At 75.5% G+C, this 112164-nt stretch carries 106 protein-coding genes and 1 pseudogene (2 of these 107 running past the window's edge); 47 read left to right on the forward strand and 60 right to left on the reverse strand.

The window, feature by feature from the left end; translation table 11 throughout:
* From CP968_RS30260 to CP968_RS30290, 7 genes are all read right to left on the reverse strand, one after another.
* Positions 1 to 434, reverse strand: the 5' portion of a protein-coding gene (locus tag CP968_RS30260) for a condensation domain-containing protein (RefSeq protein WP_150521004.1). The gene continues 1045 nt to the left of window position 1, outside the view; only the first 434 of its 1479 coding nucleotides appear in the window; its start codon is at positions 432 to 434; its stop codon lies beyond the left edge, outside the window.
* Positions 435 to 531: 97 nt separating this feature from the next.
* Complete coding sequence (locus CP968_RS30265) at positions 532 to 1500, reverse strand: ABC transporter ATP-binding protein (protein ID WP_150521005.1); 969 nt, start codon at positions 1498 to 1500, stop codon at positions 532 to 534.
* Positions 1497 to 4244: a hypothetical protein gene (locus CP968_RS30270; RefSeq protein ID WP_150521006.1), complete on the reverse strand. Its 2748-nt coding sequence runs from the start codon at positions 4242 to 4244 to the stop codon at positions 1497 to 1499. Before CP968_RS30270 ends, CP968_RS30265 begins: the two co-directional genes overlap by 4 nt.
* Complete coding sequence (locus tag CP968_RS30275) at positions 4241 to 7561, reverse strand: FtsX-like permease family protein (protein ID WP_150521007.1); 3321 nt, start codon at positions 7559 to 7561, stop codon at positions 4241 to 4243. Before CP968_RS30275 ends, CP968_RS30270 begins: the two co-directional genes overlap by 4 nt.
* A 167-nt stretch (positions 7562 to 7728) precedes the next feature.
* Complete coding sequence (locus tag CP968_RS30280) at positions 7729 to 8157, reverse strand: STAS domain-containing protein (RefSeq protein WP_150521008.1); 429 nt, start codon at positions 8155 to 8157, stop codon at positions 7729 to 7731.
* Between the two features lie 81 nt (positions 8158 to 8238).
* Positions 8239 to 9816 carry a variant leucine-rich repeat-containing protein gene (locus CP968_RS30285; RefSeq protein WP_150521009.1) on the reverse strand — a complete coding sequence of 526 codons (1578 nt, stop codon included), beginning with the start codon at positions 9814 to 9816 and terminating at the stop codon, positions 8239 to 8241.
* Positions 9813 to 10778, reverse strand: a complete 966-nt coding sequence (locus CP968_RS30290) for a LysR family transcriptional regulator (protein WP_150521010.1) — start codon at positions 10776 to 10778, stop codon at positions 9813 to 9815. The genes CP968_RS30285 and CP968_RS30290 overlap by 4 nt, the downstream gene beginning before the upstream one ends.
* A 71-nt stretch (positions 10779 to 10849) precedes the next feature.
* Between CP968_RS30290 and CP968_RS30295 the strand changes: the two genes are divergently transcribed.
* Positions 10850 to 11794, forward strand: coding sequence for an NAD-dependent epimerase/dehydratase family protein (locus tag CP968_RS30295; RefSeq protein ID WP_150521011.1), 945 nt, complete (start codon positions 10850 to 10852; stop codon positions 11792 to 11794).
* 44 nt (positions 11795 to 11838) lie between these two features.
* Here the strand turns inward: CP968_RS30295 and CP968_RS30300 are convergent, their stop codons facing one another.
* Positions 11839 to 12585: a GntR family transcriptional regulator gene (locus CP968_RS30300; RefSeq protein WP_150521012.1), complete on the reverse strand. Its 747-nt coding sequence runs from the start codon at positions 12583 to 12585 to the stop codon at positions 11839 to 11841.
* A gap of 225 nt (positions 12586 to 12810) precedes the next feature.
* Here CP968_RS30300 and CP968_RS30305 point away from each other — a divergent pair, with 225 nt between their 5' ends.
* The 5 genes from CP968_RS30305 to CP968_RS30325 are packed head-to-tail and all read left to right on the forward strand — an operon-like array spanning position 12811 to position 17609.
* Positions 12811 to 13971 (forward strand): ABC transporter substrate-binding protein, encoded by a 1161-nt coding sequence (locus tag CP968_RS30305; RefSeq protein WP_229886497.1) that lies wholly within the window; start codon positions 12811 to 12813, stop codon positions 13969 to 13971.
* Complete coding sequence (locus tag CP968_RS30310) at positions 13971 to 14891, forward strand: ABC transporter permease (RefSeq protein WP_150521013.1); 921 nt, start codon at positions 13971 to 13973, stop codon at positions 14889 to 14891. Before CP968_RS30305 ends, CP968_RS30310 begins: the two co-directional genes overlap by 1 nt.
* Complete coding sequence (locus CP968_RS30315; protein ID WP_229886499.1) at positions 14879 to 15814, forward strand: ABC transporter permease; 936 nt, start codon at positions 14879 to 14881, stop codon at positions 15812 to 15814. The genes CP968_RS30310 and CP968_RS30315 overlap by 13 nt, the downstream gene beginning before the upstream one ends.
* A gap of 5 nt (positions 15815 to 15819) precedes the next feature.
* Positions 15820 to 16941 (forward strand): ABC transporter ATP-binding protein, encoded by a 1122-nt coding sequence (locus CP968_RS30320; RefSeq protein WP_150521014.1) that lies wholly within the window; start codon positions 15820 to 15822, stop codon positions 16939 to 16941.
* 26 nt (positions 16942 to 16967) lie between these two features.
* Entirely contained in the window at positions 16968 to 17609 is a 642-nt protein-coding gene (locus CP968_RS30325) for an HAD family hydrolase (RefSeq protein WP_150522223.1), read from the forward strand.
* Positions 17610 to 17737: 128 nt separating this feature from the next.
* On the opposite strand, the gene CP968_RS30330 is transcribed toward CP968_RS30325, so the two are convergent.
* Complete coding sequence (locus CP968_RS30330; protein ID WP_189828934.1) at positions 17738 to 19189, reverse strand: MFS transporter; 1452 nt, start codon at positions 19187 to 19189, stop codon at positions 17738 to 17740.
* Entirely contained in the window at positions 19186 to 19929 is a 744-nt protein-coding gene (locus tag CP968_RS30335) for an ArsR/SmtB family transcription factor (protein ID WP_150521015.1), read from the reverse strand. The genes CP968_RS30330 and CP968_RS30335 overlap by 4 nt, the downstream gene beginning before the upstream one ends.
* 260 nt (positions 19930 to 20189) lie before the next feature.
* Here CP968_RS30335 and CP968_RS30340 point away from each other — a divergent pair, with 260 nt between their 5' ends.
* From CP968_RS30340 to CP968_RS30355, 4 genes are all read left to right on the forward strand, one after another.
* Entirely contained in the window at positions 20190 to 21356 is a 1167-nt protein-coding gene (locus CP968_RS30340; protein ID WP_150521016.1) for a DUF418 domain-containing protein, read from the forward strand.
* Between the two features lie 130 nt (positions 21357 to 21486).
* Positions 21487 to 21939, forward strand: a complete 453-nt coding sequence (locus tag CP968_RS30345) for a DUF4180 domain-containing protein (RefSeq protein ID WP_150521017.1) — start codon at positions 21487 to 21489, stop codon at positions 21937 to 21939.
* Positions 21940 to 22114: 175 nt separating this feature from the next.
* Entirely contained in the window at positions 22115 to 22774 is a 660-nt protein-coding gene (locus CP968_RS30350) for a GOLPH3/VPS74 family protein (protein WP_150521018.1), read from the forward strand.
* 227 nt (positions 22775 to 23001) lie between these two features.
* Entirely contained in the window at positions 23002 to 23937 is a 936-nt protein-coding gene (locus tag CP968_RS30355; protein ID WP_373304077.1) for a SigB/SigF/SigG family RNA polymerase sigma factor, read from the forward strand.
* Between the two features lie 20 nt (positions 23938 to 23957).
* Here CP968_RS30355 and ppk2 read toward each other — a convergent pair whose 3' ends face one another.
* The 4 genes from ppk2 to CP968_RS30375 form a co-directional block, all read right to left on the reverse strand.
* Positions 23958 to 24917 carry a polyphosphate kinase 2 gene (gene ppk2, locus CP968_RS30360; RefSeq protein WP_150521020.1) on the reverse strand — a complete coding sequence of 320 codons (960 nt, stop codon included), beginning with the start codon at positions 24915 to 24917 and terminating at the stop codon, positions 23958 to 23960.
* Positions 24918 to 25033: 116 nt separating this feature from the next.
* Positions 25034 to 26341 carry an ion channel protein gene (locus CP968_RS30365; protein ID WP_150521021.1) on the reverse strand — a complete coding sequence of 436 codons (1308 nt, stop codon included), beginning with the start codon at positions 26339 to 26341 and terminating at the stop codon, positions 25034 to 25036.
* Between the two features lie 4 nt (positions 26342 to 26345).
* The gene (locus tag CP968_RS30370) at positions 26346 to 26498 is read right to left on the reverse strand and encodes a hypothetical protein (protein ID WP_150521022.1); all 153 of its coding nucleotides are present in this window, start codon (positions 26496 to 26498) and stop codon (positions 26346 to 26348) included.
* Positions 26477 to 26977 (reverse strand): chloride channel protein, encoded by a 501-nt coding sequence (locus CP968_RS30375; protein ID WP_150521023.1) that lies wholly within the window; start codon positions 26975 to 26977, stop codon positions 26477 to 26479. Before CP968_RS30375 ends, CP968_RS30370 begins: the two co-directional genes overlap by 22 nt.
* Before the next feature lie 834 nt (positions 26978 to 27811).
* Between CP968_RS30375 and CP968_RS30380 the strand changes: the two genes are divergently transcribed.
* Positions 27812 to 28249 carry a luciferase domain-containing protein gene (locus CP968_RS30380; RefSeq protein WP_229886501.1) on the forward strand — a complete coding sequence of 146 codons (438 nt, stop codon included), beginning with the start codon at positions 27812 to 27814 and terminating at the stop codon, positions 28247 to 28249.
* Between the two features lie 51 nt (positions 28250 to 28300).
* Here the strand turns inward: CP968_RS30380 and CP968_RS30385 are convergent, their stop codons facing one another.
* The 5 genes from CP968_RS30385 to CP968_RS30405 form a co-directional block, all read right to left on the reverse strand.
* Positions 28301 to 28861, reverse strand: a complete 561-nt coding sequence (locus CP968_RS30385) for a YceI family protein (protein ID WP_150521024.1) — start codon at positions 28859 to 28861, stop codon at positions 28301 to 28303.
* A 212-nt stretch (positions 28862 to 29073) separates the two neighbouring features.
* A complete protein-coding gene (locus CP968_RS30390; RefSeq protein WP_150521025.1) occupies positions 29074 to 29895 on the reverse strand; it encodes an alpha/beta fold hydrolase in 822 nt (273 codons plus the stop codon).
* A gap of 339 nt (positions 29896 to 30234) precedes the next feature.
* Positions 30235 to 30942 (reverse strand): sigma-70 family RNA polymerase sigma factor, encoded by a 708-nt coding sequence (locus CP968_RS30395; RefSeq protein ID WP_150521026.1) that lies wholly within the window; start codon positions 30940 to 30942, stop codon positions 30235 to 30237.
* A gap of 145 nt (positions 30943 to 31087) precedes the next feature.
* A complete protein-coding gene (locus CP968_RS30400) occupies positions 31088 to 31777 on the reverse strand; it encodes a hypothetical protein (RefSeq protein ID WP_150521027.1) in 690 nt (229 codons plus the stop codon).
* A gap of 228 nt (positions 31778 to 32005) precedes the next feature.
* Positions 32006 to 32620, reverse strand: a complete 615-nt coding sequence (locus CP968_RS30405) for a TetR/AcrR family transcriptional regulator (protein WP_150521028.1) — start codon at positions 32618 to 32620, stop codon at positions 32006 to 32008.
* Positions 32621 to 32783: 163 nt separating this feature from the next.
* Between CP968_RS30405 and CP968_RS30410 the strand changes: the two genes are divergently transcribed.
* Together CP968_RS30410 and CP968_RS30415 are read left to right on the forward strand one after the other, a co-directional pair.
* Complete coding sequence (locus CP968_RS30410; protein ID WP_150521029.1) at positions 32784 to 33989, forward strand: cytochrome P450; 1206 nt, start codon at positions 32784 to 32786, stop codon at positions 33987 to 33989.
* Entirely contained in the window at positions 33986 to 34216 is a 231-nt protein-coding gene (locus CP968_RS30415; protein ID WP_167536876.1) for a ferredoxin, read from the forward strand. The genes CP968_RS30410 and CP968_RS30415 overlap by 4 nt, the downstream gene beginning before the upstream one ends.
* 221 nt (positions 34217 to 34437) lie before the next feature.
* Here CP968_RS30415 and CP968_RS30420 read toward each other — a convergent pair whose 3' ends face one another.
* Both CP968_RS30420 and CP968_RS30425 read right to left on the reverse strand, forming a co-directional pair.
* Complete coding sequence (locus CP968_RS30420) at positions 34438 to 35226, reverse strand: restriction endonuclease (protein ID WP_150521030.1); 789 nt, start codon at positions 35224 to 35226, stop codon at positions 34438 to 34440.
* 114 nt (positions 35227 to 35340) lie between these two features.
* Positions 35341 to 35514 carry a CsbD family protein gene (locus tag CP968_RS30425; RefSeq protein WP_150521031.1) on the reverse strand — a complete coding sequence of 58 codons (174 nt, stop codon included), beginning with the start codon at positions 35512 to 35514 and terminating at the stop codon, positions 35341 to 35343.
* 170 nt (positions 35515 to 35684) lie between these two features.
* Between CP968_RS30425 and CP968_RS30430 the strand changes: the two genes are divergently transcribed.
* A complete protein-coding gene (locus CP968_RS30430; RefSeq protein ID WP_150521032.1) occupies positions 35685 to 35915 on the forward strand; it encodes a phosphopantetheine-binding protein in 231 nt (76 codons plus the stop codon).
* 52 nt (positions 35916 to 35967) lie between these two features.
* A complete protein-coding gene (locus CP968_RS30435; protein ID WP_150521033.1) occupies positions 35968 to 37335 on the forward strand; it encodes a mycothione reductase in 1368 nt (455 codons plus the stop codon).
* 28 nt (positions 37336 to 37363) lie between these two features.
* On the opposite strand, the gene CP968_RS30440 is transcribed toward CP968_RS30435, so the two are convergent.
* From CP968_RS30440 to CP968_RS30460, 5 genes are all read right to left on the reverse strand, one after another.
* Positions 37364 to 37546: a hypothetical protein gene (locus tag CP968_RS30440; RefSeq protein WP_150521034.1), complete on the reverse strand. Its 183-nt coding sequence runs from the start codon at positions 37544 to 37546 to the stop codon at positions 37364 to 37366.
* 78 nt (positions 37547 to 37624) lie between these two features.
* Positions 37625 to 38029 carry a VOC family protein gene (locus CP968_RS30445; protein ID WP_150521035.1) on the reverse strand — a complete coding sequence of 135 codons (405 nt, stop codon included), beginning with the start codon at positions 38027 to 38029 and terminating at the stop codon, positions 37625 to 37627.
* Between the two features lie 47 nt (positions 38030 to 38076).
* Positions 38077 to 38298, reverse strand: a complete 222-nt coding sequence (locus CP968_RS30450; RefSeq protein ID WP_150521036.1) for a hypothetical protein — start codon at positions 38296 to 38298, stop codon at positions 38077 to 38079.
* A 120-nt stretch (positions 38299 to 38418) separates the two neighbouring features.
* Positions 38419 to 39099 (reverse strand): HAD family hydrolase, encoded by a 681-nt coding sequence (locus tag CP968_RS30455; protein ID WP_150521037.1) that lies wholly within the window; start codon positions 39097 to 39099, stop codon positions 38419 to 38421.
* A gap of 11 nt (positions 39100 to 39110) precedes the next feature.
* Positions 39111 to 40076, reverse strand: coding sequence for an LLM class F420-dependent oxidoreductase (locus tag CP968_RS30460; protein WP_150521038.1), 966 nt, complete (start codon positions 40074 to 40076; stop codon positions 39111 to 39113).
* A 255-nt stretch (positions 40077 to 40331) separates the two neighbouring features.
* On the opposite strand from CP968_RS30460, the gene CP968_RS30465 reads away from it, so the two are divergent.
* From CP968_RS30465 to CP968_RS30480, 4 genes are all read left to right on the forward strand, one after another.
* Positions 40332 to 41018, forward strand: a complete 687-nt coding sequence (locus CP968_RS30465) for a HemK2/MTQ2 family protein methyltransferase (RefSeq protein WP_229886505.1) — start codon at positions 40332 to 40334, stop codon at positions 41016 to 41018.
* Positions 41002 to 41289: a CDGSH iron-sulfur domain-containing protein gene (locus CP968_RS30470; protein ID WP_150521040.1), complete on the forward strand. Its 288-nt coding sequence runs from the start codon at positions 41002 to 41004 to the stop codon at positions 41287 to 41289. The genes CP968_RS30465 and CP968_RS30470 overlap by 17 nt, the downstream gene beginning before the upstream one ends.
* Positions 41286 to 42320: an iron-containing redox enzyme family protein gene (locus tag CP968_RS30475; protein WP_150521041.1), complete on the forward strand. Its 1035-nt coding sequence runs from the start codon at positions 41286 to 41288 to the stop codon at positions 42318 to 42320. Before CP968_RS30470 ends, CP968_RS30475 begins: the two co-directional genes overlap by 4 nt.
* Before the next feature lie 70 nt (positions 42321 to 42390).
* Positions 42391 to 42780 (forward strand): VOC family protein, encoded by a 390-nt coding sequence (locus CP968_RS30480; RefSeq protein ID WP_150521042.1) that lies wholly within the window; start codon positions 42391 to 42393, stop codon positions 42778 to 42780.
* Positions 42781 to 42802: 22 nt separating this feature from the next.
* Here the strand turns inward: CP968_RS30480 and CP968_RS30485 are convergent, their stop codons facing one another.
* Positions 42803 to 43042, reverse strand: a complete 240-nt coding sequence (locus CP968_RS30485) for a DUF6213 family protein (RefSeq protein WP_150521043.1) — start codon at positions 43040 to 43042, stop codon at positions 42803 to 42805.
* Between the two features lie 263 nt (positions 43043 to 43305).
* Here CP968_RS30485 and CP968_RS30490 point away from each other — a divergent pair, with 263 nt between their 5' ends.
* Entirely contained in the window at positions 43306 to 43689 is a 384-nt protein-coding gene (locus tag CP968_RS30490; RefSeq protein WP_150521044.1) for a PRC-barrel domain-containing protein, read from the forward strand.
* Between the two features lie 10 nt (positions 43690 to 43699).
* Here CP968_RS30490 and CP968_RS30495 read toward each other — a convergent pair whose 3' ends face one another.
* The 12 genes from CP968_RS30495 to CP968_RS30545 all read right to left on the reverse strand — a co-directional run bounded on the left by CP968_RS30495 (position 43700) and on the right by CP968_RS30545 (position 57885).
* A complete protein-coding gene (locus CP968_RS30495; RefSeq protein WP_150522225.1) occupies positions 43700 to 44437 on the reverse strand; it encodes a VOC family protein in 738 nt (245 codons plus the stop codon).
* Positions 44438 to 44644: 207 nt separating this feature from the next.
* Positions 44645 to 45799, reverse strand: coding sequence for a discoidin domain-containing protein (locus CP968_RS30500; protein ID WP_150521045.1), 1155 nt, complete (start codon positions 45797 to 45799; stop codon positions 44645 to 44647).
* Between the two features lie 5 nt (positions 45800 to 45804).
* Complete coding sequence (locus CP968_RS30505; RefSeq protein ID WP_229886507.1) at positions 45805 to 46404, reverse strand: phage tail protein; 600 nt, start codon at positions 46402 to 46404, stop codon at positions 45805 to 45807.
* Positions 46401 to 48365, reverse strand: coding sequence for a putative baseplate assembly protein (locus tag CP968_RS30510; protein WP_150521046.1), 1965 nt, complete (start codon positions 48363 to 48365; stop codon positions 46401 to 46403). The genes CP968_RS30505 and CP968_RS30510 overlap by 4 nt, the downstream gene beginning before the upstream one ends.
* The gene (locus CP968_RS30515) at positions 48365 to 48820 is read right to left on the reverse strand and encodes a GPW/gp25 family protein (protein ID WP_150521047.1); all 456 of its coding nucleotides are present in this window, start codon (positions 48818 to 48820) and stop codon (positions 48365 to 48367) included. Before CP968_RS30515 ends, CP968_RS30510 begins: the two co-directional genes overlap by 1 nt.
* 112 nt (positions 48821 to 48932) lie before the next feature.
* Positions 48933 to 50792, reverse strand: coding sequence for a VgrG-related protein (locus CP968_RS30520; protein ID WP_150521048.1), 1860 nt, complete (start codon positions 50790 to 50792; stop codon positions 48933 to 48935).
* Positions 50789 to 51514, reverse strand: a complete 726-nt coding sequence (locus CP968_RS30525; RefSeq protein ID WP_150521049.1) for a CIS tube protein — start codon at positions 51512 to 51514, stop codon at positions 50789 to 50791. Before CP968_RS30525 ends, CP968_RS30520 begins: the two co-directional genes overlap by 4 nt.
* Before the next feature lies 1 nt (position 51515).
* On the reverse strand, positions 51516 to 51953 hold the full coding sequence (locus CP968_RS30530) for a phage tail protein (protein ID WP_150521050.1): 438 nt from the start codon (positions 51951 to 51953) through the stop codon (positions 51516 to 51518).
* Positions 51954 to 55032: 3079 nt separating this feature from the next.
* Positions 55033 to 55176 (reverse strand): hypothetical protein, encoded by a 144-nt coding sequence (locus tag CP968_RS34255; protein ID WP_194682802.1) that lies wholly within the window; start codon positions 55174 to 55176, stop codon positions 55033 to 55035.
* On the reverse strand, positions 55173 to 55667 hold the full coding sequence (locus CP968_RS30535; protein ID WP_229886509.1) for a hypothetical protein: 495 nt from the start codon (positions 55665 to 55667) through the stop codon (positions 55173 to 55175). The genes CP968_RS34255 and CP968_RS30535 overlap by 4 nt, the downstream gene beginning before the upstream one ends.
* Positions 55667 to 56110: a phage tail protein gene (locus CP968_RS30540; protein ID WP_150521051.1), complete on the reverse strand. Its 444-nt coding sequence runs from the start codon at positions 56108 to 56110 to the stop codon at positions 55667 to 55669. The genes CP968_RS30535 and CP968_RS30540 overlap by 1 nt, the downstream gene beginning before the upstream one ends.
* Positions 56111 to 56232: 122 nt before the next feature.
* The gene (locus CP968_RS30545; protein WP_150521052.1) at positions 56233 to 57885 is read right to left on the reverse strand and encodes a phage tail sheath subtilisin-like domain-containing protein; all 1653 of its coding nucleotides are present in this window, start codon (positions 57883 to 57885) and stop codon (positions 56233 to 56235) included.
* Between the two features lie 260 nt (positions 57886 to 58145).
* On the opposite strand from CP968_RS30545, the gene CP968_RS30550 reads away from it, so the two are divergent.
* Both CP968_RS30550 and CP968_RS35430 read left to right on the forward strand, forming a co-directional pair.
* The gene (locus CP968_RS30550; protein ID WP_150521053.1) at positions 58146 to 60050 is read left to right on the forward strand and encodes an AfsR/SARP family transcriptional regulator; all 1905 of its coding nucleotides are present in this window, start codon (positions 58146 to 58148) and stop codon (positions 60048 to 60050) included.
* Positions 60051 to 60199: 149 nt separating this feature from the next.
* Positions 60200 to 61807, forward strand: coding sequence for a peptidoglycan-binding domain-containing protein (locus tag CP968_RS35430; RefSeq protein ID WP_150521054.1), 1608 nt, complete (start codon positions 60200 to 60202; stop codon positions 61805 to 61807).
* A 458-nt stretch (positions 61808 to 62265) separates the two neighbouring features.
* Here the strand turns inward: CP968_RS35430 and CP968_RS30560 are convergent, their stop codons facing one another.
* From CP968_RS30560 to CP968_RS30580, 5 genes are all read right to left on the reverse strand, one after another.
* Positions 62266 to 64332 carry an ATP-binding protein gene (locus CP968_RS30560; RefSeq protein ID WP_229886513.1) on the reverse strand — a complete coding sequence of 689 codons (2067 nt, stop codon included), beginning with the start codon at positions 64330 to 64332 and terminating at the stop codon, positions 62266 to 62268.
* Positions 64325 to 64963 carry a Pvc16 family protein gene (locus tag CP968_RS30565; protein WP_150521056.1) on the reverse strand — a complete coding sequence of 213 codons (639 nt, stop codon included), beginning with the start codon at positions 64961 to 64963 and terminating at the stop codon, positions 64325 to 64327. The genes CP968_RS30560 and CP968_RS30565 overlap by 8 nt, the downstream gene beginning before the upstream one ends.
* A gap of 112 nt (positions 64964 to 65075) precedes the next feature.
* Positions 65076 to 65741: a helix-turn-helix transcriptional regulator gene (locus CP968_RS30570; protein ID WP_150521057.1), complete on the reverse strand. Its 666-nt coding sequence runs from the start codon at positions 65739 to 65741 to the stop codon at positions 65076 to 65078.
* A 127-nt stretch (positions 65742 to 65868) separates the two neighbouring features.
* Entirely contained in the window at positions 65869 to 66639 is a 771-nt protein-coding gene (locus CP968_RS30575; protein WP_150521058.1) for a helix-turn-helix domain-containing protein, read from the reverse strand.
* 12 nt (positions 66640 to 66651) lie between these two features.
* Positions 66652 to 66879: a hypothetical protein gene (locus CP968_RS30580; protein WP_150521059.1), complete on the reverse strand. Its 228-nt coding sequence runs from the start codon at positions 66877 to 66879 to the stop codon at positions 66652 to 66654.
* Between the two features lie 506 nt (positions 66880 to 67385).
* On the opposite strand from CP968_RS30580, the gene CP968_RS30590 reads away from it, so the two are divergent.
* The 3 genes from CP968_RS30590 (at position 67386) to CP968_RS30600 (ending at position 71208) form a co-directional block, all read left to right on the forward strand.
* On the forward strand, positions 67386 to 69161 hold the full coding sequence (locus CP968_RS30590) for a bifunctional phosphatase PAP2/diacylglycerol kinase family protein (RefSeq protein ID WP_229886515.1): 1776 nt from the start codon (positions 67386 to 67388) through the stop codon (positions 69159 to 69161).
* A gap of 57 nt (positions 69162 to 69218) precedes the next feature.
* Positions 69219 to 70172 (forward strand): YihY/virulence factor BrkB family protein, encoded by a 954-nt coding sequence (locus tag CP968_RS30595; RefSeq protein ID WP_150521061.1) that lies wholly within the window; start codon positions 69219 to 69221, stop codon positions 70170 to 70172.
* A 64-nt stretch (positions 70173 to 70236) separates the two neighbouring features.
* On the forward strand, positions 70237 to 71208 hold the full coding sequence (locus tag CP968_RS30600) for a phosphatase PAP2 family protein (protein ID WP_150521062.1): 972 nt from the start codon (positions 70237 to 70239) through the stop codon (positions 71206 to 71208).
* Here the strand turns inward: CP968_RS30600 and CP968_RS30605 are convergent.
* From CP968_RS30605 to CP968_RS30615, 3 genes are all read right to left on the reverse strand, one after another.
* Complete coding sequence (locus CP968_RS30605) at positions 71205 to 74204, reverse strand: AfsR/SARP family transcriptional regulator (protein ID WP_167536878.1); 3000 nt, start codon at positions 74202 to 74204, stop codon at positions 71205 to 71207. The genes CP968_RS30600 and CP968_RS30605 overlap by 4 nt on opposite strands.
* A 269-nt stretch (positions 74205 to 74473) precedes the next feature.
* Positions 74474 to 74776: a putative quinol monooxygenase gene (locus CP968_RS30610; RefSeq protein ID WP_150521064.1), complete on the reverse strand. Its 303-nt coding sequence runs from the start codon at positions 74774 to 74776 to the stop codon at positions 74474 to 74476.
* 169 nt (positions 74777 to 74945) lie between these two features.
* Positions 74946 to 76001 (reverse strand): zinc-dependent alcohol dehydrogenase family protein, encoded by a 1056-nt coding sequence (locus CP968_RS30615; protein ID WP_150521065.1) that lies wholly within the window; start codon positions 75999 to 76001, stop codon positions 74946 to 74948.
* 135 nt (positions 76002 to 76136) lie between these two features.
* Here CP968_RS30615 and CP968_RS35435 point away from each other — a divergent pair, with 135 nt between their 5' ends.
* Positions 76137 to 76262: a hypothetical protein gene (locus tag CP968_RS35435; RefSeq protein ID WP_268253282.1), complete on the forward strand. Its 126-nt coding sequence runs from the start codon at positions 76137 to 76139 to the stop codon at positions 76260 to 76262.
* A gap of 25 nt (positions 76263 to 76287) precedes the next feature.
* Here CP968_RS35435 and CP968_RS30625 read toward each other — a convergent pair whose 3' ends face one another.
* From CP968_RS30625 to CP968_RS30635, 3 genes are all read right to left on the reverse strand, one after another.
* Positions 76288 to 77142, reverse strand: a complete 855-nt coding sequence (locus tag CP968_RS30625) for a DMT family transporter (protein WP_150521066.1) — start codon at positions 77140 to 77142, stop codon at positions 76288 to 76290.
* Between the two features lie 176 nt (positions 77143 to 77318).
* Positions 77319 to 78191: an ATP-grasp domain-containing protein gene (locus CP968_RS30630; protein ID WP_150521067.1), complete on the reverse strand. Its 873-nt coding sequence runs from the start codon at positions 78189 to 78191 to the stop codon at positions 77319 to 77321.
* On the reverse strand, positions 78188 to 79129 hold the full coding sequence (locus tag CP968_RS30635) for an ATP-grasp domain-containing protein (protein ID WP_150521068.1): 942 nt from the start codon (positions 79127 to 79129) through the stop codon (positions 78188 to 78190). The genes CP968_RS30630 and CP968_RS30635 overlap by 4 nt, the downstream gene beginning before the upstream one ends.
* 349 nt (positions 79130 to 79478) lie before the next feature.
* Here CP968_RS30635 and CP968_RS30640 point away from each other — a divergent pair, with 349 nt between their 5' ends.
* The 10 genes from CP968_RS30640 to CP968_RS30685 all read left to right on the forward strand — a co-directional run bounded on the left by CP968_RS30640 (position 79479) and on the right by CP968_RS30685 (position 92252).
* Positions 79479 to 81110: a sensor histidine kinase gene (locus CP968_RS30640; RefSeq protein ID WP_229886517.1), complete on the forward strand. Its 1632-nt coding sequence runs from the start codon at positions 79479 to 79481 to the stop codon at positions 81108 to 81110.
* A complete protein-coding gene (locus tag CP968_RS30645) occupies positions 81107 to 81508 on the forward strand; it encodes a roadblock/LC7 domain-containing protein (RefSeq protein WP_150521069.1) in 402 nt (133 codons plus the stop codon). The genes CP968_RS30640 and CP968_RS30645 overlap by 4 nt, the downstream gene beginning before the upstream one ends.
* Positions 81505 to 81864 (forward strand): DUF742 domain-containing protein, encoded by a 360-nt coding sequence (locus tag CP968_RS30650; RefSeq protein WP_150521070.1) that lies wholly within the window; start codon positions 81505 to 81507, stop codon positions 81862 to 81864. Before CP968_RS30645 ends, CP968_RS30650 begins: the two co-directional genes overlap by 4 nt.
* Complete coding sequence (locus CP968_RS30655) at positions 81845 to 82471, forward strand: GTP-binding protein (protein ID WP_150521071.1); 627 nt, start codon at positions 81845 to 81847, stop codon at positions 82469 to 82471. Before CP968_RS30650 ends, CP968_RS30655 begins: the two co-directional genes overlap by 20 nt.
* A complete protein-coding gene (locus CP968_RS30660) occupies positions 82468 to 83706 on the forward strand; it encodes a cytochrome P450 (protein WP_150521072.1) in 1239 nt (412 codons plus the stop codon). Before CP968_RS30655 ends, CP968_RS30660 begins: the two co-directional genes overlap by 4 nt.
* The gene (locus tag CP968_RS30665) at positions 83703 to 84956 is read left to right on the forward strand and encodes a cytochrome P450 family protein (protein WP_150521073.1); all 1254 of its coding nucleotides are present in this window, start codon (positions 83703 to 83705) and stop codon (positions 84954 to 84956) included. The genes CP968_RS30660 and CP968_RS30665 overlap by 4 nt, the downstream gene beginning before the upstream one ends.
* An 89-nt stretch (positions 84957 to 85045) precedes the next feature.
* Positions 85046 to 85777, forward strand: a complete 732-nt coding sequence (locus tag CP968_RS30670) for a DUF7873 family protein (RefSeq protein ID WP_150521074.1) — start codon at positions 85046 to 85048, stop codon at positions 85775 to 85777.
* Between the two features lie 564 nt (positions 85778 to 86341).
* Positions 86342 to 87076: a DUF1838 family protein gene (locus CP968_RS30675; protein ID WP_150521075.1), complete on the forward strand. Its 735-nt coding sequence runs from the start codon at positions 86342 to 86344 to the stop codon at positions 87074 to 87076.
* Between the two features lie 341 nt (positions 87077 to 87417).
* On the forward strand, positions 87418 to 89217 hold the full coding sequence (locus CP968_RS30680) for a S8 family peptidase (RefSeq protein WP_150521076.1): 1800 nt from the start codon (positions 87418 to 87420) through the stop codon (positions 89215 to 89217).
* A gap of 236 nt (positions 89218 to 89453) precedes the next feature.
* Positions 89454 to 92252: a helix-turn-helix transcriptional regulator gene (locus tag CP968_RS30685; protein WP_189829009.1), complete on the forward strand. Its 2799-nt coding sequence runs from the start codon at positions 89454 to 89456 to the stop codon at positions 92250 to 92252.
* A 69-nt stretch (positions 92253 to 92321) separates the two neighbouring features.
* Here the strand turns inward: CP968_RS30685 and CP968_RS30690 are convergent, their stop codons facing one another.
* The 3 genes from CP968_RS30690 to CP968_RS30700 all read right to left on the reverse strand — a co-directional run bounded on the left by CP968_RS30690 (position 92322) and on the right by CP968_RS30700 (position 94176).
* Positions 92322 to 93233, reverse strand: a complete 912-nt coding sequence (locus CP968_RS30690) for a glycoside hydrolase family 19 protein (RefSeq protein WP_373304121.1) — start codon at positions 93231 to 93233, stop codon at positions 92322 to 92324.
* 167 nt (positions 93234 to 93400) lie between these two features.
* Positions 93401 to 93814, reverse strand: a complete 414-nt coding sequence (locus CP968_RS30695; protein ID WP_150521077.1) for a rodlin — start codon at positions 93812 to 93814, stop codon at positions 93401 to 93403.
* Between the two features lie 170 nt (positions 93815 to 93984).
* Positions 93985 to 94176 (reverse strand): DUF5302 domain-containing protein, encoded by a 192-nt coding sequence (locus tag CP968_RS30700; protein WP_150521078.1) that lies wholly within the window; start codon positions 94174 to 94176, stop codon positions 93985 to 93987.
* Between the two features lie 259 nt (positions 94177 to 94435).
* Here CP968_RS30700 and CP968_RS30705 point away from each other — a divergent pair, with 259 nt between their 5' ends.
* Both CP968_RS30705 and CP968_RS30710 read left to right on the forward strand, forming a co-directional pair.
* Positions 94436 to 95797, forward strand: a complete 1362-nt coding sequence (locus CP968_RS30705; RefSeq protein ID WP_150521079.1) for an FAD-dependent oxidoreductase — start codon at positions 94436 to 94438, stop codon at positions 95795 to 95797.
* Positions 95798 to 96079: 282 nt separating this feature from the next.
* Entirely contained in the window at positions 96080 to 96742 is a 663-nt protein-coding gene (locus CP968_RS30710; RefSeq protein WP_150521080.1) for an NADPH-dependent F420 reductase, read from the forward strand.
* Between the two features lie 69 nt (positions 96743 to 96811).
* Here CP968_RS30710 and CP968_RS30715 read toward each other — a convergent pair whose 3' ends face one another.
* On the reverse strand, positions 96812 to 97378 hold the full coding sequence (locus tag CP968_RS30715; RefSeq protein ID WP_150521081.1) for a DJ-1/PfpI family protein: 567 nt from the start codon (positions 97376 to 97378) through the stop codon (positions 96812 to 96814).
* A 96-nt stretch (positions 97379 to 97474) separates the two neighbouring features.
* Positions 97475 to 98533, reverse strand: a complete 1059-nt coding sequence (locus CP968_RS30720) for an amino acid ABC transporter permease (protein ID WP_150521082.1) — start codon at positions 98531 to 98533, stop codon at positions 97475 to 97477.
* A 719-nt stretch (positions 98534 to 99252) separates the two neighbouring features.
* On the opposite strand from CP968_RS30720, the gene CP968_RS30725 reads away from it, so the two are divergent.
* The 3 genes from CP968_RS30725 (at position 99253) to CP968_RS30735 (ending at position 102256) form a co-directional block, all read left to right on the forward strand.
* Positions 99253 to 100446 (forward strand): LLM class flavin-dependent oxidoreductase, encoded by a 1194-nt coding sequence (locus CP968_RS30725; RefSeq protein WP_150521083.1) that lies wholly within the window; start codon positions 99253 to 99255, stop codon positions 100444 to 100446.
* A 68-nt stretch (positions 100447 to 100514) separates the two neighbouring features.
* Positions 100515 to 101483, forward strand: coding sequence for an ABC transporter substrate-binding protein (locus tag CP968_RS30730; RefSeq protein ID WP_150521084.1), 969 nt, complete (start codon positions 100515 to 100517; stop codon positions 101481 to 101483).
* 20 nt (positions 101484 to 101503) lie between these two features.
* Entirely contained in the window at positions 101504 to 102256 is a 753-nt protein-coding gene (locus CP968_RS30735) for an amino acid ABC transporter ATP-binding protein (protein WP_150522231.1), read from the forward strand.
* A 36-nt stretch (positions 102257 to 102292) separates the two neighbouring features.
* On the opposite strand, the gene CP968_RS30740 is transcribed toward CP968_RS30735, so the two are convergent.
* From CP968_RS30740 to CP968_RS30750, 3 genes are all read right to left on the reverse strand, one after another.
* Entirely contained in the window at positions 102293 to 102499 is a 207-nt protein-coding gene (locus CP968_RS30740) for a cold-shock protein (protein WP_150521085.1), read from the reverse strand.
* 84 nt (positions 102500 to 102583) lie between these two features.
* Positions 102584 to 103093, reverse strand: a complete 510-nt coding sequence (locus CP968_RS30745; RefSeq protein ID WP_150521086.1) for a mycothiol transferase — start codon at positions 103091 to 103093, stop codon at positions 102584 to 102586.
* Between the two features lie 91 nt (positions 103094 to 103184).
* A complete protein-coding gene (locus CP968_RS30750; protein WP_229886824.1) occupies positions 103185 to 104723 on the reverse strand; it encodes an MFS transporter in 1539 nt (512 codons plus the stop codon).
* 137 nt (positions 104724 to 104860) lie between these two features.
* Between CP968_RS30750 and CP968_RS30755 the strand changes: the two genes are divergently transcribed.
* Together CP968_RS30755 and CP968_RS30760 are read left to right on the forward strand one after the other, a co-directional pair.
* Positions 104861 to 105310 (forward strand): MarR family winged helix-turn-helix transcriptional regulator, encoded by a 450-nt coding sequence (locus CP968_RS30755; RefSeq protein ID WP_150521087.1) that lies wholly within the window; start codon positions 104861 to 104863, stop codon positions 105308 to 105310.
* Positions 105307 to 105972, forward strand: coding sequence for a HutD/Ves family protein (locus CP968_RS30760; RefSeq protein ID WP_150521088.1), 666 nt, complete (start codon positions 105307 to 105309; stop codon positions 105970 to 105972). The genes CP968_RS30755 and CP968_RS30760 overlap by 4 nt, the downstream gene beginning before the upstream one ends.
* On the opposite strand, the pseudogene CP968_RS30765 reads toward CP968_RS30760, so the two are convergent.
* A pseudogene (locus CP968_RS30765) lies at positions 105920 to 106417 on the reverse strand (EamA family transporter); the annotation flags it as partial. The gene CP968_RS30760 and the pseudogene CP968_RS30765 overlap by 53 nt on opposite strands.
* Positions 106418 to 106695: 278 nt before the next feature.
* Entirely contained in the window at positions 106696 to 108552 is a 1857-nt protein-coding gene (locus CP968_RS30770; protein ID WP_150521089.1) for a galactose oxidase early set domain-containing protein, read from the reverse strand.
* A 283-nt stretch (positions 108553 to 108835) separates the two neighbouring features.
* On the opposite strand from CP968_RS30770, the gene CP968_RS30775 reads away from it, so the two are divergent.
* The 4 genes from CP968_RS30775 to CP968_RS30790 form a co-directional block, all read left to right on the forward strand.
* Positions 108836 to 109453, forward strand: coding sequence for a TOPRIM nucleotidyl transferase/hydrolase domain-containing protein (locus CP968_RS30775; protein ID WP_150521090.1), 618 nt, complete (start codon positions 108836 to 108838; stop codon positions 109451 to 109453).
* 179 nt (positions 109454 to 109632) lie between these two features.
* On the forward strand, positions 109633 to 110349 hold the full coding sequence (locus tag CP968_RS30780) for a GNAT family N-acetyltransferase (RefSeq protein WP_208835997.1): 717 nt from the start codon (positions 109633 to 109635) through the stop codon (positions 110347 to 110349).
* Positions 110350 to 110486: 137 nt separating this feature from the next.
* On the forward strand, positions 110487 to 111701 hold the full coding sequence (locus tag CP968_RS30785) for an NAD(P)/FAD-dependent oxidoreductase (protein ID WP_150521092.1): 1215 nt from the start codon (positions 110487 to 110489) through the stop codon (positions 111699 to 111701).
* 185 nt (positions 111702 to 111886) lie between these two features.
* Positions 111887 to 112164, forward strand: partial view of an RNA polymerase sigma-70 factor gene (locus tag CP968_RS30790; RefSeq protein ID WP_150521093.1) — the 5' end (the start) only. 619 nt of this gene lie beyond the right edge of the window; only the first 278 of its 897 coding nucleotides appear in the window; it begins with the start codon at positions 111887 to 111889; its stop codon lies off the right edge, out of view.

Here is a 112164-nt window from a genome sequence, read left to right on the forward strand (position 1 = left end):
AGGGTGTCGATGCTGCGGCGGAACCGCTCGACCAGGAAGCCGCCCATCCGCTCCGACGTGTCGAACGCGCCCACCTCCCGTGCTTCGAGGGCGAGTTCACCGGCGTCGAACGGCTCGCACGCCAGCTCGCCGGCCAGTCGCCGGAACGCGCAGCGCAGCACCTCGTGGCGCTGGACGAACGCCAGCAGGGCCCGGGCCAGCACCGGTTCGTCGAGCCGGCCGGAGACCTCGAAGGTGACCGCGACCCACGAGGCCACGGGGTCGTCGGCGGCCCGGCTCTCCTCGGCGACGGTGAAGTGCTTGTCCTGGTTGAAGGACGCCCTCCTGCCGGCTTCGTCGATCCGCTCGCCGGCCTCCGCCGCGGTGGACCGCAACTGCCACTCGACCACCCGTCCGGGTGCCACGTGGTGCATCTCCAGAGGAAACTGCCGCATTCCGTCATCCCTTCGCCCCCGAGCCAACCCCCAGGCCCTAACGACCTCCGGACCGGGGAAGTGACGGAATCACCCGCGGGGGAGCGTGCGGCGCAGGTCAGAGGTGCTCGGACGCGGCGTGCGTGTCGGGCCGCAGTTCGATGTGGTCGGGGGCGAGGTCGACGGCGACGCGGTGCTCCATGCCCAGCGCCTCCAGGAACTTCGGGGGCAGCTGGACGCGGCCGGTCCGGTCGAGCATCACGTACTCGCGTTCGCTCACCGACTCGGTGCCGTGCTCGTCGGTGACGACCCGGCGCAGCACCTCGGTGCTGGTGCGGCCGTCGCGCATGGCGACGGTACGGCGGACCTCCCCGGCGACCATGGGGTCGTGGGTGACGATGACGACGGTCGCCCCGAGTTCGCGGTTGACGGTGCGGAAGGCCTCGAAGACCGCGGACCCGGTCTCGGAGTCGAGTTCGCCGGTGGGCTCGTCGGCGAGCAGGACGGCCGGGTTGTTCGCCATGGCCACGGCGATCGCCACGCGCTGCTGCTGGCCGCCGGAGAGCGCCGCCGGCCTGCGGTCCGCCAGCTCGGCGATGCCGAGGGCCTCCAGCAGCTCGGCGGTGCGCACGGCGTGCCGCTTGGCGGCGCCGCGCCCGTTCCCCTTCAGCTGCATCGGCAGGGCGATGTTCTGCGCGGCGGTCAGGAACGGCAGGAGGTTGCGCGCCGTCTGCTGCCAGACGAAGCCGACCGCCTCGCGCCGGTAGCGCAGCCGGTCGCGCGCCGACATCTCCAGCAGGTCGTAGCCGCCGACCGAGGCCGTGCCGGCCGTGGGTACGTCCAGCCCGGCGAGGATGTTCAGCAGCGTCGACTTGCCGCTCCCGGACGCGCCGACCAGGCCGACCAGGTCGCCCTGGGCGACCGTCAGCTCCAGCCCCTGCAGGGCCTGGACCTCGACCCCGGCCGTGGTGAAGATCCGCACCAGCCGGTCGCAGACGATGGCCGTGCCGGCCGCCCGGCCCCGGGGCGCCGCGGCGGCCAGGGCCCGGCGCTGCAGCTCTTCGTACGTGGGCGCTTCGGCGCTCATCGGTTGTCTCCCGCTCTCAGCTCGGTGGTGATCTGGCGCCGCCCGGATATCGCGGCCTCGGCGAGGACGACCCCCGCCACCAGCGCGGCCAGCCCCAGGGCCTGGGACAGTACGGGCCACGGCGCGAGGCCCAGTCCGGTCGGTACGGCGGAGCCGACCATCGAGGACAGGTCGACGGCCGGACCCAGCAGGACGACGGCGGCCGCCGCGACCAGCGCCCCGCCGAACGCGGCGGCCAGCGCCTGCGGCAGGGCCTCGGCCAGGATCAGCGCCACGCCCTGCCGGGGCCGCAGCCCCATCGTGCGCAACCGGGCCAGCAGCGCCGCCCGTTCGGGCGCGGCCCGCACCAGCGTCAGCAGGACGGCCAGCAGGGCGAAGCCCGCCGCGGCCGCCAGCGAGGCCCAGAACAACTGCCCCGCCGAGCGCTGGAGCGGGTCGGAGCCGAGCTCGGCCACGACCTCCGCGCTCGTACGGACCAGGTAGTGCGGGGCCTGCGCCGCCGGTGCGCCGGTGCGCACCAGCTCCGCCAGCCGTGCCGGGTCCGTCGAGCCGGTGGCGAACCACCGGTTGGGCCGGGCGGACAGGGGGACCGCGGCGGTGGCCGTCGGACCGGCCGGAAGGACCACGACGCCGGACCCGTCGCCGGGCAGGACGGGTGTGCCGTCGACCACGGCCGCCGCCCTGATCGCCACGTCCCCGCCCGCGATCCGCAGGTGCAGGGGCGCGGAGCCGGAACCCGCCGCCGCACGGGCGAGGTCGCGGCTGACCAGTGCGGGCAGCGGGGCGCCCGGGGCGGCCGCCAGGACGGCCTGGTCGAACCGGCCCCGCCCGACGGTGCGGGCCAGCTCCGCGTACGCCGCCGGATCGGCGACGACCACGGTGACCTGGACGGAACCCGCCGGGCCGGCGCCGGTCACCGACCCGTCGCCACGGGTCCACACGGGTACGGACGTCCGCACCCCGGGCAGCGCGGCGGCGGCCCGGACCAGCTCCGGCGGCAGCGACTGCCCGTCCGGCGCCGAGATCTGGCCGTCCCCGCCGACGGCCTGGCGGGCCGCCTGGAGCCGGGCGCCCTCCACCGTGCCCAGCACGGTGGCCCCGAACCCGCCCGTGGTGACGGCGAGCAGCAGCGCGATCAGCGGCAGCACCGAGGGACGGGCGCGGTTCCCGGTGCCCCGAGCCGCCCGCGTCAGGCCGAGGAAGCCGACCACCCCGGACCCGCGGCCCGCGGCGCGCGCGACCAGGCCCACCACGGCGGGCTGGAGCCGGGACAGCAGCAGCGCTCCGGACAGGGCCAGCAGCAGCGGGGCGGCGACCAGCAGCGGGTCCAGCCCGGCGCCGGCCGGTGCCACCCCGCGCCGGCGCACCTCGAACACGGCCGCGGCGGTGGCCGCGAGGACGAGGAGCTCGGCGACGAGCCGGCGCCGGGGGCCGGGCCCGCGCGGCGGTGACAGCAGCACGAAGGCCCGGACCGGGAACGCCAGCAGGGAGAGGAGGGCGACGGCCGAGGCCGCCAGCAGGGAGGCCGCCATCCGCGGGCCGGGCACCAGCAGCAGCGCGAGCCAGCAGGCCAGCGCGGAGCCCGGCAGCACGGTCACGGCACCCTCCGCGAGCAGCCGCCGCACGATGGACGTGCGCGAGCCGCCGCGCGCCAGCAGCAGCCGCAGTTCCGCCTCGCGCCGGTCCCCGCCGAGCGCGGCGGCCAGGCACAGGACGACCGCCGCGACGCCCGCCACCCCGGCCGGACCGATCGCGGCGAGCGGGGCGGCGGCCCGCTCCCGGGCCCGGGCCTGCTCGAACAGGTCGGGCAGGCGGGAGGAGATGCGCAGGTCGGACCGGCCGACGGCGGAGGTCAGCCCGGACGCGGTCGGCCCCGCGACGAAGGCCGCGGTCTCCTTGGCCGCGGAGGGCAGCCGGTCTGCCCGCAGCGAACCGGTGTCGACCGGAAGCCGCCAGAAGTACTCGGCGGTCTCCCCCCAGGGCGCGAGCCGGTCGAGGGACTCCGCGGCGATCAGCGCGCCGGCCTGCCAGAACTGCTGCGGGGGCAGCGCGGGGGTGGCGGAGAGACAGGCCTTGGTCAGACAGGGCAGGTCGGTCCAGTACACGCCGTCGGTGTCGGTGGCGTCGTACAGGCCCACCACCACGGCGCGGGCCGTGCCGAAGATGTTCGGACGGGTGTCCAGCACGGTGCCGAGCGACACGTTGAGCGTCGCGGCCGTGCTCCGGGCCAGGGCCACCTCCACGGGCGCGTCGGGCGCGGTGGCGGCCGGCCGCCGACCGGCCACCATCGTGGTGTGCTCGGCCGCCTGCGGCAGGTGGACCAGGTTGAGCAGCGGGTCGACCGTCTCGGGCCGGGGCAGTTCCGGGTTGGCCAGCGCCCGGCCGCGCAGGGCGCGCGCCCCGTGCACCGGACCGCTCGGGTCCAGCCGCAGGGCGTCGCCGGTCCGCGAACGGAGCGTGCCCAGCACGGAGTCCAGCTCCGCCGGAGTCATCGTGCCGTGCCGCGAGGTCGCGGTCGCGGTCAGGCTCGTCTGGCTCGGCCCCCGGTCGTGCAGGAAGGACCGCAGGGCCTGGTCGGCGCCCCGGTCGACGGCCCGCGGCAGCGCGGCCGCCAGCAGGACGGCGACGAACGCCAGCGCGACACCCAGCAGCGCGGCCAACGGGGCCGCGCGCAACCGGGTGCGCACCCAGGGCGCGGGCCCCGGCGCGCGCCGTCCGCCGGGGGTGCGGGCCTGGCCGGTCACATGTCCTCCAGGTTCCGCAGCCGTACGGTGACGTCGCGGTCGTTGCGGGCGCCGCGCACGGCCGACCACAGGGGCACCGCCGCGATCGCGGCGGCCATCAACAGGATGGCGGGGGCCGGCAGGTCCACCAGGACCGGCGGCACGGGGGGCCGCGCGGCCGGGGTCAGCACCACCAGCGGTGCCATGAGGTGGACGATCGCGGCGCCGAGCCCGATTCCGACGGCGCTGGCCAGGCCGACCAGCAGGCCGCTCTCGGCCGCGGCCGTACGGGTCAGCTTGCCGCGCGGCGTGCCGAGGGCCAGCAGCACCGCGAACTCGCGCGACCGCTCCCGCCCGGCGGCCGCGGCGGCGGCCGCGCAGCCGATCGCGGCCAGGACCGCGCAGGCCAGGGCCAGCGCGGCGAGGGCGGACTGCGGGCCCGCGCTCAACGGGTCGTCCAGCAGGGCGGCGGCGGCCTCCTCGCGCAGCTCCACCTGCTGGGCTCCGGCGCCGGCGCGCAGCTCGGCGGCGGCCCGTGCGGGCAGCGGGTCGGAGGCGGAGCGGGCGGGCATCCACCACTCGGCGGCGGGCGGCAGCTCGCGCACCCCGTCGGCCGCCAGCAGCCGTCCGGCGGTGGCCAGGTCGACGGCGAGCGCGGTGTCGCCGGCCACCGGCAGCGAGCCCACGGCCGCCGTGATCCGCACCGGCACGGTGGAATCGCCCAGCGGGACGGGCACCACGTCGCCCACCGCCGCGCCGACCGCGGCGAGGTAGGCCCGGGTGGCGATCCCGGGCACCTCGGCGGCGGGCGGCCTGCCGGGGGTCAGGGCGATCCGGAAGCCGCTGCCCCCGTCGGGTCCGCCCTGGTAGCGCAGCCGCAGCAGCGCGCCCGCGCCCGGCCCGGAGGCCGGAACGGGCAGCACCTCGCCGGGTGGGCCGCCGCGGAGCGCGGGCGGGGCGTCGAGCGTCCAGGCGGGGGCCGGAGCGGGTACGGGCACGGTGACGCCGGGTCCGCCGGGCGCGTCGGCCACGGCGATCCGGCGGACGGTCAGCTCGGCGGGGTCCTGGGGCCCGTCGGCCGCGTCGGCGGACAGGCCGTCCGGCCCGCGGTAGGAGAGCACGGCCCCGGCCAGCGCCAGCGGCTGCGCGGCGGTCCCGAGCGGGGCCCCGGTCAGCGTGTCGAGGTCCACCGAGACGGTGCCGTCGCCGGAGGCGGGCAGGCGCAGCATCGGCGAGCGGTGGGTCAGCCCGAAGCGGTCCCGCAGCAGCAGCCCGAGACTGGGCGCCTCGGTGACGGCCGACGGGCGGACCGTCACGTCCAGGTCGATCCGGCGGGGCCGGCCGGGGAGTTCGATGACGTCGCCGGGGGCCGGGCGGGCCGCCGCGAGCGGTGCGAACAGCTCCCGCACCGGCCGCTCGTCGCGCAGGTCGGCGCGGAGCGGGATCCGCTCGCCCGCGGCCAGCGCGTCCAGGGCGAGCACCTGGGCGGGCTTCCCGCCGGGCAGCTCCTGCCGGGTGCGCACGACCGGGATCACGCCCTCGCCGCCGGGCAGCGCCGCGTACCGGCCGCCCCGGCCCATCGGGGGCAGGTCGCTGCCGGATATGCGCAGGCCGCCGGCGGTGGCGAAGTCGGCCTGGTCCCGCTGCGAGGCGGTCCAGGCACTGTGCTGCCCGAGGGCCAGCACCCCGCTGGACACGGCCAGGACGAGCAGCAGCACCGGCCCCGTGGCCCGCTTGGGGCGGCGGGCGAGCTGCCAGCCGACGAGCGCCGGGCCCAGCCCGCTGCCCCGTTCGGCGATCCGGCCGCCGAGCCGGGCGGCGAAGGGCAGCAGGCGCAGGGCGAGCAGGGTCCCGGCGCACAGGGCCAGCGTCGGGGCGGCGACCAGGACCGGGTCGATGCCGAGCCCGTCACCGGTCCCGGGCCGCGCCGCGGGCGTCCCCGAGCCGCTGTAGCGGTCGAGTTGGCGGTAGGCGATCACGGCCAGGGCCACCAGCGCCAGGTCGGCGCCGGAGCGGGCGGTGCCCGCGACGAGGGCCTGGCGCCGGCCGCTGCGGCGCAGGGCGGCGGCCCCGGCCCCGCGCAGCACGGGGGGCAGCGCGGTCAGCAGGACGCAGCCCGCGGCGCAGGCGGCGGCGACCGGCCACAGGAGGGGGCCGCCGGAGGTGTCCAGCGGAATCCGGGACAGCGGCCCGAAGGAGTGGAGCAGCTTCAGCAGGGGCGGCGTGAGCAGCGGGGCGAGCACCGCGGCGGGTAGGGCCAGCAGCAGCGATTCGACCGTGCCGAGCGTGCCGAGCCGCAGGCGCGAGGCGCCGCGGGCGGTCAGCAGCACCCGTTCCGACTCCTGCCGCTCCGTCAGCAGCCGTGAGACCAGCAGCAGTGCCGCCGCCGCCAGCACGGCGAGCTGGAGGGCGCCGACCATCAGCGTGGAGCGGGCGACGGTCTGCCCGGAGGCCAGTTCGTCCAGCAGCCGGGGCAGTTCGGTCTTCACCTGGAAGCCGGCGGGGGCCTTCAGCGCACCCGCCGCGGCTCCGGCGCCGCCCGGTCCGCCCGTCCCGGGCGCCAGGCCGGCGGCCCGGTCGCGGATCGCTTCCGCCTCGGCGGTGCGCACGGAGCGGAAGTCGGGGTCCAGCAGCGAACCGCGGCCGTTCTGCGGGACGGCGCCGGAGGTGAAGGCGGAGTCGTCGACGAGGAGCGGGCCGTAGGTGGTGAAGCTGCTGACCTGGAGCTCGCGCCCGCCCAGGGGGTCGAGCGTCCAGTACGGATCGGCGGGGTCGGCCGCCCGGTACACGCCGGTCACCAGCACGTCGAGCGGGGCGCCGCCGTACCGGTCGGCCAGCCGCACCTCGGCGGGCAGCGCCGCCTCGGCCAGCCCGAGCCGCGTCAGCGCCGCCCGGGGGACGGCCACGGCGACCCGGCCGGGGGCCGTCTGGGCCTGCGGCCACCGGCCGGCGAGGAGCCGTACGTGCGCGCGGTCGAAGGAGGCGAGCAGCGTCAGGTCGGCTTCCTTGCCGGAGGCCGCCGGACCGGGCAGCCCGTACGAGCGGCTGCGCGCCAGGCTGTCGACGGCGACCGGGACGGGCCCGAACAGCTTGGCCGCGAAAGCGCGCACCGCCTGTTCGTCCGCGCCGCGCGCGCCGGCCGGCCGGTCGGAGGTGACCACGACGGTGGACCGGTCGTGCTCCCGGCCCTGGAGGGCCTGGCGCAGGCCCGCCTCGCCGACGCCGCGGGTGAACGCGAGCAGCGCGGTGAGCACCGTCGTGGTGATCAGTACGGTGAACAGCACGGCGGCGGCGAGCGGCAATCGCCCGCGCAGCCGGCGCATGACGAAGCCGAGCATGTGCCTTGTTCCTCCCCCATCCGGACCCATGGCACCGGATAGCGGACGATGTTGTCAGATTCGAAAGCACAGGGGAAGACTTCTGGGGTGAAGTGCTCACAGAACGATCGCCCCGGCCCGGCCGGACCAGCCGGGCCGGGGCGCGGGGCCGGGTCGGCGGTGTGCTCCTAGGCCGGGTCGAACCAGCCTCCGGGGCACTGGGGGATGCGGGCCGCCAGGCCCAGCAGCAGGCGGACCGGGGCGGAGGCGGCGGACAGCTCCAGGCCGCGGCCGCCGCGCACCCACCGGTCCAGTACGTGCAGCAGCGACGAGTCGCAGAAGCCGACACGGGCCGCGTCGACGACGAGGTGGCGGGCGCCGCGCGCGGCGCCGTCCGCGAGGAGGTCCCGCAACGGGGCGCAGGTGTAGTGGTCGAACTCCCCGGCCAGGGTGACGGCGAGGACGCCGTCGGCCCCGAGCGTGGACCGCAGGCGGGGGAGCCGGTCCGAACGGGCCTCGGGCACGGGCTCGACGGGGGACTCGGACAGGGGCCCGGCGAGGGCGCGGGCGGCGGGCGGAACGGGAGCGTCTATCGGGGCGTCCAGCGGGGTGCGCATGCCCCTCCCAACGGACCGCACCCCAGGTGGGAAGCGGTGGGACGGGGACTTTCACCCACGTGGGCCGCGCCGCCGGGCCGCTCACCGGGTGCGGCGCCGCCACAGCCCGGCCATCAGGTCGGCCGGCAGCGAGGGGTTGGCGGCCGCGGCCTCCGCCAGGGCCGGGTCGCCGCCCAGCAGCAGGTCCGCGAGGACCGCGGCCGGGAGGGCGGGGTGGGCCGCGGCCGACGGCCCGGCCCGGCCGTCGGCCAGGCAGGGCAGCAGGGCCGCGGCCGTGGCGTTCGGATGCACCGCGACGGCCGACAGGGCCTTCCGTACGGGCGGCTCGTGCCCGGCCAGCACCTCCAGCAGGGCCCCGGAGGCGGCCGGGTTGGCGGCCACCGAGGCGTGGACCTGCGCGCCGTGCCGGGCGGCCATCGCGTGCAGCACCTCCTGCGACAGCCCCGGGTGCGGTGCGACGGCCCGGGCCACCGAGGCGTCCGGATCGGCGGCCAGCTCCTGCGCCAGCTCCCTCGGCAGCGTGGGGACCCGGGCCACCCATCGGCGTACGGGGGCCTGCGGCGCGGCGGCCAGCCGTGCGAGCTCCGCCTCCGTGGCCGCGGCCAGCCGGGGCACCGGCTCGGGCGCGGCGCGGGTGGTGGCGGCCAGCGCCGGCAGGAGGTCGAGCGGGAGCCGCGGGTGCCGGGCGGCGGCGCGCCGGACCTCGGTGTGCGCGTCGGCGGCGAGGGCGCGCACCAGGGGTTCGCCGGTGGCGGGGTTCGCGGCGACGGCCGCGCGGACGGCCGGGTCCGGGTCCGCGGCGAACCGGGCGCAGGCGGCGGCCGGCAGGTCGGTGCGCCCGGCGAGCGCCCGCCGCAGCGCTGTCGCGGGGCCGCCGGCGTGGGCGAGGGCCAGCTCCGCGGGGGTCGAGGGGTTGAGCAGGGCCCGCTGCCGGGTCTCGTGGACGGTGGAGGCGTGCGCGCCGCCGCAGGAGGCGTCCGGCCGCAGCTCGCGCTCGTCGGGCGCGGCGTACGGATGGGGGGTGAACGGGACGGCGGGCCCGTCGCAGACCCGGCAGGACGCGGCCGGCGGCAGTGCGTCGCCGGTGATCAGTGCCGCGAGCGCGGCCGGCCCCACCGCCTCGTTGCCGGCGGCCGCGTAACGGACCTCGGCGTGCGGATGCCGGGCGAGTCGGGCGGCGGCGCGGGGGCCCGCCCACAGCGCGAACTCCGCCGTGACCCCCGCGTCCGGGTCGGCGGCGAGGGCGTCCTCGACGTCGGCCGGAAGGCCGGGGCACGAGGCGAGCTTCCACCGGACGGCGGGCTCCGGGTGGGCGGCGAGGAGCCGGGCCGTCGAGGGCTCGCCGAAACCGGCGTCGAGGAGGGCCACGGCCGCGTACGGCTGCCGGACCGGGTCGACGTCGGCGGGCGCCAGCCGGCCGCGGTAGGCCAGCAGGACGGCGAGGGGTTCGCCGAGCGCGGCGAGGGCGCGGGCCCGGCCCGGGTCCAGGTCCGGGCGGTAGGCCAGCTCGGTGGCCAGCCAGCCGGAGGAGGGCTCGTCGCCGGGGCCCGGGCGGGTGGAGCGCTCCACCACCAGGGCGACCAGCCGGTCGAGGAGGGCGGCGGGGAGCGCCGGGTTGGCGGCGAGCCCGTGCAGCAGGTGGTCGGCGGGAGGGTTCACGGGCGGGCTCCGTTCGGCGGGGCGGCGCCGGGCGCGGGGTCCGGCCCGCCGGTCCGGCCGCCGTCCGGGTCGGCGGCGGCCTCGGCCAGGGCTTCGGCCAGGGCCCGTGCGTACGGCTGGGCGGGGTGCGGGCGGGGCAGGACGACGCCGATGTGCCGGGCGGGCCGCGGCGGTTCGACGCGGACCGCGGTCAGGCCGGGAGCCGGGGCCAGCGAGACGTGCGGGACCAGGGAGACCCCGACCCCCGAGGCGACCAGGGTCTGCGCGAAGAAGTAGTCGGTGGTGGAAGCCGCGACGCGGAGGTCGAAGCCGGCGAGCCCCGCGTAGCGGCGCAGGAAGGCCTCCGTCTTCAGGCAGCCCAACACCCAACGGTCGGAGGCCAGTTCGGCGGGCGCGAGCGAGGGCCGGTGGGCCAGGCGGTGCCCCGGGGGCAGGACGAGCCACAGCGGATCCTCCATCAGCGGGACCCAGTCCAGCCCCGGGCGCCGGTCGCGCCGCACCGGCGGCGGCCCGTCGAAGTGGTAGGCCAGGGCGAGGTCGGCGGCGCCGGAGCGGACCATCGGCACGGCCGCCTCCGGCTCGGTCTCCAGCACCGTCAGCTCCACCTCCGGGTGCACGGCCACGAACCGGGCCAGGGCCCCCGGCAGCAGGTGCCGCCCGCCGCTGGTGAAGGTCGCCACCGTCAGCCGCGGCCGCGGGGCCGCGAGCCGGTCGATGGCGCGGCGGACCCGGTCCAGCTCGTCGGCCACCGTCTGCGCCGCCTCCACCAGCAGTCGGCCGGACTCGGTCAGGGTCACCCCGCGGGTACTGCGCACCGCGACCGGATGCCCGAGGGTCCGCTCCAGGGAGGCCACGTGCTGGGAGACGGCCGACGGGGTCAGCATCAGCGCGGCGGCCGCCCGGTTGAAGCTGCCGTGCTCGGCCACGGCGCGCAGGACGCGCAACCGCTGCACGTCGATCATCAGTTGTCCTTACGACGTGTTCAGCCGTTCATCCGTTCCGTCGGGGACGATACAGCGGCACTGTCGTGGGCATGCGAAACATTCTCGTGATCGGCGGAAGCCGGTACTTCGGAAAGACCCTGGTCGCGCGGTTGCGTGACGCGGGGGACCGCGTCACGGTGCTCAACCGCGGCTCCGCGGCCCCGCCCCCCGGCGTCGGACACCTCCGCGCCGACCGCGACGACGAACCCGCCCTGCTCGCGGCGCTCAGCGCGCGGACCTTCGACGCCGTCGTGGACCAGGTCTGCTACACGCCGCTCCAGGCCGCCGTCGCCCGCCGGGTGTTCGCGGGCCGCACCGGGCGCTACGTGATGACCTCGACGATCGAGGTGTACAACCCGGCCACCCTGCCCGGCCCGGCGCGCCCGCCGCGGCCCGTCCCGGTGGCCGAGGAACACCTCGACCCCACGGTCCTGCCGGCCGTGGCCGCCCTCCCGTGGCACGACACGGGCGAGGTCGAGCGGGTGCTCGGCCCCGCGCGCACGTACTCCGAGGGGAAGCGGCAGGCCGAGGCCGTCTTCCTGCGCGAACCGGTCTTCCCGTACGCCTCGGTGCGCGTCGCGCACGTGCTGGGCGGCGGCCCGGCGGACTTCACCGGGCGGCTGGCGCACTACGTCGAGCGGATCGGCTCCGGAACCCCGGTCGACGTCCACGAAGCCCCGTACGCCTCCTCGTTCGTCCACCACCTGGAGATCGCGGAGCTGCTGCACTGGGCGGCGGACGGGGAGTTCACCGGGCCCGTCAACGCCGCCTCCCACGGGACCCTCGACGTACGGGCCCTGTGCGAGCAGGCCGGCCGGGTGCTCGGCCGCCGGCCGCGCTACCGGGTCGTGGCGGCGGGCGCCGAGGCCTCGCCGTACTCCTTCGACCGGCCCTACGCCATGGACAACGGGCGGGCCGCGGCCCTCGGCTTCGGTTTCGGGCGCACCGCCGACTGGCTGCCGGACGCGGTCGCGGAGGCGGCGCGCACGGCCTGACGCCCCGCGCGGGCCCGGCGGGACCGGCCCCCGCGCCCGCGTGCTCACCGGTCACCGGTGCGCCGCTCCAACGGGGTTGCTACCGCCGAGTTGCTCACACTGAACGTGACGCTGCCCGCCCGGTACCGGTCGTCCGACCACTCGATCGGGCGGCCGGCCGCGGTCGCCGAGACATGCCGTTGGCGCAAAAGCGGGCTGCCCCGCCGCACCCGGAGGAGCCGGGCGTCCTCGCTGCCCGCGGCGAGCGCGTCCAGGAGGTGCTCCCCGTGGTGCGCCACCGTGCCGGAGCCCTCGGCCAGGCTGTCCATGACGGACCGGCAGTCCACCGGCATCGCCTCGACCTCGGCCGCGACCCAGTCGGCGTACGCGGTGCGCTCCACCATGACCGGTTCCCCGTCGAGCAGCCGCAGCCGCAGCACGGCCAGCACGGCGCTGCCCGGCGCGAGCGCGAGCCTGGCCGCCTCCTCGGCGGTGGCCGGGCGCCGGGTGCGGGACAGGAAGCGGCTGCCGGCCTCGTGCCCGAGCCCTTCGGCCCACTGGGCGAAACTGTTCAGCTCGGCGAAGCTGTGCCGCCGCTCGTGGCGCAGGACGACCCGGCGCGCGCCCTGCCGGGAGCCGATCAGGCCCTCGGCGGCGAGGGTGGCCACCGCCTGGCGGACCGTGCCGCGCGAGGCGGACCAGCGGGCGGCCAGATCGCTCTCCGACGGCAGCCGGCCGCCGACCGGGAGCGCGCCGGAGAGGATCGCCTCGCGCAGCGCCGCGGCGATCTCCAGATACCGGACCGTGCCCATGCCGTTCGCCCCCTGATCGCGGTGTGCCGGAAGCGTCCGCCCCGGGCACCCATGATCGTCCCAACAGCTGCCGGCACGGCTGCTTTCGGTCATTCTCCGCTCTTCGTCGAGTCGTGCTCCGGGGGACAGGCGCCGTTCACCGGGCGTACAGCGGACCCGGGCGAACTGGAGCCAACTTGTTCAGACAAGTGATTCCCTCGCTTGTCTCCGTCTCCGGGAGAGACCGTGCTCAGTTCCTCCGCCCGTCGCGGTGCGGCCGTCCTGCTCGGCGCCGCCGTCCTCACCACCCTCAGTGCGTGCGGCGCCGCCCCCGACCAGCCCGCCGGCGCCGACGGCGCGCAGACCGGGAAGAAGCCGGGCGCCGCCGTCTCGGCGGCCGACTTCGGCTCGCTGGAGGCCCTCACCGCCGCCGCGCAGAAGGAGGGCCAGCTCAACGTGATCGCGCTGCCCCCGGACTGGGCGAACTACGGCGAGATCATCAAGGCCTTCGAGGCCAAGTACAAGATCAAGGTGAACAGCGAGAACCCGGACGCCTCCAGCGCCGACGAGATCGCCGCCGTCAAGTCCCGCAAGGGCCAGACGCGCGCCCCGGACGTACTGGACCTCGGCATCGCCTTCGCCCGCAGCGGCGCCTCCGAGAACCTCTTCGCCCCGTACAGGGTCACCGCCTGGGACAAGATCCCCGACACCCAGAAGGACCCCGAGGGCCGCTGGTACAACGACTACGGCGGCTACGTCTCCATCGGCTGCGACGCCGCCCGCATCCCCACCTGCCCGCAGACCTTCGCCGACCTCCTGAAGCCCGAGTACAAGGGCAAGGTCGCCCTCAACGGCAACCCCACCAAGTCCGGTTCGGCCTTCGGCGGCGTCTACGCGGCCGCGCTCGCCAACCAGGGCTCCTTCGCCGACATCCAGCCCGGCATCGACTTCTTCGGCCGGCTGAAGAAGAGCGGGAACTTCATCCCGGTCGAGTCGACCCCGGCCACCGTCGAGAAGGGCGAGACGCCCATCTCCATCGACTGGGACTACCTGAACGCCGGCTACGCCGAGCAGTTCAAGGGCAAGGGCGTCGACTGGAAGGTCGCCGTCCCCACCGACGGCGTCTTCGCCCAGTTCTACTCGCAGGCCATCAACAAGGAGGCCCCCAACCCGGCGGCCGCCCGCCTCTGGATGGAGTTCCTCTACAGCGCCGAGGGCCAGAACCTGTGGCTCAAGGGGCACGCCCGCCCGGTCCTGCTGCCCGCCATGACCCAGGACGGCACCGCCGACAAGGACGCCGTCACCCAGCTGCCCCAGGTCCAGGGCACCCCGGCCTTCCCCGCCTCCGCGGAGCTCGACCAGGCCAAGGCCGCCCTCGCCGAGAAGTGGGACAAGGCCCTCTCCTGATGTCCCCCTCCACCACCCCCCGCACGCCGACGGCCCCGCCCGTCGACCGCACCGCCGGCGGCGCCGCCCGCCGCCGGCGGCGCGGCCCGCGCACCTGGCTCGCGGTCCTCCCGCTCCTCGCCTTCACCGGCTTGTGCTTCGGACTGCCGCTCGGCGCCATCGCCTTCGGCGCCGTCACCCGCAGCGACCCGGCGAGCGGCGCCACCGCACTGACCGGCGAACACCTCGCCCGCTCGCTCCAGGGCCCCTACCTGGACTCGCTCATCGGCAGCGTCCAGCTCTCCGCGCTCACCGCGCTCATCGGCGGCGTCCTCGGCGTGGTGATCGCGCAGGCCGTGGTCACCTCCGGCTCGGCGGGCCTGCGCGGCGCCACCCTCACCGCCTCCGGCGTGCTCGCCAACTTCGGCGGCGTCCCCCTCGCCTTCGCGTTCATCGCCACCGCGGGGATCTCCGGAGTCGTCACCCGGCTCGCCGACCTCGGCGGCCTCGGCTGGAACCTGTACTCCTTCACCGGGCTCACCGTGGTCTACCTGTACTTCCTGACCCCGCTGATGGTGCTGGTGATCGCCCCCGCGCTGGACGGGCTGCGCCCGCAATGGCGCGAAGCCGCCCAGAACAGCGGCGCCACCGCGGGCCAGTTCTGGCGCCACGTCGGCCTGCCGGTCCTCGCACCCTCCCTGCTCGGCGGATTCGTCCTGCTCTTCGGCACCGCCTTCGCCGCACACGCCACCGCCGCCGCCCTCGTCGGCGGCTCCGTCCCCCTGGTCACCCTCAAGATCGCGGACGCGCTCTCCGGGAACGTCCTCACCGGCCAGGAGAACGTGGCGCTCGCCCTCGGCCTCGACATGATCCTGATCGCCGGCCTGGTCATGGCCGTCTACCTGCCCCTCCAGCGACGGAGCGCCCGATGGCTGCGATGACCCCGACCGCACCCCACGCACCGGCCGGGGTGCCGGGCGCCGACACCGCGCGCCCGGCACCCCGGCCCGAGCCCCGCCGGGCCGGCCCGCCCCGGCCGCGGATCTGGCGCGGCGCCGTCCTCGCCCTGGCCGGCGCGTACTTCCTCGTCCCGCTCGTCGCCTCGTTCGTCTTCACCGTGCACGTGCCCGGCCGGGGCATCTCCTTCGAGGCGTACACCGGCCTGCTCGCCGCGGACGGCTTCACCCGCAGCCTGCTGCTCTCCCTGGGCCTCGCCGCCGCGACCATCGCCCTGTCCCTGCTGCTCGCGGTGCCCGCGCTGATCGCCGTACGCATCGGCTCCCCGCGCCTGCGCCCCGTGGTGGAGGTGGTGTGCATGCTGCCGCTGGTGGTGCCGCCCATCGCCCTGGTCACCGGGATCACCACCGTGTTGCGCTGGGGCCCCGACCACCTGTCGCGGACCCCGCTCTACCAGACCTTCCTCGCCGTCCAGGACGAGCGGTTCCCGGTCGTCCTGGTCCTCGCCTACACGGTGCTGGCGCTCCCCTTCGTCCACCGCTCGCTCGACGCGGGACTCCGCGCGGTCGACGTGCCGACCCTCGTCGAGGCCGCCCGCAGCTGCGGCGCGGGCTGGCCCCACGTCGTGCTGCGCGTCCTGCTGCCGAACCTGCGGGCCTCCCTCGCCGGAGCCGCCTTCCTCACCCTGGCCCTGGTCCTGGGCGAGTTCACCATCGCCTCCCTCCTCGGCTTCCGGCCGTTCGCCGTGTGGATCGTCTCGATCTCGGGAGCCCAGGCCCGGATGTCGGTCGCCGTCTCCATCCTCAGCCTCCTGATCACCTGGCTGCTGCTGCTCGCCCTCTCCCGGGCCGGCGCCGCCCCCGCCTCCACCGCGACCGCAGCCACCACCTCCCGCAAGGAGTCCTGACCCCCATGTCCACCACCCACCCCGCGGCCGGGAAGCCCGGCTCCGCCGAGCCCGGCGGCGCCCGTGTCGAGTTCCGCGGCCTGCGCCGCGCGTTCGGATCCACGGTCGCGCTCGACGGGCTCGACCTGACCGTCGAGCCCGGTGAACTCCTCGCCCTGCTCGGCCCGTCCGGCTGCGGGAAGACCACCGCGCTGCGCGTCGTGGCCGGTTTCGAACAGCCCGACTCCGGCGAGGTCCTGCTCGACGGGCAGGACATCACCCGGGTCCCGGCCAACCGCCGCGACGCCGGGATGGTCTTCCAGTCGTACAGCCTCTTCCCCAACCTCAGCGCCCGCGACAACGTCGCCTTCGGCCTGCGCGTGCGCAAGGTGCCCGCCGGCCACCGCCACGAACGCGCCGCCGAACTGCTCGACCTGGTCGGCCTCCCGGACCACGGGGACCGCTACCCGCACCAGATGTCCGGCGGCCAGCAGCAGCGCGTCGCGCTCGCCCGCGCCCTGGCCCTGAGGCCGCGCGTCCTGCTCCTCGACGAACCGCTGTCCGCCCTGGACGCCAAGGTCCGGGCCACCCTGCGCGAGGAGATCCGCCGCCTCCAGCTGTCGCTGGGCATCACCACCGTCTTCGTCACCCACGACCAGGAGGAGGCCCTCTCGATGGCCGACCGGGTCGCGGTCCTGAACGCCGGCAGGCTGGAGCAGTGCGCCGCCCCCGCCGAGCTGTACGAGCGCCCCGCCACACCCTTCGTCGCCGAGTTCGTCGGCACCATGAACCGGCTGCCCGGACGGCTCACCGGCACCGGTGCGGGCTCCGGTTCCGGCGCGCCCGAGGTCGAGGTACCGGCCGCGGGCGTACGGCTGCCCGTGGACGGCCCGGTGCCGGCCGCCTCCGACGTGGAGGTGCTGGTACGCCCCGAGAACGTGACGGCGGCCCCCGACCCCGAGGGCGGCGCCGTCGTGGTCTCCGCCTCCTTCTTCGGCTCCGTCACCCGGCTCCACCTCGAACTCCCCGGCGGCCTGCGGGTCAAGGCCGACCTGCCCTCGCGCGACGCCGGTGCCCTGGCGCCCGGTGCCCGCGCCGCCCTGGGCCTGGCCGAACGGCCCGTGCTCGTCGTGGCGAGGACCCCGTGAACGGCCTCGGGGCGGTCCTGTTCGACATGGACGGCACGCTCGTCGACACCGAGGTCCTGTGGTGGCGGACCACCGAGGAGATCGCCGCGGGCCTCGGCCACACCCTCACCGGGGCGGACGCCCCGGAGGTGGTCGGCCGCGCGGTGGAGGACACCGCGGCCCACCTCGTACGGACCGCGGGCGCGGGGGACCCCGCCGAGGTCGCGGCCGCGCTCACCGGCGGCTTCTTCGACCGGGTGGAGGACGGGGCCCCGATGCGGCCCGGCGCCCAGCGGCTGCTGACCGCGCTGGAGGCCGAGGGGGTGCCCTTCGCGCTGGTCAGCGCCTCACCGCGGGTGGTCGTGGACTCGGTGGTCGGCGGTTCGCTGGCCCATGTCCCCTTCGCGTTCACCCTGTCCGCGGACGACACCGCCCGCACCAAGCCGCACCCGGACCCCTACCGGACCGCCGCGGCCCGCCTCCACCTCGCACCGGAGCGGTGCGTGGCCGTGGAGGACTCACCGGACGGAGCGGCCTCGGCCGAGGCCGCCGGGTGCGCCGTCCTGGTCGTGCCGTCCCTGCTGGCCGTCCCGCCCTCGGGGCCGCGGACCTTCGCGGACTCCCTGGAGGCGGTCACCCCCGACGTACTGCGCCGCTGCCTGGCCGCCGCCGCGGCCGCCCGGACCTGAGCCGGGCCGGGCGGCCGGCGGCCGGCCGGGTCCCGACCGCTCCGGAGCAGCGGTTCCCGGACCCTCGTGCATCGACGGCGGCCACGGGCTGCGCGCCGCCCCCGCGGACACCCGTACCGCAGCGCGGTCTACCGCGACGAACCGCGCACGGCCCGGGGCGGGGTCCCGCTCCGGCTCCCGGCGGTCGGGTCCTTCGCGGCGCCCTCGGCCGTCGCCTTCGCCGTCGCCGTACGGGCGGGGAGCCGGCCGGTCCCGGTCCGCCGGAGCCAGACGAGCGCGCCCGCCACCAGCGCCGCACCGCCCGGCAGCCAGCGCGCCGGCCCCTCCGGCAGGACACCGATCACCAGGCCGGTGAGGGCGCCGGTCAGTTGCAGGGCCAGCGACTGCACGGAGAGCGCCGTGGCGCGTCCGGCGCGGGCGACGCGCCGGTGCAGCAGCTCGTTCTGGTTCGGCCCCGCGGCACCGAGCCCGAAGTACACGAGACCGTAGCCACCCGCCGCGAGGGCCATCGCGAGCGGGCCCGCCGACGCCGACGCAGACAGCGACGTCGCGCCGAGCAGCAGCACGCCGAACGCGCCCGCTCCGAGCCCCAGCCGCACCGCGCGCTCGCCGCCGCCCGCGAGCCGGGCCGTGAGCGGCGCCAGGTGGCTGCCGGCCGCCGAGCAGACGAAGCCGGTGCAGGCGAGCACGGAGAACAGCAGCGCGCCCGACTCCGGGGTCCCGGTGAACGCCGCGGCCCGTCCCGGCGTCAGGAGTTCGACGGTGGCCAGGGCGCTGCCGGCGGCCGCCGCGCCGAGGAGCACCCGGCGGACCAGTGCGTCGCGTCCGCCCAGCCGCAGCCCCTCCGAGACGGCCGCCGGAATGCCGCGGAACACCTCGCGCGGGGTGCTCCGGGGGCGGGGAGGCTCGCGGAGCGCGCCGAGGGCGTACAGCGCGAACCCGGCCTCGATCAGGGCCGCCAGCAGCGCCGGGACCGAGAGCGGCAGCACCGCCCCGGACGTGGCCGTGCCCAGCCGCGCGCCGGTGCCCGACGCGCGGGAGAGCAGCCACGGGAGGGCCCCGCCGAGCAGGGTGCCCGCCGCGAGGGCCGCCGACGTCGCGGTACTGCCGCGCGCGAGGCCGGTGCGCAGCCCGGAGCGCGGGTCGCTGCCGGTGCCGGTGTGCGGGCCGGTGTCGCCGCCGGGGCCGGAGTGCGCCTGGACGGTGTCGACGTACCAGGCCTCCGCCGGACCGCTGGACAGGGCCCGCCCGGCGCCCATCAGGGCCATGCCGAGCGTCAGTTGCCAGGGCGCGGTGCCCAGGCCCAGCAGGGTGAAGGCGGCGGCGTTGAGCACGCCGGCCGCGACCAGGACGGGCCGCCGTCCCAGGACGTCGGAGAGCCCGCCGGTGGGCAGTTCGAGCGCGGCCGCGGTGAGGGAGTGCGCGACGAAGAAACCGGCGATGGACCCGAGGGGCATGCCGCGCTCGGTGAAGAGGAGGACCAGCGGGGTGACCGCCAGGCCCATGGGGAGCCAGAAGAGGACGCAGAGCGTCACGTAACGGCGGCGCGCGCTGCGCGGGTCCAGGGCGTACGCGCTCATGCGGCCGGGCCCGTGTTTGTGCCGGGGGCGGTGTCGGCGGCCGGCCCCGTCCGGGGGGCCGGGCCGCGGTCGGAGCCGGGCTCCGCCCCCGCCTCGCCGCCCGCTTCCGGGCCGGACGCCGCGCGGCCCGCGCCCCCGTCCCGGTCCGGCCGGTGGCCGCGCGGCGCGAGGGGCAGGCCCGCGGTCACCAGGACGACGTGGGCGGCCCGCGGATCGTCCGCGTCGCGCGCGGTCAGCTCCGTCAGCTTGCGGCCGAAGGCCTCCCACAGTTCGGTGAGCGACTCGGGCGACAGACGGGGCACCAGGTCGCTGATCCCGGAGGGCTCCAGCCACTCCTGCCCCAGCCGGCCCGCGGCCAGGTCCGCCTCGTGCTGGGCGAGGGCCTCGGCCAGGTGCTCCAGTTGGGCCGTGCGGGCCGCGCCGAGGAAGGCCCGGCTGGCCGGTGAGGCCTCCATCGCCGCGTTGTTCCAGGACGTCACGGAGTGCACCGCCCGCCAGCGCCGCTCGCGCCCGTCGCGGTGGTCCGCCTCGGCCACGAACGCGTACTTGGCCAGGACCCGCAGGTGATAGCTGGTGGAGGCGGAGGACTCGCCGGTCCGGACGGCGAGTTCGCTCGCGGTTGCGGGCCCGTCCAGCCGCAGCAGGCCGAGCATCCGGATGCGCAGGGGGTGCGTGAGGGCCTTGAGAGCCGCCGCGTCCTGCTCGGGGTCGAGGACGCGCCTGCGTTCGTCACCGGTCATTCCGGGAGCGTAAGGGGCCCGAGCCCTTCTCCCAAAGGGTTTTTGCAAAAATTCTTTGGGAGTGGTGCGGCGGCCCGGAGCACGCGCTGCGGGCGGGAGGCCCGCCGCCGGACGCCCGCCCGGCGCGAGGCCGACTAGGCTGGGCGCCACCGCACGGCCGTCGGAGTCCGCGGTCACGGGCAGCACGCCCCGTACGTCCACGACCACTTGGGGGAGCCGTGACCGCAGTGGTCGCGCACACGCGACCGGTCCGGTCGCGCATGGCGGAGATAGACGCGCTGCGGGGCTTCGCCCTCCTCGGCATCCTGCTGGTCAACGCGGCCATGATGGCCGGCCCGTACGGCCTCGGCAGCGTCCACGACCCGGGCGCCTCCGCCCTCGACCGGACCGTCGAGGGCGTCCTGCAGACCTTCGTGGTCGGCAAGTTCTACCTGATGTTCTCGTTCCTCTTCGGCTACAGCTTCACCCTCCAGCTCGCGGCCGCCGACCGCGCCGCAGCCCGCCCCGTGCCCCGGCTGCTGCGCCGTTCGCTCGGACTGCTCGCCCTCGGCGTCCTGCACGCCGTCCTCCTGTACGTCGGCGACATCCTGATCACCTACGCCGTCCTCGGCCTGGTCCTCGTCGCCGCCCGGGGCTGCTCACCGCGGGCCGCGCGCCGCGCCGCCGGACTCCTCTACGGCTGCACGAGCGCGCTGATGCTGCTCGTCGGCTCGGTCTCCCTCTTCCTGTCCGACGCCGAGTCCGCCGACCTGGACGCCGAACTCGCCGCGGACTTCCCCGGCCTGACAGCCGGCTACCGCGGCGACGCCGCGGCCGTCCTGCGGACCAACCTCGACCAGCTGCCCGACGCGCTCCTCGCCTCCCTCCTGATGAGCGGCTTCGTCCTGGCCGCCTTCCTCGTCGGCCTGTACTGCGGCAAGCTGCGCCTCCTCGCCGACGCGGCCGTCGACCGCACCCGCCTGCGTCGCGTCTGCCTGCTCGGCGCGGCCGCCGGGCTGCCCGGCGGCCTGTTCATGGCGCTGACCGCCAGCGGGCCGCTCGGGGCCCGGTGGACGGCGCTCGGCCAGGTCGTCGGCATGGTCACGGCCCCGGCCCTGACCGCCGCGTACGTCTGCGGAACGCTCCTGCTGCTGCGGGGTCCGCGCGGGGCGCGCCTCACGGCCCTCCTCGCGCCCGCGGGGCGGATGGCCCTGACGAACTACCTGAGCCAGTCCCTGGTCATGGCCCTCGTCTTCACCGGCTACGGACTCGCGCTGTACGACCGCCTCCCGCCCGCCGTCGTCACGGCCGGGGCGTGCGCGCTCTACGGCGTCCAACTCGCCCTGAGCACACGGCTGATGACCCGGTTCCGGTACGGGCCCGTGGAATGGCTGCTGCGGGCGGTGACCGTCGGCCACGCCCCCGGCCGGGAGCGCGGCGGGCCGTAGCCGGCGGGGCGGCCCACCGCGGGCCGGCCGGCGCCGCGCCCGGGCAAACCCGTGGGCCCGGGACCGGGAATCACGGAGACTGGAGCCACCGCGTGGCCGGACGCCACCCCGAACGAGAGGCACCCCCAGCATGGACGAAGCCGTTCTCACGCCGGACCCCGCAGCCGAGGCCGCCGCGCTTGCGCCGGGGGAGGAGCCGACGGAGGAGGCCGCGCCGGTCAACACGGTGCGGACCGTCCACGGTGTGACCGTCCTGATCTGCCCCGCCGAGGGCGAGGCCATCAAGGGGGAGCGCGAGGTGCTGGACTTCTGCATCGGCGACGCCTTCCACCACGAGGCCCGATGGGTCGTCGTGCCCGTGGAGCGGCTCGACGGGGCGTTCTTCCGGCTCGACACCCGTGTCGCGGGCGAGATCATCCAGAAGTTCGTCACCTACCGGGTGGGGGTCGTGGTCCTCGGGGACGTCTCGCACCACATCGAGGGCAGCAACGCGTTCCGCGACTTCGTCCGCGAGTGCAACCGGGGCGGCCAGACGTGGTTCCTGGCCGACCTCGCCGAGCTCCACGAGAAGCTCGCGGGCTAGGCCGTCTCCTTCGGATCGTGTCGGTCGAGCCCGGGGCGCCCGGTGCGGTGCCTCGCAAGGCAGGGCCTGGACGCGGTCCGGACTCGGGGCCGGTTCCCGCGCGGGAACCGACCCGCGGGGGACGGCGTTTCATCCGGTGAAGGTGAACAGCGCGTGACACGGGGGGATGCGGAAGATGACGATCACGCTGGCCGAGGAGATCATGCTGCTGTCCCTGGACGACGCGTCCGGGGCCACGCGGCAGCGGCAGGCCGTGGGCTGGGCGGTGGCGGGCGGCATCCTGCTCGAACTGGTCCTGGCCGGGCGGGTGTCGGTCACGGGGAAGTACCTCGAAGTGGTCGATCCCACGCCGACCGGGATGCGGCTGCCCGACAGCCGCATCCCGATGATGGAGGCCTGGATGCGCGGCCGGAGCAAGCGCCGGGTGACGGACTGGCTGGCCAGGGACCACGGCAAGGGCGTGGCCGCCGCGGTGGAGAGCCTGCACGAGCGGGGCGCGGTCGCCGAGGCGGAGCACAGGGTGCTCGGCCTCTTCCCCGTCCGCCGCTTCCCCGAGGCCGACGCCTCGGTGGAGCGGGCGCTGCGCGACCGGCTCGCCGCCGTCGTCCTGGGCGGGGCGGAGCCGGACGGTCGGACGGCCGGCCTCGTCGCGCTGATCCACTCGGCGAAGCTGCACGGCCTCGCGTTCCCGGACCGGCCCCGGGCCGAGGTAGAGGCCCGCACGGCGGAGATAGCGGACGGCCAGTGGGCGGCCGAGAGCGTCCGCACGGCCATCCGCGACACGCAGGCGGCGATGGCCGCGGTCACGGTCGTCACGTTCATCGCGGCCGGCTGACGGCGCCCGGCCCGGCTCGGCCCGCCGCTCGGCCGAGCCCACCGGTCCGTCCGTAGGCCCTCGCGTCCGTAGGCCCTCGCGCCCGCCGCGCCCCGGTGGGGCGCAAGGGACGTACGGCCCCGGTCCGTGGACCGGAGGTCCCGACGGATGGGGTCGGACGCTCTGGCATGCGTTCGTCCCGGCGGGAAGGCTCAGGGTCCCGCCCGAAGACGAAGGAAGGAGCGGTCGTGCCCGGTTCCAGCGCAGCGGCCGAAGCCCGTACCGCACGTCCCGCCGGTAAGGCGCGGCCCGAGGCCGGAGTCCCGCACGCGCCCGGCCCCGCATCCGGTTCCGACGCCGGTCTGCCGGTCGTCGCCGACCCGCAGCGGGTCTCGCCCCTGGACGCGAAGCAGCTCTCCAAGGTGTTCTTCACCCGCCTGAGGACCCTGGAGGAAGGCACCCCGCAGCACCAGTACGTCCGCAACACCCTCATCGAAATGAACATGTCACTCGTCCACTTCGCCACCCGCGGCTTCCGCAGCAGGACCGGCAGCGGCGCCGGCGCGGAGATGGAGGACGTGGTGCAGGCCGGAACCATCGGCCTCATCAAGGCGATCGACCGGTTCGAACCGGACCGCGGCGTCGAGTTCTCCTCCCTCGCCCTCCCCTTCATCACCGGCGAGGTCAAACGGCACTTCCGGGACACCACCTGGGCCGTACGGGTCCCGCGGCGGCTCCAGGAACTGCGCCTCGACCTCGCGAAGGCGCGCGACGCCCTCGCCGCGACCTCCGGCCGCGCCCCGACCGTCCGGGAACTGGCCGGACACATGGGCCTGGCGGAGGAGGCGGTGATCGAAGGGCTCGTGGCGGCCAACGGCTACGCGTCCGAAAGCCTGGACGCGCCGCTCCCCGCGGAGGAGCGGGGCGGACGCGCGCAGTCCCCGTACCGCCAGCCGGTCGCCGAGGAGACCGCCCGGGCGATCGAGCTCTTCGAGGACCTCCACACCCTCGGCCCGCTCCTGGAGCGCCTCTCCGACCGGGACCGCGAGATCCTCCACCTGCGCTTCGAGCGCGAGCTCACCCAGGCCGAGATCGGCGCCGAACTGGGCATCAGCCAGATGCAGGTCTCCCGCATCCTGGCCCGCGTCCTGGCGCGCCTGCGGACGGCCCTGCTCGCCCCGTAGCCCCCGCCGGCTCCGCCGTCCTACGGATGCGCCCCCGGGCCCGCCATCCGCCGGGCGAGCGGGGTCGGGGAGAGGGCCGTCGTCTCCTCGCCGGGCTCCAGCAGCGTGTCAGCGGCGCCCACGATCAGCGGGTCGGGTCGGCCGACCGCGGCGTGGTCCTTGTTGTCGTAGTCCACCTGCCACAGCAGGTGGCGCATGGCCTGGAGCCTGGCCCGGCGCTTGTCGTTGCTCTTGACCACGGTCCACGGCGCGTGGTCGGTGTCCGTCGCCCGGAACATGGCTACCTTCGCCGCCGTGTAGTCGTCCCACAGGTCGAGGGAGGCCAGGTCCGTCGGCGACAGCTTCCACTGGCGCACCGGATCGATGTGCCGGATCGCGAACCGGGTCCGCTGCTCCGCACGGGAGACCGAGAACCAGAACTTGACCAGGTGGATGCCGTCCTCGACGAGCATCGCCTCGAAGGACGGGCACTGGTGCAGGAACAGCCGGTACTCGGCGTCCGTGCAGAAGCCCATGACCTTCTCGACCCCGGCCCGGTTGTACCAGGACCGGTCGAAGAAGACGATCTCGCCGGCGGCCGGCAGGTGCGAGACGTAGCGCTGGAAGTACCACTGGCCCGCCTCGCGCTCCGTCGGCTTGTCCAGGGCGACCACCCGGGCGCCGCGGGGGTTGAGCCGCTCGGTGAACCGCTGGATGGTGCCCCCCTTGCCCGCGGCGTCCCGTCCCTCGCACACCACCACCAGGCGGGCGCCGGTGGCCCGCGCCCACTTCTGCAGTTTGAGCATCTCTATCTGCAGGATCCGCTTCTCGCGGTCGTACGCGGCGCGCCGGACCCGGTGGTCGTAGGGGTGGTTCTCGCGCCAGGTCCTGACCGGCAGGCCCCTGCCGTCGAGCAGCACGGGCTGTTCGGGGCGGGAGGAGTCCACCCGCAGCCCGTCCAGGAGCTGCTCCCGGGATTCGGCCTCGGGCTGTTCGGGCATCCCGCGCACCTTTCTGCAGAGAACGTCCGGCCGGGTCCGATTCGCCCGCCGGGCCGTCGAGCGCCTACCCGCTCCCCGCCCCGCCAATCCGCCCGGTTCGCCGGCCGCGGGGCCGCTCAGCGCAGCGGCGCCCCGGTACCGTCCAGCTGCATCTGCGGCCGTCCGCTGACCAGCAGCCACGCGGGGAGCAGCGCCACGCACAGCAGGGGCAGCAGTCCCGGGTCGGGGGCGAGGATCGCCGCGGTGAACAGGCTGACCCAGCCCTGCCGGGTGACGGCCAGCAGCACCCCGAGCACCCCGCAGGTCACGGCCACCGCCGGGTGCACCGAAGGCACCAGGGCGGTCGCGGTGAAACCCAGGGCCACACCGGCGAAGACGGACGGGAAGATCCGGCCGCCGCGGAAGCCCGAACCGCAGGCCACCAGGACGGCGGCGAGCTTCACCACGCACATCAGGGCGAGCGAGCCCGCCGAGTAGGCGGCCACGTCGGAGGCCAGTTCGCCGATCTCCTCCAGCCCCTTGAACAGGGTGAGCCGGCCGCCGAGCGCGCCGAGCAGGCCCAGCACCACACCGCCCAGCGAAAGCGCCAGCACCGGGTGCGGCAGCAGGTGGAAGAACCGGTGGACGTACGGGAACGCGTAGACGGCGACCAGGGCCACCGCCGCCCCGGCCGTCGCGATCACCAGCGCGGCGACCAGGTCGGGCCAGCGCGGGTGGGAGAACGGCGGCAACGGCAGCCCGAAGGCGGGAGCGGCCAGCAGCGAGCTCGTCAGACCGCCCGCGCCCGCGGCGATCAGCGGGGCGAAGAGCTGGTCCCACAGGGTCGGGGCCCGCCCGCCGGGCACCGCGGGCACGGGCCGCGGCGCGGACACCATGGACTCCGTGAGGATCAGCACGGCCGCGATCGGCGTCCCGAACAGCGCCCCCACCGTGCCCGCCGCGCCGAGCGCCACCCACACCGTTGCCGGGCTGCCGGGAGACAGCCGCCGCCCCAGCCAGTAGGCCAGGGCGATGTTCGCGGCCGTGATCGGGTTCTCCGGGCCCAGACTGACGCCGCCCGCCAAGGCCAGCGCGGTCGCCAGCAGCAGCCCCGGCACCACGCCGGGCGGCAGGGGGGCGTCGACCAGACCCGTGGTGGCGGGGTCGGGGCCGGCGTGCCCGTACACCTTCCACACCACGAGTCCGACGGCGACGCCGGTGGCCGTCAGGACCGCCAGCATCCACGCGACGGACCACCGACCGACCCCGATCGCGTCGGGCAGGGTCTGCCACAGCACGTTCTTGAGCAGGTCGGCAGCCTCGCTCACACCGATCAGCAGCAGGCTCGACCCCACCCCGATCACCAGGGCCGGCAGGACGAAGGGGAGCAGCGCCCGGGCCGGGGAGGCGGGCGGTGGTGTCACGGACGGTGCTGGTGCGGTCACCGGATCAACGTAGCGGTGGATCGGTCCCGCGCAGGCGCAGGCCGTCGTGGATCGGCGCGCTGCCCATCCACTCGGCGGTCAGCACCGCCGCGAAGCAGGCCGTGAGCAGCGGCACGAGCAGCGTGGTGGCCCCGGTCATCTCCACGACGAGCGCCATGCCCGTGAGCGGGGCCCGGACAGCTCGTCCCCGCCCCCGGCCAGCGGCGGATCGATGCCGAGCAGCAGGCCCACGACGGCGCCGATGACGGCCGCCCGGGCGACCGGACCGACCCGGGTGATGCGGTCGCAGCAGGCCGGCGCCCCCGTGACCAGGCTGTTGTCCGCCGCCCCCAGCACCCCCGATGCCGCCCCGAACAGCAGGAACACGGGCAGCAGCGCGAGCGCCGGCGCGTCCGGGAGGGGGATCTCGAACACGGGCCGGCCGCCCACCAGCAGCCGGGAGCAGGCCACCGCCGTGGCCGTACCGATGAGGGTGGCGCGGACCAGCCGCGTCCGGATCGTCCGTGCCCGCCGGGCGCCGGGTCCGCGCGCACCGCCCGGCCGGGGTGCCGGGCCGTCCGGCAGGGGCCCCGGTGGCGGGGGGTGCCGCAGCTCACACCGGGCGGCCGGAACACCGGTGATTCGTTTACCGTTCATCTATATGTGGCTGCGGAGGGGACAGTGTCCCCGGGCCTCACCCCTGCCCGTGGGGAAGATCGTTCGGCTGAAGCCCCACGGAGCCCTTCGCCGAGAGGCGACCGCCCTCCGCAGCCCCACCCAGCGGCCCCGGTCGGTCACCCCCCAGACCGGCCGGGGCTCTCCCGTACGCCGCCCCGCGGCCCGGCCCCGTATCGCGGGCCGGTCAGGCCCGGTGGCGGGCGCGGTGGCCGCCCCGACGGGTGGCGAGCAGCAGCAGGGCGAGCAGCATCGGCGCGATCAGCAGGACCATCGTGGCCATGGTGCGTCCTCTCTTCACGTCCTCGCGACGCCTTCGCGACGTCCTCGTGTGGCACGGATCATCCACCACCCTTCCGCGTCTGACCCCCCGGCCGCAGCCGAAACCCCCCTGTCCTCCGAACGGGTGGCGCTGCGTCGAGGCGCGGCGGGTCGGCGGACGGGCGCGTCGACGGACGGTGCGTCAACCCGCCGCGACGGGGCAGACGCGTCGTCGAGCGCCGCGAACGGGCGGCGGACCGGGAAGCGGAAGGTGACCGCGATGAACTGGACGACTGCGGCCGGCGAAGGCATGCTGGCGGGACCCGTGTGGATCCATCTCGCCGTGATGACGCTGGCACTCGCGGTACTGGTCTACAACCTGGCCGGAGAGCGCCGCTGACCGACGTCCCCGGCCCACCGCGACTCCCGGGCCGAGCCGCCCGGTGGGGCATTCGGTCCGATTTCCGGAGCCGACCTGCCGGAACGCGCGGTACGGGCGACGGGTTTGGGTCAGGGGCCTTGTGGTGCGGGTCTCCGCCCGGGCAGGCTCGGGCCATGAACACAGCCAGGCATGCCAGTGAACGGCTGATGAGCTGGCCTGCGCTCACCGAAGGGCCGGCCCTGTGCGGCAACGGACCCGGGCTGAACGCCGGTTCGCTGGAGATCGTCCACTTCCACGGCGATCACGAGGCCGACGTCCACCTCACCCGCGCGATGATCACCAAACTCCGGCCGGCCCTCGCCGGCTCCAGCGCCGTGCACCTGAGGACGGGCTCGGAATGGGTGACGGTGCGCCTCGACATCGACTCCGACATCGACCTGCTGGCGACCCTCGTCAGCGCCGCGCTGCAGGCCGCCACCCGGGCCGAGGCGGAACCGGGCCCGCGCCCCGGCGGCCCGGCGCCCTGCACGCGCCAAGGCCATCCGACGGCCGTCGTGATCCCCCGTACGGACCGGTGGGCCGAGGGGCCCAGGACGGGAGCGGCGCACTGAACCGGGGACGCGGCCGGCCCGTGCCGGTCGCGGCCGGGCGGCCCGCAGCGGTCAGGGCTGACGGATCGCCGACACCTCGAACTCCAGCACCACCTTGTCGCCGACCAGGACGCCGCCGCCCTCCAGCGCGGCGTTCCAGGTGATCCCGTACTCCTTGCGGCTGATCGGCACCGAACCCTCGAAGCCGACGCGCTGGTTGCCGAACGGGTCCGTCGCGCTGCCCTGGTACTCGAAGTCGATGCCCAGGGACTTGGTGACGTCCTTGATGGTGAGGTCGCCGGTCAGCCGGAAGTGCGTGTCGTCGAGCTGCTCGACGCCGGTGGAGGTGAAGGTGATCTCCGGGTAGGCGGGCGCGTCGAGGAAGTCGTTGGTGCGCAGGTGGCCGTCGCGCTGCTCGTTGCGGGTGTCGATGCTCGCCGTCTTGATGGTGACGGACACGGTGGACCTGGCCGGGTCCGCACCGTCGAAGTGGCCGGTGCCCTCGAACTCGTTGAACGCGCCGCGGACCTTGGTGACCATGGCGTGCCGCGCCACGAAGCCGATCTGGGAGTGCGCCGGGTCGATCGTGTAGGTGCCGGTCAGCGAGGTGAGGGGGGTGCTCGTACTGGTCATGGCCTGCTCCGCGGGGCTCGGGGACGTGGACGGGGACGACCCCTTCACGCTAGCCAGGGCCGACCGCACAGGCGCTCGACCGCGCCCGTACGTCACCCGATCGGCCAGCCGCGGGGGCCGGGTGCGCGGGTCTCCGGATGCCCGGGCTCCCGGCGCCCCGCGGCCCGGACCGCGCGGGGCGGGCCCGGCCGCGGCGCCTTCGGACCGCCGGGTCAGGAACGGACGAAGTCGAGCAGGTCGGCGTTGAACGCCTCCTCGTAGGAGCCGGTCAGGCCGTGCGGGGCACCCGGGTACACCTTGAGGACCGCGTCCTTGACGAGCAGCGCGGACTTCTTCGCGGCGGCGCCGATGGGCACGATCTGGTCGTCGTCGCCGTGGGCGATCAGCGTGGGGACGTCGATGCGGCGCAGGTCCTCGGTGAAGTCGGTCGCGGAGAACTGTGCGACGCAGTCGTAGGCCGCCTTCAGACCGGCCTGCATGCCCATCAGCCAGAAGGCGTCACGGGCGCCCTGCGTGACCGTGGAACCGGGGCGGTTCGCGCCGTAGAAGGACTCGCCGAGCGTCCGGTAGAACTCCGAGCGGTCCTTGCGCACGCCCTCGCGGATGCCGTCGAAGACCTCGACCGGGAGCCCGTCCGGGTTCTCCTCGGTCTTCAGCATCAGCGGCGGGACCGCCCCGAGCAGGACGGCCTTCGCGACGCGGGAGGTGCCGTGCCGGCCGATGTAGCGGGCGACCTCGCCGCCGCCGGTCGAATGGCCGACGAGGACCGCGTCGCGCACGTCGAGGTGGTCGAGCAGCTCGGCCAGGTCGTCGGCGTAGGTGTCCATGTCGTTGCCCTGCCAGGGCTGGGCGGAGCGGCCGTGGCCGCGGCGGTCGTGGGCGATGCCGCGGAAGCCGTTCTCGGCGACGAGCCGCAGCTGGCCGTCCCAGGCGTCGGCGTTGAGCGGCCAGCCGTGGCTGAAGACCACGGGCCGGCCCTGCCCCCAGTCCTTGTAGAAGAGCTCGGTGCCGTCGCTGGTGGTGAAGGTGGTCATCGGGAGTTCCTCCGGTGGGTTCGGTGGGGCGGAGCGCCGGCCGGGCGCGGGGGCGCGGTCGGCCGGCGGACCTCGGTCCAAGGATTGGGGGTCCCGGCGGCGGCCCGGGACAGCGGCGCGCCGGGAGCGGGCACGGCGCGCGCACGTCCCGTGCCCGGCTCCGGCCGCGCCGTCCGCGGGTCCGCCGCGGGCCCGTCACGCACCGACGCTAGGGGCGGCGGCCGGGCCCGCTTGCCCGGCAGCGCACCGGCCGTGTGCCCGCAGCGCACCACGGAAGCACGCGTCGGCCGTGGGACGGGAGGGGCGCGACGCCTCCCGTCCCGCGGTCGCCGCCCGTCCTCAGGCGGGCGAGGCGACGAGCACCGCTCCCGGTATCGCACCGCCCTCTCCGGCCGGCCGCGGTGCGGCGGGGGGCGGGGCGTCCGTCAGCAGCGCGACCAGACAGGTACGGGCGCGGGCCACGCGGGAGCGGACCGTGCCGATCGGACAGCCGATGGCCGTGGCGGCCTCGGCGTACGGCAGGCCGAGGAGCTGGGTGAGGACGAAGGCCTCGCGGCGCTCGGCCGGGATCGCGGCCAGGAGCTCGGCGAGGGCGATGCCGTCCTCGAAGCCCGGGATGCCGTGCGGCTGGGCCTGTTCGGCGGCGGCCTGCCAGTCGCACCGGTCGGAGAGTCTGGGCCGGGCGGCGGCGTGGCGCAGGCTGTCCACGACGGTGCGCCGGGCGATGGACAGCAGCCAGGTGCGTGCGGACGAGCGGCCCTCGAAGCGGTGGAGTCCGGCGAGCGCGCGCAGGAACACGTCCTGGGCGAGGTCGTCGGCCGCCTGGGGGTCGGCGCTGAGGTAGGCCACGTAGCGCCAGACGTCCCGGTGCAGGGCGCGGACGAAACGGTCCGTCTTCACCGGGTCGCCGTCGCGGGCGGCGAGGGCCAGCAGGGTCACCTCCGCGTCGGAGCCCGGTGTGCGCCGGGACGTCCGTCCACCGGGGGGAGGGGAGGCGGGGGAGGGGCGCGCGGGTGCGGCGGGCGGCGCGGGCAGGGCAGGGGTCATCGCCACAGGGTCCTTACGGGCAAGGGGTGTCCGGCGCCGGAAGGGCGGCCGGTGAGGTGGGCGGCCGGGCCCGGGGGCGCGGCCGGTGCCCGAGGCGCGGTCCGGCCGCGGTGGCGGTGGCGTCGCGCGCTCGGGGAACCAGCTGTCAGCGGACAGCGGTTCCCGCGGGCGGACCCCGTGAGGTGATCGCGTGGACGAGGAAGAGCCGCCGGAGCGGGCGGCGACGGCGCGGGCGCCGGGCCCGTAGCCGCGGCGGGAGCGGGGTCGCGGGCCGGTGCGGGTCCACGAGCAGGCGCAGTGGCGACCACAGCCGGGTGGCGACCGCGCGCAGGACGCGGAAGGAGGCCCGCTCGCCGTGGGCGAGCCACAGGCCGCACAGCACGGCGGCCAGGAGGTGCGCGGCCAGCATCCCGGTGGACGACGCGGCGGCGGAGCCGTGGGCGACGGCCGTCTCCGCCGCGCCCGCGGACGCGGCGGCCATCTCGTGCATCCCGTGCGCCGCGTGGTGCGCGTGGGCGGCGGACTCGGGCAGGACCCCGGCGCCCTGCGCGCCGGCGGTGGCCGGTAAGGAGCGGTCGGGCGGGGCCTGGACCAGGGAGAACGCCGCGTGCAGCGCGCACTGGACGGCGACGGCCGCGAGCGTGACGCCGAGCAGCCCGCGCTCCCGGTCCGCCAGCGCCCAGGCGGCGGCGGCCGTCGCGGCGAACGCGGCCCCCAGGGCCCACCAGGGCACCGCCGCACCCGACATGAGGACGTGGCCGGTGGCCGCGAGCAGCACGCAGAGGGCTGCGAACATCGCAGCCCGGACCGCTCGCGGAAAGGGACCCGGCGTCATGGCGGGCTCATCCTCGCACCAGCCTCCCGAGCCGCGCAGCGGCTGCGCACTTCCGGACAGGTTCCCGTGCGGGCCCCGGGCCCGGCGCGACGATCCTCGAACTCTGGGTTCCGGCCGAGGAGCTCGACCTGTTCAACGCCCACCTCGTCGGCGAGATCCAGGTGGCCCACACGTTCCGGTGAGGCGGTGAGACGGTGAGGCGGTGAGGCGGCGGGACCGCGGGACGGGCTACGGTCCGCCGGCCGCGCCCCCCGGCCCCTCCGCCGGCGCCGCCCACAGGTGGGCCAGGGTCGCGAGGACGAGGCGGCATACCTCGTCCGGGTCGGCTCCCGCCAGCGGTTCGCGGGCCACGACCGTGCGCATCAGGCCGATGCCCAGCAGCCAGGCCATCGACAGGTCCGCACGCAGGGGCCCGTCCGGCGCGTCCGAGAGCGAGGCCAGCGCACGCTGGTACTCCTCGCCGAGTTCGCGCAGGGTCCCGGCCGCGTCCTCGCCGCGCCCCACGGAGCGCAGGTACACCTCCAGGGAGCGGTCGGCCGTGCCGGCGGAGCTGTTCGTGAGCATCGAACGCAGCGCCGTCTCGAACAGCTCCTCCGGCGGGGTGGCCCGCACCTGCTCCAGTCCGCCGCGGGCGAGCACCTCCGTGAGCAGCCCCTGCTTCGACCCGAAGTAGCGGAAGAGCAGCGCCTGGTTGGACCCGGCCCGCTCGGCGATGTCCCGTACGGTGGCCCGCTCGTAGCCCCGCTCCGCGAACAGGTCGCGCGCCGCGTGGAGTATCCGCAGGCGGGTGGCCGCGGCGTCGCGTCGGCGGTCGGCCGTCCGCGGGCCCGTGGCTTCGTCCATCGTCGAGGTACCTCGTTCGCCGTGCCGGTCGTTGCCGTCCGCCGTCCGTCCGCACCTGCGGTCCGGACGCGGCCCGTCAGGATAGCCACGCCGAGGCGCCGTTGACCGGCCGGGTCCGCGGTCCTACGTTTGTAAGCAGTCGCTTACATACAGGAGGCCCGCCGTGACCGCACCGGACACCGACACCGACTCCGCCACACCCCTCGCGTACCCCTTCAACTCCGCCGAGGGACTCCAGCTCGCCGAGGCGTACGAACAGGTCCGCGACCGGCCCGGCCTGTTACGCGTCCAGCTGCCCTACGGCGAGCCGGCCTGGCTGGTGACCCGCTACGCCGACGCCCGACTGGTCCTCGGGGACCGGCGCTTCAGCCGCGCCGAGGGCGTGCGCCACGACGAGCCCCGCCAGTCCGAGGGACGCTCCGACAGCGGCATCCTCGCCATGGACCCGCCCGACCACACCCGGCTGCGCTCGCTGGTGGCACGCGCCTTCACCGTCCACCAGGTGGAGAAGCTCCGGCCCCGGGTCCGCGAGCTGACCGCGGGCCTGCTCGACGGCCTGGAGGCCGCCGGACCCCCCGCCGACCTGGTCGACGGCTTCGCGCTGCCGCTGCCCGTCGCGGTGATCTGCCGGATGCTCGGCGTTCCCGAGGAGGACCGCCCCCGCTTCCGGGTCTGGAGCGACGCCGCGCTCTCGACCAGCTCCCTCAGCGCTGCCGAGTTCGCGGCCAACCGCGAGGAACTGCGCGACTACATGCGCACCCTGATCCAGAGCCACCGCGCCGAGCCCCGGGACGACCTGATGACCGGGCTCATCGAGGCCCGCGACGGCGCCGACCGGCTCTCCGAGCTCGAACTCGTCGACCTGTGCGTGGGCATCCTGGTGGCCGGCCACGAGACCACCGCCTCGCAGATCCCGAACTTCGTCCTGACCCTGCTCGACCACCCCGAGCAGCTCGCCCTGCTGCGCTCCCGCCCCGACCTGGTCCCCAACGCGGTCGAGGAGCTGCTGCGCTTCGTCCCGCTGGGCAGCGGCGCCGGCCAGCCGCGCTACGCCACCGAGGACGTCGAAGTCGGCGGGACCCTGGTCCGCGCGGGCACCCCGGTCCTCGTGGCGACCGGCGCCGCCAACCGCGACGCGCTGCGCTTCGGCGCCCCCGGAGTCCTGGACATCACCCGCGAGGGCGTCCAGCACCTCGGCTTCGGCCACGGGGTCCACCACTGCCTGGGCGCCCCGCTGGCCCGCCTCGAACTCCAGGAGGCCGTGGGCGCGCTCATCACCCGCTTCCCGGGCCTGCACCTCGTGGGCGACGTGACCTGGAAGTCGCAGATGCTGGTACGGGGCCCCCGCGTCATGCCGATCGGCTGGTGAGCGCCGTGCCCGGGAAGTGGACCGTACGGGTGGACCGGGGGCTGTGCCTCGGCTCCGGCATGTGCGCGGCCGTCGCCCCCGAGGTGTTCGCCCTGGAGGACGAACACGCCTCGGTGCGGCAGCCGGAGACCGGCGAGGACCCCCGCCTGCTGGACGCGGCGGACATCTGCCCCGCCCAGGCGATCACCGTGCACGAGGACGGCACCCTGATCGCGCCCCGCCGCTAGGCCGTCCCCTCCGGACCGTGCCGGGCGCCGGAGCCGACGTCCGCCACCCCGCGCCCGGCGAACGGGCTCGGGCCGGTCCCGGTTCCGGGTCGCGTGGACCTCCCCGTGGCCGGCCCGGCCGGGGAGTCTTCTCCTCAGGGCGAGGCCGCGGCCCGGTCCGCGGTACGGACCGGGCCGCGGCAGGGCGGGCAGGAGTCGGGCAGGGCGGGGCGTGGCCCCGGTCAGGCCGACGGCACGCCGGCCGCCCGCTCCCGGTCACCGGGCTCCCAGGGCGGGGGCGCGGCCGACTCGGTCCAGGTCGCCAGGTCCGTGCCGTCGAGGCAGACGATCCCGCAGGAGGCGGCGTAGTCGAGGGCCGGGGCGGTGAAGGAGCTGGTGGTCACGACCACCGCCACGTCCGCCTCGTGGACGGCGAAGCAGGTGCCGCCGAAGCGCTGGAGGTCCTGCGAGCCGACGCGGTTGTCCTCGGCGTAGTGCTTGCACTGGATGACGACGCGCAGCCCGTCGGGGGTCGTGGCGATCACGTCGGCGCCCAGGTCGCCCGCACCGCCCACCACCTCCACCGGCGTGCAGCCGTCCCGGGCGCACAGCGCGGCGACGGTGTGCTCGAACCCGTCGGCGTCCACCGCCCCGTGGTCCAGCGCCCGCGTTCCGACGTCCGGCACCTCGGGTTCGGCCGGGGCCGGCGGCAGGGTCGGCACGCTCAGCGCGTCGGCCACCGCCGGTACGTCCGGAGCGGGCGCCGGGGCCAGGACCGTACGGGCGAGGGAACGGCGCCGAACGGGTGAGATGCTCCACCGGGCCAGCGCCAGCCCCGCCAGCAGGACCAGGACGATGGCCACGGGCACCACCGGTATCCCCGGCGCCGCCGCCCCGGCCGTCTTGAGGAACACGGCCACGCCGCCCACGCATATCCCCGCGAGCCCCACGGCCAGCACCACGTCGCGCCCGATCGGCCCGGAAACCCGCCCGACCGCCGCCGCCCTGCTCTCTTCCCCCGATGACGTCATGCGGGAGCCCTCCCTCGATTCGTACGGACGCGTCGTGCACGGCGCCGTTCCCACGCGCCGCGGTCCCGAACCCGCGACGGGTTCGGGACCGCGGCGGACGCAGGTCGGTGCGGGTCAGCGCTTGAAGATGTCCTTCATCTTCTCCTTGGCCTGCCGGGCGTCGCCCTTGGCCTGCTCGGCGCGGCCCTCGGCCGTCAGCCGCTCGTTGCCCACCGCGCGTCCGGCCGTCTCCTTGAGCTTGCCCTTGGCCTGCTCGACCTTGGCCCGGCTCTTCTCGTTGTCCGACACAGCTGATCACTCCCTGGGGGACGGGAACAACGTACGTCCCCCGTCTGACCGCGATCGGCGCCCCCAAACGGAAGATCCGGATATCCCTTTCCGCGGAGATCCGCCCGGTTGCGGGGGCACACTTCGGGGGTAGGGGCGGGTGACGACGACAACCGGCTTGAGGAGGCACCGTGGAGCGGGACAGCGTGGTGGGACAGATCGTGGCCAGACGCAGTGGGCGCACCGTCGAGGAACTGGAGCCCGGGACGGACCTGGCGGAGGACCTGGGCCTCGACGACGTCGCGGTGATCGGGATGCTGGCCGATCTGAAGGCCGCCGGCTACCACGTCCAGGACGGGGTGGACCTGGGCAGCCTCACCACCGTGCAGGCCGTCCTCGACGCCGTCAGCCTGGCGCCGTGACCGGCCGGTGCGGCGGCGCGGGCGCGCCGGACCGGCCTCGTAGGGTGGACCGATGCGCCATCACGATCTGATCGTCATCGGAGCGGGTTCCGGCAACGCCGTCGTCGACGGGTCGTTCGCCGGACTCGACGTGGCCGTCGTCGAGGAGAAGTGGTTCGGAGGGACCTGCCTCAACGCCGGCTGCATCCCCAGCAAGATGCTCGCCTTCGCCGCCCACGTCGCCTCCACCGTCCGCGAGGCCGGTACGTACGACGTGGACGCGGAGCTGCGCGCGGTGCGCTGGCGGGAGCTGCGCGACCGGGTGTTCGGGCGGCTCGACGCCGCGCGGGAGGAGGGCCGCCGAGGACGCGAGGCGGACGACGGGATCACCGTCTACGGCGGCCGGGCCCGCTTCACCGGGCCCCGCCGCCTGGTCGTCGAGCTGCCGGACGGGCCCGTGGAGGTGGCCGCCGACCAGATCGTCATCGCGGCGGGCGGCCGCCCGCTGGTCCCCCCGCCCGTGGCCGACTCGGGCCTGCCGTACGAGACGTCCGACACCGTCATGCGCGTCGACGCCCCGCCCCGGCACCTGGCGGTGCTCGGCGGCGGCTACATCGCCGCCGAGCTCGCCGAGGTGTTCTCAGAGGCGGGCAGCGCCGTCACCATCGTCGAGAAGGAGGAGCGGCTGCTCGGCCCGCAGGACGAGACTGTCGCCGAGCTGTTCACCGACCTGGCCCGCGACCGCTACGACCTCAGGCTCGGCCGGGAGGTCACCGGGGTCGGCGGCCGGCCGGGTGCTCTGCGGCTCACCCTGGACGACGGCTCGACGGTCGAGGCGGACATGCTGCTGGTCGCCGCCGGGCGCGTGCCCAACAGCGACCGGCTGGACCTCGACGCGGCCGGCGTGAAGACCAGGGACGACGGTCGGATCGTGGTCGACGCCTACCAACGGACCACGGCCGAGGGGGTCTTCGCGCTCGGCGACATCTGCACCCCGGTCCCGCTCAAGCACGTGGCGAACCGCGAGGCCAAGGTGGTCGCCCACAACCTCCTGCACCCGGACGACCTGGTGTCGGCCGATCACGACGGGGTGCCGGCGGCCGTGTTCACCCGCCCCCAGATCGCCTCCGTCGGCGCCACCGAACAGGACTGCCGCGACCGGGGGCTGGAGTACCTCGTGGGCACGGCGCAGTACGCCGACGTCGCCTACGGGTGGGCGATGGAGGACACCACCGGCTTCTGCAAGGTGCTCGCCGAACCCGGCACCGGCCGACTGCTCGGAGCACACCTGATGGGCCCGCAGGCCCCCACCCTCATCCAGCCCCTGGTGCTGGCGACGACCCTGGGCATCGACGCGGCCACCCTCGCCGACACCCCGTACTGGATCCACCCGGCGCTGACCGAGGTCGTGGAGAACGCGCTCCTCGACCTCGGTCTGTGAGCGCCGGCGGGACCGGACCCGCGCCCGGTCAGCGGCGGCGGGACCGCCCGCGGGCCGCCCATCCGCTGGCGACGCCGCCGACGTGCAGCGCCAGGACGGCGAGGCCGATCAGCATGAAGTTGGTGGAACTGAAGACGTGGTTGGTCGAGATCTCTGCCGCGTTGATCAGGAACGCGATGAAGAACAGGACTGCGGCGGCTATGCCCAGCATGGTCGGCCCTCTCTCTAGGTGAGGGCCGTGTGCCCCGCCCGGGCGGGTCCATGAGCCGTCGGGCGGCCGGATCGCGTTCTACGGAGCGGGAGTTCGGACGTGGGCGGTGTCGATGACGCAGAACGGGTTGCCCTCGGGGTCGGCGAGGACCACGAAGTCGGGGTCCTCGGGATAGGAGTCCCAGTCGACCCGGCGCGCGCCGAGCGCCACCAGGCGGTCGATCTCGGCCCGCTGTTCGGCCGCGTCGGCCGCGTACAGGTCGAGGTGGACGCGCGGGTGCCGCGGTACGGGGGACGTGCTCAGGCCCAGGGCCAGGCCGGGCCCCGGTCCGTGCGCGGGAACGAGGAGGGTCCAGTCGCGGGGCCCGTTCGCGGGGCCCCCGCCCTCGGGGTCGCGGGGGACGTAGTCGAGCGCCGCGCCCCAGAAATCCGCCGCCCGTCGTACGTCCGCGGCGCCCATGACGATCGTTCCGATGCTCAGCATGGGCCGATTCTGGCAAACGCCGTCCGGTGGGCGGGTGTCGGCGGCCCTCAGGCGGCGTGGCGGGCGCGGCGGCCGTGGCGCGCCCGGGTCTCCGGGCCCTCCCGGCCGGCGGGGCCCTGCCGGTCCGGGGCGTCGGGCACCGCCGTCAAGTGCCTTCCGCGCTGCGCGGGTCGCTCCTCGTGCGGGGCGAGCATGTGCTCCTCGTAGCGGCCGAGGGCCAGCACGGCGCACAGCAGGAGCGGGGGGACGAGGAGCACGGTGAAGATCACGCGAGGGCCCTCCGGCAGGAAGTCGGTCCTCCGCGCGCCTGCCCCGGCCGGCGGACCGGAACCGCCGTCGGGGCCGGATGGCGGAAAACGGACCCTGCCGGGGACCCCGTGCCGTGCGGGCTACGCGGGCTGCCCGGGCCCCGGCGTCGCGAGCGGACTGCGGTCGAGCCGGGCCAGCAGGTCCGCGGGGTCGTCGTACACGGCGGCCGCCCCGGCCCCCTCCAGGTCGGCGCGCGGGATGCCGCCGCACAGCAGCCCCACGCAGGTCACGCCGGCCCGGACGGCGGCCTCCATGTCCCACACGGTGTCCCCGACGAACACCGCCCGTCCGGCCGGCACCCCGGCGAGGTCCAGCGCGTGCCGGACGGGCTCGGGGGCCGGTTTGCCCTCCGCCACGTCGTCCGAGGTGGAGGTGGCGGTGAGGGCGTCGTCCGCGTCGACGGCGGCGCGCAGCGCGCTCAGCTCCCGGTCCTTGGCCGAGGTGACGAGCAGGACCTTCCAGCCGGCCCGCGACAGCGTCCGCAGGAGCTCCGCGGCCGAGTCGAAGGCGGCGAGGCGGTCGAAGTACGTGGCGTAGAGGGTGTCGTGGGCGGCGCTGATCCGTGCGTCGGCCGACCGGTCGCGGTCCTCGCCCAGGAGGTGGCCGAGGAGGTCCTCGCCGGGCAGGCCGATCGCACGGTGGACGGCGTGCATGGGCACGTGGTGGCCCGCCTGGCGCAGGGCCTCCCACCAGGCCGTCACATGGAGGTGGTTGGTGTCGGCGAGGGTGCCGTCGACGTCGAAGAGCGCGGCGCGGTCCACGGGGCCCGTCCTCACAGGTCCCGCAGGGCGGGCAGCAGCTTCGACCCGGCCCACTCCAGGAAGGGCTCCTGCCGGTCGCCGCCGATCTGGACCAGCGCGACCTCGGTGAATCCGGCCTCCGCGTAGGGGCGTACCGCCTCGACGAACGCCTCCACGTCGTCGCCGCACGGGATCGCCCCGGCGACGTCCTCGGGCCGGGTGTGCTCCGTCGCCTGGGCGAAGCTCGCCGGTCCGGGGAGCTCGGCGTTGACCTTCCAGCCTCCCAGCGACCAGCGGAACTGGTCGTGGGCGCGCGCCACCGCCGCGCCGCGGTCGGTGTCGTAGCAGACGGGGAGCTGCCCGACGCGCGGTTTGCCCGCGCCGCCGTACGCGTCGAAGGCCGTCAGCAGCTCCGGTTTCGGCTCCGTGGCGATCACGAGGTCGGCGTGCCGGCCCGCGAGCTCGCAGGAGCGGTCGCCCGAGACGGCGATCCCGATCGGGGGCTGCTCGTCGGGCAGGTCCCACAGCTTCGCGTTCTCGACGTCGAAATGGGTGCCGTGGTGGCTGACGTACCCGCCGGCGAAGAGCGAGCGGATGATGCCGACCGCCTCCTCCAGCATCTCCAGGCGGACGTGCGCGGCGGGCCAGCCGGCTCCGACGACGTGCTCGTTCAGGTTCTCGCCCGAGCCGAGGCCGAGGCGGAAGCGGCCCTCCGAGAGCAGCTGCACGGTGGCCGCCTTCTGCGCGATCACCGCGGGGTGGTAGCGGAAGGTCGGGCAGGTCACGTACGTCATCAGCGGGATGCGCGCCGTGGCCTGCGCGGCCGCCCCCAGGACGCTCCACGCGTACGGCGCGTGCCCCTGGGATGCCAGCCACGGGAAGGAGTGGTCGGAGATGACGGAGAAGTCGAAGCCCGCCCGCTCCGCGCCCACCACGTGGGAGACCAGCTCGCGCGGTCCGGCCTGCTCGGTCATCATTGTGTATCCGATTTGCACCATGTGGAGCGCATTGCCGCGAATGCAACGATCCAAACCCCGCGACCGGCCCCGGACGGCCGCGACCCGGTGGCCGGGAGGGCGCTCACCCCGCGTCCGTGCGGAGTCACGGCAGGTGAAGCACGGTGCCGTGCTTTCCTCCGAAGATCGACGTGAACGCGGATGGAGCGCCCGTATCGGGGCAGCGGCCCCGTGTCGTCATCAGCGTCCGCGTGTCCGCCGCCCGCGGATCGCCCGCGACCCCACCGGAGGCAACCCGTGTCCAGTACGGCTCTCACCGCCAGCGCGTTGCCCGAAGGCCTGCTGGCCCTGCCCGGCGTCTACCAGCCCCAGGCCGACACCCGGCTCCTCGCCGGGGCGCTCGCGCACGAACACCTCGGAGCGCACACGCACGCCCTGGAGATCGGTACCGGTACCGGCGCACTGGCCCTCCACACGGCGCGCCGGGGCGCCCGCGTCACCGCGGTCGACGTGTCCTGGCGCGCCGTGCTCACGGCGCGCCTCAACGCCCTGCGGCGCGGACTGCCGCTCGAAGTGCTGCACGGCGACTTCGCCGCCCGCACCCGGGGCCGCCGCTTCGACCTGATCCTCACCAACCCGCCGTACGTCCCCGCCCCGGCCGCCGCCCCGCCGGCCCGGGGGCCGGAGCGGGCCTGGGACGCGGGCGTCGACGGACGCGCGGTCATCGACCGGATCTGCGCGGACGCCCCCCGGCTGCTGCGGCCGGGCGGCGTGCTGCTGATGGTGCACTCGGCCATGTGCGGGGCCGACGAGACGGCGGACCGGCTGGCCCGCCAGGGACTCTCCGCCCGAGTCACCACCACCGCCTCGGTGCCGTGGGGCCCGGTCCTGCGCTCGCGCCGGGCCTGGCTGGAGCGCCGCGGCCTGGCGGCCGGCGGGGAGCAGTGGGAAGAGCTGGTGGTCATCCGTGCCCGGTACCTCTGACGACGGGGCGCGCCCGGCGGAGACGCCGGACGCGGACCCGCCCGCACCCCCGACGGCCCCCGCACGCCGGGTGAGCGTCGATCCGCAGGGCCCCGTCCTGATCGAGGGCCCGGTCGAGATCGTGCTGGACGACGGCACGGTCGCCCGCTCGGACCGCTTCACGGTCGCGATATGCACCTGCCGCCGCAGCCGCACCTACCCCTGGTGCGACACCAGCCACCGCCCGCGCGAGCGCAGCGCCGCGCCCCCCGAGGACAGGAAGCCGTCATGACACCGCCCAGCCCCGCCCCGAGCACGAGCCCGACGTCCACCGTCGGCGGCGCCCTCCTCGTCGACGGCCGCGGCGAACTCTCGCACGCCGTCGTCGAGGCCCTGCGCTCGGGCCGTGCCCCCCAGTACGCCCCGGGCGCCGTACTGAAGGCCGACCCGTGGGGCGAGGACCTCCAGCTCGCGCTGCACCTGCTCTACGAACTCCACTACCGCGGGGTCGACGGCGTCGACGACGCGCGGGAATGGGACCCGGACCTGCTGTGGCTGCGCCGCGACCTGGAGACCCTGTTCCTGCACGCCCTTCGCACCGACCTCGCCGACGCGCCCCGCACCGCCGAGGAGGCCTTCGCCCCGCTGCTCGTCGAGCCGGTCGACCTCTCCGGCAGCCTCAGCCAGTACCTCGCCACCGAGGGCGAACTGTGGCAGCTGCGCGAGTACGCCGCGCTGCGCTCCCTCTACCACCTCAAGGAGGCCGACCCGCACGCCTGGGTCATCCCCCGCCTCACCGGCCGCGCCAAGGCCGCCATGGTGGCCATCGAGTACGACGAATTCGGCGCGGGCCGCGCCGACCGGGTCCACGCCCGGCTCTTCGCCGACCTCATGGTGGACCTCGGCCTGGACCCCGCGTACGGCCGCTACCTCGACCAGGCCCCCGCGCCCCTGCTCGCCACGGTGAACCTGATGTCCCTCTTCGGCCTGCACCGCGCCCAGCGCGGCGCCCTCGTCGGCCACTTCGCCTGCGTCGAGGTCACCTCCTCCCCGGGCTCCCGGCGGCTGGCCAGGGCCATGCGGCGCTGCGGGGCGGGACCGGCCGCCGAGCACTTCTACGCGGAGCACGTCGAGGCCGACGCCGTCCACGAGCAGATCGTGCGCCACGAGGTCGTCGGCGGCCTCCTCGCCGACGAACCCGGCCTGGAGGCCGACATCGCCTTCGGGTGCGCGGCCACCGTCCTGCTGGAGGACCGCCTCGCCCGGCACCTCGCCACCGCCTGGAACCAGGGCCGCAGCGCCCTGCGCACGCCCCTCCCGTAGCAGCGGACATCCGGGGCCCGGTGCCCGTGCCGCCCCGCATGCGGCCGGGCACACCGGGTAAGCGCGGGCCATGACCGTGAAGAAGACGAGCGTCCTGGTACTGGACTGCGCCGATGCCGAGTCCCTGGCCCTGTTCTACGCCGACCTGCTCGGGGCGGAGGTGAGACCGGGCCCGGGGGCCGACTTCGTCGAGGTGGTCGGCGGCGCCGGCGTCCACCTCGCGATACGCCGCGACACCGGCTACGCCCCGCCGAGCTGGCCGCGCCCGGAGGACTCCCAGCAGGCCCACCTGCGGATCGTGGTCGCCCCGGGCGACCTCGACGAGGCGGAGCGCGAGGCCGTCTCGCTGGGCGCCCGCCCCCTGGAAGCCGACGCCGAGGACGGCCCGCACGACGCCCGCCTGCTCAGCGACCCCGCCGGGCACTCCTTCACCCTGGCCACCAGCGGACCGGCCCGGTGACCCGGCGTCCGGGCGGGGCGCCTCAGTGCGCCTCGCCGGACGCCGTGGTGCAGGCGATGCACTCCGCGTCGATCTGATCGGCGAGCCGGTTCAGCACCCCGGTCATGGCCAGCACGGTCGGCGCATCGGCGTCCGTCTCGTCGGCGTCCGTCGCCTCCTGCCAGTCCTCCGCGACCCGGCGCAGCAGCGCCGTGACCTGCTCGGCCGGGATGAGGAGCCCGCCTTCTTCCGTGGGGATCAGAGGGATGGGGATCTGGATCATGCGGCGAGCCGCCTCTCGCAGAGGTGTCGGGTACGCACCGTTCGGACGCCCCTTTCCCACAACGGCTACCCGGGCAGGCCGCCGCCAACCGGGCGGGCGCCCCGGGAGTCCCGCGGCGCGACCCCGCCGGCGCCGGCCGCGGCGGCCCGCACCGGTCCGGCCGTGTGAGCCGGCGGTCCCGGGGCAGGCGCCCCCCGAGCGGACCCGAACGATCCGTCCGGACGCGCACCGCGGCCGGAGAACCGAGAAGGAGTTGTTTTCGCGTGACGGAGAACGTGTGGACCTACCCCTCGACCTCGGGCCACCTGGCGGGCACCGACCTGACCGGGTACAAGGTCGAGGCGACGGACGGCGGCATCGGCAAGGTCGACAAGCACTCGGAGGAGGTCGACGACGCCTACCTGGTCGTCGACACCGGAGTGTGGATCTTCGGCAAGGAGGTCCTCCTCCCCGCCGGCACGGTGACCCGCATCGACCCGGCGGAGAAGACCATCCACGTCAACCGGACCAAGGAGCAGATCAAGGACGCCCCGGAGTTCCACCGGGACAAGCACCTCGGCGACACCCAGTACCGCGAGGAGATCGCCGTGCACTACAGCACCGGCGGGCCCTTCGGCGGTCCCCACGGCGGCGGTCACCGGGCCTGACGCGCGGCCCTCACCCCGCGGAGCCCCGCGGGGCGACCACGGTGAACAGCGCTCCGTCGGAGTCGGCGAGCGCGACCGAGCGGCCGGCACTGGACGTCGACACCGGGGAGGCGGCCCGCCCGCCCAGGCGGGCGGCCGCCTCCATGGCTTCCTCCAGGTCCGGAACCCGGAAGTGGACGTGCCAGCGCGGGCGGACCAGCGGGTCGGGATCCTCCTCCAGCGCGCCGCCGCTGATGCGGGCCACCGTGTCGTGCCCGTGGCGCAGGACGACGTGGTCCTGCTCGTACGAGACGGTGCAGCAGCCGGGCCGGTCACCGGCCCAGTCGAGCACCTCCCCGTAGAAGATCGCGGCGGCGAAGGCGTCGCGCGTCCGCAGCTCCAGCCACGCGGGAGCGGTGCCGCGCCCGACCGACCAGTCCGGGATCACCTCGCCCTGCCAGAAGCCGAACACGGCGCCGGCCGGGTCGGCGGCCAGGGCCGCCCGGCCCGTACCGAAGGCCAGCGGGCCCACGGCCATGGTGGCGCCGCGCTCCCGGATGCGGGCGGCGGTGACGTCCGCGTCGTCGACCGCGAAGTACGGCGTCCACGCCGAGGGCATGCCCAGCCGCCCTGACAGGGCACTGAGGCCGGCGACCGGCGTCCCGTGGTGGAAGGCGACCGCCGAGCCGTCGCCGACGCGGTCGGGCCGGAACTCCCAGCCCAGCACGGCGCTGTAGAACCGCTGAGCGGCATCGAGGTCCCCCGTCAGCAGGCTGACCCAGCACGGGGCACCGAAGACCTCATCACTCGACGTCGACACAGCTGTCAGCCTCATCTGCCGTTCGCGGGGGGACACGGGACCCTGCCACGTTAGCCCCGCCGCGGGTGCGCGCCCGTGAGGCACGGCGCGGGTCCGGCCAACCGGGCCGCCGCCCGGCGTGCCGTGCACCGGCCCGCACCCGAACGCGACCGGCCGTCAGTTGCGGGAGCGGCCGAAGAACTCCGTCTCCGCCACCGCGACCTGCCGGTCCGTCCCGGTGCCGTACGCCGAGCGCAGCACGATCCGTACCGACACGGTGTTGCGGCCGCGTACGTCGAGCCGCTGGACGCCTCCGTCGTTGAGGGTCTTGTACACGGTCCGCGACCGGCCCGCCGAGTCCGTCACGATCAGCTCCAGCTCCTGCGGACGCGCCTGGTCGGCGGCCTGGCCCGGGCGCTTGGAGGTGCCCGGGGTGATGAGCAGCGCCAGCAGGTCCACGGGCTGGGCGAAGTCCGCCTGGAGGTGCTGGCCGTTGGAGTCGCCCGCGTAGCCGGTGCCCCACCAGGTGTTGGAGTAGTTGTCGAAGGCCGCCTCCGGCCCGTGGCCCTCGGCCGAGTGCGAGGCGCTCCAGGAGGTGGGGCGGATGGCGACGCGCTTGGCGAAGTGGTCCTGGACCGCGCGGGCCGCCGGCGGCCCGCCGATCAGGCCGCCCACCGCCGCGAGCACGACCGCCGACACCACCACGGCCCGCACGATCCACCGCCGCCGCTCCCTGCGCAGGGGAGGCCGCTGCCCCGCGAACGGGCCCTGCCCCGGCTCCTCGCGGCGGGTGTCCAGCGGCGCGGCGCACGAGCGGCAGAACACCCGGTGCGGTGCGTTGGCCGTGCCGCACGCCGGGCAGGGAGGGCCCTGCTGCACGGCGGCCGACGGCTGCGGGGTCCGCACGCGCGGCCGGGCCGCCTCGGGCCGTCCGGGCAGGACCGTCCCGGGCCGCTCGCCCGGCTCGGGCGCCTCGGCTGCGGCCGGCACCGGGACCAGCAGCGCGCGGGCCGCCTCGGACGGGGGCGCGGCCCCGGCAGCGGTGTCCCCACCGGACGCTGCGTCACCGTCGGCCCGCCCGGACTCCGGTGGCACCACGGGCAGCGGCGCGGTGGCCGCCTCCGCGGACTCCGCGGCGTCCGATGCCCGCGAGTCCTCCGCGGACGCGCCCCGCCCCGCCCCGGCCGGCGAGGGGGAAGGGGAGGCGGGTGCGGACGTGGTCCCCGTGTCCCAGCGCAGGAAGGCCCCGCACGAGTCGCAGAAGGACTGCCCCGTCGTACGCGACGGCGCGGCGCACTCGGGGCAGGGGGCGGTGGTCCCGGATTCGGGCATGGTGGTCAGTTCCCTTCCGGAACAGAGGAGTGGAGCGGGGCGCCGGTCAGCACTTCCGCCGTGAACGGCAGGTGCGCGGGCCGCGCCGCCGCGACGACCGCGTGCAGCCGGTGCGCGTCGGCGGGCTCCGGCGCGCGCAGCCGTACGCTGACGTGCAGAGCGGCCCGCGGCGTGCCGGGGAACGGCCCGAGCGGCTTCGCCGACCAGGCGGCGCCCCCGCTCTCGGTGATCTCGGGCAGGACCCCGAAGCACAGGCGCACCGCTTCGGCCAGGCCGTGGCGGGTGCCGCGCCGCCGGTGCAGGGAGGCCGCGGTGGCCACGGCACGGCGGCGGACCTCCAGCGGCTCGCGGCCGTCGAGCTCGGCGCCGACCCAGTCGGCGAGCCAGTCGACGAAGTCGGCCGGGGCGAGCGCCGGGTCGAAGTACGCCTCCAGGCAGTCGAGGACGTTGAACACGGGCGCCAGCATCGCGTCCAGGCCCGTCACGAACCGCTGGGTCAGATCGTCGTCCGCGTACACGGCCGGCAGCGCGAGCCCGAGCGGGTGCGGCGACGCCAGCCCGGCCACGGCCCCGCGCGCGCCCGGCCCGTCGGCCCCGGCGCTCACAGCGCCTCGATCACGCGGACGCGGTGGTCGAAGGGGAACAGCAGCGCCGACGCCCCCAGGTCGACCCGGTCGGTGGCGTCGCCCCGGCGGCCGGTCAGCGGGTCGGCCGGGTGCAGCAGCACCTCGTCGACCAGCTCCACCCCCGGCACCCGCTGGAGGGCCGCGAAGACCTCGCCCGACCGCAGCGACCGGCCGAACGGCCAGCCCCGGCCGTCCGCCCCGCCCGCCAGCGGATCGAGGTACCGGTACAGGGCGTCGAGGGCCTCCTCCCGCACCAGGTCGGTGTCGGCCGCCCGGTAGGCGTGGACCGTGGCCACCACCGTCACCCCCTGGTAGAACGGCGGTCCGACCGCGAGCCGGGTGCCCAGCGGCCGACGCTCGTCGAGGAACCCCGTGATCCGGGACAGCAGTTCGTCCCCCGGCACCAACTGCTCGAAGCGCAGCCGCCCGCCGCGGTCCGTCACCGCCTGCGGGACCACCAGCACGCGCACCGCGTTCTCGCCGGCCTTCACCGGGTCCGCCGCCTCCTCCGCGCCCGCCGCCAGGCACTGGATGCGGGCCGCCTCGGGCGCCGCCCGCCGGGTCAGCTCCTCGTAGTCCCGCGCCGTCACCGCCCGCTCCTGCGCCCGCAGCGCGATGGGCGCCCGCCGCCGCGCCTCCTCGACCGTCTCGCCGTCGACACCGCCGCGGGCCGCCTCCCGGTTCTCCACCCGCGCGATGTACGGGATGGAGCTGCGCAGCACCTGGATGGAGCCCCGCGCCACGTTCCCGCCGCGACCGCCGCCCACCCCGTACCGGGTCGCCCGCACGGCCGCGCCCTTGGCCGGGACCGCGCCGAACTGGCTCAGCGTGCCGTCCGGTTCCCGTACCGCCGGCCCGAAGGCGAGCTCCCCGGTCGTCGCGTCCAGCGTGAAGTGCCGGTCCTGCGGGCCGGAGGCCGCGAAGTCCGCGACCCCCTGCCACCGCTGCCAGCCCTCCCCGTCCGACACGTCGAGCAGCACCTCGCCCACCACCGGCACGTGCGCGAGCCGCACCCGGTGGCCGGGCACGCCCTCCGCCTCCCCGAGCGGCTCCTCCCGTACGGACTCGGCGTGCGAGGCGGTGACCGTACCGCCGATGGTGAAGGCCTCCGCGTCCCGCACGGTCGGCGAGGAGGTGTAGAACGGCTGCCCGGGCCGCGGGGCCGTCACCCGGCAGCGCACCCAGCCGGCCTCCAGCCCGCCCAGCCGGGACACGGTGTGCCCGGCCGGCAGGTGCAGCACCACCTCGCCCGGCCGGTTGAGACCGCCGGTGGAGTCGGAGGAGACCTCGCACCGCGTCCACCCGTCGGGCGTCCACGCCTCCCAGACCAGCGGCGGCTGGCGCGGATCCACGCCCACGCCGTCCACCCGGCTGTCCACCCGCAGGACCGCCGCGCAGCCCGGCACCGCGGCCGACAGCCCGAACAGCAACAGGTCGCCCGGCTGCGGCAGTCCGGTGAACACGGGCACGTCGACCCCCGCCCGCACCTCCTGCGACCGGTCGACGGGCGAGGCTCCCGCACCCTGGCACAGCAGGTGCGCCAGCGTGCACGGCACCAGGGCCAGGTCCCGCTCGGTGGCGAAGACCACCGCCTCGTCGGTCTCCGTACGGCCGGTGGCCACCTCCGTCCCGGCGGGCAGGACCACGGCCTCCGGCTGCGGCGCGGCGAGCCAGAACGTCACCGGGGCCCGGGCCGCCGAGGGCGGGAAGAGGGTGATGCCCAGCAGGTCCAGGAAGGCCAGGTGGTTCTTCTCCGGGACCCGGTTGAGCCGGTAGACCAGCTGGTCGGCCATGTGGGCCACGGCCTCGATCAGGGTGACGCCGGGATCGGAGACGTTGTGGTCGCTCCACTCCGGGCAGCGCTGCTGGATGTAGCGCTTGGCGTCGTCCACGAACTGCTGGAAGTGCCGGTCGTCGAGCCGGGGTGCGGGCAGGGCCATCAGTGTCGTCCGTTTTCGCCGGGAGCCGGGTGGTTGTCTGCGGTGTCGGCCGCCTCCCCGCCCTCGGCGGGGATCACGTAGAAGGGGAAGACGAGGCTGCGCGGGTTGTTGGTGCCGCGCACCGCGTACCGCACGTCGATGTGCAGCACCGCGGGGTCGTCGGGCGCCGGGGTCACCGTCACCTCCCGCACCTCGATGCGCGGTTCCCACCGGTCCAGGGCGGTGCGCACCTCGTACCGGATGCGGCCGGCCGTCGCGTCGTTGGCCGGCGCGAACACCAGGTCGTGCACCGCGCAGCCGAACTCGGGCCGCATCGGCCGCTCCCCGGGCGCCGTCGCCAGGACCAGGCGCATCGCCTCCTCCACCTCGCGGTCCCGCCGGGCCAGCGCCACCGCGCCGCCCGGGTCGATCCGCATCGGGAAGGCCCAGCCGGCGCCGACGAAGTGCTCGCTCATCCGTTCGTTTCCCCCACGTTCCGCCCGTCCCGCCCGTTCCGCACGCTGTCCGATCCCCTCGCATCGCCCGTGCCCGTCACGCCGCCACACCCCTTCCCGGCCGGGTCCCGGCCTAGAACGGCAGGCCGTTGCGCGTGGTGACGCCCATCAGCGAGACCGTCGCCGCCGTGATGCCCACGTTGCCGACCGCCGTGACGGCCACCCGCCCGGGCGTCTGCACGTCCACTCCGAGCCGGGTCTTGACGTCCATGCCCAGGCCCGCCTTCAGGTGCAGGCCGCGGCCCGCGTTCAGGTTCAGCGCGCCCGTCGCCGACAGCGTCAGGTCGCCGCCCGAGTCCACCTCCACCCCGCGGGCTCCGTGAATGGTCACGGTCCCGTCGCTGCTGATGGTGAGCGTGGTGCGGGCCTCGTTCAGCTGCACCGTGAGACCGCCGCCGCCCGTCTGCAACCGGATCCCGCTCGACGCGCGGGCCGCGCCCCCGGCCTCCAGCAGTTCCACCGTGTGCCCGCTGCGCGCCGTCAGGGAACGCCAGTTGACGCGCCCGGCCGTCGGATCGACCGCCGGGATCCCGTCCGGCTCGCGCGTCGCCCGGTCCACCCCGTTGTAGAGCCCGGCCAGGACGTACGGATGCTCCAGCGAACCCCGGTCGAAGGCGCACAGCACCTCGTCGTTGACGTCCGGCAGCAGCAGCCCGCCGCCCCCGGTACCGCCGAACTGGGCCACCCGGCACCAGCCGCTCTCGTACGTGTCCGACAGCCAGGGGAAGCGCAGCCGCACCCGGCCCAGCCCCATCGGGTCCTTCACGTTCGTGACCAGCGCCACCGCCACCCCCGGCAGCGGCGCCGCCGGCTCGCCGCCGCCGGCGCCGCCCGAGGCCAGCCCGTACAGGGAACGGAACTGCCGCCCCGACACGGTCAGCCAGGTCACGTACGGCTGCCCGGAGGCGAAGACGTGCCGCACGCCCGTCGCCGTGTACTTGCCCTCGAACGGGAATCCGGCCCCCTTCACCGCGACCGGCCGGCCCGGCATCAGCCCCGGATTGCCGGTCACCGCCACCTCCAGCTCCGCGAACGAGCCCGCCACGTCGTCCGCGAGCGCCCGCGCCGCGTGCGTGACCTCGGGCGGGGTGGTGTACGGGGTCCGCGTCGCGTCCAGTTCGGCCTTCCCGAAGGCCGCCGTCAGCTGCGCCGCGGTGAGGTCCGCCACGATGTCCGGACTGGTGTCGGCCGGCGCCGGGGCGGCCAGCGGCCGCTTCGTCAGCATGTCCCAGCCGCGCACCGTCACCCGGCCGGCCTGGCCGGCGGAGGTCAGCGCCACCCGGCTCTGCAGGGTGTTGTGCCCGAACTCCAGCACGTACGGGCTCTGCCGCGCGGGCGTGCTGTCCGCGGGCGCGCCCGCCGCGGGCGCCAGCGGGGCGAAGTCGAGCTTTCCGTCCGGGTCGAACGAGAGCCGGACGTCGTTCTCGGCCGCCAGGCGGTTCAGGTAGTCCCAGTCGGTGATGCCGGGCTGCGTGGCCAGCTCGTAGACGGTGGGCGTGGCCGCCACCCGGCCCAGGACGAGCCCGCACTGGGCGGCGATGCGGCGCACGATGTCGGAGGCGGTCATCTGCGGATAGCCCACGACCCGCCGGTTGCGCAGCAGCCGGTGGCCGGGGTCGTAGCCGCGCAGCACCAGCCGGCGGCCCGCACCGGGCTCGGTGTCCACCTCCATCGCGGTGACCTCCCCGGTGAGCAGCGGGGTGCCGCGCACCCCGTCCGTGAACGGGCTGATCACGGCCTTGGAACCGACGGTGAGCTGCGGGTACAGCCGGGTCAGCGTGCCGTCGCCGTCGATGAAGGTCAGCTGGAAGGCGGACGGCACGTTCACGCTCGCGTCCACCCAGCCCTCGGTGAGCAGCGAGGCGAGCGGGTCCGGCAGGATCGATCCGCCCAACTGCACGTGGAGGAGGGTGGTGAAGGTGTTCTCGCTCATGCGGGACGCTCCGAGCCTGCGGGGAGAAGGAGTTCGGTTCCGGGACGCAGCCGCATCGGGTCGTCGATGCCGTTCGCCTCGGCGATGACCCGCCACCGGGTCGGATCGCCGTACTCGCGCCAGGACAGCGAGGCGAGCGTGTCACCGGCCACGGTGCGGTGCACGCGGCGGGCCGACAGGGCGCCCGAGGTGGGGTTCTGGCCCAGCACGGACGCCGGGATCTCGGTGAGGGCCAGGGCGCAGGTGGCGCGCAGCGGAGTCCCGTTGGGGCTGAACAGGGTGTAGGTGGCGCTCGCGCTGGTCACGTACGCGGTGAACTGGACCGTGCTGAACGACCCCCACGAGAACTTCACCCAGGGCGGCGACGGCGCCTCGGAGGCGATGCTCTGCTCGGTCACCTCGCAACAGGACAGCAGCAGTTCCACCTGGCGCTGGACCGTGCCGGAGCCGGGCGTGCCGGAGGCGTCGAGGAACACGTCCACGCCCATCCGGGCCGCGTCGACGCCGGTGAACTTGGGCGGCGCGCCCCGGGTGTAGGCCACCGCCGGTTCGGTGCGCCAGTGCGCGGACCGGGACAGCTGCAGCTGGCGCGGGTTGAACTGGAAGCGGACCTCGCCGATCAGGCCGCCGACGGCGCCGCCGAGCCGGGCGGGCGGCTGGTGGACGGCGAGGGAGGCGCGCGAGAGTCCGGCTGCGGCCCGCCCGCCCGTGGGGGCCGCCACCTCAGACCCCTCCGGCGTCGGTGAAGCCGTGGTGGGCGATCTCCAGGGTCTCGGTGGCCACGGAGGGGCTCGACGGGTTCAGCGTCGGCCCCGTCCAGCGCACCGGGAGCACCTCGACCAGGCCCCACTGGGCGACGACGGAGCCGTCGGCGCGCAGGGCGGCGATCTGCGCGGTGGGGCGGGTGATGCCGGTGGCCAGGGAGGAGATCCATGCGGCGACGCGCGCGGTGTCGGCGGTCAGGGGACGGGTGAGACGGATGGTGGAGAAGGTGACACGGGTCGGGAGTTGCCACACGAAGCCGTTGTTCCCGCCCTCGTGGTGCTGCTCGATCTCGACCTGGGAGGCGAGCCCGTCGCAGCCGTTGAACAGCCCGAGGTTCTGGCCGTCGATGCTCAGCTTGAAGAAGACGGTGGAGCCGGGGTCGGGGAGCGTGGGCATGCGGGACTCTCTGTTCGGGTGCGGGACGTCGGTCAGCGGTCGCGGAGGCGGCCGATGCGTTCGCGGTCGCCGCGGAGCTCGGCGCGCAGGAGGCGCGAGAGCGGGGCCAGCAGGCGGCGGGCGAGGGCGTCGAGATCGGCCTGGGTGGGTTGAGCGGGTTCGGGGGGACCGATCGGGGTGGAGGGGGTGGTGCGGCGGAGGGTGCGGAGGGGACGGGGGCGGGGGGTGCGGTTGGTGCGGGTGCGGGTGCGGGTGCGGTTGGTGAGGGTGTGGGCGGTGCGGGTGCGGGGGTGCTGACGGGTGGGGTGCCCGTGGGGGCGAGGCGTTGCAGAGGGACGGCCCGGGGCGGGGCCGCGGGTGCGGGTGACGGGTGCGGGTGCGCGGGGGCGGACGGGGTGCGCGGGTCGAGGGCGGCGAGCGGCAGGGGTGCGGTCCCGGCGGGTACGGCCGTGGCCCTGCGCAGCACGACGGCGCCCACCGGCCCGGCTCCCGGGGCCGGCTCCCGGGCGGGCCCCACCGGGGCGATGGGCCGGCCGGAGGCCAGCGGAGCCGCCACCGAGGGCGCCCGCTGCACCGGGGCCGCGGGGATCCGCACGGTGGGGAGGGGCGTGGGTGCGGGTGCGGGTGTGGGTGCCGGGACCGGTACGGGTGCGGGTACGGGTACGGACCGGGGCTCCGGTGCGGGGGCGTCCGGGGGTGCCGGTGCGGCCGGGGCCGGCTTGATCGGGGCGCCGATCAGCGGCCGGCGGGCCCGGGTGGACGGCTCCTCGGACACCGCGCGCTGGACCCGTCGTACGAGGGGCTTGCGTGTCCCCGTGCCCGGCGCCGGGGGAGGTGCGGGCACGGAGACGTCCGTACTCGTACCCGGGGGAGGAGCGAGTACGGAGTTCACGGGGGCGCCGACGGCCCGTACCGTCCGCGACGGCACCACGGGCCGGGGCGCGGAGGTCAGCGGCGACCGGGCGGCCGTCACGGCACGCCGAACGGCCGGGGCCGGCGCGGCGGGGGCCTCCGTACGGACCGGTGCGCCGGGCCCGTTGGTCCCGGTCGGAGCACCGGAGCCGGGGACGGCGTCCGGCCGCGCCGGGGTGGCGGGTGCACCGGCCCGCTGGACCGGGGTGGTCGGGGCCGGGAGAGCCCTGGGCGAGGCGGGGTTCGGGGGTGCGTCCGGCGCCACCGCGAACGGGGCCTCCGCCACGGTGGACCCGGCCGCCGTGGGCAGGCGCCGGACGACGGGAAGCTCCGCCTGCACCGGCGGCGCGGGGGCCTGCGCTGGCGCCGGGCCGAACCGTCCCGGCTGGGCCGCTTCCGGCGGGCCGGGCGCGGCGGCGGGCACCGCCGGAGGGCGAACGGGGCCCTGCCCGGGCCCCGTTGCCACCGGCGTGGCCGAAGCGCTGCCCGGTGTCCGGCCGGGGGGCAGGCGTTGCACGGCCGGAGCCTCCGGTGCGGGGGACGCCACGGGCCGGGATACGGGGACGACCGGGGCCGTCTCGGCGGGGGCAGGGGCGACGGGCGCCGCTGCCGGCAGGGGCGCGCGCTGCACGGCCGGGGTGGCCGGGGTGTTCGTGCGGGGAGTGTGCCGGCCGGGTTCGGGTACGGCGGTGGGCAGTGCCGCAGTGGTCCGTGGCGGGGGGGAGGGGGCGGCCTCGTCCGTGGCCCCGGGCACCGCGAGGCGCTGCACGGCCGGGGTGTTCGTGCGGGGAGTGTGCCGGCCGGGTTCGGGTACGGCGAGGCGCTGCACGGCCGGGGTGGCCGGGGTGGTGTGGTCGCCGGGTGGCTCGATGGAGGTCGGGGAGGGGGTCGGACTGGCCGACCGGGGGAGGGGGCGGGGTGTGCCGGGCAGGCCGGGCTCGGCCGAGCGCTGCACGGCGGGGGCGACCGCGTCGACCGGGGCGTCGTGCCGGTCCGACTTGCCGGGGCCCGCAGTCGGTCGGCCAGGACCCGGAGCCGGAGCGGCGGCTACGGGGGTCGCCGGGGCCGGTGCAGGCTCGGCCGGTGCGTCGGGCACGGCGACGCGCCGCACGGCCGGGGCCGTCCTGGCTTCTCGGGCGGCCGGGGCGGTGGCCGTGCGGGGGGTGCCCGGGAGGGGAGGCGCTTGCTCCGGGGCGGGACCCGGGAGGGCGGGTGATGGCGGCGACGGGGGCTGCGGCAGGGCGGCCGTTGACGACGGGGCGGTGCCCTCGGGCCGGGGGCGACGCTGCACGGTCGACGGGGCCGAGGGGGCCGCGACATCCCGGACGGGCGGGGATGCCGGGGCTCCGGAAGCGGCGGGGGCCTCCGGGCTCGTGGTCGGCGGCGGCGTTTCGGCCCGGATCGGTGGCGGGGTTGTCGGGCCCGGAGAGGGCGCCTCGGGTACCCCGGGCCGGGGCTGCCGCCGCACCGTCGCCGGGGCAGGAGCGGTCCCGGTGCCCGGGGTCGCTACGGTCGGCGCCGGTTCGCCCGTTCCCCCGACCACGGGCCGACGTTGCACTGCGGGTGCTGCGGGTGCTGCGGGTGCTGCGGGTGCTGCGGGTGCTGCGGGTGCTGCGGGTGCTGCGGGTGCTGCGGGTGCTGCGGGTGCTGCGGGTGCTGCGGGTGCTGCGGGTGCTGCGGGTGCTGCGGGTGCTGCGGGTGCTGCGGGTGCGCTCGTGGGCAGGGGCAGGGTGTCGGACGCGGTGGGTGAGGTGGAGGGCGGTGGGGCGAGCGGTGCCGGGGTGGCCAGGGGGAGGCGTTGCAGGGCGGGGGAGGGCGGCAGGGAGGTCGGGACCGGGGTGAGGGCGTCCAGGAGGAGGCCGGAGGGGGCCGACGCGGCCACGGTGTGGCCGATCCCGCCGCTGAAGGCCGGGTTCTGCCGCGTCGCCAGCGAGGCCGGGAAGTTCCGGTCGGCCGTCAGCCGGGGCACCCCCAGCACGCGCCGGAGCGGAACCGTCGCCGCCCATCCGCCGTCCGCCGGCGCGGACACCGCCCCGGCCGACTCCGCAGCCGCAGCCGCCACCGGCACCGCCACCGGCTGCGCCGCCGCACCGTCCCGGCGGCGCCGTCCGAACAGCCCCATCCCTCTCCCCGCTTCCCGTCGTGTCCCGTGTTCCCGGTGGCCCCGCTACGCCTCCTCCAGCCGCGCCACCCGCCGTACGTACGCCTGCCGGTCCGCGTGTTCCAGGTCGAGGATCGAGTCCAGGTCCCAGTGGAGGTGGTAGGCCAGGTACGCGGTCTCCTCCTCGACGAGGTCGGCCGCGTACGTCACGATTCCCCCAGGCGGCTCCCGGCCAGCTCGACCTCGAACGCCCCCTCGCAGTGCGGGCACGACACCGCCGCGCGGGTGTGGCCCTCCGCGTTGATCCGCCGGTAGAAGTCCTGGAGGAAGGCGAGGTCGGAGGCGAACATGTTCTCCACCGTCCCGTCGTGCACCGTCATCAGCGTGCCGAGCCGGGTGATCACCCGGCCCAGCAGCACCACCGACAGGTACGCCGGGTTCTCCCGTACGCGGACGTCCCGCAGCGGAACCAGCTCGTCCCGGGCCGTCGCCAGCCGCATCGTGCCGTTGCGGTGCACCGTCCCGGATTCGTCCACGAAGCCGCGCGGCAGTTCGAACCCGAACTCCGTGCGCAGCGGCTCCCGTACGGCGCCGCCGACCGCCGGTGCCGTCGGCTGGGCCTGCGGCTGCGCGGCAACCGCAGGGCCGGGGCCCGGGCCGGTGCCCGAACCCGTCACCGTTCCTGGTCCGTTGCGTCGCATTACTCGATGACCAACTCTTCGAAGGTGATGGTGACCTGCTCCGTGAGCGCCGAGGCGGCGCCCGCCTTCACCGAGCTGACCTCGACCTTCGAGCACCAGGCGTTGCGCAGGTTGTATCGGCGCACCGGGTTGTCCTGGTAGTCCATCATCATGATCGTGGCGTTCTTGCGGGCCGAGCCCATGTCGCCGTTGATCGAGGCGGAGATCCACTGGGTGAAGGCGCTCGACTGGGTCGCCCCGCGCGTCACCGAGCACTGGCCGGCCTTCTTCACGCCGGGCAGCTTCTTGATGACCGGCCGGCCGTCCGCCGAGACCTGCTGGTACTCGATGACGTCCTGCTCCATGGACAGGCTGCTGACCTCCTGGAGGAACTCGACCATCACGCCGTCGATCTGGAGGCCGAAATTGTGTGAGGTGAGGGCGTCACCGGGCTGAAGGGACATGCGGGACTTCTCCTTGTCGCGTGGCGGCTACTGCGGCTACTGCGGGAACGCGGGGTGCGGGGGTGCGGGGCGCCGGGTGCGGTGCGGCCCGGGGTGCGCGGTGCGCGGCGTACGACGGGCTGTTACTCCTCCAGCTCCCCGCCGCCGCCCGAGAACTGGGCCAGCCGGAAGACCACGAACTCGGCCGGCTTGACCGGGGCGATGCCGATCTCGCACACCACGCGGCCCAGGTCCACGGACTCGACGGGGTTGGTCTCCGCGTCGCACTTCACGTAGAACGCGTCCTCGGGCCGCTGCCCGAAGAGCGCGCCCGAGCGCCACTCGTTGACGAGGAAGGCCGAGATGTTGCGGCGGATGCGTGCCCACAGCGCCTGGTCGTTCGGCTCGAACACCACCCACTGGGTGCCGATCAGGATCGACTCCTCCAGGTAGTTGAAGTAACGGCGCACGTTCAGGTAGCGCCACGCCGGGTCCGAGGCCAGCGTGCGCGCACCCCAGACGCGGATGCCGCGGCCGGGGAACGCGCGGATGCAGTTCACGCCGACGGGGTTGAGCAGGTCCTGCTCGCCGCGGGTGATCTGGAGCTCCAGGTCGACGGCGCCGCGCACGATCTCGTTGGCCGGGGCCTTGTGCACGCCGCGCTCGGCGTCGTTGCGCGCCCAGACGCCGGCCATGTGGCCGGACGGGGGCACCACCCGGGTCTGGCCGCTCGACGGGTCGAAGACCTTGATCCAGGGGTAGTACAGGGCGGCGTACCGGGAGTCGTAACCGGCGACCTCCATCCGCCACTTGCGGACGTCGCGGGCGTTCAGGCCGGGCGGCGGGTCGAGGACGGCCATGCGGTCGCCCATCAGCTCGCAGTGCGCGACCATGCCCAGCTGGATGGCCTTGACCTGCTCCAGGTCGATCAGACCGCGCTGGTAGGCGGCCATCAGGTCGGGCGCGGCCACCATGTTGATCTCGTCCAGGGCCTCCAGGCCGCCGAAGCCGGTGCGGTCGGCCGAGTCGCCGATGAACTGCCCGGGCTCCAGCCGGCCGTCCGCGCCGGCCGGTGACACCGGCTCCGTCCCCGCCGCCGTGCGGCTCGCGGGTACGGCGGCCGGGGCGGCGGCGGGCACGGGCAGGGTCAGGGTCTGCGCCTCGGGCCTGGACTGGGCCGCGCCGGGGGCCGCCTCTTCCACCACGATGGTCTTGGACCGCTGGCGCACCTGGGTGACGACGTAGTTGCGCGCCGACTTCTTGGCGCTCACGTCGAAGTCCTCGACGACCGCGTCGCCGTCCTTGACGACCAGTTTGAAGCGGTCGGCGGCGCCCTCGCCCTCGACGTCCTGCACCTCCACGGTGAGGGACCCGCCCGCCGTCAGCCCACCGGTCAGGGCGGCCACCCGGAACGCGCCGAGCGCGACGGCCTCGCCGGCGGTGACCGCCTGCGGACCGGCCTGGGCGGCGACGGCGGGCGCCTGCCCCGCGGCGGACCCGGAGCCCGCCGCCCGCGCGCCCGCGGCGTCCGGGGCGCCGCCGACCCGTACGACGTAGGCCGCGGTGCCGCCGTTGTTGAAGAACCCGTACACGGAGTGGGCCAGGTAGCAGCCGTCCGTGAAGTCACCGAACTCGGCAACGTACTGGGACCAGTTGGTCACCAGGGTCGGATCGTTCAGCGGCCCGAAGGGAGCCAGTCCCACGAACGCGGCGACCGAGGTCCCCACGCCCTCGATGGGCCGGGAGCCGCCGGCGACCTCTTCCACGTAGACGCCGGGGGACAGGTAGTTGGGCACGCGGGGTTCTCCTTGCGGTGGTGTGACGGCCGGGTTCGGGGCCGGGCCCGGGTGCGGAGCCGGGGACCGGCGCCGGGGCGGCCGCCCTCCCGGTGGGCGCGGTCGGTTCCGCAGGCCACTGAGACCATCGCCCATCGCCCTGCCCCGCGGCAGGTCCGGGCGGGCGGTGTCGGGGGCAGCCCGCCCTGCCCACCCGTACACGCGGCGGGCGTCCGAAGTAACGTTCCCCACCGGGGGTCGTCCGCGGCATCGGAGAGCACATGCGGCAGGAACCGGACACGTCGGGCGCGTCGGGGCTGCGGTTCCGCATGCTCGGACCGATGACCGCCCGCGACCACGGCGGGACGCCGCTCGCGCTCGGGCCCAACCAGCAGCGCGCCCTGCTCGCCGTGCTGCTGCTGCGGCGCGGGCGCACCGCGCCCATGGCCGACCTGTGCGAAGCGCTCTGGGGAGAGCGGGTGCCGCCGCGCGCCGTGGGCACCCTGCGGACGTACGTGTCCCGGCTGCGCTCCCTCTTCGAACCCGACCGGCCCGCCCGCGCCCCCGCCCGGCTGCTGCTGTCCGCCCCCGACGGGTACGCGCTGCGGCTGCGCGATCCGGTGCTGGACATCGACGAGTTCGAGCGCGGCCTCGCCGAGGCCGCCCGGCTGCGGACCGCCGGCGCCACCGGCGAGGCGTACCGCACCCTCGGCGGGGCCCTCGGGCTGTGGTCCGGCACCCCCCTGTCCGGGCTGCCCGGGCCGTACGCCGAGGCGCAGCGCGACCGGCTCACGGAACTGTGGCTGAACGCCCGCGAGGACCACTTCCACAGCGCCCTGGAACTCGGCCTGGACCGGGACATCGCGGCCGTCGCCGCGCTGCGCGCGTTCGCGGCCGAACACCCCCTGCGCGAGCGCACCCAGGCCCTCCTCATGCTCGCCCTGCACCGCGCGGGCCGACCCGGGGAGGCCCTCGCGGTGTACGAGGCCACCCGGCGGACCCTCGACCTGGAACTCGGCGTCCCGCCCGGCCCCGAGCTGGCCGCCCTGCACCGCCGGCTGCGCTCCCGGGAACCCGGATCCGGCCCGGGCCCCGGCCCCGCGGCCGCCGGCCCGGGTCCTGCCCGGACCCCGGCCCCCGTCGGGTCGGCGTCCCCCGCCCGCCCGTCCCCTCCCGCGGCCCCTTCGGCCCCCGTCGACCCGTCGCGGGCCGGGACGCGGGCCGAGACGCCGGACGGTGCTGCGGACCGTGTGGTGGACGGGGCCGGGTTCGTAGGGAGGGCGGTGGAGCGGGCGCTGCTCGTGCGGATGCTGGGCGACACCAACGGCGCGGTACCGGTCGCGGTGGTCACCGGCATGCCGGGCATCGGCAAGACGGCCCTCGCCGAGCACGTCGCCGAGCGGCTGCGCGGCGCCTTCCCCGACGGGGTCCTTCGGGCCTCCGTGCGCGACGGCGGCGCCGAGGCCCTGACCGGCCTGGTACGGGCCCTCGGCGTCCCCGGCCCGGCGGTGCCCGACGGGCTCGACGCGCGGGCCGCGCTCTACCGCTCGCTGCTCGCCGGGCGGCGGGTCCTCGCCGTCCTGGACGACGCGCACGACACCGCCGGACTGCTGCCCCTGCTGCCCGCCACTCCGGGGTGTGCCGCGCTCGTCACCAGCACCGGGCGCGGGCTCCTCGTCCCGGGAGCCCGGCTGGTCGACGTACCGGAACTCGACGACGCGGCCGCCCTGGACCTGCTCGCCGCGACCGCGGGACCCGAACGCCGCAGCGCGGAACCCGAAGAGCTGCGCCGGCTCGCGCGGCGGTGCGCGGGGCTGCCGCTCGCGCTGAGCCTGGCCGGCCGGCGGCTGCGGCGGGAGCCCGGCCTGGCGGTGGCCGCCCTCGCGGCCGCGGACGGCCCGGAACTGCTGGCCGCGCTCTGTGCGGACGGCGCCTCCGTCGGGGAGCGCTTCGACCGCTCCCTGGCCCTCCTGACGCCCGCCGCCGCCCGCGCGCTGCGCTGCACGGCCGGCGCCCCCGACGGCTTCGGCCACACCCGGGCCGCGGAGCTCATCGGCGCCTGCGAGGCGGAGGCGGCCGACGCGATCGACGAGCTCGTCGACTCGGGCCTGCTGCGCCCCGGCGCCTCGGGCAGCTACCGCTACCATCCGCTCGTCCGCGCGTTCGCCCGCTCCCCGCACGGGTAGGGGACCGGGGGCGGGGGTACGGGACGCACCGCGGGCCACCGGCCCCCGCGAACGCCGTCGCGGCCGTGTCCGGACGGGCAGTCAGGAGTGCCCCGGAGGCGGCACTTTCGGGCAGCGGCGCCGTCGCCCGTGCGCCCTAGCCTTCCCGCATGACGATGTGGACCACTCTCGATCCGGCCGCCGTGGCCGTCGACCCCGGCGGCCGGGCCACGGCCCGCCTGCGCGTGCGCAACACCGGGGACACGGTGGAGGAGTACCGGCTGTCGATCGTGGGAGCGCCCGCCGGATGGGCCCGGATCGAACCGGACACGCTGCGGCTCTACCCGGGCAGCGAGGGCGCGGCCGAGATCGCCTTCGAGCCGCCCCGCTCGCCCGACGCGCCGGCCGGACCCGCCCCGTACGGGGTGCTGGTCGAGCCCCGCGAGCACCCGCAGTCCCGCGACGTCCTCGAAGGCCGGGTCACCGTCGCCCCCTTCGTCGAGCTGCACGCCGAACTGGTGCCGCCCAGCCTCGTCGCCCGCTTCCGCGGCCGCGCGGCCGTCGCCGTCGACAACCTGGGCAACACCCCGCTCACCGCCTCGCTCACCGCCCGGGACGAGTCGGGCCGGCTCGCCTTCGACATCCGGCCCCGGTCGATCCAGGTCGCGCCGGGCCGGGCGGTCTTCGCGGACCTGGAGATCCGGCCGCAGCAGATCAGCTGGACGGGCCGCACCGAGACGCACCGGACGACCGTGATCGTCCGCCGTTCCGGCGACGCCGGGAACCTGGAGCTGACCGGGGACTTCGAGCAGCGCCCCGTACTGCCCGGCTGGCTGCTCGTCGCGGGCGGGCTGCTGCTCACCGGGGCGGTCGCCTTCGCGGTGTTCTGGTTCGGTTTCTCACCGAAGGTCAACTCGGCCGCGGGCGAGATGAAGACGGAGGCGGGGGCCCCGCTGCCCGCCCCGCTCGGCAGCCAGACCCCGCTGCCCGCCGCCCCCGCCCCGCCCCCGGACCCGGCGACCGCCCCCGGCGGCGCACCCCTGGGCGGGGACCCGGGCGCGGGGATGCCCGGCGGCGCGTCCGGGTCCGGCTCCGGCGGGAGCGGCGGCGGGGGCGGCGGAGGCGGGGGCGGCGGAGCGCAGCCGGGGGGCGGCGGGGCGGCTCCGCCGCCCGCGGGCAACCCGCAGGCCGCGAAGCAGGGGCCGCCGTGGCTGGCCGGCTACCAGGCCGACGTCGTGGTCCACTTCGCCCAGCGCCGGATGGCCGCCCTCGGCGGCGGCAACTCCTGCACGCTGAACGGGGCGTGGAAGGAGGGGGTGATCGACGCGCAGACGGAGCGCTCGCTCAACTGCTACCAGAAGAAGGTGATGGCGGACGAGAAGACCACCCGCGCCCTGACGGCCACCGACCCGCTGAACACCCTGGGACGGGCCACCCTGACCTCCCTGTGGATGCAGGGGGTCAACGCCGACCAGCTGAAGTACGGGGCGAAGAACTTCGACGTCACCCGGCTCGACGCCGCGCTGCGCTGGGCGACCCAGGCCAGCATCTCCGACGCCGACCTCCAGGCGGACCGGGCCTTCGCCCAGCTCGGCGTCGACTACTTCACGTCGGGCGGGAAGAAAGCGGCCCCGACCACCTACGACGACAAGGTCCGCAACCGGGTGCGCGAGTACCAGCAGGCCGTGCGCCTCCCGGTGACCGGAGTCGCCGACGCGCGCACCGTCAACGCCCTGCTCGGCGGCTCCGTGAACGGCACCGGACGCCCGGGCCGCTGATCCCGCCGCTCCCGCCCGCCCCGCGGGCCCCCGAACGGAGGCCGTCCCGGGCCTCCGCACCGGCCGTCCCGCGCCGCCGTCCGGGCACCCCGTGCCCCGATGCGGCCCGGGACGGCCCGGTCGCACAGCGTGCACACGTCCAAGCCCCCGACCTCCAGTGTCGTCGCGTGCGGCGGGTCCGAGGCCCGGTACACGGTGGCCGAGGTGAACCCCGACCCCCTGGACGGCGTCCAGTGCCGGGGGAAGTCCGACATCGACCACCAGGAGCAGACCGCGAAGGCGGCGCGCGGCGCAACTCGGGCAAGGAGCTCGTGCTCGCATCGACGAGCTCCGGAAGCAGGCGCCCGGGCACGGCCGTCCGCGCCGCGTCCGGCACGGCACGGGCCCCGCACACCGTCACGGTGTACGGGGCCCCGCGCACGTCCGGACCGGTCCGTACGGCGCGCGCCACCGCGGTCCTACGGTGCCCAGGCCGCCGCCGTGCCCGGCACCAGGCGGCCCGCCTTGACGTACTCCCGGCGCGCCCCGTCCCGTACGTCCGCGGCGGTCACCGGGCCCTCGCCGCGCACCCGCGCCGCATAGCACGCGGTCAGGGCGGCCGACCGGATCGCGCCGCCCGCCAGCTCGAACTCCGCCGCGCACCGCACGACTTCGTCCTCGACGCCGGGCTCGGTCGGAGCGCCGGCCAGCGCACCGCGCCACAGCGTCGCGCGCAGGGCCGCGTCGGGGAACGGGAAGTCCACCACCAGGTCGAGGCGCCGGGTGAAGGCCTCGTCCACGTTGGCCCGCAGGTTGGTGGTCAGGACGGCGATGCCGTCGAAGGACTCCAGCCGCTGCAGCAGGTAGGCGCTCTCCAGGTTCGCGTACCGGTCGTTCGACCCGCGCACCTGGGACCGCTTGCCGAACACGGCGTCCGCCTCGTCGAAGAGCAGGACCGCGTCGGTGCGGTCCGCCTCCGCGAAGATGCGTTCGAGGTTCTTCTCGGTCTCCCCGACGTACTTGTCGACCACCGAGGACAGGTCCACCACGTAGAGGTCGAGCCCCAGTTCGCCCGCCACCACCTCCGCCGCCAGCGTCTTGCCCGTACCGGACGGCCCGGCGAACAGGGCCACCACCCCCCGCCCCCGGCCGCCGCCCGTCCGCAGCCGCCAGTCCCCGAGGACCACGTCCCGGTACCGGGCCCGGCCGACGAGTTCCACCAGCTGCGAGCGGGGCGACTCGGGCAGCACCAGGTCGCCGAAGCCGACGGCCGGCCGCACCTGCCGGGCGTGCCGCCCGAGCAGCGGGGCCGACAGCCGGCGGGCGGTGAGGCGGACGTGCCGGGCGTCGAGGGCGACGCCCTCGAAGTCGGCCAGTTCCCGGGCGCCCCGCGCCACGGCCCGGATGCCGTCCTCGCCCAGCCGGTACGAGGCGACGGCCTCGGCCACGTCCCCGTCGAAGCCCGGCAGTTCCGCCCGCCAGCGCTCGGCCGTCACACCGGCGGCGGCGCCGACCGGGGGAGCGTCCAGCGCGAGCAGGGACACCCCCGGCGCACCGGCGGCCCAGTCCGGATCGCAGGACTCGGGCCCCGCGAACACCGAGGTGACCCCCGGGGCGGCGATCGAGGAGATCAACGGGCCCGGATCCGGCGGCAGCGGCGTCACCACCACCGCCGTCCCCGCACCCCGCAGCCGCGCCTCGCGCCGCAGCAGGGGACCGACGACGCCCGGGTCCCGCCCCTGCGGCCGGTACAGCAGCACGGCCCGGCCCGCCGCCCGCAGCGCGGTGACCACCGACGCCGCCGAGGCCTCCCCGCGCCGCTCGCGCAGGTGCACCGTCACCGGGCGCCGCGACCGGGCCACCAGGGCCGCCGGACCGTCCGCACCCGCACCCGCCACCGGGTCCGGGGCGGCCGGCAGCAGCGCCACCCCCGCCCGGCACAGCTCCTCGTCGAGGCGGTCGTCCCCGAGCAGGTGGGCCACGATCCGTTCCGGCACGCGCAGGGCCCGGCCCGGCAGCGGCCGGTCCTCGTCCTCCAGCGCGAGCAGCCCGCCCGCGATCAGCGGTGCCGTCGCGTGGAACCTGCCGCGGGCCCGCGGCAGGTGCGGGCCGCTGCCGGCCAGTTCCAGCGCGAGCGCCACCGAGGCCCGGCGCCGCCCGACGTCGTCGTTCAGGTAGCCGTACAGCGGCTCGAAACCGCGGTCCACGTCCGGTGCCACCGCCGCCAGCAGGATCCGCAGGTCCAGCGCGGACAGCCCGAACTCCCGCACCAGCCCGCCCAACCGGTCGGCGCCCCCGTCGGCCGCGTCGTCGGCATCGGCCGCGGCATCGGCCCCTGCCCCCGGCTCCGCCGCGGCCGCCGACCGCGCGTCCGGGTCGGGGCCCGCGGCCGATGCCGCGCGCCGTGCCGCCTCCGGGGCCACGTACAGACCGCGCAGCGGATCGTCCGCCGTCGGATCGTCCGCCGAACGCCGGGCGACGAGCCCCGCCGCCTCGGCGCGCAGCTCCCGCAACCGCCCCAGCAGGAGGCGGGCCTCCTCACCCACCGGTCCTCCCGCGCGCCGTCGTACGGAGCATGCGCGGCCGGGAATCGTCCGGAACGCCCGCGGCCCCGCGCACGGTGACCACCGCGCCCTCGGTGACCGGCGGCCCCACCGGGTACACGGGCGTCACCGGGAACGGCACCGTGATCACCACGTCGAGGGAGGGCTTGAGCTCGCCGCCGAGCGCGGACCAGACGTCGGCCAGCGAACGGGACTCGGCGGGCGGCACGCCCACCGTCAGGGCGATGGCCGCCCGGTGCGCCCGCAGCGACTCCGGGACGTCCTCGCCCGGCAGCGCCTCGTACGGCAGCAGCGCCGCGAGCGCCCCGGACAGCATCCGGTGCTCGTCCTCGGGCCGCGCGGTCCACGCGGTGAGCAGGTAGGACAGCCGGAACCAGCGGGGCGGCTGCCGCCGGTGCAGGACGACGCCGTTCTCGTCCCGCTCCGCGTAGGCGCCCCGCTCCCGGCGGGCGACGTCCTCGCGGATGTCGTACAGGTACGCGTCGAGGGTCGGGGTGGTGCGCCGCGCCGCCCAGTCCCGGGTGGGGGCTTCGAGGCTGATGTCGCCCGAGCCCTCCGGCAGGGCGCCGCGGCGCAGGAGGCGCCGCAGCGCCTCGTCGATCTCGTGGATCATGTGGTGTGGTGTCCTCGGTACGGCCGGAGCCCGTGGCGGGCAGGTGGCTGGCCGGCGGGCGGCCGTCGGACGCGGCCCCGGCGCCGGCGGGTCGGGCGGGGTGCCGGCCCGGTCAGATGTAGCCCTCGCGCAGCGCGTACGCCACGGCGTGCGCCCGGTTGGTGAGCTGGAGCCGGGTCATCAGGGCGTGCAGGATGTTCTTGACGGTCCGCTCGGAGTAGGCCAGCTTCTCGGAGATCTGGCGGGTGTCCAGCCCCTCCGCGATGAGCCGCAGCACGTCCGTCTCGCGCGGCGCCATGCCGAACAGCGGGCTGCCGCCCGCCCCCGAACAGGCCGCCGCGGTCTCCGACCGGCGCAGCCGGCCGACCTGGCCCAGCACCCGGCTGATCAGGTCCGGCGGCAGCACCCCCTCCCCGTCCGCGGCCTGCAACACGGCCCTCACCAGGCTCTCCCCGGTCGCCTGGTGCCGCCAGACGATGGCCCGGACCCCGTACTCCACCACCGTGAGGAGATCCGGCTCGCGCAGCTCGCGGGCGACGAGCACCACCCGCTGCTCCCCGCCGCGCAGGACGCGGCGCAGGTCGGCGGCGGACTCCTCGTCGATCCGGTCGACCAGCACCACGGCCACCGTCGCGGCCGGTGCGAGCCCGTCGCGCTCCCGGGACCGCGAGACGATCTGGACGGTCGGATGGTGCTGCAGGTGACTGACGACCCCGGCCCGGCTGAGCGGATCGGTGGCGTGGATCGTCACGGTGATGCGGTTGGTCGGTGCCGGCATCCGTGTGCTCCCTTCCCCCCGTGCGGTACCGCTCCGTGCGGTGCCCCTCGGTGCACCGTGCCGCAGGCCGATCAACAGCGGGTGGGTGATCGATGGGTGCCGTCCGCCCGCGCCCCGGACCACCCGCTCAGCCGCCGTCGGCCCGCGGGCCGACGCCCCGGCCGCGACTGGCGAACCGGGCCTGGAGCGCCTGCCGTTGGTAGAGGTCGTGGTCGGCCGCGTCCCGGCCCTGGGGCACGGTGGCGATGCGGCCGGCGAGTCTGCCCTGACGCACCCGTGCGGCTGCCTGATCGTCGCGGTTGCCTGCCCGTTCGGCGTCCAGGCCGCGGGCCACCCGGGCCCAGGCGGCCAGCCAGTGCCGCTGGGCGGCCGGCCCCACCCCGTAGACGAAGAGGAGGGCCTTGAGCTGCTCCGGGGAGCTGGGGATCCGGCGCCGGGTCATGATGAGGTGGGCGGTCGTCTTGGTGACCCGCAGCACGCCCGCGGCCCTCGTGGTGCGCAGCTGGATGTCCCGGTAGGTCGGCATGCCCGACTCCACGTGCAACCGGTAGAGGGCCGCGCCCAGTTCCGCCTCGTTCATGATCTGGCGGACGTGGGGCACGCGGAGCGCGCGCGGGCCCAACTTGGCCCACTGCCGCTCGATCCGCGCCTTCTCGCGCAGCGCCAGCAGGGGGCCCGGGTCGACCCCGCACCCGAGCGCGTACGCCGCCACCACGGGCGGGGGCGGCGGGGCTCCGGCGCCGGAGGCGGCCCGTTGCAGCGTCGACCGGCCGAAGCCGGTCCGCGCCGCCAGCTCCTCGTAGGTGAAGCCCGCCGCGTCCCGCGCCGCCCGCAGCCTCAGGGCGAGCTGAGCCAGGGCCCAGCCCTGCTGGGGCACCGGCTTCTGCGGCCGTCCCACGGGCCCGCCCCCTCAGCCCGTGGAGTTCAGCAGCCGCCTGACCACCTCGCGCACCGCGCGGCCCGTGCTCAGCCGCGCCGTCACTGCGCCGGAGGCGGAGGCCCCGGCGATCAGCCACAGCGCCTCGGCCGTCGGGGTCCCGGTGGCGACGAGCGCCGTGGCGGAGAGGGTGGAGACGGCGACGATGGCCGCACTGCCCAGGGACGAGATCCCGCGCCCTTCACAGACCAGTTCACACATGGGGTGTCCTTCTCGTGCACGACGGGACGCGAGGTCCCGCGACGGCAAGCCGGGTCGGCGGCAGGTCCGACGGCCGGTGCCGGGGTCCTGACGTGAAGTGATCCTGACATCGGCGCGGCCGCCGGCGGGTCCGTTCGCCGGGGTTGGCCCGACCTTGTCCCGCGCCCGCCGGCGCCCGCCGGGGCACGGCACGGCGTTCCGCCCGCCCCCCGGTGGCCGTTCATCTCGGGCGTTGCCCCACATCCGGTGATCCCTGGGCAAAGCCTCGGCGGAGGGTCACCGGATTGGCTCTTCTTTGTCCCAGCCCGCGCGTGCGGCGGGAACGGCGACGGCCTGGTACACCGGAGGGCACGGGCCCGGGCCCGTGCGGTGACACGGACGGTGACGCGGGACGGGCCTACGGACGGGCCTACGGACGGGCCTACGGACGGGCCTACGGACGCGGGCCGGGACCTCGCGCCCCGTCCCGCGCGCATCATCGGCCCCCGACGGGCAACAAGGCTTCCATGACGAAGGAAAGCGGCGCCGCCGCGAGACGCGCCCGGCTCGTGCTGCTCGTGCCGGCCCAGGCCGCGCTGATGGTCCTGCTGGGCCTGTTGGTGACCGGGCTGCCCCCGGACCGTTGGCCGCTCTCGGCGGACGACCGGATCACCCGCGCCTTCGCCGCGCACCGCGGCCCCTTCGCGGACGGGGTGACGCACTGGCTGTCGGCCGTCGCCAGCACCGAAGGAGTCGTCGGCGTCACCCTGGTCGCCGTCGTCGCGCTGCTGGTGCTCCCGCGCGCGCCGCGCTGGACCGAAGCGGTGTTCCTGGGAGCCTCGGTGGCCGCACAGTCGGCCGTCTTCCTCACGGTCACGCTGTGCGTCGAACGGCCCCGCCCCGACGTGCCCCACCTGGACGCGGCGCCCCCGACGTCGAGCTTCCCCTCCGGACACGTCGGTGCGTCCCTCGCCCTGTACGGGGGCCTCGCCACCCTCGCGCTGACCCGCATGCGCGGCCCCTGGCGGTACGTCACGGCGACCCTGCTGCTGCTCGTTCCGCCCGCCGTCGGACTGTCCCGGGTGTACCGGGGGATGCACCACCCGACCGATGTGGCGGGCGGCCTGCTCAACGGCACGCTGACCCTCCTGGTCATGGCCTGGGTGTTCCTGTCCGCCCGCACCCCGGCGACCCCGACCGTCACCGGCTCGGCCACCGCTCCGGCCGCCGCACCCGGCTCCGCCGCCGTGCCGGCCGCCCGGGGCACGGGACGCCGGGCCGTCGTGGTCCGCCACCCGCACAGCTGCGGCGACGAACTGGCCCGACGGGTCCGCGCCGCCCTCCACGACCGGGGCTACACCGACCAGCACTGGACCGAAACCTCCGCCGAACGGCCCTGCGGGGCCCTCGCCGAGGAATGCGCCGCGTCCGAGACCGCCCTGGTCGTGGTCTGCGGCGGGGACGGCACGGTCCGCGCCTGCGCCGACGTCGCGGTCGCCACCGGCCACCCCCTGGTCCTCGTACCGTGCGGCACCGGCAACCTCCTCGCCCGCAACCTGGGCCTGCCCACCGACCCCGCCACCGCCCTGGACGCGGCCCTCGACGGCGCCGAGTTCCGGATCGACGCGGGACGGGTGTCGGGCGACGGCCTCGCCCCGACCCGGTTCACCGTGATGACGGGCGCTGGCTTCGACGCCGCCATGGTCCGCGACGCCTCGCCCGGACTGAAGGCGCGCGTCGGCTGGGCCGCATACGCCCTCTCCGCCTCCCGGCACCTCGGGGACCCGCGCATGCGGCTGTCCGTCAGCGTCGACGGGGGCCGCCCGCGCCGCCGCCGGGCGCGCATGGTCGTCGTCGGCAACGTCGGCGCCCTCCAGGGCGGCCTGGAGCTCCTGCCGGGGGCCCGGCCCGACAGCGGACGCCTGGAGGTCGTGCTCTTCGACCCCCGCGGCGCCACCGGCTGGCTCGCCGCCGCCGGCCACCTGGCGGCGCGCACCGTCCGCGGCCGCACCCCGGCCGCGCAGGCGCCGGGAGCGGCGACCGGACGCACCGGCGGCACCGGACCGGCGGGCGGGCGGGAGGCCCGCGGCTCCCTGGAGTACTTCAGCGGCACCCGGATCGACATCCGGTTCGCCGGAGCACAGCCCCGCGAGGTCGACGGCGACACGTTCCCCGAGGGCACCCGGCTGACCGCCGAAGCGGAACCGGGCGCCCTGCGGGTGCGGCTGCCCCGGGCCCCCGGAACCGGCGAACGGCTGCCCGCCACCGGGAGCACCGACACGCGCCTCGCCCCGCACCACTGAGCCCGCCCCAGCCCGCCCCGCGCCGGACGCGCCGGGGCACACACAGTCAGGAAGACCATGGGCACCGCCACTCGGGTACCTCAACGCCGCGACGTACGGGGCGAAGAACTCTCCGGCGACGAAGCGTGGGCCGCCCTGCGCCGTTACGGGGGCTGGAGCCTGGCCCGCGACTCCTTCGTGCGCTTCCGCTACGCGGACGGGTTCAGCCACTCCCGCGCCCTCGCGCTGCAGACCGTCCTGTCCATCGTCCCGCTGGCCATCGCCGCGATAGGCCTGTCCAGCGTCCTGCACACCGAGGACATAGGCCGCGTCGCCGAGCTCACCATCAGCCGGCTCACCACCGGCCCCAGCCAGGAGATGGTCGACGAGGCGCTGCGCGAGAGCCGGCGCAACGCGGGCGACGGCGGCCAGGCGGCCCTCTGGCTCGGCCTGCTCTTCTCCCTCGTCAACGTCACCACCAGCCTGTGCCAGGTCGAACGCGGCGCCAACCGCATCTACGGCAACGAACGCGACCGGCCCTTCCTGTACAAGTACGCGCGCGGACTGGCCATGGCGGCGCTGGCCGGACTCCCGCTCGGCCTCAGCTTCGTCCTCACCGTCCTCGGCTCCGACCTCACCCGCGCCTTCGCCGAGGTCTACCAGCTCGCCCCCGCCACCACCCGCGCCTGGGAGATCCTGCGCTGGCCGGTCGGCATCCTGCTGGCCGTGCTGGCCACGAGCGCGATCTTCCGCCTCTCCCCGCGCCGCGACCAACCCGGCTACACCTGGCTCGCCTTCGGCGCCGTCGTCTACCTGGTGCTGTGGCTCCTGGCCACCTGGGGGCTGAGCCTGTACGTCGGCGCGAGCAGCTCCTTCACCAGCGTCTACGGACCCCTCAGCGCGATCATGTCCCTGCTGCTGTGGTCCTACCTCACCTCGCTGGCCCTCTTCCTCGGCCTCTCGTTCGCCGCCCAGCTCGAAGCCGTACGCGCCGCCGTCAAGCAACCGGTGACCCGCGACCCCGGCGTCTGACCGTCCCGCGCCGTCCCGCCCCGGGCCGGCGACCCGCACCACCCCGAAGGGAGGCGCCGCCACCATGGCACAGCGCACCACCCGAACCCGCCGCCCCGCATCCCGCGAGTCGGGGACACCACCGGAACCCCGAACCCCCGCGGGGCCCCCGCGGCCCGGCGGACCGCGGACCCCGCGCCGACTGCGCGCGTTCCTCTCCCGGCACTCCGGGCCCGACGCGCACTTCGGCGTGCGGCTCGCCCTGACGGTGACGGCCACGGCCGTGGTGACCGTGCCCTTCGTGCTCGCGCTGGTGCTCGTCGAATCCCGGTGGGCGCCGCTGTACCGCCTCGACCGGGACACCGCGGAGAGCCTGCACCGCGCCGCCCTGGAGAACCCGGGCCGGGTGCGCCTGCTGGACTTGCTCACCGGCGTGGTGTGGGACCCGGTGACGCTGCGGCTGCTGGTCGCCGCGGTGGTGGTCTGGCTGCTGACGCGGCGCGCCTGGCGCCTGGCGGCCTGGGCGGCCGTCACGGCGACGGCCGGCGGCCTCATCGGACTGCTGGCCAAGACCGCCGTCGAACGGGCCCGCCCCCACCTGCCCGACCCGGTCGCCCACGCACCCGGCTACTCCTTCCCCTCCGGGCACGCCATGACGGCCACCACCACCTGCGCGATCCTGCTGCTGATCCTGCTCCCGCTCGTGCCCCGGGCCTGGCGGGCGCTGCCGTGGGCGCTCGCCGTGGTCACGGTGCTGGGCGTCAGCTACACCCGGGTCGCGCTCGGCGTCCACTGGGTGAGCGACGTCGTCGGCGGCTGGCTGCTGGGCATCGGCGTGGTCACCGCGACCACCCTCGTCTTCGAGGCCTGGCGGGCCGACATCGGCCGCCGCCGCACGGCCGCCGGCGAGGGCCTCGAACCGGAGATCCGCACGGCCCACCCCGAACCCCCGCTCGACACCTCCACCCGCCCGGACCCCACCACCCCGGACCGGCCCACCACCCCGGACGGCGCCGACCCGGCCGCCGGCACCGGCGCCGGACCGGGGGCGCGCTAGAGGGCGTCCAGCACGGCGCGCGCCTCCGACGCCTCCGTCGGGCGGAGCGGTTCGAGGAGGGCGATGGCGCGGGTCAGCCGCTCGCGCGCCGGCCCGCGCTCGCCCAGGTCGGCCAGCGCCGTGCCGATCAGCCGCAGCGCGCGGCCCTGCGCGAACAGCCAGCCCTTCCTGTCGGCCAGTTCCAGCAGCCGCTCCCCGGTCGCCACCGCGTCCCGGGGCCGGCCCGCCACCAGATGGCAGAAGGTCTCCTCGACGAGGTTGAACACCTCGAAGGTCGAGTAGCCGTGGCGCACGGCCAGTTCGGTGGCTTCGCGCAGGCCCGCGATGGCCTCGTCCGGCCGTCCCTGGAGACGGGCGATGCCCCCCAGCGCGTACAGGGAGTACATCAGCCGGGCCGGATCGGACGCGGCCCGCGCGGAAGCCATGCTCACCCGGCCGCACTCCGCCGCCTCCTCCAGCCGCCCCGCCGCGGCCAGTGCGACGGCGCGGCAGGTCCGCGCGTTGCCGCTGCCCCACGCGTTGCCGCACCGCTCCCCGGTCTCGACCGCGAGCAGCGACAGCTCCAGCGAACGGTCGTACACGCCCCGGCTGTACCACACCAGCCCCTGGCAGTTGTGGATCTCCGTCAGGACCGCGGTGTCCCGCGCGCCGCGCGCGTCCCGCTCCGCCGCGTCCAGCACCCGCTCCGCCTCGTCCAGCTGGGTCAGCTGGTAAAGGGCCCCGCCCAGCATGTACCCGAGCCGTCCCGCCGCCCGCGTCTGCCCGCGCTCGCGCGCGACGGCCAGCATCAGCCGGGCCGGCTGCGTCATCGCGCCCCACAGGAAGGAGCTGTCGAGCACCGGATCCAGCGCCAGCACCAGATCGGCCACCAGCCCCACGGACGCGGGATCGGCCCGCACCGTCTGCACCGCGACCGCCAGCACCGACTGGTGCTGCGCGGTGAACAGCCGGTGCCCCTGGCCCGGTTCGGAGGCGACCGTACCCGCGGAGACCGTCGGCGTCAGCAGTCCGGCCACCGGATGGCCGGGCCGCTCGACGGCGTACGCGTTGCGGGCGGAGGCCAGGAAGTGGTCGCACAGCCGCACCAGCGCGGCCGCCTGCTCGCCGGGACCGTCCTCCTGGGCCGAGCGCGCGCGGGCGAAGGCCCGCAGCAGGTCGTGGAAGCGGTAGCGGCCCGGAGCGGGCGACTCCAGCAGCCCGAGCCCCGTCATGCGCTCCAGGCACTCCTCCGCCTGCGCCCGCGGCAGACCGGTCAGCGCGGCCGCGTCCGCGACCTCCGCGTCCTCCTGGTCCGGCAGGGCCAGCAGCCGGAACAGCCGGGCCTCGTCGGCGCCCAGCAGCTCGTAACTCAGCAGGAAGCAGGCCTCCACCCCGTCCTCCCCGCCCGCCGTGGCCGAGAAGGGCGAGCGCCGGCCCTCCAGCAGGTCGAGGAAGGCGGCGAGGGACCAGCCCGGCCGGGTGGCCAGCCGCGAGCCGGCGATCCGCAGCGCCAGCGGCAGCCAGCCGCACAACTCGGCGACGGCCAGCGCCCGGTCGGGCTCGGCCGCGACCCGCGCCTCTCCGATGATCCGCCCGAGCAGGGTCACCGCGTCGGCGGGCGACAGCACGTCGAGCCGGATGCGCAGCGCCGCGGGCAGCTCGGGCAGGGTGCTGCGGCTGGTGACCAGGACGGCGCAGGCGGAGGAGCCGGGCAGCAGCGGCTCGATCTGCGCGATGTCCCGGGCGTCGTCCAGGACCAGCAGCACGCGCCGGCCCGCCAGCCGGGAGCGGTACAGCGCGGCCCGCTCCTCCACCTGCTCCGGAATGGCGGAGTCGACCACGCCCAGGGCACGCAGGAACGAGGCGAGCACGCTCTCCGGGCGGGCCGGATCCTCCCGTACGCCCCGGAGGTTGGCGTAGAGCTGCCCGTCGGAGAAGTGCTCGCGCAGCCGGTGCGCGGCATGGAGGGCGAGCGCCGTCTTGCCGACGCCGCCGATCCCGCCGACGGCGGAGATGACCACGGTCTCGGCCCCGTCGGGCCGCAGGGCCCGCAGCAGGTCCTCGGTGGCGTCGCGGCGGCCGGTGAAATCGCTCGTGGTGTAGGGGAGTTGCGCGGGCGTGGGCAGTGCGGGTACGGGCACCGCGACCGTCACGAACGCGGGCGCTCCGGTCGACGGCCGCGCGAAACCCGGTGCGCCGACCGGGGCCGGCGCCGGTAGGGACGCTCCGGTCGAGGGCGCCTTGGCCGAAGGCGTCCCGGTCGAAGGCCCGGCGGCTCCGGGTGGGTCCGTGCCGGGCGGGGCGGCACCCGGTACCGGTGCGTCCGGCACGGCACTCGGGCCGGCCCCCGCCGCCGCCGGGCCGGCGCCCACCGCCCGGGCCTCGCCCGGCCGGCCGGCCCGCTCCAGGGCGGTGGAGCGCAGGCTGCGCAGCCGTTCGTGGTGCGGGTGCTCCGCGCAGAGCAGGGCCAGCTCCGGCACCACCCGGTCGTGCCGCCCCCGCAGCAGGTCCAGCTCCAGCCGCTCCAGTTGGACGGACAGCCTGAGCTCGGCCAGCCGCTCGCGCTGGATGCGGGCGAACGGCCCCGGCAGCCCGGCCAACGGCGCCCCCCGCCACCGCCGCAGGGCGCTCTCCAGGAGTTCGGCCCCGCTGCCGAGGTCCCCGGCCGCGATCCGGGCACGGGCCAGGCCCACCTCGGACTCGAAGACGGCCAGGTCCACCGCACCGTCCGGCACGTCGAGCCCGTAGCCCCGCCCCTGCGTGGTCAGGCACGGCCCCAGCACCCGGCGCAGCCGGTACACGTACGAGCGGACCGTGCCCACCGCGGTCCGGGGTACGTCCTCGCCCCACATCCCGTCGATCAGCTCGTCCAGCTCGACGACGCCCGGGCGCCGCACCAGGAGCAGGGCCAGCAGCAGCCGCTGCTGCGGAGGCCCGAGCGCCAGTGGAGCCTGGTCCTGCCAGGCCTGCACCGGCCCCAGGAGCGAGAAGTACGGTGTGCCGGCAGGCGCGCTCAAGGCGGCCCCCTTTCCCAGGCGATGCGAACCGGAACCTGTGCGGATGATCTTCACAGACCTGTTCGAACAGTACGTCCGCTTCCGGTCACGCCCGCATCCGGGCCGTGGGCCCCGCCACCGCGGCGCCCGCATCCGGCACCCCGCGTCCGCATCCGGCGGGTCCGCCGTGACCCGCACGCCGAACCCCCGGAGCCGCTCCCGCGCCACCCTCCCCGCGCCGGGCACCTCCCCGTACGCGAACCCGCCGGCCCCGTACCGGCCGACCCGGGTCAGCCGCCCTTCACCGCCAGGACGTCCACGGGGCGGATGTCCGGGTCCTTCGCGAGCAGCTCCGGGCCGAGCTCGGCCAGCGCCGCCGGGATGCGGCCGCCCAGGTGCGCGCGTCGGCCCGCCTCGTCCTCGAAGGCGTCGAAGATGCCGAACGTCGAGGCGTCCACCCGGAACGCGTACCAGACCCGCGTCGCCGGCTCCTCCTCGACGATCGAACGCCCGCTGTCGAGCAGCGCCTCCACCTCCCGCTCCTTGCCGGGCTTCGCCTCCAGCAGGGCCAGAACCCCCACGGTCAGTGCCATCGCGCGTCCCCTTCACCGGTCGTGGCCCCGGGCGCCTCGTGCCGCCCGGCATGTCGTGAGCGACGCTAGGCCCGCACCCGCCGCCCCGCGACCGCGCTGGTCCGCCCGGACCAGCGGGTGGCGTCCGGAGCCGTTGTGCGTACGGAGCTCCGCCCCGCCCCCCGGACCGTCAGCCCGCGGTGCCCGGCGCGCCCGGCAGGACGACCGTCATCCCGCGCCCCGGCGCCGTGCCCATCGCCGCGAGGGCCGCCGGGGCCGCGCCGAGCGGGATCGTCGAGGTGACCAGCAGGTCCGGACGCAGGGCGCCGGAGCGGACCAGCTCCAGCATCGGCGGGTACGCGTGCGCGGCCATCCCGTGGCTCCCCAGCACCTCCAGTTCCCAGCCGATCACCCGCTCCATCGGCAGCACCGTGCCGCCTCCGGCGGCCGGCAGCAGCCCGACCTGGACGTGCCGCCCGCGCCGCCGCAGACCGTCCACCGAGGCGGCCGCCGTCACCGGGGACCCCAGGGCGTCGAGCGAGAGGTGCGCGCCCCCGCCGGTCACCTCCCGCACCGCGGCCGCCGTGTCGCCGTTGGTGGCGTCCACCGCGTGCGCGGCGCCGAAGCGGCGCGCCAGCTCCAGGGCCCCCGCAGCCGTGTCCACCGCGACGACCCGGGCCCCCGCCGCCACCGCGATCATCACCGCGGAGAGCCCGACCCCGCCGCAGCCGTGCACCGCGACCCACTCGCCCGCCGCGACGCGCCCCCGCTCGACCACCGCCCGGTACGCCGTCGCGAAGCGGCAGCCCAGGGCGGCGGCCGTCGCGTACGAGAGCTCCTCGGGCACCGCCACCAGGTTCACGTCGGCGTGCTCCAGGGCCACGTACTCGGCGAAGGAGCCCCAGTGCGTGAAGCCGGGCTGGGTCTGCCGCGTACACACCTGCTGCTGGCCGGCCGCGCATTCGGCGCAGCTCCCGCAGGCGCACACGAACGGCGAGGTCACCCGGTCCCCGGCCCGCCAGCCGGTCACACCCGCCCCGACGGCCTCCACCACACCGGCCAGTTCGTGGCCCGGCACGTGCGGCAGCACGATGTCCGGATCGTGGCCCATCCACCCGTGCCAGTCGCTGCGGCACAGCCCGGTGGCCTCCACCCGCACCACGACACCGCCCGCCGCGGGCACCGGGTCCGGCACCTCCCTGACCTCGGCCCGCTCGCCGAACCGTTCGAACACCACCGCACGCACGGGAACCGCCTTCCCTCGACTGCCCGGCACGCTACCCGGGCCCGGTCCGTCCCTTGCCCGGGCCCCGCGACCGGTGGCAGGCTGCGAGGGCGCCGCCGGTGCGGCGGCGCCCGACCGGAAAACCCAGGGGGATCCATGAACCGCAAGCGCGCGGCCGCCGCCGCCTCCATCCTGCTCGTCCTCGCCGTCGGCGTGCTGGGCGCCGGCTCCCAGGCCTACGCGAAGGCCGCGGGCGACAAGAAGGTCGAGGTCATCAAGTAGACCCGGCCGGGGGACGGCGCCGCGCTCACGGCGCGCCGGTTCCGGTGCGGGACAGTGCGAAGACGCCCGTGCAGATCAGCGCGATGCCGAGCACCTGGGGGAGCAGCCACCAGCCGTCCCGCAGGTGTTCCTCGTACAGCAGCACGCCCAGCGCGACGCTGATGCCCGCGTCGCCGAGGGTCAGGGCCGGCTGGGACGCCACCAGCGGGCCGCCCTGCATGGCGTGTTCGAGGAGCAGCAGGGCGCAGATGCCGGTCGCCCCGAACGCGTAGGTCTGCCAGGCGGTCAGGAACGCGCCGATGCCGCCGTCGTCGAGGACGTGCACCGCCGACTTCATCAGGGCGGCGGTGAGGGCGTAGCAGACGGCGGTGGCGCCGCCCAGGCAGCCGGCCCGGGCCCGGCCGGGGGACCGGCGAAGCCCGGCCACCGCCAAGACGGCCACCGCGCCCGCGCAGGCCGCCAGGGCCAGCAGCCAGCGGTCGGTCGGCACGGACGTGCGGTTGCCGGCGGGGGAGGCGGCGGCGAGGGTGATCCCGAGCCCGGCCACCACCCCGCCCACCGCCAGCCACAGCGCTCCGGACATCCGCGTGCGCGTCACGAGCGAGGCGATCAGCAGGGCGAGCGGCAGCTCCAGGACGAACAGGGGCTGGACGAGGCTGAGCGGGCCGGTGGCGAGCGCCACGGCCTGGCCGGCGCCGGCGGCGATCACGGCCAGGATGCCGCCGATCCACAGCGGCCGCCGCAGCAGGTCGAGGACCAGACCGAACCGGAAGCCGTCGCTCTGGGGCACGGTGAGCGCGGCCCGGCGCTGGAGCACGGTGGCGAGCGCGTTGCTGAACGCCGCGAACAGTGCGAAGAGGACCGGCAGTACGACGCCCATGCCCCGATCCTCACCGGGCCCGCGACCGGTCGGCGACGCGACACCGCCCGGGAACGGATTGGCGCGCCCCGTTCCCCCGTCCGGACTCTTCCGGCGGCGGAGGGGTGCCGGCGCCGGCCCCGGACCGGCGCCGCCGTCCGCGCCGCGCGGGCGGGGCGCCGCCCCGGGCCGCCCGCCTACGCCGGTGCGCGGCCGGGTCCGGCGGCCACCGGCGGCGGCGAGGCCCCGGGCGCTCCCGCGGTCCGCTCGGCGGCCCGGCGCAGGGCCAGGGCCGCCAGCGCCTCCGGGGCGCCGCCCTGCCCGCGGATGCCGGGGAAGGCGTTCACGTCCACGATCAGCGGCGTGCCGTCGCCCGCGTCGATGACGTCCACGCCGTACACGTCGAGCGCGAAGGCCGCACCCGTCGCGCGCACCAGTGCGGCCCAGCCCGGAGGCAGTTCGCCGGGGCCGAGCGTGTGCGTCGGGCCGCGGCCGGCGGGGGAGAGCTCGGAGCGGCGCAGGGCCGCGAAGACCTCGTCCCCGATCGCCCACAGCTTGTGGTCCCAGCCGCTGTTGGCGGTGAAATCCTGCACCACCACCGGCTCCTGCGGCCACCGACCGGCCAACTCCGCCAGCTGCGACGTGTCGTGGACCAGGGCGACCAGGTCCCCGCGCCGGCTGTGACGGCTCTTGACGACGAGCGGAGCGGCCAGGGTGCGCCCCGCCGCCCACGGGCCGAGGGGCCCGACCGTACGGGTGGCCGCGAAGGGCAGCCCGGCCCGCAGCGCGATCTCCGCCATCTCCGTGCGGTCCTGGCACCGCCGCGTCGCGGCGGCGGAGTTGACCACGGCCGCCCCCCGCTCCTCCAGGGCGCGGGCGAGGGCCAGGGCGCGCGGGGTCCGCGACTTCAGCAGGTACGCGTCCGCGGCGGGCCGCGCGTCCCGCGGCCCGGGCGGATCGGCCGCGAGCGGATCGACCGCCTCCACGTGGTGTCCGGCGGCCGTCAGCAGGGCGGACGCCGCGGCCAGCAGCGGGTGGCCGGGCTCGGGGGTGATCAGGCCGATCCTCACGCGCCCTCGCCCACCCCGGCGGTCAGCTGCGCGGGGATCGACACGGGCAGCGGATACGCCTGCGCCCCGCCCGCCGCGCCCACCCCGGCAGCCGCCATCGGGACCACCCCGGGCGCCGACGACGCCGCGCCGCGGTCGGCCAGTGCGAGCACCGCCCGGGCCACCCGGGCGGCCGCGTCGGGCACCTGACGGAAGCTCGGGAAGTCGTTCACGTCGACGACCACCGGCCCGTCCGGGCCCAGCAGCACGTCGACCCCGTACAGGTCGAGCCCGTACACCGCCCCCACCTGTGCGGCGATCGCCGCCACCTCCGCCGACAGCGGCACCCGGCGCTCCCGTACGGAGGGGTCCGGGTGCAGGGGCGAGCAGCGCTCGGTGGCGAACAGCTCCCCGCCGACCGCGTACACCTTGATGTCGGTGCCGGAGTTCGGCACGTACGGCTGGGCGATGAGCATGCCCTCGCCGGCCAGGACGGGCAGCAGCGCCTCCAGCCGCCCGGGCGACCCTACGAGGTGCACGGCCCGCCCCGAACTGCCGTCCGCGGGCTTGACGACGAGGGGGTACTCGGCGTCCGGTATCTCCCGGAGCAGCTCCGGGTCGGCCACCGCGTAGGTGACGGGCAGCGGAAGCCCCCGCAGCCGCCCGAGCGCGGCCGCCAGCGCCTTGTCCCGTACGCCGCGGATCGACCGGGCGTCGTTGACGGTGGTCATGCCCGCCGCGGCGGCGGCTTCGAGCAGCGTCAGCCCCGGACCGCCGGAGACCGTCTTGAGCACCCAGGCGTCGTGCGCCCCGGTCCCCACCGCCTCGGTCATCCGCAGCAGCGACCCTCCGGGCCGCACCACGTCCACCCGGTGCCCCCACGCCGTCAGCCGACCGATCACCTCGTTCGGCATCCCGTCGTGGCGGTAGTGCTCCTCCACCAGGAAGCAGAGCCTCATGGAACTTCCCCATATCCCCGGACGTCCGCCGATACCGTCCGGCGAGTTGTGACGTCACAGGATGTCATGAACCGCAATGTGCTGATCGGTCCGTGTGTGCGAAGGGGAACGCGGGGCAACCGCGCGGGTCCGGCGGCCCGGTGGCCGGGCCTTCGGCGGGCTCCCGACCGATCGGTCCGGCTGCGCTGGCAATTGGCCAAATAGCGTCTCAGCTCAGGTGATATCGGTCACTACGCAACGTGATAGTTGCCAAGAGCTGTCCAAAACGATCAATAACTCTCCTATAGTTGGGCCTCGTTACTGACAGGAACCCTCTCTTCCATATACGCCCGGTATGAGGCTCTGATTGATGACGGCGTCGCCCTCCCCCCTTCGCCCCTCCGCCCTCGCCCTGCTGCTGACCGCGGCGGCGGGCGGCGCGCTCTCCACGGCGGCGGTGGCCGCGGCCCCGCCGTCCGTCCGGGTCCCCCTCGCCTGGTTCTCCGTGTCGGGGGTGCTCCTCCTCGCCATCGCGGCCTTCGCCGTCACCTGGACGGCACGCACCGCCCGGGTCCAGCGCGGCCGGATCTCCACCCTGACCGGTGAGGTGGCCTCCCGCGACGCGTACATCGCGCGGCTCGCGGCCGACGCCTCGCGCGACGCGGCCGCCCACCACGGCGACCGCGAGCGCCTGGCCGCCGCCCACGCGGCCGAGGTGCAGGCCCTGGCCGCCGCCCACGCCGAGCGGGTCGACGGCCTCACCGCCGCCCACGCCACCGCCCTGGACCAGCTGACCGCGGCCCAGAGCGCCTCCCGCGAACGGCTCGGCAACGAGCTGCGGCGCGCCGAGTCCGGCCGGGCCGCCGCCATGGCCGCCGCCGCCAACGCGGCCGGCCGCATGCAGGCGCTGGCCACCGGCATGCTGGCCGACCTGCGCGACATGGAGCACCGCCACGCCGACGAGGACGTCCTCGGCGACCTGCTCCACCTCGACCACCGCACCGCCCAGGCCGGCCGCCTGGCCGACTCCATCGCCGTGCTCACCGGGGCCCGTTCGGGACGCCGCTGGGCCAAGCCGATCGTCATGGAGTCGATCCTGCGCGGCGCGATGGGCCGCATCGGCGGCTACCAGCGCGTCCGGCTGCACTCCACCAGCGACGCCGCCGTCGCCGGACACGCCGCCGAGGGCATCATGCACGCCCTGGCCGAACTGCTCGACAACGCCGCCAACTTCTCCCCGCCCACCGCGGAGGTCCACGTCTACGTGGAGGAGGTCCCGGCCGGCATCATCATCACCGTCGAGGACAGCGGACTGGTCATGAGCGACGTCCAGCTGCGCCGTGCCGAACAGGCCGTGACCGCCGAGTCGCTGGACCTGGCCGGCCTCTCCGGCACCCGCCTCGGCCTCGCCGTCGTCGGCCGCCTCGCCCGCAAGCACGGGCTCACGGTCTCCTTCCGCCCCTCGGCCCGCGGTGGCACGGGCGCGCTGATGATGCTCCCGCAGGAGCTGATCAGCCGCACCCCCTCCGAGACCGACGCCGCACCCGCGGCCGAGCCCGCCGAGCCCCCCGCGCTCCCCGCCCGCACCCCCCAGACCGCGCTGCCCGCGGCGCCCCCGGCGGCGGAGCCCGAGACGGTCCACGAGACCCCGTCCGAGCCGCTCGCCGCCCCTCGCGCGCTGGACTCCGACCGCGCCGGAGAGGGCCGGGCCCCCGCCCGCGCCGCATCCGACGGCGAGCCCCCGCAGACCGGTGACACCGGTCTGCCCCAGCGCCGGCGCGGCCGCACCCTGGCCGCCGCCCACCCCGAGGGCCCCGACGCCGCCGGCGCGGCGGCCCGTACGGCATCCGGTACCCCCACCGGAGCCTCCCGGTCGGCCGCCCGCTTCGGCAGCTTCCGCCAGGCCGTACGCGGCGCCTCCGCGCCGGCCGCACCGGCCACGAGCCCCGAGCGGCCCGCGCCGACCACGAACTCCCCGCACCCGGAAGGCAACACGGAATGACCGGCTCCACCACCGACGAGACGCTCAGCTGGCTCCTGGAAGGGCTCCTGGAACGCACCGCCGGCGCCCGGCACGCCCTCGTGCTCTCCCGTGACGGCCTCAAGCTGTGCCGCACCCCGGAGCTCTCCGTCGACCAGGCCGACCAGCTCGCCGCGATCGCCGCCGGCATCCAGAGCCTCTCGCACGGCGCGTCCATCGAGTTCGGCGACGGGAGCGGCGGAGTCCGCTCCGCCATGGCCGAGTTCTACGGCGGCATCCTCTTCATCGTCGAGGCCGGTGAGGGCGCGCACCTCGCGCTCGTCGCGGCCGAGGACGCCGACGCCGGCCTGGTCGGCCACAACATGTCCGAACTGGTCGAGCAGCTCGGCGAGCACCTCGTCGCTCGGCCCCGGGGATGAGCAGGAGTACGAACAGGCCGGGCCGGGACGACTCCCCGGACCGGCTCTACACCCTCACCGGAGGCCGCAGCCGGTCCGACTCCGACGCCTTCGACCTGGTCACCCTGGTCGTCGCCGAGTGCGACCCGGTCGCCGGCATGCAGTCCGAGCACGCGGCCATCCTGCGCATGAGCCGCTACCCGACCGCGGTCGTGGAGATCGCGGCCGAGCTCGGCCTGCCGGTGTCGATCGTGCGCATCCTCCTCGCCGACCTGCTCGGCACCGGCAAGATCAGCGCCCGGCACCCCCGTTCGGCGTACCGCCTTCCCGACCTCGACATCCTGGAGCAGGTGCTCGTTGGACTCCGCAATCTCTGATCAGCGCGAAACCCGCCAGACCCTGCAGAGCACCGCCGACAACGGTCTGAAGATCGTCATCGTGGGCGGCTTCGGCGTCGGCAAGACCACCATGGTCCGCTCGGTCAGCGAGATCCGACCGCTGAACACCGAAGAGACCATGACCAAAGCCGGCGAGGCCGTCGACCACACCGACGGGATCGCCGGGAAGACGGCCACCACGGTCGCCTTCGACTTCGGCCGCATCACCCTCGACGCGCGCAACGTGCTCTACCTGTTCGGCGCGCCCGGCCAGGAGCGGTTCTGGTTCCTGTGGGACCGGCTCTTCTCCGGCACGCTCGGCGCCGTGGTCCTCGTCGACACGCGCCGGCTCGCCGACTCCTGGTACGCCATCGACCGGCTCGAACACCACGGCACGCCCTTCGTCGTGGCCTGCAACGACTTCGGCGGTCCCGCCCACACCGCGGACGAGATCCGGGCCGCCCTCGACCTCCCGGCCGAGGTCCCGCTGGTGTTCTGCGACGCCCGCTCCCGCGAGTCCAGCAAGCACGTGCTGATCTCCCTCGTCCAGCACCTCCAGACGGCCGTTCTGACCAACCTGCCGAAGACCCCGGAGCCCGCCCCGTGACCTGCCCCGCCGCCCACGACCCGCTGGCCGTCCCCCTCGGCGGCCCCCGGTTCCAGACCGACCCCATCGAGCTGTACCGCGAGATGCGGCGCGACCACGGCGCCGTGGCCCCGGTCGTCCTCGACGGCGGCGTACCGGCCTGGCTGGTCCTCGGCTACCGGGAACTGCACCAGGTCACCAGCGACCCGGTGCTCTTCTCCCGCGACTCGGACCTGTGGAACCAGTGGGACCGCATCCCCGCCGACTGGCCGCTGCTGCCGATGATCGGCCGCAAGCAGCCGTCCATCCTCTACACGGTGGGCGAACGGCACCGGGAGCGGGCGGCCGTCATCTCCGACGCCCTCGAATCCGTGGACCCCTTCGAACTCAAGGGCCACGCCGAGCGGTTCGCCGACGAGCTGATCGACGTCCTGTGCGGCAAGGGCAGGTGCGACATCGTCGCCGAGTACGCCATGCTCCTGCCGCTGCGCGTCCTCGCCCGCATCTACGGCTTCTCCGACGAGCAGGGCCCCGGCCTCGTCACCGCCATGAACGACATGATCAACGGCCGTGAGGGCGCCCTGGACGGCCAGCGCCACCTGGGCGGGTCCATGTACGCCCTGCTCGCCGCCAAGCAGGCCGACCCCGGTCCCGACGTCGCCTCCCGGATGCTCGCCAACACCGCCGGCTTCACCATGGACGAGGTCGCCCAGGACCTGATGGTGATGATGGCCGCCGGCCACCAGCCCACGGCCGACTGGATCGGCAACTCCCTGCGCCTCATGCTCACCGACGACCGCTTCGCCGCCTCCCTCGCGGGCGGCCGGCACAGCGTCGGCGAGGCCATGAACGAGGTGCTGTGGGAGGACACCCCCACCCAGAACGTGGCCGGCCGCTGGGCGTCGCGCGACACCAACCTGGGCGGGCGCCGCATCGGCCGCGGCGACCTCGTGCTCCTGGGACTGGCCGCGGCCAACGCCGACCCGCACGTGCGGACCGACGCGGGCGCGCTGACCGGCGGCAACAACGCCTTCTTCTCCTTCGGCCACGGCGAGCACCGCTGTCCGTTCCCCGCCCAGGAGGTCGCCGAGGTCATCGCCCGCACCGGCATCGAGGTCCTCCTCGACCGGCTGCCCGACGTCGACCTCGCCGTGCCCGCCTCCGCGCTGGCCCGCCGCCCCTCGCCCTGGCTCCGCGGACTGAACGAACTGCCCGTCACCTACACCCCGACACCGGCCCTTGGAGCGACCAGATGACGTGCCCGATCGACCACTCCGGCCCCGGCGCCGGCGCCCTCACCCTCGACCCCTTCGTCGCCGACCTCGACGCGGAGAGCGCGGCCCTGCGCGCCGCCGGTCCGCTCGCCCGCGTGGTCCTGCCGGGCGGCGTGGGCGTGTACGCCGTCACGCGCCACGCGGAGGCGAGAAGACTCCTGACCGACTCCAGAGTGGTCAAGGACATCAACGCGTGGGGCGCCTGGCAGCGCGGTGAGATCCCCCTGGACTGGCCGCTGATCGGCCTGGCCAACCCGGGCCGCTCCATGCTGACCGTCGACGGCGAGGAGCACCGCCGACTGCGCTCCCTGGTCGCGCAGGCCCTCACCGTCCGCCGGGTGGAGAAGCTGCGCGAGGGCATCGAGGCCCTGACCGCGGACATGCTCGACGCACTGGCCGCGCTGCCGGCCGGCGAGCGCGTCGACCTCAAGCTGCACTTCGCCTACCCGCTGCCGATGAACGTCATCAGCCGGCTGATGGGCGTGGACGCCACCGAACACCCGCGGCTGAAGGCCCTGTTCGAGAAGTTCTTCTCCACCCAGACCCTGCCCGAGGAGGTCCCGCAGATGATGGCGGACCTCGGCGCGCTGTTCTCCCGGATCGTGGAGTCGAAGCGGGAGAACCCGGGCGACGACCTCACCAGCGCGCTCATCGCCGCCTCCGAGGACGGGGACCGCCTCACCACGGAGGAGATCACCAACACCCTCCAGCTGATGGTCGCGGCCGGCCACGAGACCACCATCAGCCTGATCGTCAACGCCGTGGTCGCCCTGGAGACCCACCCCGAGCAGCGCGCCCTGGTCCTCAAGGGCGAGGTCCCGTGGGAGAACGTGATCGAGGAGACCCTGCGCTGGTCCACCCCGACCTCGCACGTCCTGATCCGCTTCGCCGCCGAGGACGTCGAGGTCGGCGACCGGATCCTGCCCAAGGGCGAGGGGCTCGTCGTCTCCTTCGGCGCCATCGGCCGCGACGAGGAGCAGCACGGCGAGACGGCCGGCGCGTTCGACGTCACCCGCACCCCCAACCGGCACATCTCCTTCGGCCACGGCCCGCACGTGTGCCCCGGCGCCGCCCTGTCGCGCCTGGAGGCACTGGTGGCCCTGCCGGCCCTCTACGCGCGCTTCCCGGACCTGGCCCTCGCGGTCGCCCCCGACGAGCTCCGCAACAAGCCGATCCTGACCCAGAACGACCTGTTCGACCTGCCGGTCCGGCTGACCGCCGCGGCCGGCTGACCCGGTCGCACCCCGCTCCCGGCCGGCCGCCGCCCCGGCCGGGAGAAAACCGGATGAGCCGCTCCGCACGCCGCTGCTACGGTGGGCGCGTGCCGAAGCTGAATCAGATAATCGCAGTGGAAAAGGGCGTCAAGTCCAAGTCCCTCCAAGAGCTGACCCAGGCTCACCACGACGTCCAGAAGCCCGCGCTGCTCGCCGGCATCTCGCGGACCTACCAGCCCAAGGACGAGGAGGGTGAGCAACTGCCGCCCGAATCCACCCGGGTCCAGGTCAAGGCGGAGGACGCGCTGCGGGCCACGGCGGCCACGCTGACCCGGCTGTTCGACGTGACGGCCACCAAGGACTGGGCGAACCGCACCGCGGCCGCGGACGTCGTCGTCGACGGCACCGTGCTGCTCCCGCAGGTGCCCGTGCCCTACCTGCTCTTCCTGGAGAAGCAGCTCACCGACCTGAACACCTTCGTCCGGAAGCTGCCGGTGCTCGACGCCGCCGAGTCCTGGAACCTGGACCCGTCCACCGACTCCTGGAAGACGGACCCGGTGCGCACGATCCGGACCAGGAAGGTCCCGCGCAACCACGTCAAGGCCGAGGCCACCGAGAAGCACCCGGCGCAGGTCGAGGTCTACTACGAGGACGTCCCGGTCGGCTACTGGACGACCGTGAAGTTCTCCGGCGCCCTCCCGGCCCGCCGCGTCAACGAGCTCCTGGACCGGGTGGAGAAGCTCCAGCAGGCCGTGAAGTTCGCCCGCGAGGAGGCCAACGGCACCGAGGTCACCGACCAGCGGGTCGGCGACGCGGTGTTCGGCTACCTGTTCCGGTAGCCCCCAGATCGCCCCCTGCGGCGCAGGGGGTGCGCGAGAGCGCAAGCTGAAACTGAAAGTCGAAGCTGAACAGGGGTGACAGTTGGGGGTTCGAATCCCTCTCCCGGCACCACGTGCCGGGGTGGCCCAAGCCCGGTAGAGGCGGCCCCGTCAATCTCAGATTCTCGCTCCAGTCTCAGTATTCGCCGCCGAACACCGGATCGACCGGGCGTGGACGGTCATCGACGGATGGGGGTTCAAGTCCCTCCTGCGCCTCTCCTCGTGGCGCGGTAGTTCAAAGGCAGAACACGTCGGTCTCAGAATGATCCACGGCCTTAAACGCCGCCGGTGTGCCCCATGGGTGGCACACAGGAGCCCGGGAGCTGGACATGCTCCCGGGCTCCGTCACGTCCCGGGCCCGGCCGAAGGCCACCGCCCGGCGCGACCCGCGCCGCCGCACCGGTACCGACACGAAGACCCGGCCCGCCCGCGGAGGCGGCCTCGTCCGGAACGCGCCGTCGGGGCCCGCCGGTCGTCCGCGCGGCCGCTTGCCGCCGCCCGGCGCGACCGCGCAGAGTACCCCGTATGACACCCGCCGAACTGCTGCAAGCCTTCGTCCGCACCCGTGCCTCGCTCGACGGCGCCGAGGTCTTCTTCTGGTGGACCGGAGACGTCTACTCCTGGGCCCCCGGCGAGCCCTACCAGCGCCTGTTCGGCTTCGAAGGGCTCAACGCCGCCCGCCTCACCCCCGACGAGGAGACCGGCGGCCACCGACTGCTGACCCGGGAGGCCGCCTTCTACCTGGACCCCCTCAGCCGGGAGATCCTGGACACCTGGCAGGACAAGCCCGTGGTGCACGTCTGGAACGACCCGGCCAACCAGCGGCTGCGCCCCTTCCCGGTCCCGATGACCGTGCTCGGCGACCAGGTCTGCTTCAGCCTGGAGATCCCGCTCGCCTACCCCTCGCCGCTGCCCGTCGCGCAGTTCCCGGCGAACTCGGCCGACGACACCTACCGCGCGCTGGAGCTCTTCCAGTTCTTCGCCCCCGCGGACGTCCTCGACACCGACGCGGTGAGCGTCCCCGCGACCATGTCCTGGATGCGCATGTCCCCGTTCCTCCCGTGGATGGAGCAGGGCGGCCGCCCCGGCGGCCTCGCCTTCCACTGCCGGGGCCGCAAGCTCGCCTCGTACGACGAGGTGCCCGGGCGGACCCGCGCCCGCATCGCCGCCACCCACCCCCGGTACGCCCACGCGCCCGAGGAGTGGACGGAGCCCAACGAGACCAGTTGGACCTACTTCCGCCGGCTCGCGCGGCCCTGACCGACGCCCGCCGGACGGCCCCGACCGACGCCCGCCGCGCGGCCCCGAGGGGCCCGACAAGGGTTTTCCCCGTATCCAGTTCATCCCCGCGTTGCCTACTGTCTGCCCACCGGCGATCTTCCCCGGGCCGGACGGCGGCGCGCCAACCCCACATGGCGCGAGGCCACAGCGCCCGGGGGATCGCCGGCACCAGCGTCGCCCCGCCCCCGTCGACGGGACCGGAGCGACGTGGCGCGCGGTGGCGGCCGGGGAGGGCCTGACCAGCCCGCCCCGGCCCCGCGGCCGCCGATCACCTCCCCCACTGCACCGACCGGCCGCTCCGGCCTGCCCGGAAACGGCCCGTGAAAGGGAACACCGTGCACGCAACGAGACGCAGGCTCATATCCGTGGTGGCGATATCCGTCACCCTGCTCGCCGGCACCGCCACCGCTTCGGTGTCCGTCGCCGCGGACGCCCCGGCTCCCGCCGGCTCCGCGGCCACCGCGCCCGTCGAGAACCTCATCGTCGGATACAAGTCCTCCGCCAGCGAAGCCAGTTCCAACACCGCCGCCGCCGACGACGCCGCGGCCAAGGGCAGGAAGGCCGGCAAGAAGGCGAAGTTCGACCGCCGCCTGGGCACCGGGGCCGCCCTCGTGAACCTCGGCTCCACCGCACCCGCCGACGCCGCCGACGTGATGGCCCAGTTCCGCGCCGACCCGGACGTCGCCTACGTCGAGCCCGACTCCCGCGCCTACGCCCTGGCCACCCCGAACGACACCGAGTACGCCAAGCAGTGGGACCTCTTCGAGCCCACCGCCGGCATGAACGTCCCGGCCGCCTGGGACAAGACCACCGGCTCCGGCGTGACCGTCGCCGTGATCGACACCGGCTACGTGGCCCACTCGGACGTCGCCGCGAACCTGGTCGCCGGCTACGACTTCATCACCGGCTCCGCCGCGGCCCGCGACAACAACGGCCGCGACAACAACCCCGCCGACCAGGGCGACTGGAGCGCGGCCGGCGAATGCGGCGTCGGCTCCAAGGCCAGTGACTCCTCCTGGCACGGCACCCACGTCGCGGGCACCATCGCCGCCGCCGCCAACAACGCCAAGGGCGTCGCGGGCATCGCCTACAACGCCAAGATCCAGCCCGTGCGCGTGCTCGGCAAGTGCGGCGGCGCCACCTCGGACATCGTCGACGCCATCACCTGGGCCTCCGGCGGCTCCGTCCCCGGCGTCCCGGCCAACGCCACCCCGGCCAAGGTCATCAACATGAGCCTCGGCGGCTCGGGCGCCTGCGGCACCAGCTACCAGAACGCCATCAACGCGGCCGTCGCCCGCGGCACCACCGTCGTGGTCGCCGCAGGCAACAGCAACGCCGACGCGGCCGGCTTCTCGCCCGCCAGCTGCAACAACGTGATCAACGTGGCCGCCACCAACCGCACCGGCGACCGCTCCTTCTACTCGAACTTCGGCTCGATCATCGACGTGGCCGCCCCGGGCGGCGAGACCCGCCGCGCCACCGACACCCCCGGCACCGTCACCACCCCCGAGAACGGCATCCTCTCCACCCTCAACGGCGGCACCACCACCCCCGGCGCCGAGATCTACAAGCCCTACCAGGGCACCAGCATGGCCGCCCCGCACATCGCCGGCCTCGCCGCGCTCCTGGTGGCCGCCAAGCCCGCGCTGACCCCGGCCCAGGTCGAGGCCGCGATCAAGGCCAACGCCCGCCCGCTGGCCGGCACCTGCACCGGCGGCTGCGGAACCGGCCTCGCCGACGCGGCCGCGACCGTGGCCGCCGTGACCTCCGGCCCCTCCACTCCCGCCTTCGAGAACGGCACCGACGTCGCGATCGCCGACAACGCGACGGTGGAGAGCCCGATCACCGTCACCGGCGTCACCGGCAACGCCCCCGCCGCCCTCAAGGTCGGCGTGAGCATCGCCCACACCTACATCGGCGACCTCAAGGTCGACCTGGTCGCCCCCGACGGCACCCTCTACCCCCTCCACAACCGCACCGGCGGCGGCACCGACAACATCAACCAGACCTACACCGTCAACGCCTCCTCCGAGGCCGCCAACGGCACCTGGAAGCTCCGCGTCAACGACAACGCCGGCGGCGACACCGGCAGGATCGACACCTGGAACCTCACCTTCTGACGCACCGCCCCGACCACCGGGCCGGGCTCCCCAACCCGCCCCGACGGCGGGATAGTACGGACCAACACCACCCGCCGGACCTGCCGATACGCCCCGTATCGGCAGGTCCGGCGGCCATTACCGGCCACCGACTGATTTCTGCGTCACAATCCGTGTCCGTCCGCCATCCGACCTCGTATTGTCGCCTCTCACAGAGAAGGCACAGGAGCTGGGGAACGAAGGGCTGGTGGCTGTGCGTGGGCGCCGGGACGGGGCACGCCGACACGAGTGTCGGACACGGTGAACTGATCAGGGACATCGACCGCGCGCTGACCACGCACGGCCGGGCGCTGCTCACCGGACCCGCCGGAGCGGGCAAGACGGAAGTGGCCGGAGCCGTCGCGGCCGCCGCCGAGGCACGCGGCGAAACGGTGCTGCGCCTCGCCCCCGAGGCCGCCGACCGGTGGATACCCGAGGCCTCCGCCGCCGCGCTGCTGGCCTCCGTACCCCCCGCCGCCCTGGACCGGCTGTCCGGGCCGCAGCGCACCGCCATCGCCCTGCTGCGCCGCGAGAAGGACGCCCCCCGCACCGGCCGCGACCACGTCGCACTGCGCCTCGCCGTCGTCGAGGTGCTGCGCGAACTCGCCGCCCGCGCACCGGTCCTGCTCGTCGTCGACAACGCCCAGTGGCTCGACGCCGAGAGCACCGACCTGCTCCGCTTCGCCCTGCGCCTCACCCCGGCCGGTGTCCGCGCCCTCGCCGTCGAATGCGTCCGCGGCGGCGTCCCCGCCGGCGAGACCCTCTGCGGCCCCGGCACCCCAGCCGTCCGGGTCCCCCCGCTCGGCGCCGACGAAGTCGCCGAACTGCTCCTGCGCCACGGCCTCCCCGCCCGCCTCGCCGGCCGCATCCACCAGGCCAGTGGCGGCAACCCACGGCTCGCCCTCGCCCTCGGCCACTCCCTCGCCGAAGCCGCCGGCGCCCGCGACACCAGCGCCCACCACGCCGACGCCCTCCCCGTCACCGGCCACGCCCGCGAAGTGGCCCGGCGGCTCCTCGCCGAAGCCTCCGTGCAGGCCCGCCGCACCCTCCTCCTGGCCGCCCTCGCGACCCGGCCCACCACCGCCCTGCTGCGCCGCGCCGGGCGCCCCGACGCCGAGGCCGAACTCGCCGAGGCGGAACGGGCCGCACTGGTACGGGTGGGCGAGGACGGCACCGTCGAGTTCACCGCCGGCGCCCTGCCCACCGCCCTGGCCGCCGACACCGGCTGGCCCGAGCGCTCCGCCGGCCACGCCGCCCTGGCCGCCGCCGTCGACGACCCCGTCCAGGCCGTACGCCACCGCGCCCTCGCCGTGGACAGCCCCGACGACCGGCTCGCCGCCGAGATCACCGAGGCCGCCGCGGCCTGCCGGCGGCGCGGACAACGGGCCCTGGCCGCCGAACTCGGCCTGCTCGCCGCCGAACGCACCCCCGCCGACCGGCCCGCCGAGGAACTGGCCCGGCTCGTCTCCGCCGCCGAGGACGCCGGCTGGGCCGGGCGCGCCGACCTCGCCCGCCGCGCCACCCGCGCCGTCCTGGCCCGCGACGCCTCGCCCGCGGACCGGGTGCGGGCCCGCCTCGCCGTGATCGACGCGGCCGGCCAGGCCCTCGGCACCCTGGAGGAGACCTTCGCCCACGCCATGGCCGAGGCCGCCGGCGACCCCTCGCTCCGGGCCGCGGTCCAGCTGCGGATCGCCTGGAAGCTCAACCTCAGCGACGGCGACCCGGTCCGCTCGCGCGACGCCGCGGCCGAGGCGGGCGCGCTCGCCGCGCTCGGCGGGGACCAGGTGGCCGAGGCGATGGCCCTGACCGTACGGGCCCGGATGGGCCGCATCCTCGGCGATCCGGGAGCGGAGGCCATCCTCGCCGAGGCCCTCGCCCTCCCCGCCCCCGAGGTACCGCTCGGCATGCGCAACGCACCCCAGTACCTCGCCGTGCGCCACGCCCTCTTCGACGACCGGCTCGACGACGCCCGCCGCCAGCTGATGGTCCTGCTGCCCGCCGTCCAGCGCACCGGCTCCGCCGAGGACGTCTTCGAGGTGCTGCGCAGCCTCACCGAGGTCGAACTGCGCAGCGGCCGCTGCGAGGCCGCCTCCGCCCGCGCCCGCCGGGCCCTGGAGCTGACCATCGAGGCCGGACTCTCGCCGGGCCCCGCCTGGTACGTCGCCGCCATGGCGGAGGCCATGGGCGGCAGCTTCGCCCGCGCAGCCGGGTACGCCCGGCGCGGCATCCAGGCCTCGCGGGAGGAGCACGACAAGGTCTTCCTCTCCCGCAGCCTGCACGCCCTGGGCCTCGTCGAGCTGGCCACGGGCGAGGCGACGAAGGCCGTGGCCACCCTGCGCAGCGTCGCCGAACTGGAGGCCGCCCAGAAGGTGGTGGACCCGTCCGTGCTGCGCTGGCACGGCGAGCTGGCCGAGGCCCTGGTGGCCGCCGACGCCCCCGACGAGGCCGGCCGGCTCCTCGACACCGTCCGCACGGTCGCCCGCAGCCTCGGCCGCCCCGGCGTGGTCGCGGCCCTGGACCGGGCGCGCGGCCTGTGCCTGTCCGCGCAGGGCGACGCGGAGGGTGCCGTCAGCCTCTTGGAGGCCACGGCCGGGCGGTTCGCCTCCCTCGGGCTGCCGTTGGAGCGCGGCCGTACGCTGCTGGCCCTGGCCCGCGTGGAACGACGCCGCCGGCGCCGGGCCCCCGCACGCGCCGCGCTGGTCGCCGCGGCCGAGGTCTTCACCCTGGCCGGCGCCGCGCCCTGGGTCGAACTCGCCCGGGAACCGGGTCCGGGCGAGTCCGGCCCGGTGCCCGCGGCGGCCGCGCTGACGGAGGGGGAGGCCCGGCTGGCCCTGCTGGTCAGCCGGGGGGCCAGCAACCAGGAGGCGGCGGCGAAGCTCTTCCTCAGCGTCAAGACGGTGGAGGCCCGGCTGACCCGCATCTACCAGAAGCTCGACGTCCGCTCGCGGGCCCAGCTCGCGGCCGCCCTGGCCGCCGGAGGCCAGGGCGGTCAGAGCGGCCAGGACGCCCAGGCGTGACGCGGGACGCGCACGGGGCGGCGGTCCGGCGCCCGGGGCGGTCGTCCCCGGGCGCCGGACCGCCCGACCTCAGCAGCCGAGGTTGTTGCCCGGCGTCACGCCCAGGAGCTGGGTGAAGCTCTGGTACTTCGAGATCCGGCTCTGGACCTGTGCCGGGTTCCCGCCGTTGCACTCCAGGGCGCCGTTGATCGACCGGATGGTCTCGCCGAAGCCCGCGCCGTTGACCATGGCGGCGTGGGCCGTCATCGTGCCCGGCCCGTTCTGGGTGTTCCAGTACCAGAGCGCCGTCTTCATGGCGACGGCCGGGTCCTGCTCGACCAGGTACGGGTTGGCGAGGAGGTTGATGCCGAGCGCGTCGCCGGCCGCCTTGTAGTTGAAGTTCCAGCTGAGCTGGATCGGCCCGCGGCCGTAGTAGGCGGCCTGGCCGGCCGGACAGCCGTACGGCTGGGTCGCGTCGCAGTAGTGGGGGTAGTTGGCGGTGTTCTGCTCGACGATGTAGTAGAGGCCGCCCGTCTCGTGCGAGACGTTCGCGAGGAAGGCGGCGGCCTCGCGCCGCTTCACGGTGTCGTCGCCGGTGTTGGCGAAGCCCGGGTACGCGGACAGCGCGGCGACCAGCCCGTTGTAGGTGTAGAAGGGGTTCCGGTTCGGGAACATCTGGTTGAACTGGGCCTCGGTGACCACGAATCCGTTGTTGTTGCCGGGTCCGTCACCGCCTCCGGTCCCGCAGGCGCCCTGGTCGGCCCAGACGCCCCACTGGCCGGTGGAGCCGGGCGTCTCGCCCTGGGTCCACCACTTCGCCTGCCAGTTGCGGCCGCCGTGCGAGGCCGTCTGGCCGTTGGTGTAGACGGCCGACGTGGCCCAGGCGCCCGCGCAGGCCGGCGCGGCGGCGGCGGGGGAGGCGGGGAGGGCGATGGCGAGGCCGAGGGTCACGGCGGCGGCTGCCGCCAGCGAGAGGGCGCGACGACGAAGCGCACGTATCACGTAACTGCTCCTTCAGTGGGGGGAGTTGCCGTGGGGGCGGCGACACCCCCCACTGAAGCGAATGTGGTCTGGACCTGTCAAGGTCTAGACCAAGGAGAAGTAAAGTGCGGACACGGCGCCGCCCCCGTCCCGGACGGGCCGGAACGGGGGCGGGGGAGCGGCGGAGGTCAGCTGCCGGCGGAGAGGTTGCCCGAGAGGACGGGGATGTTGCTGAGGATGTGGGAGAGCGGCTCGTCGCCCTTGGCCTGCGTCGAGTTCTCGGCGCACTGCTGGTTCTGCGGGTTGGCCAGCACGTTGACGTCCTGGACGCCGACGTTGGCGAGGATCGCCACCAGCGACTGGGCGTTGACCTTGGCCGGCAGGCCGACGCAGAGCTTGTTCAGGGAGCCCTGGATGGCGCTGAGCTGCGGGCTCATCGCGCCGGCGGTCTCCTGGTTGCCGAAGACCTGGGCGGCGCCGTTGCCGTTGACAGTGTTGACGCCGTTGTCGTTGCCGATCGCCATCGCCGGGGCGGCGGCCGCGGCGCCCGCGCCGAGCACGGAGGCGGTGACCGCGGCGGTGGCCATGAACTTCTTGAGCATCTGGGGAATCCTTCTGTCGCACTGTCGCATGGGATAGCTGCCCTCGGCGGGACGCGCTGATCAACTGCTCTCAGTGCCCGGGGTTATCCCCACTCACCCGAGTGGCCCAACGGCGGAGTGGCCCGGTCCCGCCGCCGCGACGGCGAGACTGAGCTCCTCGGGTCCGAGGGTCAGCCGGTCTTGCGGCGGACCTTCTTGTTCTTGCCGCCGGGGCCGCTGCTGGACCCCTGGACCTTCGCCCGGCTCTGGTGGGCCTGCTGGGACTGGGCATTCGCGGCGTTGCGCTCCAGCGCCTCCCGGAACTTTCGCTTGGCCTCGTCGGCCGGGGATTCGTCCTGCGGAGTGTCTGTCTCGTCTGCCATGTGTCCTCCTGGGGTGATCAAACGATTTCAGTCTGTCAGGTGGCGGCCCCCCTGACCAGCGAGTTCCGCGTGAGGAGCGACTCGCGTCGACGGGGTCCGGGCGCCCCACGGCGCGACGGCACCCGGACCCAAGGATGCCTTGGAAAGGTCATAAGCTTTGGTTATGAGGTCATAAAGCGATACCGGGTGCCGGGTTAGGATTGCCTTAGTTTAGGGTTTCCCTGATCCACCATGCTGTCGCTCGAAGGGAACCCCTGCCATGCCTCGCCCTCTGCGGGTAGCCATCGTCGGTGCCGGCCCCGCCGGGATCTACGCCGCCGACGCGCTGCTGAAGTCCGAGGCGGCCGTCGAGCCCGGTGTGTCCATCGACCTCTACGAGCGGATGCCGGCGCCCTTCGGCCTCATCCGCTACGGCGTCGCGCCCGACCACCCGCGCATCAAGGGCATCATCACCGCCCTCCACCAGGTGCTCGACAAGCCGCAGGTCCGCCTCTTCGGCAACGTGGACTACCCGAACGACATCACCCTCGACGAGCTGCGCTCGTTCTACGACGCCGTGGTCTTCTCGACCGGCGCCACCGCCGACCGCGAGCTCGCCATCCCGGGCGTCGACCTGGACGGCTCCCACGGCGCCGCCGACTTCGTCTCCTGGTACGACGGCCACCCGGACGTCCCGCGCACCTGGCCGCTGGAGGCCGAGAAGGTCGCCGTGCTCGGCGTCGGCAACGTCGCCCTCGACGTCGCCCGCATCCTGGCCAAGACCGCCGAGGAACTGCTGCCCACCGAGATCCCGGCCAACGTCCACGAGGGGCTCAAGGCCAACAAGGCGCTGGAGGTGCACGTCTTCGGCCGCCGCGGACCCGCCCAGGCGAAGTTCAGCCCGATGGAACTGCGCGAGCTCGACCACTCGCCCAACATCGAGGTCATCGTCAACCCCGAGGACATCGACTACGACGACGGCTCGATCGCCACCCGCCGCGCCAACAAGCAGGCCGACATGGTCGCCAAGACCCTGGAGAACTGGGCGATCCGCGACATCGGCGAGCGGCGGCACAAGCTGTTCCTGCACTTCTTCGAGTCCCCCACCGAGATCCTCGGCGAGGACGGCAAGGTCGTCGGTCTGCGCACCGAGCGCACCGAGCTCGACGGCACCGGCAACGTCAAGGGCACGGGCCGGTTCACCGACTGGGACGTCCAGTCCGTCTACCGCGCGGTCGGCTACCTCTCGGACGAGCTTCCCAAGCTCCCCTGGGACGTCGCGTCCGGCACCGTCCCGGACGAGGCCGGACGGGTGATCGAGGCCGGCGCCCACCTGCAGTCCACGTACGTGACGGGCTGGATCCGGCGCGGCCCGATCGGTCTGATCGGCCACACCAAGGGCGACGCCAACGAGACCGTCGCCAGCCTGCTCGCCGACCATGCCGCGGGCCGCCTGCACGAGCCGGCGGCGCCCGCGCCCGAGGCCGTCGAGTCCTTCCTGGCGGAGCGCGGCGTGCGCTACACCACGTGGGAGGGCTGGTACCGGCTGGACGCTGCCGAGAAGGCGCTCGGAGCGGCCGAGGGTCGGGAGCGCGTGAAGATCGTCGAGCGCGAGGGCATGCTCGACGCCAGCGGCGCGTAACCGGCGGGCGAGCCCGTCACGACGCGGTGGGGCCGGGACCCGACGGGGGTCCCGGCCCCACCGGGTCGCGGTGCCGCCACTCCCGGTGCCCGCCGGTACGGCCGAAACCCGCCGTCCGCGCGGCCGCCGCGCAGGTCGCAGGGGTGGCCCGGCCGACCGTGCGCCGTGCGCGCGGCCCGAACCCGTCCGCCGTCCGGGGGAAGCCGGCGGGAGCGCGGAATGCCCCGGGGTCCGGGCGGGTTCGTACCAGCGCCACATCTGGTCCCATGCACTGGAGAGCTCATGAAGATCGGCATCATCGGCGCGGGCAACATCGGCGGCAACCTCACCCGCCGCCTCACGGCCCTCGGACACGACGTGTCCGTGGCCAACTCGCGCGGTCCCCAGACCCTGGGCGACCTCGCGGAGGAGACCGGCGCCACCCCGGTCCCCGTCGCCGAAGCGGCCCGCGGCGCCGAGATCGTCGTGGTCACCATCCCGTTCAAGAACATCCCCGACCTGCCCGCAGGCCTCTTCGACGGCGCCGCCGAGGGCTTCATCGTCATCGACACCGGCAACTACTACCCGCAGCAGCGCGACGGCCGGATCGCCGGCGTCGAGGACGAGGGCCTGACCGAGAGCCGCTGGACGGAGAAGCACCTCGGCCACCCGGTGATCAAGGCCTTCAACGGCACGTACGCCCAGGACATCCTGGAGCGGCCGCGCCCGGCCGGCGCCCCCGACCGGGTGGCCCTGCCGGTCGCAGGCGACGACGAGACGGCCAAGCGGACCGTCCGCGCCCTGATCGACGAGCTCGGCTTCGACACCGTCGACGCCGGCGGCCTCGACGACTCCTGGCGCCAGCAGCCCGACACCCCGGTCTACGGGCTCCGTGAAGGCGTGGAGGGCGTGACGAAGGCCCTCGCCTCCGCCTCCCCGACCCGCCCGGAGGGCTTCCGCGGCTAGGCCGTCTCTTGCGGATCTTGCCGGGCCCGGGCGGCCCGGCAGCCGACGCCCCCGGTGGCCCGACCCTGGTCAGGTCACCGGGGCCTTGGCGCGCAGCACGGTCAGGAACTCCCGCATCCAGGCGGAGTGGTCGGGCCAGGCCCGGGCCGAGACCAGGGTGCCGTCGACCACGGCCTCGGCGTCCTCGAACGAGGCCCCCGCGGCCCTCATGTCCGGCTCCAGCGCCGGGTACGCCGTGACCCGTCTGCCGTCGAGGGCCCCGGCCGCGGCCGTGATCAGGGGGCCGTGGCAGATCTGCGCGATCGGCTTGTCGGCGGCTGCGAAGGCCGCCAGGATCCGGCGGACCTCGGGGTCGTTGCGGAGGTACTCCGGAGCCCGGCCGCCCGGGACGACGACGGCGTCGTACTCCTCGGTCACGACGTCGGCGAAGGCCACGTCGGCCGGCCAGGTGTAGCCGGGCTTCTCGGTGTACGTGTCGAAGCCCTCCTCGAAGTCGTGCACCACGAACCGGAGCCTCTTGACGCTGGGCGCCGCTATGTGGACCTCGTACCCCTCCTCGCGCAACCGCTGGTAGGGGTACAGGACCTCCAGCGACTCCGCCGCGTCTCCGGTGACGATGAGGACCTTCGTTGGCATGGCTGCTCCCGGTGGGGCTCCGCACGGTTCGGGCCCCCGCTACCGTGCCCCTGCGCCGCCCCGGACAAACACCCTCCGGAGCGCCGCGGCCGCGCCCTACCGGCCACCGGGCGCGGTCGCCGCCTCCACCCGGGCGCGGACGGCGGACAGGCGCAGGCGCAGCCGCTGCGGCGGGGTCGGGGGCAGGGCGCGGGAGGCGCCGCGCGCGTAGTACCGCTCGACGTAGTACTGGCCCGCGCTCAGCACCGTGGTGACCGCGATGTACCAGACGGTGGCGACCATCAGCAGCGGGATGACCTGGTAGGTCTGGTTGTAGACCAGCTGCACCGAGTACAGCAGGTCGTGCACGGCCAGCACGCTCACGATGCTCGTGCCCTTCAGGGTGCCGATCAGCATGTTCCCGGCGGTCGGCACGATCGACCGCATGGCCTGCGGGACGATGATCCGGCGCAGGGTGCGCCGCCTGCTCAGGCCGAGCGCCTGCGCCGCCTCGACCTGGCCGGGGTCCACGGACAGGATGCCGCCGCGCACCACCTCGGCCGCGTAGGCCGACTCGTGCAGGGTCAGGCCGATGACGGCGGTCAGGGTCGGGCCGAGCAGGTTCACCGTCTTGACGGTGAGGAACTCGGGGCCGAAGGGGATGCCGAGGCCGAGCGTGGGGTACAGCGCGCCGATGTTGAACCAGAACAGCAGCTGCACCAGCAGGGGAGTGGACCGGAAGATCCACACGTAGCCCCAACTCAGCGTGCGCAGGACCGGGTTGTCGGAGAGCCGCATCACCGCCAGGACCGTGCCCAGGAGGAAGCCGAGCACCATCACGGCGCCGGTCAGCCACAGGGTCAGCAGCAGTCCGTCGAGCACGGCCGAGGTGGTGAAGTACTCGCCCACCACCCCCCATTGGAAGGCCTGGTTGAGGATCACCGACCGCAGCACCATCGCGAAGACCAGCAGGGCGCCGGCCGCGGCCAGCAGGCGCCCGAGGTGGCGGCGCGGGACGATGCGCGGCAGTTGCGCACCGGACGGGTCGCCGGCGGCGGTGGAGCCCGGTGGTACGGGGCGTTCGGTGTGGGCGGGCGGGGCGGGCGGGGCGGGCGGGGCCGGCGCGGTGGCCGCGGGGGAGTCGGAGGCGTCGGACACGTCGGGAGGGCTGGCCATCGGAGGGTTCTCCAGGGGAGGGATCGCGGGCAGGGGCTACGGCCCGGCGGCTCGCGCGGGAAACCCGCGGCCGTCGTGTCGCGACCGCACCGGTGCGGTCGCGACACGACGGCCGGGGCCCCGCGCTCCCCGGCCGCGGTGCGCCGGGGATCACGTCGTCACGCTCGCCGCGTCCCTCAACGCGGCCGGAGGGCGTCCGCAACACGGCGCGGGCCCGTCCCGCGCCGATCGTATGCGCGCACCGCCCGGCCGTGTCAACCCGTCCGGGCCGGGACGTCCCCGGCGTCCGGCATGCGGGCCGTTGCTTGACGAAAAGCCGCACGTACGGCTCAATGAGGCGCATGAATGCCCATCAGCGCCTCGTTTCGCGCGACCACATCGACTTCGGTCGGGTGTGGTCCGCGGCGTGTTGCGGCTGACCCGGCAGCGGGCTGTCTGACCGGCCCTTCCCTCCCTCGGTGACCCCCGTCGTGGGCCGAGCTCTCTTCGCGCACCACCCCTCCGCCGCCCCGGGCACCGCCCCGCGTACGGACCAGGTGCCGTGAGCCCGGACGTGCGCTGCCGTCCCCCCGAACCTCCCGGCGCACCGCGCCGTCACGCCCGCACCACCGCGCACCGCCCCGTCTCGGCTCCATGTCTGACGAAACGTCAATTCTCTTGTGTGCAAGGCGTGTTCGTCGTGTCCGCACGCGATCCGCCCCTCCGTGAAAGGCCATCCCATGCCCGTGGAATTCCTCGGCATCGCCGCCACCAACGACGGTTCCGAAACCACCCCGCGCTCCGGCGCGGCCTTCGACAAGGACTACACGCTCCGGCTGGCCCGGGCGCACGAGGACTACGGATGGGACCGGGTCCTGTTCGCCTACGGCTCCGGATCCCCCGACCCGGCGCCGGCCGCCGCGTACATCGCCGCCCGGCTGGACCGCCTCCAGATCCTGCTCGCCCACCGGCCCAACGTCTCCTACCCCACCTTCGCCGCCAAGACGTTCGCGACCCTCGACCAGATCAGCGACGGACGGCTGACCGTCCACTTCATCACCGGGGGCAACGACCACGAGCAGGCCCGCGAGGGCGACATCCTCACCAAGGAGGAGCGCTACGCCCGCACCCGCGAGTACATCCGGATCGTCAAGCAGGCCTGGACCTCCCACGAGCCCTTCGACCACGAGGGCCAGTACTACCGCTTCCACGACTTCGTCAGCGACGTCCGGCCCGTCCAGCAGCCGCGCCCCGGGGTCTCCTTCGGCGGCTCCTCGGCCGCCGCGTACGCGGCCGGCGGCGCCGAGGCCGACATCTACTGCCTGTGGGGCGAGCCGCTGGAGCGGACCGCCGAGCAGATCGAGGCCGTGAAGGACGCGGCCCGGGCCGCCGGCCGGACCGACGTGCCGCGCATCCAGGTCGCGTTCCGTCCCATCATCGCCCCGACCGAGGAGCTGGCCTGGGAGAAGGCACACCGGACCGTCGGCGCCATCAGGGCGCGGCGCGGTTCGGCCGGCGCCCGCCGCCACGAGAGCGGGGTCACGGTGGCCGCCGCCCCCGAGAACACCGGCTCGCAGCGGCTGCTCGCCATCGCCGAGGCGGGGGAGCGGTACGACCGGGCGCTGTGGACCCCGACCGCTGCCGCCACGGGCGGCGCGGGCAACTCCAACGCGCTGGTCGGCACGCCCGAAACGGTGGCCCAGGCCCTGCTGGACTACTACGACCTCGGCGTGGACATCCTGTCGGCCCGCGGCTACGACCTGCTCGGCGACGCCGTCGACTTCGGGCGGCACGTGATCCCGCTCGTCCGGGAGGAGGTCGCCAAGCGCGACGCCGCCCGTGCGGCCGCCACCGCGGCCGACCGCGCGACCGGCAGCGGGGCCGCCCGCGCCGCGCACCTCGCGCAGCAGCCGCTCGCCGCGGTCCGCGGCTGACCCCGCCGACCCGCCCCCTCCGCACCGCCCGGCCACGCCCCGCTCCGCCACCGAAAGGCCTTCGTACCGTGAACATCCCCGGGAACGGGACGCGCACCCGCCTGCGCACCGCCGCCGCCCTCGCGTTCCTGCCCCTCCTGGCGCTGGCCGGCTGCGGCTCCGGATCCGGCGCGGCCGGCGCCGCCCCGGCGGCCCCGGCCGCGGCCCCGTCCGCCCCGTCCGACGACCCGGTCGCCGGCGTCACGACGGTGGAGGCCGCCGCGGCGCTGCTCCCCGCCGAGGTGCGCAAGGCCGGCACGCTGCGGATCGGGAGCTCCGTCGGCCAGCCGCCCGCCGCCTACTACCCGAACGGCCAGAACAAGCCGCCCGCCGGCCAGGACATCGACATCGCCGACGCCGCGGCCAAGGTGCTCGGGCTCAAGCTGGAGCGGCAGGACGCCTCCTTCGAGACGATCCTGCCCGCCCTCGGCAGCGGCAAGTACGACCTCGGGACCGGCAACTTCGGCGTCACCGCCGAACGCCTCAAGACCATCGACTTCGTCACCTACATCAACGACGGCCAGGGCTTCGCGGTCAAGACCGGCAACACCAAGCTGACCACCCGGGTCTCCGACCTGACCCAGCTGTGCGGCCTGACCATCGGCACCGGCGCCGGCACCACCTTCGAGAAGACCCTCACCGCGCAGCAGGGCGTGTGCGCCACGGCCGGGAAGAAGCCGTACGAGGTGAAGGTCTTCGCCGAGTCCGGCGCCGTGGTCACCGCCCTCCAGCAGGGCCGCATCGACGTGGTCATGTCGACGATCAACGGCCTGCGCTACCAGGCCGCGCAGCCTGTGGCCCAGACCACCTTCCTCGGCGAGTACCACCGGCTCGACGTCGGCCTCACCTTCAAGAAGGGCTCCCCGCTCACCCCCGCCTTCCAGGCCGCCGTCAACGAGCTGATCAAGAACGGCACGTACGCCCGGATCCTCAAGAAGTGGGGCACCGCCGACTCGGCGATCGACGCGTCGCAGACCAACCCGGCCGAGCACAAGTGAGCGGGACCGCGGGCGGCGTCATGGTCGACGTCCGGGGCGTCCACAAGAGCTTCGGACCGCTGGAGGTGCTGCGCGGCGTCGACCTCCAGGTCCGCACCGGCGAGGTCACCGTGATCCTGGGACCCTCCGGCTCGGGCAAGTCCACCCTCCTGCGCACCATCAACCACCTGGAGAGGGTGGACCGCGGCTGGGTCAGCATCGACGGCGAGCTCATCGGCTACCGCCGCTCCGGCGACAAGCTGTACGAGCTGAAGGAGAAGGAGGTCCTGCGGCAGCGCACCCACATCGGGTTCGTCTTCCAGAACTTCAACCTCTTCCCGCACCTCACCGTCGTCGAGAACCTGGTCGAGGCCCCGGTCTCGGCGCTGGGCCGGCCCCGCGAGGAGGCGCTGCGCACGGCCCGCCGGCTGTTGGAGCGCGTCGGACTGTCCGAGAAGGCGGACGCCTACCCGAGGCAGCTGTCCGGAGGGCAGCAGCAGCGGGTGGCCGTGGCCCGGGCGCTGGCCCTGGAACCCAAGGTGCTGCTCTTCGACGAACCGACCTCGGCGCTCGATCCCGAGCTGGTCGGGGAGGTCCTGGACGTCATCAAGGACCTGGCGCGGGCCGGCACCACCATGATCGTCGTGACGCACGAGACGGGCTTCGCCCGCGAGGTCGCCGACACGGTCGTCTTCATGGACGGCGGGGTCGTGGTGGAACAGGGCCCGCCCGGCGCCGTCCTGGACGCCCCGCGGCACGCCCGTACCCGGGCCTTCCTCTCCAAGGTGCTCTGAGCGGCGGGCGGCACCGGCCGGGCCGGTCCCGTCGGGTCAGGGCCTGACCCGACGGGCCGCCATCCGGCCCTCACCGAGCTCGATGGCGAAGGTGACCTGCTGTTCCTCGGAGAGGACCTGGGGGTCGCCCTCTATGTCGTCCCGCTCGACGTAGACCGGATCGCATCCGCCGAGGGGAACGATGAACCCGTAGCCCCGCTCGCGGTTGTACGACTGGACGAACCCTTTGACGCGCGGTTCCATCGTGCACCTCCGTGCCACGACCCTGCCCCACGCCCACCGGTACCGCCATCCGGCCGATACCGACCGGGTGACGGGCGACGCGCCTCAGCGCCGTTCCAGCACGCCCCGGACGAACGCCGCCTGGCCGGCGTGCTGGAGGCTGTCGCCCAGCACGCTGACCAGGCGGACGCCCAGGGTCACCGGCGGGCTCCACCCCTCGTCGACCACCCGGTCGAGGTCGGCGGCGCCCAGGCCGTGCACGAACCGCAGGGTCTCCTCGTGCACCGCGTCGTAGTACTCCAGCAGCAGCGCGCCCGATTCGACCCGGACCGCGCCGGCCTGCCGCGGGGTGTGCCCGTAGCCGGTCGAGCCGGCCGGCAGGGAGAGGGCGAACCGTGCCGCCCAGCCCTGCGCCTCCCAGACCTGCTCGCGCCCGGCCGCGTCCGCGACGTGGTCGTCCTGGACGCGGGTCAGGTGCCAGACGAGCCAGGTGATCGAGTTCGCCGCCGGATCGATCCGTGCTCCGAGCTGATCCGCCGAGAGCCCCTCGACGACCTCGTGCACGACCTCGCTGATGCGGGCGAACCCGTCGGTGATGACGTCCGTAGCCTTCATGCGCCCCACCATGCAAGCCGTACGGGGTGCCCCGCCGGGACCGACACGCGGTGGGCGGGCGGTCCGTACGGCCCGACGTCCGCCCGGGCGGTCAGCCGCGCCCGGCGGGCGCCGGGCTCTTCCCCGCGTCGCGGGTCCGGGCGGGGACCGGGGCGTCACCGGCCGTCCCGGCCCCGGCCGTACCCCCGGCCACCGTGCCGTGCCGCCCCCGCAGCCCGATCCAGCTGATCAGACCCACCAGGGCGAAGGCGGCCGCGCCGATCCCGAAGGTGAGCGTGAAGGCGGACTCCGCGGGCAGCGGCGGGACGCCCGCCGGAAGGTGCGCGAGGGTCCGGGACGCCAGGATGGTCGTCACGATCGCGCTGCCCACCGCGCTGCCCGTCGAGCGGGAGATCGAGTTGATGCCGTTGGCGATGCCGCTCTGGTGGTGCGGGACGCTCGCCATGATCACGGCGGGCATGGCGGCGTAGCCGAAGCTGACGGCCGCGCCGACGACGAGCCCGGCGCCGATCACGGAGGCGGTGTGCTGGTGGTCCAGGGCGAGCCAGGCGAAGCCGACGGCGCCCAGGGCGGCCGCGAGGCCCAGGGCGGTGCGCGGACCGCGGTGGCGCACCAGGTGGCCGCCCAGCGGCGAGGCGAGCAGCGAGACGATGGCGCCCGGCAGCAGGAACTGCACGGAGGCGCGCAGGATGGAGGCGTCGAAACCGTAGCCGGTGAGGGCCTGCGGCATCTGGACGAGGTAGGAGACGCCCAGGAAGTTGGCGAACATGCCGAAGCCGACGAGGACGCCGGCCAGGTTGGCCATCAGGACCGGGCGGTGCACGAACATCCGCATGTCCACGAGCGGTTCGCGGACCTTGAGCTCGGTCAGCACCCACACGGCCGCCATCACGGCCGCGCCGGCGAAGCTGCCCAGCGTGCGGCCGGAGGCCCAGCCCCACTCGTGGCCCTGGGAGATGGGCAGCAGGAGCAGCAGCAGGGCGGTGCCGAGGGTCAGCGCGCCGAGGAAGTCGGTGCGCCCGCCGGTCTTGTGCCGGGTGGCGGGGACCAGGAGGACGACGGCGAGCAGGGCCAGGGCCGCGAAGCCGGTGGCCATCCAGAAGGCGTTGCGGTAGTCCGCGTCCGAACCCGAGGTGAGCAGTCCGGTGGCGACGAGCGCGAGGCCGCTGCCGAACGCGAGCGTGCCGCTGACCAGGGCCATCGCACCGGGCAGCTTCTGCGGCCGGACCTCTTCGCGCAGCACCGACAGGGCCAGCGGGAAGATCGCGGTCGCGGCTCCCTGGAGCACCCGGCCCAGGATCAGCAGCGGCAGCGTGGAGGCCAGGGCGGCGATGACCGAACCGGCCACCATGACGCCGAGCACGGCGACCAGGGTGGGCTTCTTGCCGTGCTGGTCTCCGAACCGGCCCAGGAGCGGGGTGAAGACGGCCGCCGACAGCAGGGTGGCCGTGGTCACCCAGCTCACGTTGGCCGTGGAGGTGCCGAGGTCGGTGCGGATGAGGCCCAGGATCGGGACGGGCAGCGTCTGCATCATCGACACGACCATGGCGGCGAGGCTCAGCGCGAAGACGATGACCGTCTCGTTCCGGGGCCCGGCGTCCGGTGCGTCGGCGGGGGAGGGGGTGCTCATGGGTGGCGGGACCTTCTCAGTGCTTCAGATCGCAGATGTTTGATGTCATCAAGTAACCCGACCGACGGTAGACGCGAATAGTTGAGGTGGTCAAGTAAACAATTGATAATGTCAATGATCCTGAGTACCCTCCAGCCATGAGCGACACCCTCCCGCACGCCCCCTCCAAGCTCGAACTGCTGGAACTCCTCGCCGCCATCGGTACGGCCCAGTGGCGCGACTTCGCGGCCGCGGCCGCGCACCACGGACTCACCTCCACCCAGGCCAAGGTCCTGGCGCAGCTCGACGGCCCCCTCCCGATGCGCGCCCTGGCGACCCTGCTGGTCTGCGACGCCTCCAACGTGACCGGGATCGTCGACCGCCTCGAAGCCCGCGAACTGGTGCGCCGGGAGCCCTCGGTCGCCGACCGCCGCGTCAAGAACGTCGTCGCCACCGACGCCGGCCGCGAGGTGATCCGGCGCGTGCGGGAGGAGATGCAGACGACGCACGGGGCGCTCGACACCCTCGACGGAGCGGAGAGCGCCACCCTCTACGCCCTCCTGGAACGGCTGCGCCCGACCATGGAGAAGGGCGCCCGCACGGCATGACAGCCGGCAGTCGCGAGGGCGGGCCCGCGGGCCCGGGCGCGGTCCGGGTGCTCCGGGCGGCCCACCGTACGGCCTCGGCCTGGAAGAACGGCGGCGGAGTCACCCGCGAGGTCGCGGCCCGTCCCGAAGGTGCGGGCCCGGACGCATTCGTCTGGCGGGTGAGCATCGCCGAGGTCGCCGCCGACGGGCCGTTCTCCGCGTTCCCCGGAGTCGACCGCACCCTCACGCTCGCCGAGGGCGCGGGCATGGAGCTGACGGTGGGCGGCGTGCGCCGCGTCGTGGCCGAGCGGTTCGCGCCGCGGCACTTCGCGGGGGACGAGCCCACCGCCTGCCGGCTGCTGTCCGGCCCCGTCGTGAACTTCAACGTGATGTACCGCAGGGACGCCGTGCGCGCCCGGACCGCGGTCGTACGGAGCGACGGAGGAGGCCGCGGCGACGGCCACGGTGGCCGGGGGCGGCCGCTCGCGCTCACCGCGGGGCCGGGGGAGACCCTGCTGGTGGTGGCCCTGGAGGGGGCCGCCGTACTGGAGCGGCCGGACGGCTCCGGCCCGGGAGAGCGGCTGGGCCCGTACGACGCCGCGTCGGCGACGGGCCCGTTCGACCGGCTGCTGCGCACCGAGGGGCGGGCGGCCGTGGTCCGCTTCGAGCCGCTGCGGCCCTGAGCCGCCGCTCGACGGCTCGACCGGGCGTCCGGCCGGTGGGCCGGCCGAGGAGGACGCCCGCCAACGTCAGGAGCAGGCCGCAGAGCTGGGCGGGGGCGAGGGTCTCGCCCGCGACCGCCGTGCCCAGCAGCACTCCCGTCACCGGGTTGAGCAGTCCCAGCAGGCCGACCGTCCCGGCGGGCAGGTGCCGCAGTCCCGCGAACCAGGCCGCGAAGGCCAGGGCCGTCGCGATGACCGTGGCGTACCCGAAACCGAGCAGGGCCGGGCCGTCCAGGGCGGGCGGCGCCCCCTCGACGACGACGGCCGCGGGCAGCAGGACCAGGCCACCGGCGAGCAACTGCCAACAGGTCGAGGCGAGTACGTCCACCTCCACCTCGGTGCTCCACCGCTTGGCGAGCACGTAGCCGAAGGAGGACACCGCCATGGCGGCGACGGAGGCGAGCACGCTGCCGCGTGGTGGCGCTCACGCGGGCCGGGCGCGAGCTGATCGACCGGGCCCTTCGCCGACCACATGCGCAACGAACGCGAGCTCCTCGGCGGGCTCGACGCCGACCAGGCGGCGGCCCTGGAGGGACTCCCTCACGGTCTGGCTGGCGAAGCTGGAGCCGCCGCCGGGAGCATGAGGGGCCGGGGCCGGGGCCGGGGTCGGGGTCGGGGTCGGGGTCGGCGTCGGGGTCGGCGTCGGGGTCGGCGTCGGGGCCTGCGGACCGGGGCCGCGGGCGGTCAGCGGACGCCCAGCTTCACCCACCGCGCGACGCTGGGCACCCCCTTCCCGTCCAGCAGGAACAGCATGTAGTAGCCGGGCGGCGCGTCGGCCGGCGACGGCGGGGTCCGCAGTCCGATCGTCCCCCCGCGCAGGCCCGTGATCCGGAGCTCCAGGTGGCGCTGGCTGGTGTTCACCGAGTGGGTGACCGTCGACGGGGCCAGCAGGACGGCCCGCGCCACGTCGCCCGGGGTGGAGCTGGTGACCTCGAAGGCCCGGTCGTGGCCGAGCTCGCCCGCCGGAACCCGGTCGAGGGCCGGCCGGGCCCCCCGGTGCAGGTAGGCCGGCTCGTACAGCTCGATGCTGCCGTCCATGGCGTCGTCGATGTCGGGGTCGTTGGCGATCTGCTGGAGCTCGTCTCCGGTGACCATCACCCGGCCGTCCGGCATCACCAGGGCGTTCGAGTGGTAGCCGCGCGGCAGCCGCTGGGCCGGACCGAGCCGCCAGTTCCCGCGCGCGTCCCGCAGCTCGACCTGCCGGTACTTGGGATCGGCCCGGGGGTTGAACGGGCCGTGGCCGTAGTCCCGGGTGTCGAGGGCGCCGTTGACGGTCAGCAGGGTCGCGTCCGGCAGGATCAGCGTGTCGTCCTGGGTGCGGCCGAACGCGCGCGGCCGCTCGGTGGTCCAACGGCCGCCGGACAGTCGGTACGTGAACGGGTCGTGCGGGTCGCCCCCCAGGACCAGCACGGAGTCCGGGCCGCGGAAGCCGGCCGGCAGCGGCACCGCCGAACCGTAGCCGCGGAAGTCGGCGGGCCGCCGGGGGAGGTCGGTGCGCACCTCCCGGACCGGGTCGAACCGCCACTGCTGGTCGGCGTCGCGCCCGAGGCCGTAGACCATCCCGTCCCGGAGCGAGAAGAGGTGCGGATAGTCGTTGCGGAACGGGGCGTCGGTGCGCAGCCGTTCGGCGGACAGGCCCACCGGGATGTCGAAGGGCCGCCAGGGCACCGGGTGCCGCAGAGCGGGGAAGCGCTCCACCACCGGGGTGGGCGTCCCCGTACCGCGCTCGGACTGGCCCGACATGATGATCTGCCGGCCGTCCGCGCCGGTCACGGCCGTGGGGTACCAGCGGCCCACGGACATGTCCCGGTTGCGGAACCAGGTCTCGGTCCACGGGTCGAAGACGAAGGACAGCTTCGCGCCGCTGCCGCCCTTACCGCCGACGTTGCCGCCGAAGACCCCGACCATGCCGTTGGGGAGGTAGGCGTGCCCGGCGCAGAAGAACGGGGCCGGACGCGGGGCGTAGTGGCCGTCGGGCATGAGGACGACGGGCGGCGAGACCTTGGTGAAGGCCGCGGCGCCGGTCCCCTTCGCCGGGTCCCAGAGGTATCCGCGCCCGGCGTTCGTCCGGCCTACCGTGCCGGTGGGGCCGGTCTCCTTGGTGGGGTCGGCCTCCACGCGCTCGAACGAGAAGAGCAGCACCTTGCCCGTGGGCAGCTGGGCCACGTGCACCCCGAAGTCGGGTGACGGGAAGTACGCGGCGAACCGGCCCGACTCCGCGTCCGCGAACGCCCGGTTGGTCCGCTCCTGCGACGCCCGGTGCGCGGCCAGGCTCGCGGTGCGCTTCGACTGCGGGTAGCCCTGTGCGCCCTTGGCCGCGTCCCGCAGCCGGGCGTGCTCCCGGGCGTGTTCCCGGCCGAGCACGGCGGCCTCGCCCGACGCCGACGCCGACGCCGACGCCGGACCGGGCGCCGACGCCGGCCCGGGCGCGGGCGCGGGGACCGGGACCGGTGTCACCGCCGCCAGGGTGAGCGCGCAGCCGACCAACCATGCCGCCATCGCGGCGGACCGTCGGGCGCGGGGCAGGGAACTCCCGGACATGGAACTCCTCGTGGCGAAGGCACCGGCCCGGCGGCGGCCGTGCGCGCCGGACCCGGGGCAGCGGGCCCCGGACGCTGATGGACTGCGCAGATACTAGAAGGAACCAGAACAAAACCACCCCGTGCGACGCGAGCCGGGGCCGTTCGGCGGTGCACCACCGCCCGACTGATCGTTTCTCCTGAGGGGGGCGGGCCGGGCACGGCTGCGTACGGGCAGCCCGCGGCGACACGAGCGACCGGGATATTGCGTACCGCGCCGACCGGCGCACGTGCAGAATCGATCCATGGCGGACATGGAGGCGTTCCGGGACGCGGTGGGCCGCTGGGCGGCCGGTGGGCCCGGGGGGCCGGCGGGTGATCTGGCGGTGCGGCTGGGGCTGCGCACGGCGGTGCTGCTGGAAGGGCCGAGCGACTTCGAGGCCGTCGAGGCGCTGGCCGCACGGCGCGGCCGCGACCTCGCCGCCGAGGGGGTCTGCGTCGTCCCGATGGGCGGGGCGATGAGCGTGGGCCGCTACGCCGGGCTCCTCGGGCCGCCCGGCCTCGGCCTGCGGCTGACCGGACTGTGCGACGAACGCGAACGGCCCTTCTACCAGCGCGGCCTGGAACGGGCCCGGGCAGCGCACCCGGGCTTCTTCGTGTGTGCGGCGGACCTGGAAGAGGAGCTGATCCGCGCGCTGGGCACGGCGGCGGTCGAGGAGGTCATCCGCTCCGAGGACGACCAGCGCGCCTGGCAGACCTTCGCGCGTCAGCCCGCCCAGCACGGGCGGTCCCGCCCCCAGCAGTTGCGCCGCTTCCTCGGCACGAAGAAGGGCCGCAAGATCCGCTACGGCCGCCTCTTGGTGGAGGCCCTCGCCCCCGAACGGGTACCGGCCCCGCTCGACGCCCTCTTCGCGACCCTGTGACCTGTGACCTGTGTCCACGGGCGCCCACCACCGGGCCGAACCGACCCGCCTCTGCACCGGCCACCGCACCTGGTGCCAGAATGACGGCGCACCCGCCATCCCCTCCCGCACCATCGCGACTCGGGCACGGGGACGGGCCCGCTACGGCAGTGCACCGCACCAGGGAAGGAAGGGCGGCCTTGCGCCTCAACGAGTACGACCAGCCCGTCGGCGAACCGGTGCCCGACTGGTCCCCGCGCCCCCTGCCCGGCGCCGTCACGCTCGCCGGCCGCTTCTGCCGGCTCGAACCGCTGGACGCGGACCGGCACGCCGCCGAGCTCCACGCGGCCTACCGCACGGGGTCGGACGGGCGCGACTGGACGTACATGGCCGTCGGGCCGTTCGAGCAGGCACGGGACTACCGACGCTACGTCGAAGAGGCGGCGGCCGGCAGCGACCCGCGGCACTACGCGGTGATCGATCTGCGCGACGGCAGGGCGGTCGGCACCCTGGCGCTGATGCGACAGGACCCCGTCCACGGGGTCATCGAGATCGGCAACGTGATGTTCTCGCCGGCCATGAAGCGCCGCCCCCTGTCCACCGAGGCGCAGTTCCTCGCCATGAGGTACGTCTTCGACGACCTCGGCTACCGGCGCCACGAGTGGAAGTGCGACAGCCTCAACGCGCCGTCGCGCACGACGGCGGTCCGCCTCGGCTTCACCTTCGAGGGCGTCTTCCGGCAGGCGGTCGTCTACAAGGGCCGCACTCGCGACACCGCCTGGTACTCCGTCACCGACACGGAGTGGCCGGCGGTCGGGCGGGCCCTGCGTGCCTGGCTCGCACCCGAGAACTTCGACGACCGTGCGGTCCAGCGCCGCGCGCTCGCCGAGCTGCGGGCGGCCGCGGCCGGGGGATGACGGAGGCGCGGGGCCCCGCGCACGGGACGAGCCGGGGCGTACGCCGGGGACTCCTGCGCAGTGATCCGGCTCACAGGCTGTCACAGCGGGCGCCCGCCCGGTGTCTCGTGTCCGAACCCCTGAGCGGAGGAGACACCATGAGCGAGAACACCGAAGTGGTCGTCATCGGCGGTGGCTACGCCGGCGTCATGGCGGCCGATCGCCTCACCCGGCGCGCCGACGTGACGGTGACGCTCGTCAACCCGCGCCCCGCCTTCGTCCACCGCATCCGCCTGCACCAGCTGGCCGCCGGGACGGGCGGCGCGGTCGTCGACTACCGGGAGGTCCTGGCCGACGGCGTACGCCTGGTGGTGGACACGGCGGCCCGGATCGACGCGGCCGGCCGCCGCGTTGCCCTGACGTCGGGCGGGTCGGTCGGCTACGACTACCTGGTCTACGCGGTGGGCAGCGGCAGCGCCGACCCGCTGGTGCCCGGAGCGGCCGAGTTCGGTCACCCGATCGCAGACCTGGAAGGGGCGGAGCGGCTGCGCCGGGCCCTCGCCGACGCACCCGCGACGGCCGCGGTGACGGTGGTCGGTGCCGGTCCGACCGGCATCGAGACCGCCGCCGAGCTGGCGGAGGCGGGCCGTGCGGTGACCCTGGTCTGCGGCGGAGTGCTCGGCCCCTACCTGCACCCGCGCGGCCGCCGCTCGGTCGCCGCGCGGCTGGCCCGGCTCGGGGTGGCGGTGCTCGACGGCCCCGGCACCGGGGTCGCCGCGGTGACCCGTGACGCGGTGCGGCTCGACGACGGCCGCGAGCTGCCGAGCCGGGTGACCGTCTGGACCGCCGGCTTCGGCGTACCGGACCTGGCGGCGCGCAGCGGGCTGAGCACGGACTCCCTGGGCCGGCTGCTCACCGACGAGACCTTGACCAGCGTGGACGACCCGCGCATCGTCGCGGCCGGGGATTCGGCGGCGCCGTCGGGCGTCCCGCTGCGGATGAGCTGCCAGGCCGCCATGCCCCTGGGTGCGCGGGCCGCGGACACGGTGCTCAGCCGGATCGCGGGCGACCGGCCCGATCCCCTCAACCAGCCGTTCGGCGCCCAGTGCATCAGCCTGGGCCGGGGGGAGGGCATCTTCCAGTTCGCCAACCGGTCGGACGTCGCCGTGCGCTTCGCCCTTGACGGCCGCCTGGGCGCGAAGCTGAAGGAGGCCGTGTGCACGGGCGTCGTCCGGCACTTGGCGGACGAGGCGCACAGCCCCGGCGGGTACCGCCTGCACCGCGTCCCGGGAGGCGCCGCGAGGCAGCGGCTGCTGCGCGGGGCGGGGGCCCGGGCCGCCGGGGCGCCGGAGCCCGCCGGCCCGGCCCGGTAGGCCGGTGGCGGCCCGGTCCGGTCCGGCGACGTCCGGCCGGACCGGACGGCCGCCACGCCGGTCCGCCCCGCGGCGGCGGACCGTGACCGAACTGCCCGCGGTCGCCGACCGACGGACCGTGCCGTGAACCACTGCCCGAAGAACACCGGCCACCGGGGCCGGCCGTGACCGAGAGGAGCCCGGAGATGAGCGACCACGCTGCCGATCCGGCGACCGAGGTGTTCGTCGCCCACCGCAACCTGCTCTTCACCGTCGCCTACGAGATGCTCGGATCGGCGGCCGACGCCGAGGACGTCCTACAGGAGACCTGGCTGCGCTGGGCCGCGGTCGACCCGGCGCAGGTGCGCGAACCGCGCGCCTACCTGGTCCGGATCACCACCCGCCAGGCCCTCAACCGGCTGCGCACCCTGGCGCGCCGCAAGGAGGCGTACGTCGGACCGTGGCTGCCCGAGCCGCTGCTCAC

It is taken from the genome of Streptomyces subrutilus (assembly GCF_008704535.1).
Lineage (GTDB): Bacteria > Actinomycetota > Actinomycetes > Streptomycetales > Streptomycetaceae > Streptomyces > Streptomyces subrutilus.

Bases quoted from the DNA above. Each gene is read 5' to 3' on its own strand.
- CP968_RS30325 (WP_150522223.1), top strand. From the start codon at position 16,968: ATGGACGGCACGCTCGTCGACACCGAGGTCCTGTGGTGGCGGACCACC.
- CP968_RS30625 (WP_150521066.1), bottom strand. From the start codon at position 77,142: ATGGGCGTCGTACTGCCGGTCCTCTTCGCACTGTTCGCGGCGTTCAGC.
- CP968_RS30725 (WP_150521083.1), top strand. From the start codon at position 99,253: ATGCCCGTGGAATTCCTCGGCATCGCCGCCACCAACGACGGTTCCGAA.
- CP968_RS30580 (WP_150521059.1), bottom strand. From the start codon at position 66,879: ATGTGTGAACTGGTCTGTGAAGGGCGCGGGATCTCGTCCCTGGGCAGT.
- CP968_RS30320 (WP_150521014.1), top strand. From the start codon at position 15,820: ATGTCCACCACCCACCCCGCGGCCGGGAAGCCCGGCTCCGCCGAGCCC.
- CP968_RS30665 (WP_150521073.1), top strand. From the start codon at position 83,703: ATGACGTGCCCGATCGACCACTCCGGCCCCGGCGCCGGCGCCCTCACC.
- CP968_RS30535 (WP_229886509.1), bottom strand. From the start codon at position 55,667: ATGCGACGCAACGGACCAGGAACGGTGACGGGTTCGGGCACCGGCCCG.
- CP968_RS30500 (WP_150521045.1), bottom strand. From the start codon at position 45,799: ATGCCCGAATCCGGGACCACCGCCCCCTGCCCCGAGTGCGCCGCGCCG.
- CP968_RS30600 (WP_150521062.1), top strand. From the start codon at position 70,237: ATGGCACAGCGCACCACCCGAACCCGCCGCCCCGCATCCCGCGAGTCG.
- CP968_RS35435 (WP_268253282.1), top strand. From the start codon at position 76,137: ATGAACCGCAAGCGCGCGGCCGCCGCCGCCTCCATCCTGCTCGTCCTC.
- CP968_RS30750 (WP_229886824.1), bottom strand. From the start codon at position 104,723: ATGAGCACCCCCTCCCCCGCCGACGCACCGGACGCCGGGCCCCGGAAC.
- CP968_RS30295 (WP_150521011.1), top strand. From the start codon at position 10,850: ATGCGAAACATTCTCGTGATCGGCGGAAGCCGGTACTTCGGAAAGACC.
- CP968_RS30370 (WP_150521022.1), bottom strand. From the start codon at position 26,498: ATGGCGCTCGTCGTGGAGATGACCGGGGCCACCACGCTGCTCGTGCCG.
- CP968_RS30695 (WP_150521077.1), bottom strand. From the start codon at position 93,814: ATGCTCAAGAAGTTCATGGCCACCGCCGCGGTCACCGCCTCCGTGCTC.
- CP968_RS30330 (WP_189828934.1), bottom strand. From the start codon at position 19,189: ATGAGCGCGTACGCCCTGGACCCGCGCAGCGCGCGCCGCCGTTACGTG.
- CP968_RS30395 (WP_150521026.1), bottom strand. From the start codon at position 30,942: ATGACCCCTGCCCTGCCCGCGCCGCCCGCCGCACCCGCGCGCCCCTCC.
- CP968_RS30420 (WP_150521030.1), bottom strand. From the start codon at position 35,226: ATGACGTCATCGGGGGAAGAGAGCAGGGCGGCGGCGGTCGGGCGGGTT.
- CP968_RS30715 (WP_150521081.1), bottom strand. From the start codon at position 97,378: ATGCCAACGAAGGTCCTCATCGTCACCGGAGACGCGGCGGAGTCGCTG.
- CP968_RS30520 (WP_150521048.1), bottom strand. From the start codon at position 50,792: ATGAGCGAGAACACCTTCACCACCCTCCTCCACGTGCAGTTGGGCGGA.
- CP968_RS30515 (WP_150521047.1), bottom strand. From the start codon at position 48,820: ATGAGCGAGCACTTCGTCGGCGCCGGCTGGGCCTTCCCGATGCGGATC.
- CP968_RS30375 (WP_150521023.1), bottom strand. From the start codon at position 26,977: ATGAACGGTAAACGAATCACCGGTGTTCCGGCCGCCCGGTGTGAGCTG.
- CP968_RS30705 (WP_150521079.1), top strand. From the start codon at position 94,436: ATGCCTCGCCCTCTGCGGGTAGCCATCGTCGGTGCCGGCCCCGCCGGG.
- CP968_RS30390 (WP_150521025.1), bottom strand. From the start codon at position 29,895: ATGACCACCTTCACCACCAGCGACGGCACCGAGCTCTTCTACAAGGAC.
- CP968_RS30275 (WP_150521007.1), bottom strand. From the start codon at position 7,561: ATGCTCGGCTTCGTCATGCGCCGGCTGCGCGGGCGATTGCCGCTCGCC.
- CP968_RS30480 (WP_150521042.1), top strand. From the start codon at position 42,391: ATGACCGTGAAGAAGACGAGCGTCCTGGTACTGGACTGCGCCGATGCC.
- CP968_RS30755 (WP_150521087.1), top strand. From the start codon at position 104,861: ATGAGCGACACCCTCCCGCACGCCCCCTCCAAGCTCGAACTGCTGGAA.
- CP968_RS30740 (WP_150521085.1), bottom strand. From the start codon at position 102,499: ATGGAACCGCGCGTCAAAGGGTTCGTCCAGTCGTACAACCGCGAGCGG.
- CP968_RS30590 (WP_229886515.1), top strand. From the start codon at position 67,386: ATGACGAAGGAAAGCGGCGCCGCCGCGAGACGCGCCCGGCTCGTGCTG.
- CP968_RS30735 (WP_150522231.1), top strand. From the start codon at position 101,504: ATGGTCGACGTCCGGGGCGTCCACAAGAGCTTCGGACCGCTGGAGGTG.
- CP968_RS30345 (WP_150521017.1), top strand. From the start codon at position 21,487: ATGGACGAAGCCGTTCTCACGCCGGACCCCGCAGCCGAGGCCGCCGCG.
- CP968_RS30265 (WP_150521005.1), bottom strand. From the start codon at position 1,500: ATGAGCGCCGAAGCGCCCACGTACGAAGAGCTGCAGCGCCGGGCCCTG.
- CP968_RS30335 (WP_150521015.1), bottom strand. From the start codon at position 19,929: ATGACCGGTGACGAACGCAGGCGCGTCCTCGACCCCGAGCAGGACGCG.
- ppk2 (WP_150521020.1), bottom strand. From the start codon at position 24,917: ATGCCCGAACAGCCCGAGGCCGAATCCCGGGAGCAGCTCCTGGACGGG.
- CP968_RS30475 (WP_150521041.1), top strand. From the start codon at position 41,286: ATGACACCGCCCAGCCCCGCCCCGAGCACGAGCCCGACGTCCACCGTC.
- CP968_RS30530 (WP_150521050.1), bottom strand. From the start codon at position 51,953: ATGCCCACGCTCCCCGACCCCGGCTCCACCGTCTTCTTCAAGCTGAGC.
- CP968_RS30385 (WP_150521024.1), bottom strand. From the start codon at position 28,861: ATGACCAGTACGAGCACCCCCCTCACCTCGCTGACCGGCACCTACACG.
- CP968_RS30405 (WP_150521028.1), bottom strand. From the start codon at position 32,620: ATGGACGAAGCCACGGGCCCGCGGACGGCCGACCGCCGACGCGACGCC.
- CP968_RS30315 (WP_229886499.1), top strand. From the start codon at position 14,879: ATGGCTGCGATGACCCCGACCGCACCCCACGCACCGGCCGGGGTGCCG.
- CP968_RS30310 (WP_150521013.1), top strand. From the start codon at position 13,971: ATGTCCCCCTCCACCACCCCCCGCACGCCGACGGCCCCGCCCGTCGAC.
- CP968_RS30700 (WP_150521078.1), bottom strand. From the start codon at position 94,176: ATGGCAGACGAGACAGACACTCCGCAGGACGAATCCCCGGCCGACGAG.
- CP968_RS30400 (WP_150521027.1), bottom strand. From the start codon at position 31,777: ATGACGCCGGGTCCCTTTCCGCGAGCGGTCCGGGCTGCGATGTTCGCA.
- CP968_RS30440 (WP_150521034.1), bottom strand. From the start codon at position 37,546: ATGCTGGGCATAGCCGCCGCAGTCCTGTTCTTCATCGCGTTCCTGATC.
- CP968_RS30540 (WP_150521051.1), bottom strand. From the start codon at position 56,110: ATGTCCCTTCAGCCCGGTGACGCCCTCACCTCACACAATTTCGGCCTC.
- CP968_RS30290 (WP_150521010.1), bottom strand. From the start codon at position 10,778: ATGATCGACGTGCAGCGGTTGCGCGTCCTGCGCGCCGTGGCCGAGCAC.
- CP968_RS30650 (WP_150521070.1), top strand. From the start codon at position 81,505: ATGAGCAGGAGTACGAACAGGCCGGGCCGGGACGACTCCCCGGACCGG.
- CP968_RS30460 (WP_150521038.1), bottom strand. From the start codon at position 40,076: ATGGTGCAAATCGGATACACAATGATGACCGAGCAGGCCGGACCGCGC.
- CP968_RS30675 (WP_150521075.1), top strand. From the start codon at position 86,342: ATGACACCCGCCGAACTGCTGCAAGCCTTCGTCCGCACCCGTGCCTCG.
- CP968_RS30760 (WP_150521088.1), top strand. From the start codon at position 105,307: ATGACAGCCGGCAGTCGCGAGGGCGGGCCCGCGGGCCCGGGCGCGGTC.
- CP968_RS30280 (WP_150521008.1), bottom strand. From the start codon at position 8,157: ATGCGCACCCCGCTGGACGCCCCGATAGACGCTCCCGTTCCGCCCGCC.
- CP968_RS30645 (WP_150521069.1), top strand. From the start codon at position 81,107: ATGACCGGCTCCACCACCGACGAGACGCTCAGCTGGCTCCTGGAAGGG.
- CP968_RS30510 (WP_150521046.1), bottom strand. From the start codon at position 48,365: ATGGCCCTGCCCGCACCCCGGCTCGACGACCGGCACTTCCAGCAGTTC.
- CP968_RS30550 (WP_150521053.1), top strand. From the start codon at position 58,146: ATGCGGCAGGAACCGGACACGTCGGGCGCGTCGGGGCTGCGGTTCCGC.
- CP968_RS30640 (WP_229886517.1), top strand. From the start codon at position 79,479: ATGACGGCGTCGCCCTCCCCCCTTCGCCCCTCCGCCCTCGCCCTGCTG.
- CP968_RS30340 (WP_150521016.1), top strand. From the start codon at position 20,190: ATGGCGGAGATAGACGCGCTGCGGGGCTTCGCCCTCCTCGGCATCCTG.
- CP968_RS30485 (WP_150521043.1), bottom strand. From the start codon at position 43,042: ATGATCCAGATCCCCATCCCTCTGATCCCCACGGAAGAAGGCGGGCTC.
- CP968_RS30775 (WP_150521090.1), top strand. From the start codon at position 108,836: ATGGCGGACATGGAGGCGTTCCGGGACGCGGTGGGCCGCTGGGCGGCC.
- CP968_RS30745 (WP_150521086.1), bottom strand. From the start codon at position 103,093: ATGAAGGCTACGGACGTCATCACCGACGGGTTCGCCCGCATCAGCGAG.
- CP968_RS30770 (WP_150521089.1), bottom strand. From the start codon at position 108,552: ATGTCCGGGAGTTCCCTGCCCCGCGCCCGACGGTCCGCCGCGATGGCG.
- CP968_RS30565 (WP_150521056.1), bottom strand. From the start codon at position 64,963: ATGATCCACGAGATCGACGAGGCGCTGCGGCGCCTCCTGCGCCGCGGC.
- CP968_RS30300 (WP_150521012.1), bottom strand. From the start codon at position 12,585: ATGGGCACGGTCCGGTATCTGGAGATCGCCGCGGCGCTGCGCGAGGCG.
- CP968_RS30635 (WP_150521068.1), bottom strand. From the start codon at position 79,129: ATGAGGCTCTGCTTCCTGGTGGAGGAGCACTACCGCCACGACGGGATG.
- CP968_RS30570 (WP_150521057.1), bottom strand. From the start codon at position 65,741: ATGCCGGCACCGACCAACCGCATCACCGTGACGATCCACGCCACCGAT.
- CP968_RS35430 (WP_150521054.1), top strand. From the start codon at position 60,200: ATGACGATGTGGACCACTCTCGATCCGGCCGCCGTGGCCGTCGACCCC.
- CP968_RS30785 (WP_150521092.1), top strand. From the start codon at position 110,487: ATGAGCGAGAACACCGAAGTGGTCGTCATCGGCGGTGGCTACGCCGGC.
- CP968_RS30350 (WP_150521018.1), top strand. From the start codon at position 22,115: ATGACGATCACGCTGGCCGAGGAGATCATGCTGCTGTCCCTGGACGAC.
- CP968_RS30445 (WP_150521035.1), bottom strand. From the start codon at position 38,029: ATGCTGAGCATCGGAACGATCGTCATGGGCGCCGCGGACGTACGACGG.
- CP968_RS30720 (WP_150521082.1), bottom strand. From the start codon at position 98,533: ATGGCCAGCCCTCCCGACGTGTCCGACGCCTCCGACTCCCCCGCGGCC.
- CP968_RS30710 (WP_150521080.1), top strand. From the start codon at position 96,080: ATGAAGATCGGCATCATCGGCGCGGGCAACATCGGCGGCAACCTCACC.
- CP968_RS30595 (WP_150521061.1), top strand. From the start codon at position 69,219: ATGGGCACCGCCACTCGGGTACCTCAACGCCGCGACGTACGGGGCGAA.
- CP968_RS30435 (WP_150521033.1), top strand. From the start codon at position 35,968: ATGCGCCATCACGATCTGATCGTCATCGGAGCGGGTTCCGGCAACGCC.
- CP968_RS30380 (WP_229886501.1), top strand. From the start codon at position 27,812: ATGAACACAGCCAGGCATGCCAGTGAACGGCTGATGAGCTGGCCTGCG.
- CP968_RS30610 (WP_150521064.1), bottom strand. From the start codon at position 74,776: ATGGCACTGACCGTGGGGGTTCTGGCCCTGCTGGAGGCGAAGCCCGGC.